At 52.0% G+C, this 115343-nt stretch carries 106 protein-coding genes, 1 rRNA gene and 1 riboswitch (1 of these 108 running past the window's edge); of the genes, 56 read left to right on the top strand and 51 right to left on the bottom strand.

Annotation, left to right across the window (positions count from 1 at the left end; all coding sequences use genetic code 11):
* The 4 genes in view from OGX99_RS11105 to yihU are tightly spaced (at most 18 nt apart) and all read right to left on the bottom strand, a layout consistent with a single transcriptional unit that may run on beyond the window.
* Positions 1 to 387 carry the start of an aldose-1-epimerase gene (locus OGX99_RS11105; protein WP_187260238.1) on the bottom strand. The gene continues 456 nt to the left of window position 1, outside the view, so only the first 387 of its 843 coding nucleotides appear in the window; it begins with the start codon at positions 385 to 387; its stop codon lies beyond the left edge, outside the window.
* An 18-nt stretch (positions 388 to 405) separates the two neighbouring features.
* A complete protein-coding gene (gene yihS, locus OGX99_RS11100) occupies positions 406 to 1647 on the bottom strand; it encodes a sulfoquinovose isomerase (RefSeq protein ID WP_005121832.1) in 1242 nt (413 codons plus the stop codon).
* A 14-nt stretch (positions 1648 to 1661) separates the two neighbouring features.
* Entirely contained in the window at positions 1662 to 2537 is an 876-nt protein-coding gene (yihT, locus tag OGX99_RS11095) for a sulfofructosephosphate aldolase (RefSeq protein ID WP_003028656.1), read from the bottom strand.
* A 10-nt stretch (positions 2538 to 2547) separates the two neighbouring features.
* Entirely contained in the window at positions 2548 to 3444 is an 897-nt protein-coding gene (gene yihU / locus OGX99_RS11090; protein WP_151218410.1) for a sulfolactaldehyde 3-reductase, read from the bottom strand.
* Positions 3445 to 3610: 166 nt separating this feature from the next.
* Between yihU and OGX99_RS11085 the strand changes: the two genes are divergently transcribed.
* From OGX99_RS11085 to fabY, 6 genes are all read left to right on the top strand, one after another.
* A complete protein-coding gene (locus OGX99_RS11085; RefSeq protein ID WP_151218411.1) occupies positions 3611 to 4507 on the top strand; it encodes a sugar kinase in 897 nt (298 codons plus the stop codon).
* A gap of 33 nt (positions 4508 to 4540) precedes the next feature.
* Entirely contained in the window at positions 4541 to 5344 is an 804-nt protein-coding gene (locus tag OGX99_RS11080) for a DeoR/GlpR family DNA-binding transcription regulator (RefSeq protein WP_003847907.1), read from the top strand.
* A 105-nt stretch (positions 5345 to 5449) separates the two neighbouring features.
* Positions 5450 to 6049, top strand: a complete 600-nt coding sequence (yihX, locus tag OGX99_RS11075) for a glucose-1-phosphatase (protein WP_003028663.1) — start codon at positions 5450 to 5452, stop codon at positions 6047 to 6049.
* A complete protein-coding gene (locus tag OGX99_RS11070; protein ID WP_003028669.1) occupies positions 6043 to 6915 on the top strand; it encodes a virulence factor BrkB family protein in 873 nt (290 codons plus the stop codon). The genes yihX and OGX99_RS11070 overlap by 7 nt, the downstream gene beginning before the upstream one ends.
* Entirely contained in the window at positions 6912 to 7349 is a 438-nt protein-coding gene (gene dtd, locus OGX99_RS11065) for a D-aminoacyl-tRNA deacylase (RefSeq protein ID WP_151218412.1), read from the top strand. The genes OGX99_RS11070 and dtd overlap by 4 nt, the downstream gene beginning before the upstream one ends.
* A gap of 44 nt (positions 7350 to 7393) precedes the next feature.
* The gene (fabY, locus tag OGX99_RS11060; protein ID WP_003825286.1) at positions 7394 to 8335 is read left to right on the top strand and encodes a fatty acid biosynthesis protein FabY; all 942 of its coding nucleotides are present in this window, start codon (positions 7394 to 7396) and stop codon (positions 8333 to 8335) included.
* Between the two features lie 150 nt (positions 8336 to 8485).
* On the opposite strand, the gene OGX99_RS11055 is transcribed toward fabY, so the two are convergent.
* Positions 8486 to 9394, bottom strand: coding sequence for an alpha/beta hydrolase (locus OGX99_RS11055; protein WP_187254013.1), 909 nt, complete (start codon positions 9392 to 9394; stop codon positions 8486 to 8488).
* A gap of 196 nt (positions 9395 to 9590) precedes the next feature.
* Here OGX99_RS11055 and OGX99_RS11050 point away from each other — a divergent pair, with 196 nt between their 5' ends.
* Both OGX99_RS11050 and OGX99_RS11045 read left to right on the top strand, forming a co-directional pair.
* The gene (locus OGX99_RS11050; protein ID WP_187254043.1) at positions 9591 to 9833 is read left to right on the top strand and encodes a ribbon-helix-helix domain-containing protein; all 243 of its coding nucleotides are present in this window, start codon (positions 9591 to 9593) and stop codon (positions 9831 to 9833) included.
* Complete coding sequence (locus OGX99_RS11045; protein WP_151218414.1) at positions 9833 to 10207, top strand: type II toxin-antitoxin system VapC family toxin; 375 nt, start codon at positions 9833 to 9835, stop codon at positions 10205 to 10207. Before OGX99_RS11050 ends, OGX99_RS11045 begins: the two co-directional genes overlap by 1 nt.
* A 36-nt stretch (positions 10208 to 10243) precedes the next feature.
* Here OGX99_RS11045 and fdhE read toward each other — a convergent pair whose 3' ends face one another.
* Genes fdhE through fdnG form a run of 4 tightly spaced genes read right to left on the bottom strand, consistent with a single transcriptional unit; the run spans position 10244 to position 15767 of the window.
* Positions 10244 to 11173: a formate dehydrogenase accessory protein FdhE gene (fdhE, locus tag OGX99_RS11040; RefSeq protein ID WP_003028685.1), complete on the bottom strand. Its 930-nt coding sequence runs from the start codon at positions 11171 to 11173 to the stop codon at positions 10244 to 10246.
* Complete coding sequence (gene fdoI, locus OGX99_RS11035) at positions 11170 to 11805, bottom strand: formate dehydrogenase cytochrome b556 subunit (RefSeq protein ID WP_003028686.1); 636 nt, start codon at positions 11803 to 11805, stop codon at positions 11170 to 11172. The genes fdhE and fdoI overlap by 4 nt, the downstream gene beginning before the upstream one ends.
* On the bottom strand, positions 11802 to 12704 hold the full coding sequence (gene fdoH, locus OGX99_RS11030; protein WP_106107909.1) for a formate dehydrogenase O subunit beta: 903 nt from the start codon (positions 12702 to 12704) through the stop codon (positions 11802 to 11804). Before fdoH ends, fdoI begins: the two co-directional genes overlap by 4 nt.
* Before the next feature lie 12 nt (positions 12705 to 12716).
* Positions 12717 to 15767, bottom strand: coding sequence for a formate dehydrogenase-N subunit alpha (fdnG, locus tag OGX99_RS11025; RefSeq protein WP_151224153.1), 3051 nt, complete (start codon positions 15765 to 15767; stop codon positions 12717 to 12719).
* Between the two features lie 230 nt (positions 15768 to 15997).
* Between fdnG and fdhD the strand changes: the two genes are divergently transcribed.
* Complete coding sequence (gene fdhD / locus OGX99_RS11020; protein WP_502873428.1) at positions 15998 to 16798, top strand: formate dehydrogenase accessory sulfurtransferase FdhD; 801 nt, start codon at positions 15998 to 16000, stop codon at positions 16796 to 16798.
* 128 nt (positions 16799 to 16926) lie between these two features.
* Positions 16927 to 17139: a YdgH/BhsA/McbA family protein gene (locus OGX99_RS11015; RefSeq protein WP_003825262.1), complete on the top strand. Its 213-nt coding sequence runs from the start codon at positions 16927 to 16929 to the stop codon at positions 17137 to 17139.
* 42 nt (positions 17140 to 17181) lie between these two features.
* On the opposite strand, the gene OGX99_RS11010 is transcribed toward OGX99_RS11015, so the two are convergent.
* Positions 17182 to 17505, bottom strand: a complete 324-nt coding sequence (locus tag OGX99_RS11010) for an AzlD domain-containing protein (protein ID WP_151218477.1) — start codon at positions 17503 to 17505, stop codon at positions 17182 to 17184.
* Positions 17505 to 18164 (bottom strand): AzlC family ABC transporter permease, encoded by a 660-nt coding sequence (locus OGX99_RS11005; protein WP_151218416.1) that lies wholly within the window; start codon positions 18162 to 18164, stop codon positions 17505 to 17507. Before OGX99_RS11005 ends, OGX99_RS11010 begins: the two co-directional genes overlap by 1 nt.
* Positions 18165 to 18265: 101 nt before the next feature.
* On the opposite strand from OGX99_RS11005, the gene OGX99_RS11000 reads away from it, so the two are divergent.
* A complete protein-coding gene (locus OGX99_RS11000; RefSeq protein ID WP_151218417.1) occupies positions 18266 to 18814 on the top strand; it encodes a helix-turn-helix domain-containing protein in 549 nt (182 codons plus the stop codon).
* Positions 18815 to 18871: 57 nt separating this feature from the next.
* Here the strand turns inward: OGX99_RS11000 and rhaM are convergent, their stop codons facing one another.
* Genes rhaM through rhaB form a run of 5 tightly spaced genes read right to left on the bottom strand, consistent with a single transcriptional unit; the run spans position 18872 to position 23952 of the window.
* Complete coding sequence (gene rhaM / locus OGX99_RS10995; RefSeq protein ID WP_151218418.1) at positions 18872 to 19186, bottom strand: L-rhamnose mutarotase; 315 nt, start codon at positions 19184 to 19186, stop codon at positions 18872 to 18874.
* Positions 19183 to 20331: a lactaldehyde reductase gene (gene fucO, locus OGX99_RS10990; protein WP_278238599.1), complete on the bottom strand. Its 1149-nt coding sequence runs from the start codon at positions 20329 to 20331 to the stop codon at positions 19183 to 19185. Before fucO ends, rhaM begins: the two co-directional genes overlap by 4 nt.
* Positions 20332 to 20342: 11 nt before the next feature.
* On the bottom strand, positions 20343 to 21167 hold the full coding sequence (rhaD, locus tag OGX99_RS10985; RefSeq protein WP_151218419.1) for a rhamnulose-1-phosphate aldolase: 825 nt from the start codon (positions 21165 to 21167) through the stop codon (positions 20343 to 20345).
* A 59-nt stretch (positions 21168 to 21226) separates the two neighbouring features.
* Positions 21227 to 22486, bottom strand: a complete 1260-nt coding sequence (gene rhaA, locus OGX99_RS10980; RefSeq protein ID WP_286543543.1) for an L-rhamnose isomerase — start codon at positions 22484 to 22486, stop codon at positions 21227 to 21229.
* Positions 22483 to 23952 carry a rhamnulokinase gene (rhaB, locus tag OGX99_RS10975; RefSeq protein WP_151218421.1) on the bottom strand — a complete coding sequence of 490 codons (1470 nt, stop codon included), beginning with the start codon at positions 23950 to 23952 and terminating at the stop codon, positions 22483 to 22485. The genes rhaA and rhaB overlap by 4 nt, the downstream gene beginning before the upstream one ends.
* A gap of 300 nt (positions 23953 to 24252) precedes the next feature.
* On the opposite strand from rhaB, the gene rhaS reads away from it, so the two are divergent.
* Both rhaS and rhaR read left to right on the top strand, forming a co-directional pair.
* A complete protein-coding gene (rhaS, locus tag OGX99_RS10970; protein WP_151218422.1) occupies positions 24253 to 25101 on the top strand; it encodes an HTH-type transcriptional activator RhaS in 849 nt (282 codons plus the stop codon).
* A gap of 92 nt (positions 25102 to 25193) precedes the next feature.
* Positions 25194 to 26042: an HTH-type transcriptional activator RhaR gene (rhaR, locus tag OGX99_RS10965; RefSeq protein WP_151218423.1), complete on the top strand. Its 849-nt coding sequence runs from the start codon at positions 25194 to 25196 to the stop codon at positions 26040 to 26042.
* On the opposite strand, the gene rhaT is transcribed toward rhaR, so the two are convergent.
* On the bottom strand, positions 26039 to 27073 hold the full coding sequence (gene rhaT, locus OGX99_RS10960; protein WP_151218424.1) for an L-rhamnose/proton symporter RhaT: 1035 nt from the start codon (positions 27071 to 27073) through the stop codon (positions 26039 to 26041). The genes rhaR and rhaT overlap by 4 nt on opposite strands.
* A gap of 201 nt (positions 27074 to 27274) precedes the next feature.
* A complete protein-coding gene (locus tag OGX99_RS10955; RefSeq protein WP_151218425.1) occupies positions 27275 to 28696 on the bottom strand; it encodes an L-fucose/L-arabinose isomerase family protein in 1422 nt (473 codons plus the stop codon).
* A gap of 254 nt (positions 28697 to 28950) precedes the next feature.
* On the opposite strand from OGX99_RS10955, the gene sodA reads away from it, so the two are divergent.
* Entirely contained in the window at positions 28951 to 29571 is a 621-nt protein-coding gene (gene sodA / locus OGX99_RS10950) for a superoxide dismutase [Mn] (protein ID WP_003840480.1), read from the top strand.
* 235 nt (positions 29572 to 29806) lie between these two features.
* Entirely contained in the window at positions 29807 to 30790 is a 984-nt protein-coding gene (gene kdgT, locus OGX99_RS10945; protein ID WP_151218426.1) for a 2-keto-3-deoxygluconate transporter, read from the top strand.
* A 42-nt stretch (positions 30791 to 30832) separates the two neighbouring features.
* Here the strand turns inward: kdgT and OGX99_RS10940 are convergent, their stop codons facing one another.
* Complete coding sequence (locus OGX99_RS10940) at positions 30833 to 31729, bottom strand: dihydrodipicolinate synthase family protein (protein ID WP_151218427.1); 897 nt, start codon at positions 31727 to 31729, stop codon at positions 30833 to 30835.
* Between the two features lie 152 nt (positions 31730 to 31881).
* Here OGX99_RS10940 and yiiM point away from each other — a divergent pair, with 152 nt between their 5' ends.
* The 4 genes from yiiM to OGX99_RS10920 all read left to right on the top strand — a co-directional run bounded on the left by yiiM (position 31882) and on the right by OGX99_RS10920 (position 35822).
* The gene (gene yiiM, locus OGX99_RS10935; protein WP_151218428.1) at positions 31882 to 32556 is read left to right on the top strand and encodes a 6-hydroxyaminopurine reductase; all 675 of its coding nucleotides are present in this window, start codon (positions 31882 to 31884) and stop codon (positions 32554 to 32556) included.
* A 228-nt stretch (positions 32557 to 32784) separates the two neighbouring features.
* Entirely contained in the window at positions 32785 to 33489 is a 705-nt protein-coding gene (locus OGX99_RS10930) for a GntR family transcriptional regulator (protein WP_187254020.1), read from the top strand.
* Between the two features lie 8 nt (positions 33490 to 33497).
* Complete coding sequence (locus OGX99_RS10925; protein ID WP_151218429.1) at positions 33498 to 34454, top strand: sugar phosphate isomerase/epimerase family protein; 957 nt, start codon at positions 33498 to 33500, stop codon at positions 34452 to 34454.
* 117 nt (positions 34455 to 34571) lie between these two features.
* Positions 34572 to 35822 carry an MFS transporter gene (locus OGX99_RS10920; RefSeq protein ID WP_151218478.1) on the top strand — a complete coding sequence of 417 codons (1251 nt, stop codon included), beginning with the start codon at positions 34572 to 34574 and terminating at the stop codon, positions 35820 to 35822.
* Between the two features lie 41 nt (positions 35823 to 35863).
* Here OGX99_RS10920 and cpxA read toward each other — a convergent pair whose 3' ends face one another.
* Both cpxA and cpxR read right to left on the bottom strand, forming a co-directional pair.
* Positions 35864 to 37237 (bottom strand): envelope stress sensor histidine kinase CpxA, encoded by a 1374-nt coding sequence (gene cpxA, locus OGX99_RS10915; protein ID WP_003840485.1) that lies wholly within the window; start codon positions 37235 to 37237, stop codon positions 35864 to 35866.
* A complete protein-coding gene (cpxR, locus tag OGX99_RS10910; protein WP_003028763.1) occupies positions 37234 to 37932 on the bottom strand; it encodes an envelope stress response regulator transcription factor CpxR in 699 nt (232 codons plus the stop codon). Before cpxR ends, cpxA begins: the two co-directional genes overlap by 4 nt.
* Before the next feature lie 150 nt (positions 37933 to 38082).
* On the opposite strand from cpxR, the gene cpxP reads away from it, so the two are divergent.
* On the top strand, positions 38083 to 38583 hold the full coding sequence (gene cpxP, locus OGX99_RS10905; RefSeq protein ID WP_151218430.1) for a cell-envelope stress modulator CpxP: 501 nt from the start codon (positions 38083 to 38085) through the stop codon (positions 38581 to 38583).
* Between the two features lie 206 nt (positions 38584 to 38789).
* On the opposite strand, the gene OGX99_RS10900 is transcribed toward cpxP, so the two are convergent.
* On the bottom strand, positions 38790 to 39149 hold the full coding sequence (locus tag OGX99_RS10900; protein ID WP_151218431.1) for a putative T6SS immunity periplasmic lipoprotein: 360 nt from the start codon (positions 39147 to 39149) through the stop codon (positions 38790 to 38792).
* Complete coding sequence (locus OGX99_RS10895; protein WP_151224159.1) at positions 39146 to 39709, bottom strand: type IV secretion protein Rhs; 564 nt, start codon at positions 39707 to 39709, stop codon at positions 39146 to 39148. The genes OGX99_RS10900 and OGX99_RS10895 overlap by 4 nt, the downstream gene beginning before the upstream one ends.
* A gap of 330 nt (positions 39710 to 40039) precedes the next feature.
* On the opposite strand from OGX99_RS10895, the gene fieF reads away from it, so the two are divergent.
* The 4 genes from fieF (at position 40040) to OGX99_RS10875 (ending at position 44146) form a co-directional block, all read left to right on the top strand.
* Complete coding sequence (gene fieF / locus OGX99_RS10890) at positions 40040 to 40942, top strand: CDF family cation-efflux transporter FieF (protein ID WP_151218432.1); 903 nt, start codon at positions 40040 to 40042, stop codon at positions 40940 to 40942.
* A gap of 184 nt (positions 40943 to 41126) precedes the next feature.
* Positions 41127 to 42089, top strand: a complete 963-nt coding sequence (gene pfkA / locus OGX99_RS10885; RefSeq protein WP_151218433.1) for a 6-phosphofructokinase — start codon at positions 41127 to 41129, stop codon at positions 42087 to 42089.
* Positions 42090 to 42290: 201 nt separating this feature from the next.
* A complete protein-coding gene (sbp, locus tag OGX99_RS10880) occupies positions 42291 to 43280 on the top strand; it encodes a sulfate/thiosulfate ABC transporter substrate-binding protein Sbp (RefSeq protein WP_151224160.1) in 990 nt (329 codons plus the stop codon).
* A 104-nt stretch (positions 43281 to 43384) separates the two neighbouring features.
* On the top strand, positions 43385 to 44146 hold the full coding sequence (locus OGX99_RS10875) for a CDP-diacylglycerol diphosphatase (RefSeq protein WP_286541383.1): 762 nt from the start codon (positions 43385 to 43387) through the stop codon (positions 44144 to 44146).
* Positions 44147 to 44363: 217 nt separating this feature from the next.
* On the opposite strand, the gene OGX99_RS10870 is transcribed toward OGX99_RS10875, so the two are convergent.
* The 3 genes from OGX99_RS10870 to cscK all read right to left on the bottom strand — a co-directional run bounded on the left by OGX99_RS10870 (position 44364) and on the right by cscK (position 47922).
* A complete protein-coding gene (locus OGX99_RS10870) occupies positions 44364 to 45368 on the bottom strand; it encodes a LacI family DNA-binding transcriptional regulator (protein WP_151218479.1) in 1005 nt (334 codons plus the stop codon).
* Between the two features lie 29 nt (positions 45369 to 45397).
* Positions 45398 to 46798: a sucrose-6-phosphate hydrolase gene (locus OGX99_RS10865; protein ID WP_151218436.1), complete on the bottom strand. Its 1401-nt coding sequence runs from the start codon at positions 46796 to 46798 to the stop codon at positions 45398 to 45400.
* Positions 46799 to 47007: 209 nt separating this feature from the next.
* On the bottom strand, positions 47008 to 47922 hold the full coding sequence (cscK, locus tag OGX99_RS10860) for a fructokinase (RefSeq protein WP_151218480.1): 915 nt from the start codon (positions 47920 to 47922) through the stop codon (positions 47008 to 47010).
* Between the two features lie 218 nt (positions 47923 to 48140).
* Between cscK and OGX99_RS10855 the strand changes: the two genes are divergently transcribed.
* From OGX99_RS10855 to OGX99_RS10835, 5 genes are all read left to right on the top strand, one after another.
* On the top strand, positions 48141 to 49139 hold the full coding sequence (locus OGX99_RS10855; protein ID WP_151218437.1) for a LacI family DNA-binding transcriptional regulator: 999 nt from the start codon (positions 48141 to 48143) through the stop codon (positions 49137 to 49139).
* A 48-nt stretch (positions 49140 to 49187) separates the two neighbouring features.
* A complete protein-coding gene (locus tag OGX99_RS10850; RefSeq protein ID WP_261990578.1) occupies positions 49188 to 50879 on the top strand; it encodes an alpha-glucosidase in 1692 nt (563 codons plus the stop codon).
* Positions 50866 to 52278 carry a PTS transporter subunit EIIC gene (locus OGX99_RS10845; RefSeq protein WP_286543533.1) on the top strand — a complete coding sequence of 471 codons (1413 nt, stop codon included), beginning with the start codon at positions 50866 to 50868 and terminating at the stop codon, positions 52276 to 52278. The genes OGX99_RS10850 and OGX99_RS10845 overlap by 14 nt, the downstream gene beginning before the upstream one ends.
* 161 nt (positions 52279 to 52439) lie before the next feature.
* On the top strand, positions 52440 to 54023 hold the full coding sequence (locus tag OGX99_RS10840) for a carbohydrate porin (protein ID WP_151218438.1): 1584 nt from the start codon (positions 52440 to 52442) through the stop codon (positions 54021 to 54023).
* Between the two features lie 146 nt (positions 54024 to 54169).
* Positions 54170 to 55474: an SLC13 family permease gene (locus OGX99_RS10835; RefSeq protein ID WP_151218439.1), complete on the top strand. Its 1305-nt coding sequence runs from the start codon at positions 54170 to 54172 to the stop codon at positions 55472 to 55474.
* Positions 55475 to 55560: 86 nt separating this feature from the next.
* Here OGX99_RS10835 and tpiA read toward each other — a convergent pair whose 3' ends face one another.
* Positions 55561 to 56328 carry a triose-phosphate isomerase gene (gene tpiA, locus OGX99_RS10830; protein WP_003028783.1) on the bottom strand — a complete coding sequence of 256 codons (768 nt, stop codon included), beginning with the start codon at positions 56326 to 56328 and terminating at the stop codon, positions 55561 to 55563.
* 111 nt (positions 56329 to 56439) lie between these two features.
* Complete coding sequence (locus OGX99_RS10825; protein WP_151218440.1) at positions 56440 to 57036, bottom strand: DUF1454 family protein; 597 nt, start codon at positions 57034 to 57036, stop codon at positions 56440 to 56442.
* Between the two features lie 100 nt (positions 57037 to 57136).
* On the opposite strand from OGX99_RS10825, the gene OGX99_RS10820 reads away from it, so the two are divergent.
* Positions 57137 to 57565 (top strand): DUF805 domain-containing protein, encoded by a 429-nt coding sequence (locus OGX99_RS10820; protein WP_151218441.1) that lies wholly within the window; start codon positions 57137 to 57139, stop codon positions 57563 to 57565.
* A gap of 33 nt (positions 57566 to 57598) precedes the next feature.
* Here the strand turns inward: OGX99_RS10820 and fpr are convergent, their stop codons facing one another.
* The 4 genes from fpr to OGX99_RS10800 form a co-directional block, all read right to left on the bottom strand.
* On the bottom strand, positions 57599 to 58345 hold the full coding sequence (gene fpr / locus OGX99_RS10815; RefSeq protein ID WP_151218442.1) for a ferredoxin--NADP(+) reductase: 747 nt from the start codon (positions 58343 to 58345) through the stop codon (positions 57599 to 57601).
* A 95-nt stretch (positions 58346 to 58440) separates the two neighbouring features.
* Positions 58441 to 59451, bottom strand: a complete 1011-nt coding sequence (gene glpX, locus OGX99_RS10810; RefSeq protein ID WP_286543529.1) for a class II fructose-bisphosphatase — start codon at positions 59449 to 59451, stop codon at positions 58441 to 58443.
* A gap of 135 nt (positions 59452 to 59586) precedes the next feature.
* Positions 59587 to 61095: a glycerol kinase GlpK gene (glpK, locus tag OGX99_RS10805; RefSeq protein WP_151218444.1), complete on the bottom strand. Its 1509-nt coding sequence runs from the start codon at positions 61093 to 61095 to the stop codon at positions 59587 to 59589.
* Between the two features lie 21 nt (positions 61096 to 61116).
* On the bottom strand, positions 61117 to 61962 hold the full coding sequence (locus tag OGX99_RS10800) for an MIP/aquaporin family protein (RefSeq protein WP_151218445.1): 846 nt from the start codon (positions 61960 to 61962) through the stop codon (positions 61117 to 61119).
* 425 nt (positions 61963 to 62387) lie between these two features.
* Between OGX99_RS10800 and zapB the strand changes: the two genes are divergently transcribed.
* The 3 genes from zapB (at position 62388) to OGX99_RS10785 (ending at position 63780) form a co-directional block, all read left to right on the top strand.
* Positions 62388 to 62633, top strand: coding sequence for a septal ring assembly protein ZapB (gene zapB / locus OGX99_RS10795; RefSeq protein WP_088732415.1), 246 nt, complete (start codon positions 62388 to 62390; stop codon positions 62631 to 62633).
* A 92-nt stretch (positions 62634 to 62725) separates the two neighbouring features.
* Positions 62726 to 63394 (top strand): hypothetical protein, encoded by a 669-nt coding sequence (locus OGX99_RS10790; RefSeq protein WP_151218446.1) that lies wholly within the window; start codon positions 62726 to 62728, stop codon positions 63392 to 63394.
* The gene (locus OGX99_RS10785) at positions 63391 to 63780 is read left to right on the top strand and encodes a hypothetical protein (protein WP_151218447.1); all 390 of its coding nucleotides are present in this window, start codon (positions 63391 to 63393) and stop codon (positions 63778 to 63780) included. Before OGX99_RS10790 ends, OGX99_RS10785 begins: the two co-directional genes overlap by 4 nt.
* A 37-nt stretch (positions 63781 to 63817) precedes the next feature.
* Here the strand turns inward: OGX99_RS10785 and rraA are convergent, their stop codons facing one another.
* From rraA to priA, 7 genes are all read right to left on the bottom strand, one after another.
* Positions 63818 to 64303 carry a ribonuclease E activity regulator RraA gene (gene rraA / locus OGX99_RS10780; protein ID WP_003028798.1) on the bottom strand — a complete coding sequence of 162 codons (486 nt, stop codon included), beginning with the start codon at positions 64301 to 64303 and terminating at the stop codon, positions 63818 to 63820.
* A gap of 92 nt (positions 64304 to 64395) precedes the next feature.
* Entirely contained in the window at positions 64396 to 65325 is a 930-nt protein-coding gene (menA, locus tag OGX99_RS10775; protein WP_151218448.1) for a 1,4-dihydroxy-2-naphthoate polyprenyltransferase, read from the bottom strand.
* A 67-nt stretch (positions 65326 to 65392) separates the two neighbouring features.
* Positions 65393 to 66724, bottom strand: a complete 1332-nt coding sequence (gene hslU, locus OGX99_RS10770; protein WP_003028803.1) for an ATP-dependent protease ATPase subunit HslU — start codon at positions 66722 to 66724, stop codon at positions 65393 to 65395.
* A gap of 9 nt (positions 66725 to 66733) precedes the next feature.
* Positions 66734 to 67264 (bottom strand): ATP-dependent protease subunit HslV, encoded by a 531-nt coding sequence (gene hslV / locus OGX99_RS10765; protein ID WP_003028805.1) that lies wholly within the window; start codon positions 67262 to 67264, stop codon positions 66734 to 66736.
* Between the two features lie 91 nt (positions 67265 to 67355).
* Positions 67356 to 68339 carry a cell division protein FtsN gene (gene ftsN, locus OGX99_RS10760; protein ID WP_210905501.1) on the bottom strand — a complete coding sequence of 328 codons (984 nt, stop codon included), beginning with the start codon at positions 68337 to 68339 and terminating at the stop codon, positions 67356 to 67358.
* 93 nt (positions 68340 to 68432) lie between these two features.
* Positions 68433 to 69458 (bottom strand): DNA-binding transcriptional regulator CytR, encoded by a 1026-nt coding sequence (gene cytR, locus OGX99_RS10755; protein ID WP_151218449.1) that lies wholly within the window; start codon positions 69456 to 69458, stop codon positions 68433 to 68435.
* Between the two features lie 156 nt (positions 69459 to 69614).
* A complete protein-coding gene (priA, locus tag OGX99_RS10750) occupies positions 69615 to 71813 on the bottom strand; it encodes a primosomal protein N' (protein ID WP_151218450.1) in 2199 nt (732 codons plus the stop codon).
* Positions 71814 to 72017: 204 nt separating this feature from the next.
* On the opposite strand from priA, the gene rpmE reads away from it, so the two are divergent.
* From rpmE to OGX99_RS10735, 3 genes are all read left to right on the top strand, one after another.
* Positions 72018 to 72230: a 50S ribosomal protein L31 gene (gene rpmE, locus OGX99_RS10745; RefSeq protein ID WP_151218451.1), complete on the top strand. Its 213-nt coding sequence runs from the start codon at positions 72018 to 72020 to the stop codon at positions 72228 to 72230.
* Between the two features lie 339 nt (positions 72231 to 72569).
* Positions 72570 to 73250, top strand: a complete 681-nt coding sequence (locus tag OGX99_RS10740) for an oligogalacturonate-specific porin KdgM family protein (RefSeq protein ID WP_151218452.1) — start codon at positions 72570 to 72572, stop codon at positions 73248 to 73250.
* An 89-nt stretch (positions 73251 to 73339) separates the two neighbouring features.
* Complete coding sequence (locus OGX99_RS10735) at positions 73340 to 74764, top strand: MFS transporter (RefSeq protein ID WP_286543526.1); 1425 nt, start codon at positions 73340 to 73342, stop codon at positions 74762 to 74764.
* A 52-nt stretch (positions 74765 to 74816) separates the two neighbouring features.
* Here the strand turns inward: OGX99_RS10735 and metJ are convergent, their stop codons facing one another.
* A complete protein-coding gene (gene metJ, locus OGX99_RS10730) occupies positions 74817 to 75134 on the bottom strand; it encodes a met regulon transcriptional regulator MetJ (RefSeq protein ID WP_003028816.1) in 318 nt (105 codons plus the stop codon).
* Between the two features lie 270 nt (positions 75135 to 75404).
* Between metJ and metB the strand changes: the two genes are divergently transcribed.
* Both metB and metL read left to right on the top strand, forming a co-directional pair.
* The gene (metB, locus tag OGX99_RS10725; protein ID WP_003028818.1) at positions 75405 to 76565 is read left to right on the top strand and encodes a cystathionine gamma-synthase; all 1161 of its coding nucleotides are present in this window, start codon (positions 75405 to 75407) and stop codon (positions 76563 to 76565) included.
* 2 nt (positions 76566 to 76567) lie between these two features.
* Positions 76568 to 79000 (top strand): bifunctional aspartate kinase/homoserine dehydrogenase II, encoded by a 2433-nt coding sequence (gene metL, locus OGX99_RS10720; protein ID WP_286543523.1) that lies wholly within the window; start codon positions 76568 to 76570, stop codon positions 78998 to 79000.
* Positions 79001 to 79045: 45 nt separating this feature from the next.
* Here the strand turns inward: metL and OGX99_RS10715 are convergent, their stop codons facing one another.
* Complete coding sequence (locus tag OGX99_RS10715; protein WP_286543520.1) at positions 79046 to 80170, bottom strand: cytoplasmic protein; 1125 nt, start codon at positions 80168 to 80170, stop codon at positions 79046 to 79048.
* A 133-nt stretch (positions 80171 to 80303) separates the two neighbouring features.
* Between OGX99_RS10715 and OGX99_RS10710 the strand changes: the two genes are divergently transcribed.
* Entirely contained in the window at positions 80304 to 81860 is a 1557-nt protein-coding gene (locus OGX99_RS10710; RefSeq protein WP_286543517.1) for a bifunctional metallophosphatase/5'-nucleotidase, read from the top strand.
* 38 nt (positions 81861 to 81898) lie between these two features.
* Here OGX99_RS10710 and OGX99_RS10705 read toward each other — a convergent pair whose 3' ends face one another.
* Positions 81899 to 82276 (bottom strand): carboxymuconolactone decarboxylase family protein, encoded by a 378-nt coding sequence (locus OGX99_RS10705; protein ID WP_151218457.1) that lies wholly within the window; start codon positions 82274 to 82276, stop codon positions 81899 to 81901.
* Between the two features lie 89 nt (positions 82277 to 82365).
* Here OGX99_RS10705 and OGX99_RS10700 point away from each other — a divergent pair, with 89 nt between their 5' ends.
* From OGX99_RS10700 to katG, 3 genes are all read left to right on the top strand, one after another.
* On the top strand, positions 82366 to 83274 hold the full coding sequence (locus OGX99_RS10700) for a LysR family transcriptional regulator (protein ID WP_187254036.1): 909 nt from the start codon (positions 82366 to 82368) through the stop codon (positions 83272 to 83274).
* Positions 83275 to 83431: 157 nt separating this feature from the next.
* Positions 83432 to 84319 (top strand): methylenetetrahydrofolate reductase, encoded by an 888-nt coding sequence (metF, locus tag OGX99_RS10695; protein ID WP_003028830.1) that lies wholly within the window; start codon positions 83432 to 83434, stop codon positions 84317 to 84319.
* A 166-nt stretch (positions 84320 to 84485) separates the two neighbouring features.
* Positions 84486 to 86666, top strand: a complete 2181-nt coding sequence (katG, locus tag OGX99_RS10690; RefSeq protein ID WP_151218458.1) for a catalase/peroxidase HPI — start codon at positions 84486 to 84488, stop codon at positions 86664 to 86666.
* An 84-nt stretch (positions 86667 to 86750) separates the two neighbouring features.
* On the opposite strand, the gene gldA is transcribed toward katG, so the two are convergent.
* Genes gldA through ptsP form a run of 3 tightly spaced genes read right to left on the bottom strand, consistent with a single transcriptional unit; the run spans position 86751 to position 91046 of the window.
* A complete protein-coding gene (gene gldA / locus OGX99_RS10685; RefSeq protein WP_151218459.1) occupies positions 86751 to 87854 on the bottom strand; it encodes a bifunctional L-1,2-propanediol dehydrogenase/glycerol dehydrogenase in 1104 nt (367 codons plus the stop codon).
* A gap of 12 nt (positions 87855 to 87866) precedes the next feature.
* The gene (fsa, locus tag OGX99_RS10680) at positions 87867 to 88529 is read right to left on the bottom strand and encodes a fructose-6-phosphate aldolase (protein ID WP_151218460.1); all 663 of its coding nucleotides are present in this window, start codon (positions 88527 to 88529) and stop codon (positions 87867 to 87869) included.
* Between the two features lie 15 nt (positions 88530 to 88544).
* Positions 88545 to 91046 carry a phosphoenolpyruvate--protein phosphotransferase gene (gene ptsP, locus OGX99_RS10675; protein ID WP_286543514.1) on the bottom strand — a complete coding sequence of 834 codons (2502 nt, stop codon included), beginning with the start codon at positions 91044 to 91046 and terminating at the stop codon, positions 88545 to 88547.
* A 307-nt stretch (positions 91047 to 91353) separates the two neighbouring features.
* Between ptsP and OGX99_RS10670 the strand changes: the two genes are divergently transcribed.
* The 5 genes from OGX99_RS10670 (at position 91354) to OGX99_RS10650 (ending at position 96379) form a co-directional block, all read left to right on the top strand.
* The gene (locus OGX99_RS10670) at positions 91354 to 92433 is read left to right on the top strand and encodes a PTS fructose transporter subunit EIIC (protein WP_151218462.1); all 1080 of its coding nucleotides are present in this window, start codon (positions 91354 to 91356) and stop codon (positions 92431 to 92433) included.
* 14 nt (positions 92434 to 92447) lie between these two features.
* On the top strand, positions 92448 to 92768 hold the full coding sequence (locus OGX99_RS10665) for a PTS fructose-like transporter subunit IIB (RefSeq protein WP_151218463.1): 321 nt from the start codon (positions 92448 to 92450) through the stop codon (positions 92766 to 92768).
* 111 nt (positions 92769 to 92879) lie between these two features.
* Positions 92880 to 95177 carry a formate C-acetyltransferase gene (locus tag OGX99_RS10660; RefSeq protein WP_286543511.1) on the top strand — a complete coding sequence of 766 codons (2298 nt, stop codon included), beginning with the start codon at positions 92880 to 92882 and terminating at the stop codon, positions 95175 to 95177.
* Positions 95143 to 96021: a [formate-C-acetyltransferase]-activating enzyme gene (locus tag OGX99_RS10655; protein ID WP_187260216.1), complete on the top strand. Its 879-nt coding sequence runs from the start codon at positions 95143 to 95145 to the stop codon at positions 96019 to 96021. The genes OGX99_RS10660 and OGX99_RS10655 overlap by 35 nt, the downstream gene beginning before the upstream one ends.
* Before the next feature lies 1 nt (position 96022).
* Positions 96023 to 96379, top strand: coding sequence for a PTS fructose-like transporter subunit IIB (locus OGX99_RS10650; RefSeq protein WP_151218465.1), 357 nt, complete (start codon positions 96023 to 96025; stop codon positions 96377 to 96379).
* On the opposite strand, the gene OGX99_RS10645 is transcribed toward OGX99_RS10650, so the two are convergent.
* The 4 genes from OGX99_RS10645 to argE all read right to left on the bottom strand — a co-directional run bounded on the left by OGX99_RS10645 (position 96366) and on the right by argE (position 103291).
* Positions 96366 to 97217 carry an AraC family transcriptional regulator gene (locus OGX99_RS10645; RefSeq protein WP_151224168.1) on the bottom strand — a complete coding sequence of 284 codons (852 nt, stop codon included), beginning with the start codon at positions 97215 to 97217 and terminating at the stop codon, positions 96366 to 96368. The two genes, OGX99_RS10650 and OGX99_RS10645, sit on opposite strands and share 14 nt — an antisense overlap.
* Before the next feature lie 85 nt (positions 97218 to 97302).
* The gene (locus OGX99_RS10640) at positions 97303 to 99036 is read right to left on the bottom strand and encodes a phosphoethanolamine transferase CptA (protein WP_151218467.1); all 1734 of its coding nucleotides are present in this window, start codon (positions 99034 to 99036) and stop codon (positions 97303 to 97305) included.
* Positions 99037 to 99247: 211 nt separating this feature from the next.
* Complete coding sequence (gene ppc / locus OGX99_RS10635) at positions 99248 to 101899, bottom strand: phosphoenolpyruvate carboxylase (protein WP_151224169.1); 2652 nt, start codon at positions 101897 to 101899, stop codon at positions 99248 to 99250.
* A gap of 240 nt (positions 101900 to 102139) precedes the next feature.
* Positions 102140 to 103291 carry an acetylornithine deacetylase gene (gene argE, locus OGX99_RS10630; RefSeq protein ID WP_151218469.1) on the bottom strand — a complete coding sequence of 384 codons (1152 nt, stop codon included), beginning with the start codon at positions 103289 to 103291 and terminating at the stop codon, positions 102140 to 102142.
* 155 nt (positions 103292 to 103446) lie between these two features.
* Here argE and argC point away from each other — a divergent pair, with 155 nt between their 5' ends.
* The 4 genes from argC (at position 103447) to oxyR (ending at position 107852) form a co-directional block, all read left to right on the top strand.
* Positions 103447 to 104451 carry an N-acetyl-gamma-glutamyl-phosphate reductase gene (gene argC / locus OGX99_RS10625; RefSeq protein ID WP_286543506.1) on the top strand — a complete coding sequence of 335 codons (1005 nt, stop codon included), beginning with the start codon at positions 103447 to 103449 and terminating at the stop codon, positions 104449 to 104451.
* A 10-nt stretch (positions 104452 to 104461) separates the two neighbouring features.
* The gene (argB, locus tag OGX99_RS10620; RefSeq protein WP_151218470.1) at positions 104462 to 105235 is read left to right on the top strand and encodes an acetylglutamate kinase; all 774 of its coding nucleotides are present in this window, start codon (positions 104462 to 104464) and stop codon (positions 105233 to 105235) included.
* 74 nt (positions 105236 to 105309) lie between these two features.
* Complete coding sequence (gene argH / locus OGX99_RS10615) at positions 105310 to 106683, top strand: argininosuccinate lyase (RefSeq protein ID WP_286543504.1); 1374 nt, start codon at positions 105310 to 105312, stop codon at positions 106681 to 106683.
* Between the two features lie 251 nt (positions 106684 to 106934).
* Positions 106935 to 107852 (top strand): DNA-binding transcriptional regulator OxyR, encoded by a 918-nt coding sequence (oxyR, locus tag OGX99_RS10610; RefSeq protein ID WP_151218472.1) that lies wholly within the window; start codon positions 106935 to 106937, stop codon positions 107850 to 107852.
* Here the strand turns inward: oxyR and sthA are convergent.
* Positions 107835 to 109235 carry a Si-specific NAD(P)(+) transhydrogenase gene (sthA, locus tag OGX99_RS10605; RefSeq protein ID WP_114683787.1) on the bottom strand — a complete coding sequence of 467 codons (1401 nt, stop codon included), beginning with the start codon at positions 109233 to 109235 and terminating at the stop codon, positions 107835 to 107837. The genes oxyR and sthA overlap by 18 nt on opposite strands.
* Before the next feature lie 191 nt (positions 109236 to 109426).
* Between sthA and fabR the strand changes: the two genes are divergently transcribed.
* Both fabR and OGX99_RS10595 read left to right on the top strand, forming a co-directional pair.
* On the top strand, positions 109427 to 110062 hold the full coding sequence (gene fabR, locus OGX99_RS10600; protein ID WP_003028862.1) for an HTH-type transcriptional repressor FabR: 636 nt from the start codon (positions 109427 to 109429) through the stop codon (positions 110060 to 110062).
* 15 nt (positions 110063 to 110077) lie between these two features.
* Complete coding sequence (locus OGX99_RS10595; RefSeq protein ID WP_003028863.1) at positions 110078 to 110437, top strand: YijD family membrane protein; 360 nt, start codon at positions 110078 to 110080, stop codon at positions 110435 to 110437.
* A 45-nt stretch (positions 110438 to 110482) separates the two neighbouring features.
* Here OGX99_RS10595 and trmA read toward each other — a convergent pair whose 3' ends face one another.
* A complete protein-coding gene (trmA, locus tag OGX99_RS10590; RefSeq protein WP_151218473.1) occupies positions 110483 to 111583 on the bottom strand; it encodes a tRNA (uridine(54)-C5)-methyltransferase TrmA in 1101 nt (366 codons plus the stop codon).
* A 115-nt stretch (positions 111584 to 111698) separates the two neighbouring features.
* A riboswitch (cobalamin riboswitch) is annotated at positions 111699 to 111885 on the top strand.
* Between the two features lie 65 nt (positions 111886 to 111950).
* On the opposite strand from trmA, the gene btuB reads away from it, so the two are divergent.
* The 3 genes from btuB to OGX99_RS10575 form a co-directional block, all read left to right on the top strand.
* On the top strand, positions 111951 to 113807 hold the full coding sequence (gene btuB / locus OGX99_RS10585; protein WP_187260213.1) for a TonB-dependent vitamin B12 receptor BtuB: 1857 nt from the start codon (positions 111951 to 111953) through the stop codon (positions 113805 to 113807).
* Complete coding sequence (gene murI, locus OGX99_RS10580) at positions 113752 to 114603, top strand: glutamate racemase (RefSeq protein WP_151218475.1); 852 nt, start codon at positions 113752 to 113754, stop codon at positions 114601 to 114603. Before btuB ends, murI begins: the two co-directional genes overlap by 56 nt.
* A 377-nt stretch (positions 114604 to 114980) precedes the next feature.
* Positions 114981 to 115343: ribosomal RNA gene (locus OGX99_RS10575) — 16S ribosomal RNA — on the top strand; the annotation flags it as partial.

Below are 115343 nucleotides of genomic sequence, written 5' to 3'. Positions count from 1 at the left end.
CAGTCGGTAAATCACCTCTGAAACCAGCGCAAAGGGATAACCATAAGAAGGCGGCAGAAAAATCGTCAACGACACTTCCGATGCCGACTGCTGGTTAATCTGCCAGTCCCGCCAGGCCAGTAATCCATGAATGGCGGTATGCATAACAGGATCGTTAACGGCAAGTTGGTAATCCTTGCCGTTATAGTGATAGCTGCCGTCTACAACGCGGTTTGGCCAGGGGATTAACACCTTCCCCAAGTGTGCCAGCGGCATTTCTTCCGGTTTGTGGGGAATAACGATATGACGCCCACGGTGCGTCAATTCCGCTAGCCCAGCGCCAACCGTGACGATTTTTGCCTGGTAGTGTCCGGCCTGAAGATGAATGGTTTTTCCACCGCTATGCATGGCAGCCCACCTTGTTACTTATTTAGCGTTGATATCCAGCAGACCGGCGGCAACAGCCGGAGCAAGGCCCGGAGCCAGCGGCAGACGTGGGATCACCAGGCAGTGCAGCAGGTGATAAATATCCTGCTTGCCGTCCCAGACTTTGGTGGTCACCTTGTTATCGGTGTCCAGCTCCTGCCACCATGAACCGGTCTCGTAATCCATCAGGTAGGTGATGCAGTAATCCCACCATTTCTGGTACCAGGCTTCGTACTGGCTGTCGCCTGTGAGGGTGTACAGGGCGTAGGCGGTACCCATCGCTTCGACTATTGGCCAACGCACTCTTTCGCGAACGATCGGTGTGCCGTCCCAATCCACCGAATAGACAAAACCGTCTGCGCCGTCCGGTGCCCAGGCATCGCGGATAGTGGCGTGGAAAAGTCCTTTTGCATCTTCCAGCAGCCAGGCGGGTGGTGTTTCGAAGCGAGCTTCCAGCGCGGCATGCAGATGCAGCATCAGGCGGCCCCACTCGATCCAGTGACCCGGCGTGCCACCGTAGGCGCGGAAACGGTGAGCTGGATTATCTTTGTTGTAATCGCGGATTGGATTCCACTGTGAATCGAAGTGTTCGTTGACGCGGTACTCCCCGCTACGGGCCACGTCGTGAATAATCACCGAAGCGATGCGCAGTGCGCGATCGAGCCATTTACGGTCATGAGTCACGTCATACACGATCAGGAAAGCCTCGACTGCGTGCATGTTAGCGTTGCCGCCGCGATAATCTTCCGTCTGGCTGAAGGCCTCGTCCCAGGACTCCAGGCACATTTGCTCGTCTTCGCTCCAGAAGTATTTCTCAATCACCTCGATGGCGTCATCCAGCAATTTTCTGGCCTGCGGATGACCGGTAGTAACCGCGCTTGCTGCGCCAAGTAAGACGAAGAAATGCTGATAACCCTGCTTGGAGGCGTCCATCACGCCTTCGTCATTGACGCAGGCGTACCAACCGCCGTAGCGTGTGTCACGTAGCGCGCCGTTCAGCGCCTTAATGCCGTGGTCGACGAGTTGATATGCACCTGGGCGACCCATGGAGGCGGCAACGGAATAGACGTGCAGCATGCGGGCGGTGATCCACAGATGCGTTCCCATATCCGTTCTGACCTGACCACTATTTCCCAGCCAGCCAAATCCAGTAGGGACAGCAGCATTTTTACCAAAGTTAAAGATGCGATCGGTTTCCTGTTCCAGCCAGCGGTTGTGGCTTAGGGTGTTAAACCATTTCATGCTTTGATCCTCTATTAGCGGCGGGCCATCATTTCGTCGACGATATCGCCCAGACGCTGCAACTTCGGTGCAGAAACATCACGCAGCATCAGTTCGGTATCCGGCAGGCCAACAACCGATGACCAGACCGCCCGCCCGGCCAGGAAGCCGGATGCGCCTGCGGTCATTGCTACGCTGACCGCGCGTGGGAACAGTTTTTCATCCACACCAGAGGAGAGAATGACCCACGGCATGTTGATATTTTCATTCAGGCGCTGAGAGGCGCTAAGCAATTCCTGTTGGGTTCCTTTGCCGTACAGCGGCATTTCGACCTTGTAGAGATCGGCACCGCTATCGCCCAGCTCTTTCGCGGCATCGATGATGGCCTGTTCACGGCAGAACTTATCGCCACGACGCGGTGGGCGAACAACCGGCTCGATGATGCTCAGCAGTCCATTGGAATGGCATAGCTCATTAAATTCTTTCACCATATCAAGACGCTGTTGGGCATCTTCATCGCTACGCCACAACACCAGCAATTTGAGGGCCTTAGCACCATCTTGCTTCACAGCCTGAGGGTTGATTTTTTTATCAATCACCACGCTATCGACCGGAATTCCGTTACCCGGAATGAACTCATCAGCGGCCACAATCATGGCGCAGCTTTTGGCGACCGCGTTTTGCTCTACAACCTGGCGGTAGCAGAACTGCTGATCGACCAGAATGGCGGAGGCATAGGGGGACAGGATCTTTGCCGCATTGACTTTGAAATCGGTCAGCACGCTGTCATTGACCGGGGATTTTGCACCCGCTGCGGCAAACATTAAGCGCATGGCTTCGCGCTGATCGACTGCCAGCATGGCAAAACCGCCGGAAGCTCGGGTAATATCCTTCAGGGTGTACTTCGTCATTGTTCAGTCCTTACTTATCTGTGTGTTTATTTAGCCCGGCGGATGCGCGAACCTGTTCAAGAATGGCCGTCCAGTCTTCCCGGCCACGGCCAGCGGCGCGCGCCTGGTTATAGACTTCGCGGGAGGCGGCGCCGAGCGGCATCGGTACGTGTAATTGGTTGGCAACGTCCAGAGCGATGCCAAGATCCTTATGAGCTAAATCGATCATAAAGGCCGGGGAAAGATCGCCTTTCAGCACTTTGTTTGGCCAGGAGGTAGTGAAGTGGCCTTTCCCGGCGGGAGTGCCGCTCATGACTTGCAAGGCCACATCGAAGGAGAGGCCGAGTGCTTCGCACAACACGGCGGCTTCAGCAGACAAGGCGTTTAACGCGATGCTCATGTAGTTGTTGATGAGCTTGACGCGAATGCCCATGCCGGGCCCCCCTGCATTGATCAATTCATTGCCCATCGCCATCAGGACCGGTGTGGCGCGTTCTACCTGCTGTGCCGTTCCACCTGCCAGCAGCAACAGCGTTCCCGCGATAGCGTGATCGGAGGTACGTCCAACCGGGCAATCCATCATGTCGAAGCCTTTGGCACGCATATCTGCGATCAGTTTGTCAGTTTGCAGTGGGTGAATAGTCGACATATCAATCACTAATGTCTGTGGGGAAAGGCTTTCACAGATACCCTGCTCGCCGAACAGTACGCTGCGCACCAGATCGCCGTTTGGCAGCATAGTGATAACAAATTCTGCCCCTTTTGCTGCCTGAGCCGGGCTGCTGGCAGGTTGGGCTCCTTTTTCCACCAGGCGCTGAACGGCATCCGGGTTAACGTCAAAGACGCTGAGTTGATGACCCTGCTTCAGCAAGTTGCTCGCCATGGGTGAACCCATCTGACCTAATCCGATAAATGCTATAACTGCCATAACGTTCTCCTGAGACGTGGATGTCATTTTTTGTCATTTAAGGTCGTTTGTTTTTGTCTGTTTTTGATCGTATTTGTAATTTATGGTCAAAAAATTGACAGCCGTCACTTTTTAAACATTTTGTGAAATTAAAATGATCCCATCTTGAAACGCCTAAGGAATGACCATGATTCGTATTGCTTGTGTAGGTATTGCCGTGATGGATCGCATCTATTACGTGGAAGGTTTACCGACTGAAGGAGGTAAGTATGTGGCGAAGCGTTATACGGAAGTGGGCGGCGGGCCTGCTGCAACGGCCGCAGTGGCTGCAGCGAAGCTGGGCGCACAGGTGGACTTTATTGGCCGTGTGGGCGATGACGACACCGGAAATAGCCTGCTGGCGGAGCTGGAGTCCCTGGGGGTAAACACCCGCTACACCCGGCGCTATGCGGGGGCAAAGTCTTCGCAATCGGCGATTATGGTGGATGCGCAAGGGGAGCGTATTATCGTTAACTACCCCAGCCCGGACTTACTGCATGACGCTGGCTGGCTCAACGAGATCGATTTTTCCCAGTGGGATGTGGTTCTGGCGGATGTTCGCTGGCACGAAGGCGCCAGGGAGGCGTTCACACTGGCGCGTCAGGCGGGAGTGATGACGGTACTGGATGGTGACGTCACGCCACAAGATATCAGTGAGCTGGTGGCGTTAAGCGATCATGCTGCGTTTTCTGAACCGGGTCTGGCGCGTTTAACCGGGATAACCGATCCTGTAGCTGGACTGAAAAAATCAAAAACGCTCACAAATGGACATGTTTATGTAACGCGCGGCAGTGAGGGCTGTGACTGGATAAAAAATAATGCGTTGCAGCATCAATCTGGATTTAAAGTAGACGTTGTGGATACTACGGGGGCCGGAGACGTTTTCCACGGTGCGCTCGCGTTCAGCCTGGCTGGTGGTGATGCCCCGGAAGACGCGGTCAGGTTCGCCAGTGGGGTTGCTGCGCTAAAATGCACGCGTCCGGGAGGAAGGGCTGGAATCCCTGACTGTGATCAAACCCGATCTTTTCTGTCACTTTTTGTATAAAATGCCAGGGCAATGGTTTTTCGAGGAAATTTCATGAGTCTTACCGAACTGACCGGTAATCCGCGACACGATCAGCTGTTGATGCTGATTAGCGAGCGCGGTTATATGAATATCGACGAGCTGGCCAGTCTGCTGGACGTGTCCACGCAGACCGTGCGTCGTGATATTCGTAAACTCAGCGAGCAGGGATTAATTACGCGTCATCATGGTGGGGCTGGTAGAGCCTCCAGCGTGGTGAATACGGCGTTTGAGCAGCGTGAAGTCTCCTGGACGGAAGAGAAAAAAGCCATCGCGGAGGCGGTGGCTGACTACATTCCTGACGGCTCGACAGTGTTCATTACGATTGGCACCACCGTCGAGCAGGTGGCCCGCGCGCTGTTAAACCATAATCATTTGCGTATTATCACCAATAGCTTGCGCGTGGCGCACATTCTTTATAACAATCCGCGTTTTGAGGTCATGGTGCCGGGGGGAACATTACGCCCGCACAACAGTGGCATCATTGGTCCCTCAGCCTCGGCATTTGTCGCTGATTTTCGGGCCGATTACCTGGTAACCAGCGTTGGTGCGATCGAAAGTGACGGCGCGCTGCTGGAGTTTGATGTTAACGAGGCCAGCGTAGTGAAAACGATGATGTCGCATTCAAGACACATTCTGCTGGCAGCGGATCATACGAAATATACGGCTTCTGCCGCTGTTGAAATTGGCAACGTGTCTCAGGTGACAGCGCTATTTACTGATGAATACCCTGGTCCGGCATTGCACAATTTACTCCAGTCACAGCAGGTTGAAATTGTGCAGGTGAGTCCTTCGCAAGATGATGCTCTGGCCGTGTAGTTCTTCCCAATGATGGCCCGATAAGTTCGCAGCCTTCACTCTCGCATAGTCAAACTTCTCCTTTCCCGCTACAGTTATTCATCCACGGCGAATAAGGAGAAGGGCATGCTCTATATCTTTGATTTGGGTAATGTGATTGTCGATATCGACTTCAACCGCGTGTTGGGTACATGGAGCGATCTAAGCCGTGTACCACTGGCTTCGCTAAAGCAAAGTTTCACCATGGGAGAGGCTTTTCACCAGCACGAGAGAGGCGAAATAACGGATGAAGCTTTCGCCGAGGCGTTATGTCATGAGATGGCGCTGCCGCTAAGTTACGAGCAGTTCTCTCACGGTTGGCAGGCCGTGTTTGTCGCCTTGCGCCCTGAGGTTATCGACATCATGCAAAAGCTGCGTGAGCAGGGGCATCGGGTGGTGGTCTTGTCAAATACCAACCGCCTGCACACCACGTTTTGGCCGGATGAATACCCCGAGATCCGTCAGGCTGCTGATCATATTTACCTTTCCCAGGAACTGGGCATGCGTAAACCGGAAGCGCGAATTTACCAGCACGTCCTGCAGTCTGAAGGTTTTTCTGCGCACGATGCCGTCTTTTTTGACGATAACGCCGATAATATTGAAGGGGCTAACCGGTTAGGGATCACCAGTATCCAGGTCGTCGATAAAAAGACCATTCCTGACTATTTCGCGACGTTGTTATGCTAAAAAATGTTCAGCAGCAAGCCAGGCATCATACGCGTCCTGTACGAGACTGGCTGAAGCTACTATGGCAGCGGATTGATGAGGACAACATGACGACGCTGGCAGGGAATCTTGCCTACGTTTCATTGCTCTCATTAGTGCCGCTTATTGCCGTCGTATTTGCGCTTTTCGCCGCATTTCCGATGTTTTCCGACGTCAGTGTCCAGTTACGTCATTTTATTTTCGCAAACTTTATCCCGGCGACGGGAGACGTCATTCAACGTTATATCGAACAGTTTGTCGCCAACTCGAATAAAATGACGGCAGTCGGGGCATGTGGGCTGATTGTCACAGCGTTATTGTTAATGTATGCCATTGATAATGCGCTGAATACTATCTGGCGCAGTAAACGCACTCGCCCTAAAGTTTACTCTTTCGCCGTTTACTGGATGATTTTAACGCTGGGCCCACTGCTGGCGGGAGCCAGTCTGGCGATCAGTTCTTATCTGTTGTCACTGCGCTGGGCCAGCGATCTCAACACGGTGATTGATAACGTCCTGCGTATTTTCCCGCTGGTGCTTTCCTGGCTCTCATTCTGGCTGCTTTACAGCATTGTACCGACTACGCGTGTGCCCAACCGTGACGCGGTTATTGGCGCCTTTGTGGCCGCCGTGTTGTTCGAAGCCGGAAAGAAAGGATTTGCGCTCTACATCACGATGTTCCCGTCGTATCAGCTCATTTACGGTGTTCTGGCAGTGATTCCCATTTTATTTGTCTGGGTATACTGGACGTGGTGTATCGTCTTGCTAGGCGCGGAAATAACTGTCACTCTCGGGGAATACCGCAAACTTAAACAAGCCGCAAAAGAAGAAGAAGCAGAGCAACCATGATTGCATTAATTCAGCGCGTAACCCGTGCCAGCGTCACCGTGGAGGGCGAGGTGACGGGTGAAATTGGCCCGGGACTTTTGGTCCTGTTAGGTGTCGAAAGGGATGATGACGAACAGAAAGCGAACCGTCTGTGTGAGCGCGTACTCGGCTATCGGATTTTTAGCGATGCCGAAGGCAAAATGAACCTCAACGTGCAGCAGTCAGGCGGCAGCGTGCTGGTGGTTTCACAGTTTACGCTGGCGGCAGATACCGAGCGCGGCATGCGTCCGGGGTTTTCGAAAGGCGCAGTGCCCGAGCGGGCAGAAGCGCTGTATGAATACTTTGTTGAGCGTTGCCGCCAACAGGAAATGAATACGCAAACCGGTCGATTCGCTGCGGATATGCAGGTTTCACTGGTTAATGATGGTCCCGTGACGTTCTGGTTACAAGTATGAACCAGCTACCGGTATGGCCGCGGACAACAAGAGAGAATACGACTATGTATCACCTTCGAGTACCGCAAACAGAAGAAGAATTGGAGCGCTACTACCAGTTTCGCTGGGAGATGCTGCGTAAACCATTGCACCAGCCAAAAGGCTCCGAACGGGATGCCTGGGACGCGATGGCGCATCACCAGATGGTGGTGGACGAAGAGGGGAATTTGGTTGCGGTAGGGCGTCTGTATATCAATGCGGATAACGAAGCCTCCATACGTTTTATGGCCGTAGACCCCTCCGTGCAAGAGAAAGGGCTGGGCACGCTGATGGCGATGACCCTGGAGTCTGTGGCGCGTCAGGAAGGGGTAAAGCGCGTCACTTGTAGCGCCCGTGAAGATGCTGTCGAATTTTTCGCCAAGCTCGGTTTTGTGAGCCAGGGGGAAATCACCACACCGCAAACCACGCCTGTGCGCCACTTTTTGATGATTAAGCCCATTGCGACGCTGGACGATATTCTCCATCGCGGGGACTGGTGTGGACAGCTACAGCAAGCCTGGTACGAACATATACCATTGAGCGAGAAAATGGGCGTGCGCATTCAGCAGTACACCGGGCAGAAATTTATCACCACGATGCCCGAGACAGGCAATCAGAATCCCCACCACACGCTGTTTGCCGGAAGCCTGTTTTCACTGGCGACGTTAACGGGCTGGGGGCTGATCTGGCTGATGCTGCGCGAGCGTCATCTGGGTGGAACGATCATCCTCGCCGACGCGCATATCCGATACAGCAGGCCGATCACCGGAAAACCAACTGCTATTGCCGACCTGGGGTCGCTGAGCGGTGACCTCGACCGTCTGGCAAGAGGCCGCAAGGCGCGTGTGCAGATGCAGGTCGGGGTGTTTGGCGATGACACGCCGGGTGTCGTGTTTGAAGGTACCTATATTGTGCTACCCGCGAAACCGTTTGGCGCGTATGAAGAAGGCGGGAATGAGGAAGAGTAGTTTCTGTAGCTGAAATGTAATATTGGGTACATTTGCTGATGTAAAATGCGGATTATGAAAACGCCATAATCCGCATTTTGATAAAAAACGCATGCTGGCGGTGGTTGTATTAATGAGTACCCTCCTTAATTTCAGAACTCATGAATACCCTTATTGGCTAAACCGCCAGGCCACATCCCGCATAGCGCTTCTTGCCGCCGGGCTCACCCCTGTCAACTGGAAAAACCCGTGGATAACGCCGAGATAGCGTTGGCAAGTACACTCTACACCCTGCTCCTGGATACGTTGATACAGGGCCTCGCCTTCATCTCGCAGTGGGTCGAATTCAGCGGTAATGATATGCGTGGGCGGCAAACCGTTGAAGTCTTCACGCCAGAGCGGGCTGACTTCGGGATGCAACGGGTCGATTTTCGGCATATACATCTCGTAGCCCGAAAGTAGCGTGTCGCGGGTGATAATGTAATCCTGCCCATTATGTTCATAGCTCGCAAACCTGGCGGTTGCGTCCAGCATCGGGTAGATCAGCATAAGCTGCGCAGGTTGCCATTGCCTGGCCGCTTTCAGGCGTAGTGCAGTGACCAGCGCCAGGTGTCCACCCGCACTGTCACCAGCAAGTGTGATGCGCTCGCGATCAATACCTAGTTTTTCAGCATACTTCCAGATGATATTGGCCCCGGTTTCAGCGTCATCATGTGCTGCCGGGAAGGTATGCTCTGGCGCAAGGCGGTACTGTACTGCAATGACCCGACACCCGCTGAACCAGGCGAGCTGCCTTAGCTGGTTATCATGCGTAGCAAACCCACCGCTGACAAAACATCCGCCATGATAGTAAATGACGCAGGGTAGCGTTCCCGCAGTGTTTAGAGGCGAAACAACGCGAAATGTCATGGTATCGAGTTCAATATCTTCAACCTGTACGCGGGTTTCTGTTTCTCCGGCCAATGTTGTACTGGCAATATAGCTGGCTCTCCGGTCATCAATATTCTGCTCACGGGAAGAAGGACGTCCCGCCGCGATAAATGCCTCAACTAACTGCGCAATCCCGCTTTCCAGTGCCATTTTTAAATACTCTTATCTGTATGGATATACAGTTTTATAACCTGGATTGGCATGAATGAAAATGGGGGAGGGTATGATTCTGGAAAGTGGCTCGCAAAAGTAAAAATCGTTCACGTGAAGGCTATTTTCCCGCTTTTCTCAGGTGTATGTTGTGTGGAAATTAATCGCTGATGATATACTTGAGGTATATATGAGTATAATGACTGGGATGGATATGGGTAGAATATTACTCGATTTATCAGATGAAGTGATTAAACGTCTTGATGATCTCAAGGTGCAGCGCAACTTACCTCGTGCTGAACTCTTGCGCGAGGCCGTTGAGCAGTATCTGGAAAGGCAGGATCAGGCTGCAACCACAATTTCCAGCGCTCTCGGACTTTGGAAAGGTTGTGAGGAAGATGGCGTTGAGTACCAACGCAAACTTCGTGAGGAATGGTAATGGTCAAAGGATCCGCGCTTTTTGACACTAACATCCTCATCGACCTGTTTAGTGGAATGAGTGAAGCAAAGCAAGCGATAGAAACATGGCCGCCACAGAATGCGATCAGCCTGATCACTTGGATGGAAGTGATGGTTGCGGCAAAGAAATACCATCAGGAATCCCGCACACGCGTTGCGTTGAGCGCATTTAACGTGATCGGTGTTTCACAGGATATTGCTGAACGAAGCGTGGGTATCAGGCAGGAATATGGGATGAAATTGCCGGATGCCATTATTTTGGCAACAGCACAGATTCATCGTCTTACGCTGGTTACGCGAAATACTAAGGATTTTGCAGGCATATCTGGTGTGGTTACACCGTATACACTGTAACCCGGGCGACTTACGCCGCCCGGTAGTGTGAAGACCTTACTCCCCTTCACCCGGGAACAGGAACGGGTTGATGGAACTGCGGGCAAAGCCCTCCTGCTCCATGTGCGCGTCCAGCATCAGTGAAGCGAGATCGTCGGCCACGGCCTCGACTTTCGGGTCTTTTTCCTGATACAGAATCTTCAGGTAAGTCCCGCAGTCACCGCAGCTTTCAGCTTTGATTGCCGCCTGTTCGTTATCCAGTGACCAGTAGTTTAAATCACGGCTCTGCTCGCAGTTGCTGCACTTCACGCGCACTACGTGCCACTCGGTTTCGCACAGGTTGCAGTGCAGATAACGCAGGCCCTGAGTGGTACCGATTTGCACCATGCTGGAGACCGGCATTGAACCACACACCGGGCAGTACTGACGTTGTTCACCGTATTCCGCACGGGCTTTGCCGGGGATCAGGCTCGCCATCTGCGCCCAGTAGAGCGACAGGGCAGCCCAAATGAACGGTGCTTTGTCGCTGCTGACGGAGGCAAAATCAGAGGCAAACAGCGCGCTGGCCATCAGCTCCAGTTCCTGCTCTGAGGCTTTTTCCAGATTCTCGATCACCGCTAACGCGGGACCGCTCATCTCCGGCTTCAGCTCAGCAATCAACGACTGCAGCAGCTTTTGCCAGTGTTTGTCGCGGGGCAGGACGTGGATATCCAATGGCGGTTTGCCCTGATCGTTCGCTTCTTTGATGCGCGCGGTCAGATCCATCTGCAGCGGATGGTCGTACAGCACCACCTCCTGCGCGTGGGCGATCAGCGCGGCAAAGCGCAGGTAATCGCCCAGCGGGTTGTTTTCGGCCAGCTCGCGCAGACGTTCAGCGCGGCGGTTATACAAATTTTTGAGTCTGGGGAATAATAACGGCGGAATCATATCCGCCGTGCGTTTCTCGCTCTTCTCCAGCTCATCTTGCGGGATTATGCGAATACTCATTCAGATGACTTTTCCTGTTTCTGGCGGACTTCACGGTACCAGCGCGGGTGATGTTTCTTCGCCCATGAACTGGTAACCCATCCTTCCACCATCGCGGTAATGGTGCCTTTCACCCAAAGGGCGGCGTAAATGTGCACCATGATAACCACAATTAGCGCTACTGCGGCAAATGAATGCAGCATTAACGCGAATCGGATCACCGGGATTGAGAAAGCAGGCGCAAAATATGGACGCCAGATGACCACTCCGCTCACCAGCAACAGGACCAGGAAGATAATCGCCGCCCAGAATACGCATTTCTGGCCGAAGTTATAACGTCCCGTGTCACCTACTTCCTCGTTGACGACAATCTTACGAATATTCTTCGCCCAAAAGATATCATCCCGATTGATTAGATTGTGGTGCCAGTAACGGAAAAACATGATGATGAACGAGGCAAACATAATCACGCCGACAAATGGGTGCACAATTCGCGCCAGTTGCGGCGTGCCCATGATGTGCATCAGCCAGTTAAAAGACGGGAAGAGAAAGCCCATCCCGCTCACTGCCGCCAGAATGAAACAGAAGGCGGTGATCCAGTGGTTGATGCGTTCCGGCGCCGTGTAGCGCACGATGGTGTCACGTCGTTTCATTTGCGCACCTCGTCTTTTTCTTCATGCAGATTGTCTTCTTCCTCTTCCGCACGGTTTGGACCTACGCCGACGTAGTGGAAGATACTGGCCGCAAATGTCGCTGCAAAGCCAACGGCTGCGAGTGGTTTCCAGATGCCTTTCCAGAATTTCACGGTGGCGCTGATTTCCGGGTTCTCCGGCAGGCCGTGATACAGATTCGGCTTGTCGGCATGGTGCAATACGTACATCACGTGTGTACCGCCAACGCCTGCCGGATCATACAGACCTGCATTTTCGTAGCCACGGGTTTTCAGCTCCGCCACTCGCTCGCCCGCCAGCGTTTTCATCGATTCTTTGGTACCGAAATGAATCGCGCCGGTTGGGCAGGTTTTCACGCAGGCCGGTTCTTGCCCGACCACGACACGGTCAACGCACAGCGTACATTTATACACGCGGTTGTCTTCCGGATTGAGGCGCGGCACGTCGAACGGACAGCCTGCGATACAGTAGCCACAGCCGATACACTGCTCGGACTGGAAGTCGACGATACCGTTGGCATACTGAATGATTGCGCCTTCAGCCGGACACGCCTTCAGGCAGCCCGGATCGGCACAGTGCATACAGCCATCCTTGCGGATAAGCCACTCCAGTTTGTCGTTTTGTTCCACTTCTGAGAAGCGCATTACCGTCCAGGATTTAGCGGTCAAATCAGCCGGGTTGTCGTACACCCCAACGTTGCTGCCCACTTCATCACGGATGTCGTTCCATTCCGAACAGGCCACCTGACACGCTTTACAGCCGATACAGGTGGTGACGTCGATAAGCTTCGCCACCTCTTCCTGGTGATCCCGCGCCTGAGGCGCGGGGGTGAAACCGTTAGTGGCGGAACGACGAATGATGTCTTGCGATTGATAAGCCATAGGTCGTCTCCGTTACACCTTTTCCACGTTCACGAGGAAGGACTTAAATTCCGGCGTCTGCGTGTTTGCATCACCGACGAATGGCGTTAACGTGTTAGCGATAAAGCCTTTTTTCGCCACACCTTCGTAACCCCAGTGAATCGGAATACCGATGGTGTCGATATCCTGACCGTTAGCCTTCAGCGTGCGAATACGTTTAGTCACCACTGCTTTGGCTTTAATGTAGCCGCGGTTAGAGGAGACTTTGACGGTATCGCCATGAGAGATGCCGAGCTTATTCGCCAGCTTCTCGCCAATTTCCACAAACTGTTCTGGCTGTGCGATGGCATTGAGCAGCGCATGCTTGGTCCAGTAGTGGAAGTGCTCAGTCAGACGATAGGTCGTACCGACGTACGGGAATTTATCCGCTTTACCCAGCGCTTTAGCGTCATCTTTGAAGATACGCGCGGCAGGGTTAGAGATAACGTTCGGATGCAGCGGGTTAGTCCCCAGCGGCGTTTCAAACGGCTCGTAGTGTTCCGGGAACGGACCTTCCGCCATCTTATCGATAGCAAACAGACGTCCCATCCCTTCCGGCTGCATGATGAACGGCCCAACGTTACTGCCCGGTGCGGCGGCGCTGTAGTCTGGAATATCCATCCCGCTCCATTTCGCCCCATCCCATTTCAGGATCTGACGTTTTGGATCCCACGGATTCCCCTGCGGGTCAGCAGACGCGCGGTTATACAGAATGCGGCGGTTGAGCGGCCACGCCCATGCCCAGCCCAGCGTATTGCCAAGACCTGACGGGTCGGCGTTATCGCGACGCGCCATTTGGTTGCCTTCCGGCGTCCAGCTCCCGGCAAAAATCCAGCAGCCGCTGGAAGTGGTACCGTCGTCACGCAGTTGGGCGAACGAGCTAAGCTGTTGGCCTTTCTTAACGATGACTGCACCCGTTGCCGGGTCGGTAATATCGGCCAGTGCTTTACCATTGCTCTCCATCGCCACTTCTTCCGAAGCCGGTTCGTGCGGTGTGGAGTAGTTCCAGGTCATGCTCAGCACCTGTTCCGGGTTCGCACCACCCTGCTCGGCATACATCTTACGCAGGCGCAGGAAGATACCGGCGAGGATTTCACCATCGGTAACGGCAATCCCCGGGGCGTCCGCGCCTTTCCAGTGCCACTGCAACCAGCGACCGGAGTTGACGATAGAACCGTTCTCTTCGGCGAAACAGGTGGACGGCAGACGGAATACTTCGGTCTGGATTTTCGACGGATCCACATCGTTCGACTCACCGTGGTTCTGCCAGAAGGTCGACGTCTCGGTGTTGAGCGGGTCGATGGTGACCAGGAACTTCAGTTTGGACAGTGAAGCCACAACTTTGTTTTTATTCGGGAACGATGCTACCGGGTTAAAGCCCTGGCAGATATAGCCATTCACTTTGCCCTGGTTCATCATCTCGAAGTACTGCAGGACGTCGTACCCTTTATCCCACTTCGGTAGCCAGTCGAAGCCCCAGCTGTTTTCCGCTGTCGCTTTATCGCCAAAGAAGGCCTTCATCATGGAAACGAAGAATTTCGGGTAGTTGCCCCAGTAGTTCACCTGACCTTCCAGCAACGGTTTTGGCGTGTTGGCGGCGAGGTAGGTTTGCAGGTCAGTTTGTTTCTCGCTTGGCAGGGTCATATAGCCCGGCAGGCTTTGTGACAGCAGGCCTAAGTCGGTCAGACCCTGAATGTTGGAGTGACCGCGCAGAGCGTTAACGCCACCACCAGCCATCCCCATGTTGCCAAGCAGCAACTGAATCATCGCCATGGTACGGATGTTCTGTGCACCAACGGAGTGCTGCGTCCAGCCCAGTGCGTACAGGAACGACGCGGTTTTGTCTTTTGCACTGGTTTCTGCGATGTATTCGCACACTTTCAGGAAATCAGCCTTCGGCGTACCGCAGATGTTTTCTACGACATCCGGCGTGTAACGGGAAACGTGCTGTTTCAGCAGGTTCCACACGCAGCGCGGGTGTTGCAGCGTGACATCGCGTTTGGCGAAGCCTTTTTCATCCAGTTCGTAGTTCCAGCTGGTTTTGTCATACTTGCGTTTGTCCGCGTCGTAGCCAGTGAACAGGCCATCTTCGAAACCGTAATCCTCACGTACGATCAGGCTGGCGTTGGTATAGGCTTCCGTGTATTCGCGGTTGAATTTTTCGTTATTCAGCAGGTACAGCAAGACGCCTGACAGGAATGCAATGTCAGTACCAGAACGAATCGGAGCATAGAAATCAGCCACCGCTGCGGTTCGCGTAAAGCGCGGATCGACAACAATCAGCTTCGCGCCATTGTGAATTTTGGCTTCCATCGCCCAGCGGAACCCGACCGGGTGAGCTTCAGCGGCGTTACCGCCCATCACCACAACGAGGTTGGCGTTTTTAATGTCGACCCAGTGGTTGGTCATCGCACCGCGACCAAATGTTGGAGCAAGACTTGCTACCGTTGGTCCGTGTCAGACGCGTGCCTGGTTGTCGACCGCGAGCATACCGAGCGCGCGGGAGAATTTTTGCGTTAAATAGCCGGTTTCGTTACTGGAAGCGGAAGCACACAGCATCCCGGTGGAAAGCCAGCGGTTAACGGTTACGCCTTCGGCGTTTTGTGCAACGTAGTTTGCGTCGCGGTCTTCTTTCATCAGCTTAGCGATGCGATCAAATGCCTCATCCCAGCTAATCTGTTGCCACTTATCAGAGCCTGGTGCGCGGTATTCCGGGAATTTCAGGCGACTTTCGGAGTGGATGAAGTCCACAAGTCCTGCCCCTTTCGGGCACAGCGCGCCACGGTTCACCGGGTGATCCGGGTCCCCTTCGATATGGAAGATGGATGCTTTGGCGTTTTTTGCTCCGTCACCGAGACTGTACATTAACAGTCCACAGCCAACGGAACAGTAAGTGCAGGTGTTACGGGTTTCGCGGGTACGCAGCAGTTTATATTGCCGTGTTTCCGCGAGCGCTACGCCGGGTGCAAAGCCCAGTGCCGCTGCCGTGGTGCCTGCCATACCGCCAGCGCAGATCTTAAAGAACTGCCTTCTGCTGACCTGCATGGTTTGCTCCTTGTTTCGACATTGTCACGTTCCCTTCACTTTTCCGTTACTCGAGCGTGAGGGAAGTGGTTGTTATTTTTCTTTGCGGACGGGACCGCAAAGGTCCAGAATTGGGTGAATTTCCCTCCCTCCAGGAGGGGTTTGTAAAGAATACCACAATGTTGGTATGCGTGTTCCAATATGGTTAAAAGAAAGTGAATAAGATTATTCAAGAAAACATCAAAAATGTGATGAGTTTGACAGGATCGCGCCAACTGACCCTCTGGAAACGCGAGGGTTTGCTACATTCTCAGCTGGATGTCGTCGCTGAAGAAGTACCGGTTGCGCTGGTTTATAACGGGATTTCGCACGTGGTGATGATGGCATCACCGAAAGATCTTGAGCACTTTGCGATGGGCTTTTCACTTTCTGAAGGCATTATTGAGCGCCCACAGGATATCTACGGGATGGAAGTGGTTCCTTCTTGTAACGGATTAGAAGTGCAGGTTGAGCTGTCCAGCCGTCGTTTTATGGGGTTGAAGGAGCGACGTCGTGCGCTGGCCGGTCGTACCGGTTGTGGCGTTTGCGGCGTTGAACAACTCAATGACATTGGCAAGCCGGTCCAGCCTCTGCCGTTTACCCAGACATTCGATCTGGCACATCTCGATAACGCTTTAAGGCATCTCCCTGATTTCCAGCCTGTTGGGCAACTGACAGGTTGCACGCACGCGGCTGCCTGGGTACAGCCGTCAGGTTATCTGGCGGGCGGACATGAAGATGTTGGGCGCCATGTTGCGCTGGATAAACTGCTGGGACGACGTGCTATCGAAGGGGAAGCCTGGCGACCGGGCGCGGTATTAGTCTCCAGCCGCGCCAGCTACGAGATGGTGCAGAAGTCGGCGATGTGCGGCGTGGAGATTCTGTTTGCTGTGTCTGCCGCGACAACGCTGGCGGTAGAGGTTGCCGAACGCTGTAACCTGACGCTGGTGGGCTTTTGTAAACCGGGCAGGGCAACGATTTATACCCATCCCGAGCGTCTGGTAACAGAATAACAGGTGTTCAATTAATTTGAATAAGACTGGCAAATCCTTCCGCTTTTAGTTGTGTGATGTGAGGGCTATTATTTATCACATCAAGGCACGGTGCCTTACTCAAACAACTAAGTTAAAGGGTTTATATCATGAAAAGTATCAAAACTTTTGTCGCAGTTATCGCTCTGGCTACTTCTTTCGGTTCTTTCGCTGCTCAGACAGTTACCGCGACCGGTTCTACGCTGGAAAGCGCTGAAGCAAAAATTGCCGCTCAGGCTGAACGCGCAGGTGCCAGCGATTACAAAATCACTCAGGCATACACCGGTAACCGCGTGCATATGACCGCAGAATTGCTGAAATAAGAGACCTTTGTATTGTCGAAAGAGCGCCCTGGAGGCGCTTTTTTAGTGTATACCTGCCATTCTTAACAACGCGGTCACCACTGCGGCGGCAACGATCACTACAATCAGCGGCAGCTTACGCCAGGCGAGAAACACCGCAAAAGCCACGCCCAGCACGCGCGCCATGCCAGCAAAGTGTTCGCCTTCGTAAAAGGTGGTCGCCAGCGCAACGGAAAACAGTAATACGGTGGCAGCGTCGGAAAGCAGCGCCTGCGAGCGTTCTGAGAGTGCTAAACGGCTCCCCAGCTTAGTTCCCCCTAAACGCATTAAATAGGTTCCCAGAGATAACACGGCGATACCGACGATAAACAGCGTCATATTGCCCATCATTTTTTCCTCGTCAGTAAGCCAAACAGCGAAAGCAGTACCGGCAAACCCACCGGTGCAAAAGGGACAGCGGCGAGAGACAGCGTGGCACCGCTGCAGGCGCGGATAAGCGTCGTACGGTTTTTAAATGCCGGGACGACTAGCGCCAGCAGAATGGCAGGGAAGACGGCATCCAGACCGATAGTTTCTGGAGCGGGCAGAAGCCTGCCGACGACCGCGCCGACCAGCGTGCCAACAGGCCAGAAAACCGCGACGCCCAGACCGCACAGCCAGTAGGCGGCTTTACGCTGCTCTGGCGTTTTTTGCGACAGGCCAAACACCACGCTTTCGTCGTTCATGATATGGCAGCCGAGGTAGCTGGCGGCACGTTTCCCTACCAGATCGCGCACCGTAACGCCGAACGGCACGTGCCGGGCGTTAACCAGTAAACCGGCAGCCGCAGCCGCCAGTGGATTACCGCCGCTGGCGACGATACCGATAAACATAAACTCGGACGCGCCCGCCAGCACCGTAACAGAGAGCACAAACGGTACCCACAGCGGGAAGCCATAAGCCATCGCCAGCGAGCCGTAAGACATGCCCACAACCCCGACGGCCAGACAGACTAAAAATATCGCTTTTATCGTGTCGCCTTTGAGACTGGAAAAATAATGTTTCATACCGTTTTAGCCGTATCGAACGAGTTTCCATTATAATGAACGCAACAAGTTTGATTTACAAGTCGAACGATTTGTTCGATATAAAGAACGCGGAGTCGTGAATGACCCAACCCATCAGTATGATCGCGAAAAGTCTTGTGCGTGAACGTCAGCGCACCGGTTTATCGCTGGCGGAGATTGCCCGTCGTGCAGGAATTGCAAAATCGACACTCTCGCAATTGGAAGCGGGCAATGGAAATCCTAGCCTGGAAACGTTGTGGTCGCTGTGTGTAGCATTGGATATTCCCTTTGCGCGCCTGCTGGAACCGCAGGAGCAAAAAACGCAGGTGATTCGCCGTGGTGAAGGGACAAAAGTCGTGGCTGAGCAGGCTCATTATCAGGCCATTTTACTGGCGGCCTGCCCACCGGGCGCGCGGCGGGATATCTATCTGCTGCTGACGCAACCGGGCGCGGATCGAATTTCAGAACCACATCCACCGGGATCGGTTGAACATATCATCGTGACGCAGGGTAAGGCGATGGTGGGATTAACGGAATCGCCGGAGGAGCTAGGCGAGGGTGACTATATTTGTTACCCCGCGGACCAGGCGCATATATTTAAAGCGCTGGAGCCCGACACCCAAGCGATTCTGGTTTCTGAGCAGAACTAACTGTTATGTTGAGTTGTGCCGGATGCGGCGCGTTAGCGCCTTATCCGGCCTACAAGACTACTGTAAATAAAATACTTCTTTTAACTCTGCGCTGATCGGGCTGTTGTCCGGGTTGGCCGGCATTACGTCGCGCATATGCTGCCACCAACGCTGGCACACGTCGGTGCTGGCGACGGCATTCCAGCGCTCTTCGGACTCAATCTCAACGGTGGCGAACAGCAGATTGCGCTCTTCGTCGAGATAAATCGCGTAGTGATGGGCGCCGTGTGCTTTCAGCACCGCTTCCAGTTCTGGCCAGATGGGATTGTGCCGACGTTGATATTCAACATGTGCGTCGGTATTCACCTGCATCACAAAGGCCTTGCGGATCATAACGCCTCCAGATACAGCTCGCGAACCTCGTCGCGGCTGGCAGTGCGCGGGTTGCACGGCGCACACGGATCGGCCAACGCTTTATCCAGCCAGCCTTCAATATCTTCTTTCGTCACGCCAAGCGAACTAAAGCCAGCAGGAATACCGACACGTTTGCTCAGGGCACGAATCGCATTAATAGCCTCCATGCTTGCCGCTTCATCGCTGATACCGCGCGTATCAACGCCCATCGCCTGCGCCACGCGGGCAAAGCGCGCCACGGCGTTCGGGCGGTTAAAGTTTTCGATTACCGGCAGCAGGATGGCGTTGCAGACGCCGTGCGGCAGATTATGGGTCGCGCCCGGCTGATGTGCCAGCGCATGCACCAGACCCAGGCCAGCGCTATTGAATGCCATCCCCGCCAGATACTGACCAAACGCCATTTGTTCACGGGCTTCAAGGTTATGACCCTCGTCGACCGCTTTCGGTAGCCACAGGTTGATCAGGCGAATCGCTTCCAGCGCGTTGGCGTCGGTGAGCGGATGCGCGCCAACGGAAACATAGGCTTCTACCGCATGGGTCAGGGCGTCCATGCCAGTTGCGGCGGTGACGGAAGCCGGGATGTCCAGCATGACGCTGGCGTCATCCACGGCGATATCCGGGATGATATTCGGGTCGATGATCACCTCTTTAACCTTGCGAGCTGAGTCGATAATAACCGCATTACTGGTCATCTCTGCTGCTGTTCCGGCGGTGGTATTGATGGCGACCAGCGGTACGCCAGCATTTTTTACCTTGCCCACGCCGGAATAGGCGGTAGACGGACCGGGGTTGGCGGTCAGGATCTTCACCGCTTTGGCGGTATCGATCGGGCTACCGCCACCGAAAGCGATGATGTAATCACACTCTGCGCCTTGGTATGCCGCAAAGCCTTTCTGCACCAGCGCTTCCGTCGGGTTTGGAAACACCTCATCAAACAAGTGATAAGACATCTGATGTTCATCCAGCGCGGCAAACAGGCTATCCAACAGGCCCAGCTTTACCAGTTGACCATCAGTGACGACCAGCGCTTTACCCCATTGCTTATTCGCCACGAGGTTCACCATATCGGCAATTGCGCCTGCGCCATGCAGGCTAATTTTTGGCAGTGCCAACATAAAGCTCATCACTATTCTCCTTACAATGCCAGTGCGCTTGCCAGCGGCGTCACGCCGAAGCGTTTGCCAAGTGCGATTAGCTCTTCACGCGTTATGGTCTGCTTCATACCGCCCATCGAATAGATTTTGACTAAAACTTCAGCGGACTTCTCTGCGGTATCGATCAAACCGAACGCTTCGTCGAGGGTGGGTCCACTGCCGAACACGCCGTGGAATGGCCACAGCACCAGCGAATGTTTCTGCATTTCTTCAGCGGTGGCCTGACCGATTTCATCTGTACCCGGCACCATCCACGGCAGAATGCCGACGCCGTCCGGGAACACCACCAGACACTCGGTGCTGCCTTCCCACAGTTTGCGGGTCATTAGCGCGGTGTTGTTTTCCAGTACGTAGGTCAGGGCGATCAGGTTGGTGGCATGGCAGTGCATGATCACGCGGTCTTCACCATTGGTAGCTTTAATACGTTCGCAATGGGAAAGGAAGTGCGCGGGCAGTTCGGAGGTCGGCACGGCTTCGTGGGTCAGACCCCACAGAATGTGGTAACCCGCGCCATCGCTGTCGATTTTCACCACGCCCAAATTGGCGGCCGGATCGAGCTGGACGTTGCGGAAAAATTTCCCCGAACCGGTGACGATAAATGGTGTGTTCGCCAGCAGCGGCATCGGCTGACTCAGTGCGATATAACGCGGTTTTTCGTGGAAATCGGCGCTAAATGGCGCAATATCTGCCTCATCCAGGCGCAGTGTCAGGTTGCCGCCGTTGCGTTCGTCCCAGCCTTTCAGCCAGGCATCGGAAGTGGCTTTAATCATCCCCTGGACGAACCAGGAAGTGGTAATGTTTTGCATATTTTATACCTGTCTTATTCAATGCCGGATAAAGCGAAGCCGCCATCCGGCAAAAAGGGTTAGCTACGTTTACTCAAAATCTCTTTTTCATAAGCGCGAACGCTGTCCAGCCACTGGCTGCCCGCTGGTGTGTCGTGACGCTGGCAATACATCTCCCAGACGGCCTGCCACGGCAGCGACTTTTGCTCTTCCAGCAGGGCCAGACGTGCGGTGTAGTCGCCGCTGGCTTCGAGCTGACGCAATTGCTCGGTCGGTTCTAACAGCGCGCGCAGCAGCGCTTTTTTCATATTGCGGGTGCCGATCACCCACGCGGCGATGCGGTTAATGGAGGCGTCGAAGAAGTCGAGGCCGATGTGTACGCGGTCAAACAGGTTGTGGCGCACGATCTCGCTGGCAATCGCCTGCGTTTCATCATCCAGCAGCACCACGTGATCGCTGTCCCAACGCACCGGACGGCTGACGTGCAGCAGCAGGCGCGGCACGTACAGCATGGCGGCGGAGATTTTGTCGGAGATCACTTCTGTCGGGTGGAAGTGACCTGCATCCAGGCACAGCGCGGTCTGGCGGCTGGTGGCGTAACCCATGTAGAACTCGTTGGAACCGACGGTATAGCTTTCTGCGCCAATACCAAACAGTTTGCTCTCGACGGCGTCGATGTGGTGCGCCGGGTCGAGTTTCTCGCTGATCACTTCGTCCAGGGCTTCCAGCAGGCGTTGGCGTGGTGCTAAACGGTCAACGGTGATGTCTTTCATGCCGTCCGGGATCCAGATGTTCATCACCGACGGCGTACCCAACTGCTCGCCAAAATACGCCGAGACGCGGCGGCTGGCTTTGCAGTGGTCAATCCAGAACTGGCGAATGGTTTCATCGGCGTGAGCCAGCGTGAAGCCGTCTGCACTCAGCGGGTGCGAGAAGCAGGACGGGTTGAAATCAAGCCCTAACTGGTTCGTTTTCGCCCACTCAACCCAGTTTTTAAAGTGTTCAGGTTTGATTTTGTCGCGGGCGACTGGCGTTTCAGACTCCAGATAGATCGCATGCAAATTCAGACGTTTTGGACCCGGGATCAGGCTCAGCGCCTGCTCCAGATCGGCCCGCAGTTCGGTGGCGTTGCGTGCTTTGCCCGGATAGTTACCGGTAGCCTGAATACCTCCAGTGAGCGAACCTTCCGGATTTTCGAAACCGGCGACATCATCGCCCTGCCAGCAGTGCATGGAGACCGGCAGACGATCGAGTTGGCGCAAGGCCGCCTCGATATCAATGCCTACCGCGGCGAAACGCAGTTTTGCCAGTTCCCAGGCTTGTTCAAGTTGAGTGGTCATGCGCAAAGCTCCTTTGTCTGTCGTAGTGATTGAAACTGCGCCTGGTAGCGGGCAATTTCACTTTCAGGATTGGGAATGAAGGTGGTCAGGTCGTAGTTGGCGCTCACCACCTGACGGAAATCATCGACGTTGTTAAGCTCGTCCAGCGTCATCAACTGGATGCCAATATTGCCGAGCGTGGAGGCCTCAATTGGCCCGGACATCACGCGTATACCGCAGGCATCCGCGCACAGCTGGTTCAGCAAGGCGTTCTGACAGCCGCCACCCACGATGTGCAGTTGGCTAAATGCTGCGCCACGCAGCGTTGCAAGTTCTTGCAGGATGTCGGCGTACAGCAATGCCAGGCTGTCGAAGATACAGCGTGCCAGTTCGGCATTTTGTTGGGGAACGGGCTGACCTGATTCACGACAGGCCGCCTGAATTTCCGCGCTCATATCGTCGGGATTGATAAAGCGATCGTCGTTTGGGTTTATCAGGAACTGACAGGCCGGCAGCGCTTGCGTTTGGGCGATAAGTGCTGGCAGGTCTGTAATCTGACGCTCTTTTAAAACGCGCTGGAGCAACCACAGTCCCATGATATTTTTCAGTACGCGGTAGCGCCCTTCCGCGCCCCCTTCGTTGGTAATGTTCGCCGCCAACGCCGCATCGTTGGTATACGGTGTTCTGCTCTCGAAGCCCATCAGCGACCAGGTACCGGATGAGAGATACGCACTATTTTCATCGGCCAGCGGCGATGCGATGACCGCGCTGGCAGTGTCGTGACTGGCGACGGCTACGACCGGAATTTGGTTTTTCTGCGGGCAAATCCAGTGGCCAATTATGTTCCCCGGGTGTGTTGGACGCCCAAACCAGGCTTTGTCTGCCCCGGTCCATGCCAGCAGCGTGTCATCCCAGTCGTCGGTGTTGATATTGACTAACTGGGTGGTGGTGGCGTTGGTGTATTCCCAGTTCATTTTGCCGGTCAGGCGGAAGCTGAAGTAGTCGGGGATTAGCAGAGCATGTGCTATCTGCGGGAGCAGTTCCGGCTGCTGTTCGACCAGCGCACGCAGTTGATACAAGGTGTTAAAGGGCAGAAACTGAATGCCGCTGCGACGGTAGATTTCGCCTTTTCCGGGCTGCGCCATCGCCTGTGACATAATGCCGGTCGTGCGACTGTCGCGATAGGAAACTGGCAGGCCGATGCGCTGACCGTTTTTATCAATCAGAACGTAATCCACGCCCCATGTATCGATGCCGATACTGTCAATGAGAATGCCTTCATCGCAGACTTTCTTCAGCCCCAGACGAATGTCGTTTTCCAGGCTGTCGATATCCCAGGTGTCAAAACCCTCTGTTTTTTGCAGGCAGTTAACGAAGCGATGGATTTCACGCAGCGTCAGAGTGCGGTGGTCACTGTCGTAACGCGCCAGCATTACGCGTCCACTGGATGCGCCCAGATCGACAGCGACACAATGGCGAAAAGTCATAGCGAGATCCTTCTGAGTTTTATTGCACTCAGTCTAAGAACCCCTGAAAAGGCGTACCTTCTTGTTAGTGACAGCCACAATAATCGGCTGGCAGCGTGGCAAAGGTGAACGTGATGCTGTTCACAGTTTCCGCTAATAGTGTGTATTTGGGTGGATGTGACGCCTTCCGCATTTCCCGATCTTTCCCGCCATTTCTTGAAGAATTAACTCTGTTTACGCACTTTGGCGTCAAAAATTTAAGGTGAGGGTAGTAACCCTTAATTACTATTCAGCCATATTCGTTAATCAGGGGGAGCCGTCATGACCGTACTGCATTGCGTGGATTTTTTTCCGACAGGTAAAGCGACAGTGGCTATTGAACCACGGCTTCCCCAACCCGCGTTTCCCGAGCATCATCATGATTTTCATGAAATTGTGGTGGTCGAACATGGTACGGGGATCCATGTGTTTAACGGACAGCCTTACACCATTAGCGGCGGAACGGTGTGTTTCGTTCGCGATCATGACAGGCATTTATACGAACATACTGACAATCTGTGTCTGACCAATGTTCTGTATCGTTCCCCGGAGGCGTTTCAATTTCTGGCTGGGCTGAATCAGCTTTTGCCTCAGGAACAAAATGGGCAGTATCCCTCCCATTGGCGCGTAAATCAGAATGTATTGCAGCAGGTTCGTCATCTGGTGGGGCAGATGGAAGCGCTTGGCGAGGGAATGGATACGCCGACGGCGGCAAATCGCGAGATTCTGTTTATGCAGTTGCTGGTACTGCTGCGTAAAACCAGTCTGATGGAAACGGCGACTGATAACGATGCACGGCTTAACCTTCTGATGGCATGGCTGGAAGATAACTTTGCCGACGAGGTGTGTTGGGAAGCGCTGGCGGAGAAGTTTTCGCTCTCTTTACGCACTTTACACCGTCAGCTTAAACAACAAACAGGGTTGACGCCGCAACGCTACCTTAACCGTTTGCGGCTGATTAAAGCCAGGCATCTGCTACGTCACAGTGATGACAGCGTGACAGATATCGCTTATCTCTGCGGTTTCGGCGACAGTAACCACTTTTCGACGCTGTTTCGCCGTGAGTTCGAGTGGTCGCCGCGCGATATTCGTCAAGGGCGTGATCTTATCGCGGGCGACAGCCTCCAGTAACGCGAAAGCTATCAACGTTTTTTACCGTCAGTTTGCTGATAATCATAGCCTTTCATGCCAGATGGCGGGTGCGTTCAGGTTGAGGTTATGTGATGGCGAATCAGCTAATCCTTTTGAAATCAGACTTTTTTGCGCATGAGCAGCAGGCTGTCGCCGTGGCCGATCGTTATCCGCAGGATGCCTTCGCTGAGCATACTCACGAGTTTTGCGAGCTGGTGCTGGTTTGGCGCGGCAATGGTCTGCATGTCCTTAACGATCGCCCGTATCGGATAACCCGTGGCGATCTTTTTTACATTCGTGCCGAGGATAAACACTCATACACTTCCGTTAACGACCTTGTGTTGCAAAATATCATCTACTGCCCGGAGCGGCTGACACTAAATGTTGACTGGCAAGCTGCGATCCCCGGATTTAACGGTACGCCGAGGCAGCCGCACTGGCGGCTAGGCAGCGTTGGTATGACACAGGCCCGGCATGTGATCAGCCAGCTTGAGCATGAAAGTAATCAGCGTGATGCGCAGGCTTTTACCATGGCGGAGTTGCTGTTCGGACAACTGGTCACGCACCTTAAACGCCATCGTTATGCCACGGATACGCTCCCGGCGACCTCGAGTGAAACGCTGCTGGATAAACTGATAACCGCGTTAGCCGGCAGCCATGAACATGCCTTTGAACTGGGTAAATTTTGCGAGCGCGAGCAGTGCAGCGAGCGGGTTTTACGCCAGCAGTTTCGTAGCCAGACTGGGATGACCATCAATCAGTATCTGCGCCAGGTACGGGTCTGCCATGCTCAGTATCTGCTCAAACATAGCCGGTTGATGATTAGCGAGATTTCCATGCGCTGCGGTTTTGAGGACAGTAACTACTTTTCGGTGGTATTCACGCGGGAAACCGGGATGACGCCGAGTCAGTGGCGTCATCTCAGCACCCAACATGATTAGCTGGCCATTCCCAGTCCAACAATATTTGCCGCGATAATAATCACCACGCAGCCAAGGCTTAGTACGCTGACTGGGCGTCTCCCGGCATTGCTCCACTCTTTCATGATCAGGCCCACGATACCACCGCACAGGACGTAGAAGCTCATGTGCAGCATCCAGCTCATATAGTCATACTGTGCCGGAATTTTGGCGTGGCCCCAGGCGTAAAAGAAGAACTGGAGGTACCACATCAGACCAGCAAGCGCCGAGAACAGGATATTGCTGATAATCAGCGGTTTTGCTAACGAGAAGTCGGCCTTTACTGACAGGTTTTTCATTTTTGCCAGGCGAATGAAGCAGTATCCCAGATTGATCACTGCACCACCGCCCATGATGACCACATAGCTTGGCAGGGCGACATACAGCGGATCGATACCGAGCGCAGCAGCGGCTTCGTGCATTGGTTTAGCCGCATCCATGGCAAAGGACATCCCGGCGGAGAAAAAGCCGCACATCACCGCCAGTATTAGACCTTTTTTCAGATTGAACTCTTCGGCTTTGATGCCCATCTTGCGCTCTTTTAACTGTCCGGCACGGGTTACAATTGCCACGCCGATCAGGGCGACCAGCACGCCGAGCAATGTCATACGTCCTCCAGGCGTGCCGATGAGTACGCCAAATTTACCGGCTATGATTGGCGTCATTAAGGTGCCAACAATGAGCGTAATGCCGATGGCGATCCCTATCCCCATCGACATACCGAGATAGCGCATAGTCAGGCCATAGTTGATATTACCAATCCCCCACATGGCACCGAACAAAAACACCGGCAGCAGTGTGGATGCGCTGAATGAACTGTAATAGGCCCAGAAGTCCGGCAGCAGGATCGCGCTGACGAGCCAGGGAAGGATCAGCCATGATACAAAACCGCCTATGGACCACATGGTTTCCCAGGACCAGTGTTGTACCTTTTTAAAGGGGGCGTAGAAACAAGCGGCACTAGCGGCACCAATAAGATGCCATATTATCCCCATCGTAATTGCATTACCCATTCTGTTTCCTTTTGAATTATCGATTTGACAGGATGAAAATCACCGTTTTGATGTTCAAAAGTTTAAAGAGTGAGCAATAAACTAACCTTCAGCATGCTGCCGCGTGATGAGTAATGCTGGCAAAATTCACGGGATGAAAGGGATATTGATCACAAATGCAGTTCCGCCCCTCTTTTTTGAGAAGGGCGGAAATATTGAGGGTTAGCAGATTCTTACTGCCTGAATACCCATTAGCCAGGCGAGTTTTTCCAGTGCCTCGCCATGGTGTCCCAGGCCAATGCTGCAATGATGAGCTGGACCGCCCATGCACCATTGCGTGGTGAACTCGCGAGCCGATAACGGGAAGCGATAGCGGCTGTTGGTGTTGCCAATATCCAGAACTTCACCTGCCACTGCTTCACCTTCGGCATACTGTAAACGTACCCCGTTTTCGACATCTTCAATTACCGAAAGAAAGGTTACCGGGCCAGGTTTCACGGTCATCTGGATAGACACGCCTTTACCGGGTTTACCATGATAAACTGGCAGCGGAACCAGACTCACCGGACCATCCGCCATCAACGGGTGTGCCGGACCATCATGTCCCCACAAAACAACATCATCTTTAAATTCAATACCGTAAGGTTCTGAGAATGAACCGCCAGCACTCAGAAGTTGCTGAATTTTCATCGCCAGCACATTTTTGATTTCATATTCTCCCGCTACAGGAATACCACGATGAGTGAGTAGCGTGTTGCCGAGAATTATTGAGGTGATGATGTTCTCGTAAGCATTGCCGTTACGACCTTCGTAGTAATAGGCTAATGCACCGAGTTTATTCTGAGCGATCAGTTTATCCATGGCGCAGGCAGTGGTGAGTGCGCGATCAAGCTCTGCAGGTTCGCATGTCGCATCCAACTGAAGGACACGGTGCATTTCCTGTTGTTTGGCGTTGAGGTCTGCCTCGCTGACCTGCTCGCGATATTCCGCCAGCTCACACATCTCCAGTGGCTTAAAGCGTACGCCCATTTTCGCGGATAAGTTCGTCATATTGCTGTAAACGTCCACCATACCGTCATAATAGTGTCCGAGTACGCCAACCTGACAATTTGCCAGCATTTGACGAGCGTTAAGGGCCTGTAGCCACTGCGCCGTTTGTTGCCAGACGTACTCATCGCCCTGTAATGCACCCACAATAAGTTGAAAACGGATATTCGCGCGGTTAAAGACGTTCGCCAGTTCGGGAGCGCTGCAGGCCTGACAGTGCGCCAGCCATTCTCCAGTACGACCGCCCCGATCGGGAATCTGACGGATTTTTGAATAGGGCAATCCTGGTTCTGGCTGTAGGGCCAGAATAATGACCGGTTTATTGATACTTTGCACCAGGGGTAGCACCGTTGAGCTGAGCGCGTAGGTGCTGATGTAAAGGCAGACCGCATCGACCGACTGATGCTGCAACCGTCTGGTAAGGGCATCGGCTTTATCGACGTTATCAATCAGGCCGCCATTAATCACGGTGGCTTGTTGCGCCGTCAGACGCTCATCAATTGCTTGCAGATAGCCCTGAAGACGTGACTCCAGGCCTGTAAACTGGGGCCAGTATGTGTCGAGGCCGATACCAAAAAGGGCGATGTTGACAGACATAGCAATATTTCCTTGTGAGATAATTCTCAGACTATGTCGTGCTTTATCTCCCATGTCCTTCATGTCGCTGCCTGTTTTCTAGCCAATTGGCAAAATCTGCCTGATTCTCCCGGTAATGCTCACACTTTTACCTCATAATAGCCATGTAAAAAGTACGGCATTGATAATCATTTTCAATATCATTTAATTAACTATAATGACCCAACTGCTTACGCGGCGTTAACACTGGCCGCCCGACAATACTGGAGATGATTATGAGTTATACACTGCCATCCCTGCCGTACGCTTATGATGCCCTTGAACCGCACTTCGATAAGCAGACGATGGAAATCCACCATACCAAACACCACCAGGCTTATGTTAACAACGCGAACGCCGCGCTGGAAAGCCTGCCAGAATTCGCCAGCCTGTCCGCTGAAGAACTGATCACCAAACTGGATCAACTGCCAGCAGACAAGAAAACCGTACTGCGTAACAACGCGGGTGGTCACGCTAACCACAGCCTGTTCTGGAAAGGCCTGAAAACCGGTACTACGCTGCAGGGTGACCTGAAAGCGGCTATCGAACGTGATTTCGGCTCCGTGGACAACTTCAAAGCTGAATTTGAAAAAGCTGCGGCAACCCGTTTTGGCTCCGGCTGGGCGTGGCTGGTGCTGAAAGGTGACAAACTGGCTGTTGTTTCCACTGCTAACCAGGATTCCCCGCTGATGGGTGAAGCAATCTCTGGCGCTTCCGGCTTCCCGATTGTGGGCCTGGACGTTTGGGAACACGCTTACTACCTGAAATTCCAGAACCGTCGCCCGGACTACATCAAAGAGTTCTGGAACGTGGTGAACTGGGACGAAGCTGCTGCACGTTTCGCCGCGAAAAAATAAGTCCGACGCGTTAATTAAGCCCCTGCAAGCAATGCTTGTGGGGGTTTTTTTGTGATTAAAATCAATATAAAAACAATGATCCATTTAAAATGAAACAATGTTTTATTATGCGAGTGGGATCACTTTTATAGTCTCTGCGAATGTCTATCTTCTTTTCATCAAGACGGCGCATCTCAAAAGCACTATGCAGCCGCCCATAAAGATTGCGCCATTTTTATGTCTACAGGTGATGGAAATGCAGATCAAACGTACGATAGAGAAAATCCCAGGCGGTATGATGCTGGTGCCGCTGTTTCTGGGTGCGTTATGTCACACCTTCTCCCCCGGAGCCGGGAAATACTTCGGCTCCTTTACCAACGGCATGATCACCGGTACGGTGCCGATTTTGGCGGTGTGGTTCTTTTGCATGGGTGCGTCGATTAAGTTAAGCGCCACTGGCACCGTGCTGCGTAAGTCCGGCACGTTAGTGATAACCAAGATTCTGGTGGCGTGGGTGGTTGCGGCGATTGCCTCACGCATTCTGCCGGAACATGGCGTGGAGGTTGGATTCTTCGCCGGACTTTCCACGCTGGCGCTGGTGGCGGCCATGGATATGACCAACGGTGGGCTGTATGCCTCGATTATGCAGCAGTACGGCACCAAAGAAGAGGCCGGGGCGTTTGTCCTGATGTCGCTGGAGTCTGGCCCGTTGATGACGATGGTGATTCTGGGAACTGCCGGGATCGCTTCGTTTGAACCGCACGTGTTTGTGGGTGCCGTATTACCGTTTTTGATCGGCTTTGCACTGGGGAATCTGGACCCTGAGCTGCGGGAGTTCTTCAGCAAAGCGGTGCAGACGTTGATCCCTTTCTTCGCCTTCGCATTAGGTAACACTATTGATTTGAGCGTGATTGCACAGACCGGCGTACTGGGGATTCTGCTGGGCGTGGCGGTGATTATCATCACCGGCATTCCATTGATTATCGCTGATAAACTGATCGGCGGCGGCGATGGAACGGCGGGGATTGCGGCTTCCAGCTCTGCGGGGGCAGCGGTCGCCACGCCGGTACTGATTGCGGAAATGGTCCCGGCGTTTAAACCCATGGCGCCGGCGGCAACCTCTCTGGTGGCGACGTCAGTGATTGTAACCTCCATCCTCGTGCCGATTATCACTTCTATCTGGTCAAAAAGAGCCAAAGCCAGAGCGGTGGCAATCGATATGCGCAGCGCGGTGAAGTAACGTGATTATGCCGGATGGTTTGTACCATCCGGCATAACTGTTTTAACCCTTGATTACAAACACCTCATCAATTGTTCGACACTCACTTTCATTCAGCTCTCCGCCTGCATTACGCGAAACCCCGGTGCAATAGCCAAACTTACGCGATACTACGGTTTTGATGGTGGTGACGAAATCCTCACCGATGGCGTAGATAGACATGTAGGTGCCAATCTGGTCCTGAATATCGCGAAGTGCAGCCAGGTCACCCTGCTTAAACGCTTCTCGTGCGCAGACAAACAACTCCGGCATGACGTTGTTTAATCCTGAAATAATACCCGCGCCGCCTGCCAACAGGTTAGGAATATAGTATTCGTCATAGCCGGACAGCACCGCAAAATCTTCGCGTACGGCGCGGGTGGTCTGGATCATGCTACGGGTATGGGACTGGCAGTCGACGGTATCTTTGATGCCTGCGAAGTTGGGGAACTCAGAAGCAAGGGTGGCAACCAGCTCGGGCGTTAAATCGCAACCGGTACGTGCCGGAAAGTTATAGGCAAACCATTTCCCACTGAGTTTCTGCCCCAATTGACGGAAGTAGCTCAGTAGCTGTTTCGCCGTTTGCCCGTAATAGTAAGGCGGCAGGATCATCACGGCATCGTAACCGGCGCGATACGCTTCCTGTGCCATCAACAGCACATCATTCTGGCAGGTGGATGAGACGTTGGCGACCATCTTCAGCGAGCTCATAGCGCGAGCCTCGCGGATTAGCAGCAATCTTTCCTCGAGCGTAAAGGAGGCAAATTCCCCGATGCTGCCCATCAACAAAATCACGTCGATGTTGGCTTCGGTAAGGCGTTTAAGATGCTGGCTCAGACCGTTAAGATCGATCTTGCCGTCATTGTCCATTGGCGTAATGGAAGGACACCAGACGCCAGCAAATTGCGATTGACCAATCACGTTGTCAACTCCTTATTTGAAATGATGTTTCAAAACCAGCTTGTATTGATAGCATGTGTCCCTAACTTTCATGTGAACCGTGCTCTCATTTTGAGCGACTGGGATAAAATAAATGTGGTGTAATGGTGGAAATTTATCGGGAGAGGGAACAGATGCGATATCCGGTCGATGTTTTTACAGGCAAAGTTCGGGACTACACGGGAAGCCGTCCCAGTGCGATTGCTAAGGTTCAGGTTGACGGCGAGTTGATGCTGACTGAACTGGGGCTGACGGGTGATGAGCAGGCGGAAAAGAAAATTCACGGCGGGCCAGATCGCGCCTTGTGTCACTATCCGCGTGAACACTATCAGCACTGGAAACAAGCCTTTCCTGAACAGACGGAATTGTTCGTTGCGCCTGCTTTTGGTGAGAACCTCTCTACTGAGGGGCTGACGGAAGATAATGTGTATATTGGCGATATTTTCCAGTGGGGGGAAGCGTTGATTCAGGTCACGCAGCCACGCTCGCCGTGCTTCAAGCTAAATTTCCATTTTGGCATCAGCGATATGGCCAGCCAGATGCAGGATGCGGGCAAGACAGGCTGGCTGTGCAGCGTTATCGCGCCCGGGCTGGTATCGGCAGACGCGCCGTTGATCCTGGCGTCACGCGTGAGCGACGTCAGTGTGCGGGAGGCGATTGCTATTGCCTGGCATATGCCGTTTGATGACTCGCAATATCACCGTTTATTGTCGGCTGCCGGGCTATCGAAAAGCTGGACCAGAACGATGCAAAAGCGTCGTTTAAGCGGCAAAATCGAAGACAATTCCCGCCGTTTGTGGGGAAAATAGACTCACTCTGTTCATGCAATTAAATCAGGTGGTGACACCTGATTTACTTCTCTCGTAGCACTTATCTCTGCGTACTAAAGCGGGTAAAAACCCCCCCTGCCACACCCTGCTTTCAGGGCATTCTTGATACCTGGCCCACAAAAAGAAACTCTGCGTTGAAAAAAAACTTGAGTATTTCCTGCACTCAAATATCTTAGCTTCAAATTGGTTTAAACCAGATTGAGAAAAATGAAAAAGAAAAACAATGTTGATGTTCTCAGAGAGCGCTTTGAAAGCTGGTTAAACGAGAATAATTTGCCAGCGGGCTCCAAGTTGCCCTCAGAGAGAGAGTTATGTGAGTTGCTGGATGCGAAGCGCATGACCTTACGTCAGGTTCTGATTGAGCTTGAGATCGATGCACGTATTTTCCGAAAGAACCGCAGTGGTTGGTTTATTTCGTCGAAGCGATTTATTTATAACCCTAAATCACTTTCCAGTTTCAATGCTGAAGCCTGTGCTCAGGGTCGTAAACCTTTTTGGGATTATTTAACCAAAGAAACGATTGAGACCGTTCCGCATCATGTTGAAGAGGTTTTTCTCTCCTCCGGCGAACGTTATTTAGTTACCGGCTGGTGTGGGCTTGATTCGCATAAAGTGTTTTACCATGAATCCTATATTGATGCCGATATTGCGCCAGAATTTATTAACAAACTGGGTACTCAGTCTTTTGCAAGCGTCTGGGAAGATGTATATGGTCATATTTTAAACATCAAAGAAATGATCTTTAAACCGGTCAATATGCCAGAAGTGGCCTGCAAAGAACTGGGCGTTGCGCCTAATACGTATGGAATTTTAGTAGAAAAACATCGGGCCACCCGAGATAAAAAAGTGGTTCAGGTTGACTTTGAGTATTGGCGACTTGAATCAGTGGAACTTGTTATTCGTGATGAATGAGAGAAATAATGGATAAATTTAACCAGGAACTTCTTGCTGAACGTGCGAGAAATATACCACTGTATCTACATGCTTATGCTTTTCATCTGAATATGCGTTATGAGAGAGTCCTTCCGGGCGATCTTCTGGATATTGCGCACCAGCAAAAATTAAAGGGCGTGAAAATACATGTTGAAGATGGTGAATCCCAATCACTACAGAAACTGAACGATCGGCAGTTACACGACTTTAAAGAGAAAGCCAAACAACATAACCTGGATGTACATATTGAAACGAGCGCATCGGACCAAGAGACGTTGACGGATGCGATCCGTATTGCGATGGCGACTGGCGCAACGTCAGTACGTTTCTACCCGCGCTATGAAGGGCATCTCAACGATGTTATGGCGAAGATTGCTAAAGATATCGCGTGGTTGTCCCGGTATGACGACTGCGGGCTAAGCTTTACTATTGAACAACATGAAGACCTGCAAAGTCATGAGTTGGTGACGCTGGTTAAAAATAGTGGAATGAAGAATCTCTCTATTCTGTTTGATTTTGGCAACATGATTAATGCCAATGAGCAGCCGCTTTCTGCGTTAGAAATCATGTCTCCTTTGATCACTCAGGTGCATATCAAAGACGCTAAAATTATTAAAGAAGGTAAAGGTTGGGGGCATGAGGCTTGTCGATCAGGGTATGGTGACTTACCAATGGAAGAGATGCTTAAGGCATTATTACTTTTAGGTGAAGATAAGCCGCAAGTCTATGCTTTTGGTCTGGAAGAAGAAGTTGAATATTATGCTCCAGCATTTCGCTTCGATGATGAAGGTGATAACCCCTGGATCCCATGGCGTGATGCAAGTTATACACCGCTGCCCGAGAGTGACAAGATTGACGCGCGACTAGCGTTGGAAAAAGAACATGCTCTTGCACAAATAAAATATATTCGTACTTTATGCGATAAATTTATAACTAATCAATAAATTTCCTTAATATTATTAATATGTAAAAAGGATTATGCAAATAGTCTATCTACTTTATTAGTTAAATATTTTAACTGAATATTTCTCTCAACAAGCAATGAGGGTTTAATCATGTTCATGAATAAATGGGCAAGACTCTGTTTTTTAATTTTAGGCGGCGGCACAATATTTAAACTTTCAAGTATGAAAGATGTTTTCTATGTGCCAATGCAAAATGACTGGGGCTTAACCAATACGCAAATTGGCTTGAGTTTTACGGTTTATACGATTGTTCAGACAACCGGGCTTTTTCTTTCGCTCTATATCGCAGATCGTTATTCTAAGAAAATATTATTACCATTAGGTCTCATTGGTGTTGGGCTTTGCGGCTTATATTTGGCAACGCTACCGTCATTTACCGGTTATCTCATTTGCTTTGCTGCAATGGCGTTCTTTGCCGATGTGGTTTATTGGCCGGTATTGCTGAAAGCCGTACGTCTGCTGGGCACGAAAGAAGAACAAGGTCGCATGTTTGGCTTTTTAGAGGCCGGACGCGGTGTGGTAGACGTCATTGTCGCTTCTGGTGCCCTGTTTGTCTTCGTCCAGTTTGGTGAGGGGAAAGCAGGCATGCAGGCGGGGTTGTTGTTTTATACGCTCATCACCATTGCGGCAGGTATTGTGACGTACTTTATTGTCGATAATGACGAAGTTAAAGGTGGCGAGAAAACCAGTGCCAACATGGAAGTGTTAAAGGGTATCAAGCATGTGTTGTCCTGTCCTAACGTCTGGCTGGCTTCACTAGGGATTTTCTTCGTTTACGCTGCATACTGTGGGCTGACCTACTTCATCCCGTTCTTGAAAGATATCTATATGCTTCCGGTAGCCCTCGTTGGCGCTTACGGCATCATCAATCAGTATGCGTTGAAAATGGTGGGAGGGCCGATTGGTGGGCTACTGGCGGACAAGGTGGCTAAATCGCCGACAATATACCTGAAGTGGACATTTCTGATTTCCGCCGTGGCGATGCTTGTTTTCATGCAATTGCCGCATCAAACAATGAATGTGTATATCGGTATGGCGGCGACATTAGGGTTTGGGGCGATTATTTTCTCCCAGCGTGCCATTTTCTTCGCGCCGATGGATGAGATTGGTACCCCGCGCGAGTATGCCGGTTCGGCAATGGCGTTTGGCTGTATCATTGGCTACATGCCAGCCATGTTTGCGTATACGTTATACGGCTATCTTCTGGATACCAATAGCGGCATCACGGGATACAACTATGTATTTAGCGTAATGATTGCGTTCAGCTTAATGGGCTTTGTCTGCTCGACTATTCTGGTGAAGCGGATTAAAAAGCAAAAGTTGGCGGCTGCAACGGCAGCGGCATAAGGTGAGAGCTTCCCCGGTAATATAATTACCGGGGAAGTCTGTTAAGAACGCTTATACAGCGGCAACCAAATCACCAGCCGTAAACCACCCAGCGGGCTGTCTTCGGCCTTCACCCAGCCGCGATGCTGCTGGATTGCGGTTTCAACAATCGCCAGACCCAGACCAGTTCCGCCAGACTCGCGATCGCGGGCTTCATCGGTACGATAGAACGGACGGAAAATCTGTTCTCTGTCTTCAGGGCTTACGCCCGGGCCATCATCGTCTACAGTGATGGTGATCCCGTCGATATCCACCGCGAAGCCCACTTCGATCTTCGTGTGTGAATAGCGCAGGGCATTGCGCACAATGTTTTCCAGCGCGCTTTCCAGCGCATTTGGGTTACCGTACAGCGGCCACGGACCCGGCGGGAAATTCACCGTGAGCGATTTACCCATCTGCTCCGCTTCAAAGGCGGCGTTATCCAGCACTTCGCCCCACAGCTGATTGGCTTTCACCGTTTCACTGACCAGCGCGTTTTTCTGCTGATTACGCGACATCACCAGCAGGTCGTTGATCATGCTGTCCAACCGGTGCGCCTCGGTTTCAATACGCTCCAGCTCTTTACTCTCACCGCTACGACGGCGCAGCAGCGCAGTGCCCAGTTGCAGACGGGTTAACGGCGTTCTCAATTCGTGAGAGATGTCCGACAGCAGGCGTTGCTGCGTGGTCATCATTCGCTCCAGCGCCGTCACCATCTGGTTAAAGCTGGCGCCTGCCGCCAGAAACTCCTGCGGACCCGCTTCCAGTTCCGGATGTTGACGCAGGTTGCCCTGGGCCACTTCATCCGCCGCATTTTTCAATTTTCGCGCCGGTTTCGCCAGGCTCCAGGCAAGCCAGAGCAATAGCGGAGAGCTGACTAACATAGTGACAATCAGCAACAACAGCGGTCGGTCGAACAGCAGGTTGATAAAGTCTGATTGTGAGCTGCTGGCAGGTCGAATGAGATACAGCTGGTAGTTATCTTCCCCGTCTCTGACGGAGAAAGGCCCGACCATCTCAACGCGACCGTATTTTTTCTTTTGCGGATGGTCAGCGTTATCGGCCTGACCAATAAAGTTACGAATGATCTGCATTTCGTTGCGTTCTGCGCCGATCACGCGTCCTTCCGTCGTAACAAGCAATAACCGCTGTCCTGGCGGCGCCCACTTGTCTATTGCCCGAAACAAGCGACGCCACCACATCAAATCGTTGGGTGGGTCGTTCGCCAGTTCAGCTTCAACGTGTTGCTCAATCATCAACCCTTGGCGCTGCTCGCTGTCCAGTAGCTCGGTCATCTGACGTGAATCGAGCTTGGGTAACATCAGCACCAACATCAACACCAGCGCCAACGTCAACCAGAAGATGGCAAAGATGCGTGCGGTTAAGCTCCCTATCATGAAGCGGAGACCATCAGGTAGCCGCGACCACGCAGAGTTTTAAACCACGGGTGTCCGTCTTTACGCTCTGGCAGCTTACGACGCAGGTTCGAGATATGCATGTCGATCGCGCGATCGAAAGGCGTCAGGCGTTTGCCCAGGACTTCCTGGCTCAAATGTTCACGCGAAACCACCTGACCAAGATGCTGTGCCAGCAAATAGAGCAGGGTGAATTCGGTGCCGGTTAACTCCAGGATTTGCCCATCAAAGCTGGCTTCCTGGCGGCCCGGGTTAAGGCTTAACGCATCCACTTCCAGCGTCGGCGAACCGTTGTCGCTGTTCTGCTGCTGCTCACTCCAGTGCGAGCGACGCAGAATAGCGCGGATGCGCGCGACCAGTTCACGGTCGTTGAACGGTTTAGGTAAATAGTCGTCCGCACCCAGTTCAAGGCCAAGTACGCGATCCAATTCGCTGCCGCGAGCGGTCAGCATGATTACGGGAGTCTGGTGTGTCTGACGAAGTGCTTTCAGCGTATCAATACCGTTTTTCTTCGGCATCATGACGTCGAGCAAAAGTAAATCGATGCTGTCATCAAGAAGCTCAAGCGCTTGTTCCCCATCATAGGCAACCAGCACATCGAAACCTTCCATTTCGAGCAGCTCCTTTAACAGGGAAGTCAGCTCTCGGTCATCATCAACTAACAGGATTTTATTCATTGTTTACGTACCTCCGAGGCAGAAATTACGTCATCAGGCGTCGCTAATCTATGACTTTACGTTGTTTTACACCCCCTGACGCATGTTTGCAGCCCGAATCGTAAACTGTCTCTCGTTGAATCGCGACAGAAAAGATTTTGGGAGCAAGTGATGGGCAAAGTTACCGCTGCCGTCATGGCCTCAACGCTGGCATTCAGTACTTTAAGCCATGCAGCTGAAGTCGTCACAGGCGATCACTGGCACCTGGGTGATGGCTCATCGCAACGCAGCGTACAGAGCCACATGTTTGACGGTATCAGTTTAACCGAACATCAACGTCAACAGATGCGAGATTTAATGCAGCAGGCAAGACACGAACAGCCTCCTGTTAATGTTAGCGAAATGGAGACAATGCATCGCCTTGTCACCGCAGAGAAATTTGATGAAAGCGCTGTGCGCGCTCAGGCAGAAAGAATGGCGCAAGAACAGGTTGCTCGCCAGGTTGAAATAGCCAGGATTCGCAATCAGATGTATCGCCTGTTAACGCCCGAGCAGCAAGCGGTTTTAAATGACAAACATGAACAACGAATGGAGCAACTGCGCGACGTAGCGCAATGGAAACAAAGCTCATCGTTAAATTTATTGAGTAGTAGCAACTCACGTTCCCAGTAGTACCCCTGTTTTCCTTGCCATAGACACCATCCCTGTCTTCCCCCACATGATGTGGGGGTTTTTTTTGCCCAAATTACAGCGAATTACCAAAGACAAGCAGCTACTTACAGAAGATATTTGGAGCGTATAAACGCTTTTGTTATGTGTGGCTGACCTCAATGTAACTTACTGCCTCTATGTAGGGCCGTGTACTCTGATAATAATGCTTAGCTTTTTCCTAAATCCAACACAATGCCATCATTGGTAATGATAAAGGTGTAGTAGTGATTTTTTCCATTTAAGGTATAGCTTGCGCCATACACTAACCCTTTTTCTAAATTTACCGTAAAGCAGGTACTTGGGTAGGTGAGATGCTTAAAATCGCCAACTAATAATTTTTTATTTTCTATACTATTAGTTGACAGAATATAGCGGTTTAACACATCGTTTTTATCAGTGGTAAAGCAAACACGATTGTTGTCTACGTAGATCGCCCGTCTTTCGCCGGACTCTGCACCCTCTCTATCTTTCCCTGGGCACCCGGCGAGAAATAAAAGTAAAGGGAGAAAAGTGATCGATTTCTTCATATCGGAAAGTCCCCTAGTACCTTTTCATATTTCTGAATTAACTCCAGCACCGGTTCTTCTGGGTCATAATCACGGTAAACATACAGATCGCTATGCCCATCAAACCCATAATGCTTTAACAACCAGTAATCGCTGACTAAGGATGCTTGCTGCTCCAGTCCGTAATCAAGTAAGTTTTTCTCATTTAGACTGTATGTATAATCAGCTGCCCATGAGAACGCTCCGCGTGTTCGTACCCACATTCCATATTGGTGCTGCCAAACATGCATCATTTCATGTAAAAATAGATGCTGGGCATTTGGAGTTGGCTGTTTTGTAGGCATCGAGAAATCATCTTCGTATTTTATTTTTCTAAACCACATTTCGCCGTTGGGCGTCATCGCCTGGCCGGGGTTTTGACTATCAAAAGGAAGATAACTTTCCAGATGAACCCAAACTTGCTGGTAAAGAATGCTGAAGCCAAAGAGCGAGTTTGCAAGATTTATCTCGTCAAGCTTTAGCCTACGCAGACCTCCTTCCTTGATCGGTTGCCAGTCAATAGAATTAGGGTAATACGCCATCTTAATCCCTCAAGATATGTTGATTGAGTGTTTATCGTACATCTAAAGTAAATGAGCATTGGAAGAGTTATAGAGAGGTCTCAAAAATTCAGAATAAAACGTATTCAGGTGGTGTATGGATCATGCTGATCAGGCTGTAAGATAGGCCGTAATGTAGATTTTTTATTAGAATAAATTTCTAATTTAAGTGTGTTATGTATTGCTACAACATTCCATCCCTGTCTTCCCCCACATGATGTGGTTTTTTTTGCCCAAAATTTGTCACTCGGTTATTGCCTGACTGTTTTACTTCATCCGTTATACTAGCGGCATATTCTGGCGGGAGTGTTTATGAATCATACTTATGGACGGCTGGTTAGCCGGGCAGCAATCGCGGCTACCGTGATGGCAACGCTGTTACTTTTGATCAAAATTTTTGCGTGGTGGTACACCGGATCGGTCAGTATTCTGGCTGCATTGGTGGATTCTTTGGTGGACATCGCGGCGTCGTTAACCAACCTGTTAGTGGTGCGCTATTCGCTGCAACCGGCCGATGATGAACATACGTTCGGACACGGAAAAGCGGAATCACTGGCTGCACTGGCGCAAAGCATGTTTATTTCCGGTTCGGCGCTGTTTTTATTCCTGACCGGGATTCAGCATCTCATCCAACCCACGCCAATGAAAGATCCTGGTGTTGGGGTGGCGGTCACCATCATTGCGTTAGTGTGTACAATCATTCTGGTCTCGTTTCAGCGCTGGGTGGTGAAACGCACGCAAAGTCAGGCCGTTCGGGCGGATATGCTTCATTATCAGTCTGATGTTATGATGAACGGTGCAATTCTCTTGGCGCTTGGCCTGGCATGGTACGGCTGGCATCGTGCTGATGCCTTGTTTGCGCTTGGGATTGGCATCTATATTTTATTTAGCGCATTACGCATGGGATATGAGGCGGTGCAGTCCTTGCTGGATCGCGCTTTACCCGATGAAGAACGTCAGGAAATTATTGATATCGTGACGTCATGGCCTGGAGTCAGTGGCGCCCATGATCTTCGCACGCGGCAGTCAGGGCCGACCCGCTTTATTCAGATTCATTTGGAAATGGAAGACAATCTGCCGCTCGTTCAGGCGCATTTAGTGGCTGAAGAGGTTGAGCAGGCAATTTTACGGCGTTTCCCGGGATCAGATGTCATCATTCATCAGGATCCCTGTTCGGTCGTACCCAAGGAAGGCAAGATGTTTAAGCTTTCATGATTCGTTGTAAAAAAAGTGAACCAGGCCAGCATTTTGTGTATAAATTACCACCATTCGGCCTGACCTGAATCAATTCAGCAGAAAGTGATTGTTATACTATCTGCATATTCGTTGGATCGTTTCGATATGCGGAATCGACTTCCGGCAGCAGATTTCATTTTGCATTCCAAGTTCAGAGGTAGTCATGATTAAGAAAATCGGTGTGTTGACAAGCGGCGGTGATGCGCCGGGCATGAACGCAGCAATCCGTGGTGTTGTACGTGCAGCGTTGACGGAAGGGCTGGAAGTCATGGGGATCCATGATGGCTACCTGGGTTTGTATGAAGACCGTATGGTTCAACTTGACCGTTATAGCGTGTCCGACATGATCAACCGTGGCGGTACTTTCCTCGGTTCAGCCCGTTTCCCGGAATTCCGCGACGAAAACGTCCGTGCGGTGGCTATCGAAAACCTGAAAAAGCGTGGCATTGATGCGCTGGTTGTTATCGGTGGTGACGGTTCTTATTTGGGGGCGAAACGCCTGACTGAAATGGGCTTCCCCTGCATCGGTCTGCCGGGCACTATCGACAACGATATCAAAGGTACTGACTACACCATCGGTTACTTCACCGCGCTGGGTACCGTAGTTGAAGCGATTGACCGTCTGCGTGATACCTCTTCTTCTCACCAGCGTATTTCCATCGTTGAAGTGATGGGGCGCTACTGTGGCGATCTGACCCTGGCGGCTGCAATTGCCGGGGGTTGTGAGTTCGTGGTGGTTCCGGAAGTGGAATTCAGCCGTGACGATCTGGTTGCTGAAATCAAAGCCGGCATCGCGAAGGGCAAAAAACACGCAATCGTAGCGATCACTGAGCACATGTGTGACGTTGACGAACTGGCGCATTACATCGAGAAGGAAACGGGCCGCGAAACGCGTTCAACCGTGCTGGGCCACATTCAGCGTGGTGGTTCCCCGGTTCCTTACGACCGTATTCTGGCATCCCGCATGGGCGCCTATGCCATCGAACTTCTGCTGGAAGGTCACGGCGGTCGCTGTGTTGGTATTCAGAACGAGCAGTTGGTTCACCACGACATCATCGACGCTATCGAAAATATGAAGCGTCCGTTCAAAGGTGACTGGATGGACTGCGCGAAAAAACTGTACTGATTGCTTTTTGTTGCCCGGTGGCGCTTTGCTTACCGGGCCGACAAGAGTACACGTTGTAGGCCGGGTTAGGCGCTAGCCGCCATCCGGCAACCCCTCAGTTTTATTCCTCGAAGTTATAGCAAATCTTTTTTTATTCTTTAATGTTTGGATGCCTTTCTGGCACGCTTTGCTCATTACAACATCACATAAGAGAGCTGGGCGATGAACAAATGGGGCGTAGGGTTAACATTATTGCTGGTATCGACCAGCGTTCTGGCAAAGGATATTCAGCTACTTAACGTATCGTACGATCCAACGCGTGAGCTGTACGAGCAGTACAATAAAGCCTTCAGCACGCACTGGAAGAAAGAAACAGGTGACAACGTTGTGATCCGTCAGTCGCACGGCGGTTCGGGTAAGCAAGCAACCTCCGTCATCAACGGCATTGAAGCCGATGTTGTGACGCTCGCACTGGCTTATGATGTTGATGCCATTGCTGAACGTGGTCGAATTGATAAAAACTGGATTAAGCGCTTGCCGGATAACTCTGCGCCTTACACCTCCACCATCGTGTTCCTGGTCCGCAAAGGCAACCCCAAACAAATTCATGACTGGAACGATTTGATCAAACCCGGCGTGTCAGTGATTACACCAAACCCGAAAAGCTCAGGTGGCGCACGCTGGAATTATCTGGCGGCATGGGGCTACGCTTTACACCACAACAACAACGATCAGGCCAAGGCACAAGACTTCGTGAAGGCCCTGTATAAGAACGTTGAAGTGCTGGATTCCGGTGCGCGTGGTTCAACCAATACCTTTGTAGAACGCGGTATCGGTGATGTGCTGATCGCCTGGGAAAACGAAGCGCTGCTGGCAACGAACGAGCTGGGCAAAGACAAATTCGAGATAGTGACGCCGAGTGAATCTATCCTCGCGGAGCCGACCGTTTCCGTGGTCGATAAAGTGGTGGAAAAGAAAGACACCAAAGCGGTGGCGGAGGCTTATCTGAAGTATCTCTACTCCCCGGAAGGTCAGGACATTGCAGCGAAAAACTACTATCGTCCACGTGATGCAGACGTTGCGAAGAAATACGAAAACGCATTTCCGAAGCTGAAGCTGTTCACCATCGACGAAGAGTTTGGCGGCTGGACAAAAGCGCAGAAAGAGCACTTTTCTAACGGCGGTACGTTCGATCAGATCAGCAAACGCTAAATAATTCTGTGATTTACCGACCCGGTGGCTTAACGCAACCGGGTTTTTTATTTGTCATGGTTTTGCGTTACTCTTGCCCTTCAATGGGATACAGGAAACGCGTAATGAAAAAAGCAGGCTATCTTTTTCTGGCGGTAATGGTTGTTGCCGTCGCTGCAGGTATCGGGTACTGGAAATTTACCGGCAACCCGGACGCATTACGCAAGATTGTTCTTCAGCAATGCCTGCCACACCAGTTGCAGCAGCAGGATCCTGCGCCGTGCGCAGAAGTGAAGCCAGATGCCGGATATGCGGTGTTCAAAGACCGAAATGGCCCTTTGCAATATTTGTTGATGCCCACTTACCGCATCAACGGTACAGAAAGCCCACTGCTGTTAAAATCAGGCACGCCGAACTTTTTCTGGTTGGCCTGGCAGGCGCGTAGCTTTATGAGCCAAAAATACGGCCACGAAATCCCTGACAAAGCGGTCTCTCTGACCATTAACTCGCGTAGCGGGCGTACACAAAATCATCTGCATATTCATATCTCCTGCCTGCGAACCGATGTCAGACAACAGCTTGATGACAACCTGGCGAAAATCAGTACTCGCTGGCTGCCTTTACCGGGTGGACTGCGCGGTCATGAATATCTGGCGCGTCGCGTCACGGAAAATGAACTGGCGCAACGCAGTCCATTTATGATGCTGGCAGAAGAGGTGCCGGATGCGCGTGAACATATGGGCAGCTATGCGATGGCGATGGTGCGTCAGAGCGATGAGTCTTTTGTTCTGCTGGCAACCCAGCGCAATCTGCTGGCGCTCAATCTCGCCTCCGCTGAGGAAATTCAGGATCACGACTGTAAGCTGTTGGCAAATTCTCAAAATTAGTTTGATTGTCTGGCAGGGTTCTTATTTCAGAGTAAGCCAGGAATATGAATTAAAGGGACTTCTCATGTGCGTATAACGAGTGTTGTTATTAATCAGTTACGTTTGCTGATCGTTCCTGTGTGGTAGACAGAGATGAAACACAGCAGGAAACGGTGATCCGGCTGAGTTATTTAATGGAAACCTATATAAGTATTAAGAGCTATTGCCACGGCCATACTTATCTAAAGCGAAGCTGCAAAGTAGCCGGTAAACATCGTTGCCGGGACTGCGGCGTTTCGCCATTAATCAATTGATTAAGCAGTTCGAAGCAGTGCCAGGCTAACAGCTTGTTATCCTGCTGAATAGTATCGATGCGCACAGAGAGTGAGTCGTACAGATAATGATCGTCGAAGCTGGCCAGATGAATATCGCTAGCCAGTAAATGATGTTGGCTCATATAGCGCAGCACCCCTTCCAGCAACCCACAGGCAGCGGTAAACACCGCTTTTGGCGGGCGCCCTAAGCGTGCGCAAAGGGCCGCAAACATCTCATAGCCTGAACTGGGATGGAAACTGCCGTTAATCACCCACTCCGGACGCAGCTCGACGCCAGCCTTTATCAAACCTTGAGTAAAGCCCGCCAGCCGGTCCTGGGTGGGGGATAATCTCGGTTGGCCGCCGAGGAACCAGAATTCGTCTCGATGCTTTTGGGCGATACGTGAGATAAGATCGACCGTAGGCGTAATGGAGTCGGTCATGACCAGTGGCAGATCGCTTTTTCCCGGGCAGCGGTCAAACAGCACTATTGGCAATTGCTGGCTTAGCTTCCGGTAGTCGGCATCGCTATGCAGGCAGGAGGCGATAATCAGACCATCAACCTGACGAGCGACCATATTATTTACCGCGATGCTTTCCTGCGCCGGATTTTCATCCGTACAGGCAATCAGCAACTGCACGCCAGCCTCACGGCACAGCATTTCTAGTTCATGTGAAAAAACGGCGAAGCCGTAGTTGGTCATTTCTGGCACGACAAGACCAATAGTATGGCTGCGATTATCGCGTAATGAACGGGCGTGAATACTCGGTTGATAGTGCTGTTCGCGGGCGATGGTCAGCACGCGTTGACGCGTCTCTTGCGCGACGCGCATCTCTTTGCCACGGCCACTCAACACCAGGCTGGCTGTCGCTTTTGATACCCCAGCCATTTCGGCAATATCTTTGATAGTAACGCGTCTGGTTTTCATCACGGAAAAGTCATTTAAACTCAAGGTATTTATTCTATCATGTGTGGCAGAAGCGGCCAGTAACGGAATGCAACTGGCGTGCTACCCGTGAAAGTGAGTTCTCCTGGATAATCGGGGAAAAAACGGCTGCTCATTACTCCTTCGCCGTGGTTGATGAAAATCTCTATGCTGGAGCGGTCAATTAAAATGTGCAGATGGCACACCGTCCCGCGCCAGTAACGATGATGGATTTCCGCAGTTTGTAGACTTTGGCGTGAGAGCCGTAAGCCATCACCGTTAACGCGGAGATGCAACGCGCCAGCACAGTCGATGGTCAGTTCGTCGCCGCAGGCGATATCAAAAGCCAACTCCATTGGCACTAAGCGCAATACGCCCCCTTGCCAGCCTTGCATTTCGCCGCGAAGTGCCGCAAGTTCCCGCGCCGGGGTCTGGTATAGCGTGCCATTACGCCAGGTGAGTTCACGCAGGCAGGTCATTTGGTGAATCCATCCCTGCGCGCAGGTTGGCTGCGACAGCTCCTCGCCGTCCGGAACGCCCATCCATCCTATCAGCAGACGACGGCCATCGCTCGATAGCAAGGTTTGCGGAGCATAAAATTCAAAGCCGCTGTCCAGTTCATGGAGTTCACTACACTCAAACGCGGAGCGAGCGTAATCGAGCTGCCCCTGCATCCACACGGCGGGATAGGTGTTGAGGAAGCGGTATTCTTCACGTGGTAATCCCTGTGGGCAGCAGATGAGAATATCCGTCCCGTTGAGGGGAAAAAGATCGGGGCATTCCCACATATAGCCGCCGCTGGAGAGGCCATTAAGGCCGTGGCCCGCTATTTCGCCATGGCTAAGCCACTGCTGTAGGTTTGTGGAGCTGAACAGTAACACTTTCCCCCGCAACTGCAGATCCTGAGCGCCCAGCACCATATACCAGCGATCGTGATGCCACCAGACTTTTGGGTCGCGCACATGGCCAGTGTATCCCGTCGGGAGCGGCAATACCGGACCTTGTTTACTGAACGCTCCATTTTCGCACTGTGTCGCCAGACATTGCCACGCCGTGCGCGCCCCATCGGCAAACTTGACGTTGCCGGTATAGAAAAGACGTAAGATCCCTTCATGATCTATTGCACAACCGGAGTAACAGCCATTACGGTCATACTCCTCATCTGGTATCAGGGCAATTGGTTCATGCCGCCAGTGGATTAGGTCAGCAGAGCTCCAGTGCCCCCAGCATTTAAAGGTATGATCGCAAGCGAAAGGATTCCACTGGTAAAACAGATGGTATCGGCCAGCGAATTCGATAAATCCATTAGGATCGTTCATTAATCCGGTCACCGGCGCATGGTGCCAGTGAGGATAATGATCATCAGCCAACGCGCGGGGCTGGCCTTGCATTACCGCCTGCAAAATTTCAGGCAGTCGGGAAGGTAATGACATTAGTTCACGTCCATTTTATCGTTTAGTTACAACCCTGCGTTGTATCAGTGATTGATTTCGCTATCGGTACGGCGCCCGCAGAGAATAAAACCTGGCCAGTATTAAACGTGGCCATCTCAGGTGAGGGGGCTGACTTTAATCAACCATGCTAAACCGATTTAATGAGGAATGAGATGAGTATTGACATCATTCTTGCCTCGAAAAAGGCACTACGCAAGGTCTGACAGACGAGGTAACGCCGTCATTGCACCTTTGGCGGTGGTCGCCAGCGCACCGCAGGTTTGTGCCAACGTGATGCTTTTTTCCAGAGACTGCGCATTCTGTGGAAGTCCATGTGCCGCCAGACTGAAGAGTAAACCTGCGACAAAAGCATCGCCAGCGCCAGTGGTATCAATGCTGATCGTCGGGCGAGCAGGGAAATGCAAAACCTGCCCACGAAAGGCCACTATGACCCCTTCTTTACCTCGGGTTACCATCAGGAGGTCGTGCTGGTAACGCTCCATCATCCAGCGCACGCCCTCGGACGGGTCATCACTGGCGCTGATAAACACCAACTCTTCTTCCGACAGTTTAACTACATTTGCCATGGTCAACGCGCGTTGAATGTTGTCACGCAGCAGTTGCTCATCACGCCACAGATCGGCCCTGATATTTGGGTCGAAGCTAATGTAGCCTCCCGCATATTTTATCTTTTCCATTGCGGCAAAAGCTGTGCTGCGACTCGGTTCTGCGCTGAGTGCAATTGAGCAAATATGCAACCATTGCCCGGAAGTGAATAGTGGCAAATCGCGTTGCTGTAAGAATAAATCAGCACTGGGGCGAACCATGAACGTGAAAGTTCGTTCGCCGTCTTCATTGAGTGCGACCACGACGGTGGATGTCCGATGCTCACCATCAACAGACATGTACCCGACGTCGACGTTTTCTTGTTTCAGCGTCTGGAGCATAAAATGACCAAAAGGATCATCGCCAACGCGACCGATAAATCCGCTGTCCCCGCCCAGACGGGCCACGCCTACTGCCACATTCGCTGGCGCGCCGCCGGGACACTGTCGCAGGCACCCTTCACCATCCGGCAATAAATCAACGACAGCATCCCCAAGGACCCAAACTTTTCTGCTCACCATAATTCCTCTTTTAGCTAAACAGTGCTAAACCGGTTTAGCTAAGTTAAACACAGTTCAGGATCAAGCGGAATAGGAGGCAGGCAAATTTTCCCCCGCGACGAGGAAGAGATTATTTTACTTTGTGATAGCAATCATATTTTCAAAACATTGTAGTATTTTCTCTGTCCTTCCCCCCTTATTCTGATGAGCACATGATATCGATTTCATAATACGCCATGGCCACGATTAAAGATGTTGCTGAAAAAGCAGGTTTATCAATAACCACCGTCTCCCGGTTTCTTAATAACCATCCCTATATTTCTGAAGATAAAAGGGAAAAAATTCTGGCAGCGATGAAAGCGCTGGATTATGAACCCAGCACCGCGGCGCAGCAGATGCGTGGCGTGAAAAGCCAGCGTATTGGCGTACTGATTTCGCGGATCACTAACCCTTTCTTTGCCAGTCTGGTTGATGCGCTGGAAAGTACCGCGCGTAAAAATGGTTACTCGGTGCTGATTGTTCAGAACCACAACAGCCCTGGAGAAGAAAAGAACTGTCTGGATCTGTTAAAGAAAAAAATCATCGATGGGCTGATCCTTTGTGCAATGGAAAGCGAATCGCATGTTATTGAAGAATATGAAAAATATGGCCCGATTTTGTTGTGTAATACCGGTGGTGAAATGACGACTCTGCCGGTGGTTCGGGTAGACGATCGGAACGCAACCTATCATGCGATTCGCTACTTAATGGCAAAAGGTTATCGCCGTATTGCGTACGCCACTGGCGGAAAATTTCAGCAAAAGGGGCATGGTAGCCGAAGAAACAACGGTTTTTTGGCGGCGATGAACGAGATGGGGTTGACCGTCAATGAACGTTGGTTATTTCGTGAACAGCATACTTATCATGATGGTCAGGAGATTGCACTTCAGATCCTGCAAATGATGCCTGAGGAGCGCCCGGACGCCATTTTCACCGGAAGTGATGAAGTTGCCTGCGGAGTGATAGGCACTCTGACCATGAACGGTATGAAAATACCGGAAGATTTGGCGGTTATCGGGTTCGATAATTTACCCGTGGCTGAAATGCTCAATATTCCGTTAACGACCGTCAGTCAGCCCATCGTGGCTCTGGGCAGGATTTCGGCAGAGTATATGCTGGCGTTAATCAATGGGCAGCAATACAAGTATGATCCGGCCGAGTTGAGACCAGAGTTAGTGATTCGACAGTCGGCATAAATTTTTTTTAATTCGATATGGTATCGATTTCATATATCAGGGGATGTTATGCCAAAGATGGAAAAAAACCGCCACGCGTGGTGGAAGGAGGCGGTGATCTACCAGGTCTACCCAAAGAGTTTTTACGATAGTAACAATGACGGTATTGGTGATATCCAGGGAATCATCGCTAAATTGCCTTATCTGCAAGAACTGGGAATCACCATGATTTGGGTTTCGCCGTTTTATCAGTCACCGATGGCGGATAATGGGTATGATATTGCGGATTACTATGCCGTAAATCCGGATTTTGGCGATATGCAGGATGTGGAAAATCTCATTGCGTGCGCCAAAGAACATGGTATTCAGGTCATGATTGATCTGGTTATAAACCATACCAGCGATGAGCATCCCTGGTTTACGCAGGCGCTGGCGCAGCCCCAGTCGAAATATCGCGATTACTATATTTTCAAACCCGCCATCAACGATGCGCCGCCAAATAACTGGCGCTCTATTTTCGGCGGCAGCGCGTGGGAAAAAGTAGCGGGTGAAGCGTGTTACTATCTGCACACCTTTCACCGCAAACAGCCCGATCTTAACTGGGAAAACCCGGCGTTACGGGAAGAGATTTACGCCATGATCACCTGGTGGCTAGAGAAAGGCATTGCGGGTTTTCGGGTTGACGCCATCACCTTCATTAAGAAAGACCAGGATTATGGTTCCTTGCCTGCCGATGGGATTGACGGCCTGGTATCGATAAAATGGAAATCACGCAACCGCCCCGGGATTGAGGTTTTTCTTAACGAGCTAAAAGAACGCACTTTTCAGCGTTTTGGCTGCGTTACCGTTGGGGAAGCGCCGGGCGTACCGCTAGCGGATTACGGTCAGTTTATCGGGCCGCAGGGCTATTTCGACATGATCTTCGATTTTCATGCTGCCGATATCGATGTGGAAAATGGTTCTGAATGGTTCCGTCGACGTGACTGGACCGTGAAAGAGTTTAAACAGGCGCTCTTTGCCAGCCAGCAAGCGTTTATCGCATCCGGCTGGGGAACGACATTTATCGAAAACCACGACCAGCCCCGCGCACTTTCAAAATTGATCCGCGATCCGGTATTTCAAAATGAAACAGGTGCGAAAGCCCTGGCGGCCATGTATTTCTTCATGCACGGAACGCCTTTTATTTATCAGGGCCAGGAGCTGGGAATGAAAAATTTCAATCGGACTCGCATTGAGCAGTTCGACGATATTTCCAGTATTGATAACTATCATCGCGCACTCACGGAGGGTTTTACTTCTGCCCAGGCACTGGAGTTTATTAATCAACGTTCCCGGGATAACTCACGAACGCCGTTCCCGTGGGCTAAAACGATTAATGGAGGCTTCAATTCGGGAGCACAGCCGTGGCTGGAATTCACCCACCGTGATTTTGAGATTAACGCTGAAGAGCAGCGACATCGTTCAGATTCTGTGTTCCATTTTTATCAACGTCTGATTCAGCTACGTAATCATGAATATCCAGAAGTGTTGATTTATGGCAATTTTAGCCCGTTAGAAACCCACAGTGATGACATCGTCGCGTATGCACGGCATACCGATAATCAGCGTCTTATTTCCATAACCAATATGAGTAATACTCCATTATCTTATGTGATTCCGGTTGGGGAAGTTCTGCTTAATAACTATGACAGCATTGATTCTAACCTGAAACCCTACCAGACAATTATCATTAAAGAGTGTGTAACAAATGAGCAAGTTTAAAAAAATTGCCGTTGAGATTGTCGATACAATTGGCATTGATAATATTATTTCGGCCACCCATTGCGCCACCCGATTACGCTTGCAAGTAAAAGACCGTGAGCGTATTAATGACGAAAAAATCCGCAGTATTAGTGATGTAAAGGGCGTATTTTTTAATTCTGGGCAATACCAGATTATCCTTGGTACTGGAATCATTAATAAAGTCTATAGTGAGTTTGCCGCCGCTTTTAATGTTACTGAGGTCAGCAAAGAGGAGATGATCCAGCAGAGCGGAAATCGCTTACAACGTGGTATACGCAATTTATCGGACGTGTTTGTGCCCATTGTCCCCATTCTCGGGGCAACCGGCCTGTTCCTTGGTCTGAAAGGGGTACTATTCAACGATACCGTACTGGCCTGGTTTGGGAGTAATGCTGACAATATTCCTCTTTACCTGAAAACCCTGACCACGGTGCTGTGCGATACGGCATTTGCCTTTTTGGCAGCGTTTATCTGCTGGTCGGCATTTAAAAAATTTGGCGGGACGCCGATCGTTGGATTTTTGATTGGCCTGATGCTGGTTTCACCGGCATTGCCTAACGCTTATGACGTCGCCTACGGTAATGCGAACCCAATTTATGTCTTTGGCTTTATTCCACTGGTGGGCTATCAGGGCTCAATTTTAACGGCGCTCATCACTGGCATTATCGGTGCGAAACTGGAGATTGTATTGCGGAAGGTTATGCCAGATTCGATGGACCTTATCTTTACGCCGTTTGTGGTCATTTTGCTGTCGGTGTCCATTGCTTTACTTGTATTAGGGCCATTAGTTCATGGTTTTGAACATTACGCGATCTTAGCTATACAGCAATTCCTTTCTTTACCTGCAGGAATTGGTGGATTGCTAATTGGATTCCTCTACCCGATAGCCGTCATGACCGGGATGCATCATATGTTCATTATGATTGAAACCTCCCTGATAGCGGGCACAGGGTTTAACCCTTTAATCACCGTCTGCGCGATGTATGGCTTCGCCAATGCTGCCGTGTGTCTTGCTATTTCATTGAAATCACGCAGTCCATCATTTAAAACGGCTGGTATTTCCGCAACCGCGACGCAACTTCTTGGTGTCTCAGAACCTGCGCTATTTGGTATTGTGATGCGAACAGGAATTCGTGCTATCGCTATAATGCTTATCTGCTCCGCGCTTGGCGGAATGGTATTATCATTATTGTCTATAAAAGCCAATTCTTATGGGCTGGCAGTATTGTTATCACCATTAATGTATATTTACGATCATTATCAGGTTGTGAGTTATATCTGTGTAGGCGTTGCCGTATTTATCCTCGCCTTTATCATGACCACGCTGCTCGTAAAAATTAATGATGCGCCTGGAGATAAAACAGAAAATCCTAAATAAGGAATAGAAACATCATATTTCAGGTTGTACGTGTGTTCACTACGCCTCGAATGATGTAGAGCTATTATTGATATAAATTATTGTTAATAAATTATGTTATGCGCAACGGTGCGTAAGGCCTGCTTTTGCCCGAATATCCGTTGCCCATCTTTGGGATTATTATGAAACTCAATAACGTTGCTTTTATGGGGCTGTTATTGCCTTTAACAGCGCAAAGTGCGGACATAACCCTCAGCGATATTAACGCCCGGTTAGAAGTGCTGGAGCGGGAGTTGCAGCAGTCGCGAGCGCAGTTGGTTCAGGCGGAACGAAAAATCGACAGTGCAGAAAAACGTGCAGCAGCGGCAGAACGAAATACGGCGCAGGTACAGGAAAAATTGCGGGCGATACAACAATCACAATCGTCATCGCAACCGAATATTGCGTTGACTATGGCACCGTCCTTCGGCAAAGAGACCCCGGCGGGAGAGCGGACGGAGATTAAGTTCGGCGGTTATGCGCGTACGGGGATCCTGACGGGTAAAACCGGTTCCTCTACGACCGTCGGGCCTTCCATGACGCCAGCGGGCAGCACCGGGGGCAGCGTAGGACGTTTAGGGAATGAAGCGGACACGTATGTGACTGCTGATATGAACTTTTTGCACCAATATGCCAATAATTCGAAATTACGTTATTACATGAAAATAGCGGAATGGGACAAAACATATAATACCGATAGTGCCTTCAATGGTGAAATGAACTTACGGCAGGCATTTGCGGAAATGAGCGATATGCCCTCCTTTAGTGGCGCTTTTCAAAATGCAACGCTGTGGGCTGGTAAGCGTGAGGATCGTGATAACTTTGATATCCACTGGCTCGATTCTGACATGATGAGTCTGGTGGGGACCGGGGCGGGTATTTATGATGTGAGTTTTGTTGATGGCGTAAAAACAAACTTTTCGGTTTATGGCCGCAACTTCAATGATATTGAGGATATGGGGAATGTTGAATACAACAATATGACCGGTGCGGCGAACACCTTCGTGCAGAATTACACCTTTTCTCTGAATAATCGTCTGGGCCCATGGCAATGGATGGTTAATGGTCTGTATTCAAAGGATAATGACAAACGAATCAACGACGGGTTAGCGACGAACAAAGCGGCATCACAGGGTATCAATACGATGCTGGCGTACCATGGCGACAGCTTTTACGGCATAGGCGAGGGAATGTCGAAAACGATCCTGCAATATGGTAAAGCGCTGGGGGCCGAGGTGCGGGCTCCGGGGTCAGATGGATACCTGATTGATGACGCCTGGACGATTAAATTTGCCTCTTATGGTATCACCCCGTTAACGGATAAATTCAGTTGGGCTCCGGTATTTATGGCGCAAACGAGCAATAATCGCTATATCACTGACGATCGCTATAACTGGATAACGCTGAACTCGCGTTTTATTCAGGAGATTAATCAAAACTTTGCGCTGCAATATGAAACCAGTTATCAGTATATGGATATCGATCCACAAGGTTTTAACAATAACAAAGCAACCAGCGGTAGCTACGTCAAACTGACCTTCGCGCCAACATTCAAAATGCAAAATGTCACCGATTTCTTTGAACGGCCTGAGATACGCTTTTTTGTGACGTATATGAACTGGAATAAATCGCTGGATGATTATTCAAGTACGGATACGCCTGGGAGTACGGGTTATCACAGCGGTGGTTCGTTGTTGTTTGGCGCCCAGTTAGAAACATGGTTCTGATAGTCAAAAAACTAAGGGACGTTCATTCCGATTTAAGTTATCCGATCTATTATGGAATAAATGGTTTCAGTCGACCCACCTAATCTGGCGTTTACTCCGCATGCCTGTCCCCGTATTCTTGTTGAAAAAAACAACAGGAGACAGGCATGTCGATCTGGCTTACACACCCTCTGTTTATCCCCTCTCTGGTGGTTGGTATCACCATCCTGCTCTGGGCTACGTCGCTGCTGCCGGAATTTATCACCGCGCTGTTGTTCTTTGCCGTGGCAATGGTGGCCAAAATCGCGCCAGCGGATGTGATTTTTGGCGGCTTTGCATCGTCGGCGTTCTGGCTGGTCTTTAGTGGCTTTGTGCTGGGGATCGCGATTCGCAAAACGGGGCTGGCGGACAGGGCGGCGAGGGCGCTGTCATCGCGGTTGACCGATTCCTGGCCGTTGATGGTGGCGAGTGTGGTGCTGCTCAGTTACGCGCTGGCGTTTGTGATGCCGTCCAACATGGGGCGTATTGCATTACTGATGCCGATTGTCGCGGCGATGGCGAAACGAGCCGGAATTAATGATGGTACGCGCGCCTGGTATGGTCTGGCGCTGGCCGTCGGGTTTGGGACATTCCAGCTTTCCGCGACGATTTTACCCGCCAACGTCCCGAATCTGGTGATGAGCGGCGCGGCGGAAGGTTCTTACGGTATCCATCTCAATTATCTTCCCTATTTGCTGTTGCATACACCGGTGCTGGGCTGGCTCAAAGGTGCGGTTCTCATCGCGCTTATCTGCTGGCTGTTCCCTGGCAAGCCTCATGCGCCGCGCGATCTCACGCCATCGGAACCGATGAGCGGAGATGAAAAACGTCTGGCCTGGATGTTAGCGGTGGTGTTGCTTCTTTGGGTAAGCGAAAGCTGGCACGGCATTGGCCCCGCGTGGACCGGATTGGCGGCGGCGGTTATCACGCTGCTACCACGGGTTGGTTTTATCAATGGCGAGGAGTTTTCCTCTGGGGTAAATATCCGGACCTGTATTTACGTGGCGGGCATTCTGGGGCTGGCGATTACCGTTACCCAGACCGGCATTGGCAGTGCGGTGGGCGAAGCGTTGCTGCAGGTGATGCCACTGGATGCAGAAAAACCGTTTACCAGCTTTCTCGCGCTGACTGGCATTACCACCGCGCTCAACTTTATTATGACAGCGAACGGCGTCCCGGCGCTGTATACCACGCTGGCGCAAAGTTTTGCTGATGCAACAGGGTTCCCGCTGCTGTCGGTGATTATGATCCAGGTATTGGGTTATTCCACACCGCTGTTGCCGTATCAGGCTTCGCCGATTGTGGTAGCGATGGCGCTTGGGAAAGTGCCTGCGAGGGCGGGGATGCTGCTGTGTATCGCGCTGGCGGCGGCAACGTATCTGCTTCTTCTGCCGTTGGATTACGCCTGGTTTAATGTGTTGGGGAAATTGTAATAAATGCCGGATGGCGACGTTGTCTTATCAGGCCTACATAATTCCGTAGGTCTGATAAGCATAGCGCCATCAGGCATTAACGCGCATTACGCCTGTTTAGCGGCTTCTGCTGCTTTAACGATCACGGCGAAGGCGTCAGCTTTCAGAGAAGCACCGCCAACCAGCGCGCCGTCGATGTCCGGCTGAGCAAACAGTTCAGCAGCGTTTGCTGCGTTTACGGAGCCGCCGTACTGGATGATAACTTGTTCAGCGATTTTCGCGTCAGCTTTAGCAATGTGGTCACGGATGAATTTGTGAACAGCCTGAGCCTGCGCTGGAGTTGCTGATTTACCGGTACCGATAGCCCATACTGGTTCGTAAGCGATAACCACGCCTTCGAATGCTGCCGCGCCCTGAGTTTTCAGAACGGCGTCGATCTGACGTGCACAAACTTCTTCAGTTTTGCCCGCTTCGTTTTCTGCTTCGGTTTCACCGATGCACAGAACCGGAGTCAGACCCTGTTCTTTCAGCACAGCGAATTTTTTAGCGATCAGCTCGTCAGACTCTTTGTGGTAAGTACGACGCTCAGAGTGACCGATAATGATGTACTGTGCGCCGATATCTTTCAGCATTTCAGCAGAAGTTTCACCGGTGAATGCGCCAGACAGGTTCAGGTCAACGTTCTGCGCGCCCAGAATGATGTGGCTACCGGCAGCGGCGTGTTTTGCCAGGTCGATATACATTTCCGGCGGAGCGATCGCTACTGCACAGCCAGCAACGCCAGCCAGTTCTTTACGCAGATTAGCAACCAGTTCGTTTACCATATGGCGGCTGCCGTTCAGTTTCCAGTTACCCATCACTAAAGGATGTCGCATTTCATTTCTCCACGCTTGTCAGCGAATTAAGGAATATGGCCGCCCGTGAGGGCAGCATGGTCTGTGAAACAGTATAAAGATTCATCCCCTGAAAGGCTTTGCTTTTTGTCATCAATTCGCCTTCTCAAGACTTTCTGATAGTACCAGCTTAATCGGTTCAACAGCGAAGGTCAGTCCTTTTTCACCGTTGTCTGCAACAACATAGCGAATTGCGCCTTCTGTTTCTGCGTAATAGCGCTTGCCTTTGCCGGCAGCGAGCAGTTTTTGTAGCTTTTTCTGGCTCTGTTCTTTCGTCTGCAGCGGCGCGACGGTGCGAATAACGGCGATCATGTATTCCAGCGCTTTCGCTTTGGCCGCTTTTTGTTCTGGCCCCTGAATGGGCAACCAGGTTATCTGCATACTTTTGATTTTTAAGGTGCCGCGCTCAAGGGCGGAGGACGCATACAGGTTTTCATTAATTTTACTGGCTGCGCGGGTGAGATTTGCTCGATCGCGACTGCTGTCGATGGCGCGGAACTCATTCAGGATAAGCTTCGGATTCTGCGTATTAAAGTTTTCGCGAAACTGGCTGATCGACAGGTCAAAGGTTGGCGCACCCGCCAGTAAATAGGGGGCCGTGGTTGCCGTCGATGGCTCTTCCGCCCGTGCCGCAGCACTGGCTGTTAAGGCTGAAAACAATAATAAAAACAGTATAAATCCTTGCTTCATCAATAGTACCTTTCATTCTCACTGCTCACGATTAAAACGGTAACCGTCGGGCTTGTCAAAAGGGTAAACTGTTCTGGAAGGTAATAATAAAGGAACTTACATGACCATACAGCAGTGGTTATTCTCATTTAAAGGGCGCATCGGGCGCCGTGATTTCTGGATTTGGATAGGCCTGTGGATCATTGGAATGCTGGTTTTGTTTTCGTTGGCGAGTAAACAATTACTCGATATTCAGACGGCGGCATTTTGTCTGGTATGTCTGCTGTGGCCAACGGCTGCGGTGACGGTAAAACGCCTGCACGATAGGGGGCGTTCAGGAGCATGGGCGCTGTTGATGATTCTGGCGTGGATGCTGCTGGCCGGGAACTGGGCGATGTTACCTGGCGTCTGGCAATGGGCGGTTGGTCGCTTTGTGCCGACGTTGATTCTGGTCGGTATGCTAATCGATCTGGGCGCGTTCATTGGCACCCAGGATGAAAATAAATATGGGAAGGATACGCAGGACGTGAAGTACAGAGCTGACTCGTAGGCCGGATAAGCATTAACGCCATCCGGCAAGCCCTCACCAGTAGTGCTCAGCGGTCATATGGCCCGGTCGACGACGCAGGTGTTTGGTCATTTGCCGGGTTTCTTTCAGCAGTTGCTGTGTATCGCGTACCATTTGCGGGTTTCCGCACAGCATCACGTGGCTGGTTTCTTTATCCATTGACAGCCCTACCGCTTTTTCCAGTTCACCGCTTTCAATCAGCGCCGGTACGCGCCCGGTCAGCGAGTCTGCAGCTGTCTCCCGGCTGACAACCGTCTGGATGCGTAATTTACCTTCGTAGCACTTTTCAAGCGCCTGCATCAACGGCAGGTAACTCAAATCGGCGGCATAACGTGCGGCATGCACCAGCACCAGATTTTTAAAGCGATCCAGGTCTTTGCCTAACTGCAGAATCGACAAATACGGACCGATAGCGGTGCCGGTTGCCAGCATCCATAGCGTTTCGCAATCAGGGACTTCATCCAGTACGAAGAATCCAGCGGCCTCACTCACCACCTGGACTTCATCACCTGGCTTTAGCGCTGCCAGTTGAGGGCTGAGTTTGCCGTCGGGAACCGTCACCAGATAAAATTCTAAGTCAGGATTGTCAGGCGCATTAACATATGAATAGGCGCGCTGGACGCGCTCGCCGTCAATCTCAAGGCCAAGTTTGGTGAACTGACCTGCGGTAAAAGGAAGAACCGGAGCTCGCACGGTCAAACTAAACAGGGCATCGGTCCAGTTCTGCACCTTTGTGACTTTGCCTGTTACCCAATCTGCCATGGTTTTCTCCTGTCTGCTTTGATTGCCTTATCTTCGTTCGTTGGGCGAAAGATTTCCAGCCCGGATGGGCTGGAAGGCTCTATTGATCAAATCAATTACAGAATGTGCGCCTGCACATCAGGATCTTTGCGATCGAGGTAGTGAATCGACTGAATACGGCGGATCGTCCGCGATTTGCCGCGGATCAGTAGCGTTTCGGTGGTTGCGATATTACCTTTACGGCTAATTCCTTCCAGCAGATCGCCTTTGGTGATGCCGGTTGCGGAGAAAATGACGTTGTCGCTGCGCGCCATTTCATCCAGACGTAACGCTTTGCCCGCTTCAATGCCCATGGCAGCACAGCGCGCCAGTTCTTGTTCGCCAATGCGACGGTTCTCTTCGCTGTCGCCTTTGACGTCATGGCGTGCCAGCAGACGACCCTGCATGTCGCCATCCAGCGCGCGGATAACAGCCGCGGTAACCACCCCTTCCGGCGCCCCGCCAATGCCATACAGCACGTCAACTTCGCTGTCGGGCATGCAGGTCAGGATCGAGGCCGCAACGTCGCCGTCAGGAATGGCGAAGACGCGTACGCCCAGTTTTGTCATCTCGGCAATAACCTCGTCATGGCGTGGTTTTGCCAGGATGGTGACGGTCAGTTCGCCGAGCGGTTTGTTGAGCGCGGTAGCAATGTTACGCAGGTTGGCTTCCAGCGACAGGTTCAGGTCGATGGACCCTTTTGCGCCTGGGCCGACAATCAGCTTTTCCATGTACATATCCGGCGCGTTGAGGAAGCAGCCTTTATCGCCAACCGCCAGTACGGCCAACGCGTTGGCCTGGCCCATGGCCGTCATGCGCGTGCCTTCGATAGGATCGACGGCGATGTCGACCGCATCACCGCGACCGGTTCCGACTTTCTCGCCGATAAACAGCATCGGCGCTTCATCAATCTCACCCTCGCCAATCACGATGGTGCCGTCGATGTTGACCTGGTTGAGCATAATACGCATGGCGTTCACCGCCGCGCCGTCAGCGGTATTTTTATCGCCGCGGCCCAGCCATTTATAGCCAGCCAGCGCGGCCGCTTCGGTCACGCGTGAAAATTCAATGGCAAGTTCTCGTCTCATTGCAAACTCGTAGCTGAAAGGAATGGCGCGAAGTGTAGCACAGGGGAGGGGGCGAGATTATTGATGTGTGTGCGGGGTTGCCCCCGCAAGAAGAGATTGCCGGATTAGGCACAGTCGCCATCCGGCAATGACGTATTACTCGTCGTGGTCTTCCCACGCCATTGCGCGTTTGACCGCTTTTTTCCAGCCGCTGTAACGGAAGTTACGCTCGGTGGTTTCGATGCCTGGACGGAATTCACGCTCGATGACCGCTTTCTCTTGCAACTCATCCAGATTCTGCCAGAAGCCTACTGCCAGACCAGCCAGGTACGCTGCACCCAATGCGGTGACTTCGCGGACTTCCGGGCGCTCAACGCGGGTGCCCAGAATGTCAGACTGGAACTGCATCAGGAAGTTGTTGGCAACTGCACCGCCGTCAACGCGCAGGGCGTGAAGACGAATTCCGGAGTCAGCCTGCATTGCTTCCAGTACGTCGCGGGTCTGGTAAGCGATAGACTCAAGCGTTGCGCGGATGATGTGGTTGGAGTTTACGCCACGGGTCAGGCCGAAGATGGCGCCACGTGCATACGGGTCCCAGTACGGTGCGCCCAGGCCAGTAAATGCCGGAACGACGTACACGCCGTTGGTGTCTTTCACTTTGGTGGCGAAATACTCAGAGTCGAATGCATCGCTGATGAGCTTCATTTCATCGCGCAACCACTGAATGGATGCGCCAGCCATAAATACCGCACCTTCCAGCGCGTAGTTCACTTCCCCGGTCGGTCCGCAGGCGATAGTAGTCAGCAACCCGTTTTCGGACTTAACGGCTTTCTCGCCGGTGTTCATCAGCATGAAGCAGCCGGTACCGTACGTGTTTTTCGCCATCCCTTCCTTCACGCACAGCTGACCAAAGAGAGCCGCCTGCTGGTCACCGGCAATACCGGAGATAGGAATACGAATGCCGCCTTTACCACCAATGTTGGTCTGGCCGTACACTTCAGAAGAACGACGCACTTCTGGCAGCATGGCGCGCGGAATATCCAGCGCATCCAGCATCGTGTCATCCCAGTCCAGGGTATGGATGTTAAACAGCATGGTACGTGAAGCGTTGGTGTAATCCGTGACGTGTACGCGTCCCTGCGTCATTTTCCAGATAAGCCAGGTGTCCACGGTACCAAACAGCAGTTCGCCGCGACGAGCGCGCTCACGTGAGCCTTCAACGTGGTCGAGGATCCACTTCACCTTGGTACCGGAGAAGTACGGGTCAATCACCAGGCCGGTGTTGTTACGGATATACTCTTCCATGCCATCGCGCTTGAGCTTTTCGCAGATATCCGCGGTGCGACGACACTGCCACACAATGGCGTTATAGATTGGTTTACCGGTTTCACGCTCCCAGACGATGGTGGTTTCACGCTGGTTAGTAATACCGATTGCTGCAATTTCATCGGAACTGATATCGGCTTTCGCCAGAACTTCAACCAGCGTAGAGCTTTGGGTTGCCCAAATTTCCATTGGGTCGTGTTCTACCCAACCTGCTTTCGGGTAGATTTGCTCGAATTCGCGCTGTGAAACGGCAACGATATTCGCATCGTGGTCCATTACGACCGCGCGGGAGCTGGTGGTGCCCTGGTCGAGCGCAACGATATATTTTTTTTCAGTCATAATTTTTGTCCCGTAGTCACATTACAGCGAAGCTTTTTGTTGAGTGTTGGCCGCCGCGTCTTTTTCTTCAATCACGCAGACATCGCACGGTAAATGGCGACCAATCAGTTTGCGATATGCCCATGCGCCCAAAATCGCGCCGGTAATTGGGCCAAACACCGGTACCAGGAAGTAAGGGATATCACGACCACCCGTGAAGGCAATCTCACCCCATCCGGCCATCCAGGCGAAGAGTTTCGGTCCGAAGTCACGTGCCGGGTTCATCGCAAAACCTGTCAGCGGACCCATGGAAGCACCAATAACGGCAATCAACAAGCCGATCAGCAGTGGTGCCAGCGGACCACGAGGTACACCGTTACCATCGTCGGTCAGAGCCAGAATCAGCCCCATTAGAATAGCGGTAATGACCATTTCAACCGCGAAGGCCTGCACAAAATTGATATGCGGGTTCGGATAGGTGGAGAAAGTACCTGCCAGACCCAGGCTCTCGGTACTGCCGCGCACGATATGGTTAGTTTGTTCGAAATCGAGGAATAGATTGTAATAAAGCCCGTAAACCAGTGCCGCTGCGCAAAAGGCGCCGGCAATTTGCGAAATAATAAAAGGGATAACTTTGCGTTTATCAAAACAGGCGAACAGCCAGAGTGCGATGGTTACCGCGGGATTCAGGTGTGCACCAGAAACGCCTGCGGTCAGATAGATAGCCATCGCTACCCCCAGGCCCCAGATGACACTGATTTCCCACTGACCAAAAGTAGCCCCGGCCACTTTGAGTGCAGCGACACAGCCCACACCGAAGAAAATCAACAACCCGGTACCGAGGAATTCAGCAATGCACTGGCCTTTTAAGGTTGAGGTTTGACTCATAATCGGATCCTGAAGAGAGATTAATGTTTATGTGCGAGAAGGTCACTGACATCCCCGGAGCCGGTAGGCACACTGTTAATTTATCGTTAACGCTCAAAAACGAGAAATATCGAAATTAAAATGTGTGTACTGCATCAACAAAATGAGCGTTATCGCGCCATCTGGCGGTATTTGTTATACAAAAATAGTGTGAGCTGAATCATTTCAATGATCAATTCGTTAACACTTAAGAGTTATGACAGTAATGTCACCAGGAGAAAGACGAAAAGTGTTGCAAACCGCAATCTGCGCGGGATGCCGCTGGACAGCGATGGCGCGGCTTCATACAATCGGAGCTAAGTAGAGTGCGCTCGTTTTTATTAAGGCGTCGCCGGTTATCGGGACGAGGATTTTTATCCATCAACGCCTTGCAATTCAGGAGAGGTATGACGATGTCATTAGAAGTGTTTGAGAAACTGGAAGCAAAAGTACAGCAGGCGATTGATACCATCACGCTGTTACAGATGGAAATCGAAGAGCTGAAAGAAAAAAACAACTCACTGTCGCAGGAAGTTCAGACTGCACAGCAGCAGCGTGAAGAGCTGGAGCGTGAGAACAACAACCTGAAAGAACAGCAGAATGGCTGGCAGGATCGTCTGCATGCCCTCCTGGGTCGTATGGAAGAAGTCTAATTCTGATTTCTTTAAAAAGGCATCCATAATGGATGCCTTTTTACTATGTAGATATTAGGATATCGTAACTTTTAAATTTCAAATAATACGATATGACAAAAAGAAACGATATTATTGATAATTCGGATCGATTTATCACCAGTGATATTAAATATGGCCTTATCTATACAGAGAATCTAGGATGGATTGATTTAGGCCATGCTAATCCAGCAGGGGCTGAAAGATTATGGTTTGAAATGATAAGCGCTCGTGGTGGTGATAGCGAATTTTATGAAGTAAATTATCATCAAAGTATGTCCAAAAACATTCATGGCCTAAATATTAATACTGGTATATATCGTAGATTTATGGTGCGACGAGGATTACCGGAACGAACCTTACAAGGTATTGCTTTATCGATATTCTTAGGTACGTCACATCGCTTCGAATCCTTGCAGGATTTTTGGCCTTACGTATATTTAACGGATAGTGGCTATAGTGCTGAAGATTTGGTATCGAACTTATTTGGTTTTTACCAAGCTGTAAATTATGCAGATTACACCTCTCGTCTTCGGATCTGTTCGAAAGAAAAGGCTTATCGTATCTGGGACTTCTATGGTCCTGTTGGTGAGTATAAAAACAAAAGCGTTATTCCGTTACTATTTCCTGACCCAATAGATAAGAATAAGAAACATGAACCCTACTCAGGGGAATTACCTTTATTTATGGATATAATAAAACCTGTTGCGAATCCAAATTATGTTCGGGAACTCCGCATATGAAGTTCAGGAAATCAGGTTTTATTATTGTATTTATGATTTTAATTTCGCTACTTTATTGCTGTTTCATGTTGAGCATCTTTACAGAAAAAATCTATACACAGCAGAATTTATTATTCTATCATCTGCTAACACCGACACCTCTTAAACAGGTTCCAAGGGTATCCAGCGACTGGTTTTTTGTAAGCTATTCAGATGAAGGTAGCCATCTTCAACTCAGTGAAATAATTTTTACCGGAATACAAAAGAGTGACCTTCAGATAGCTGAGGATAAATTAAATGCTTATATCGAAACTTATCCTGCCAGTCGTGAGATGATGAGCGTCGTTGCCGAAGAAAAAAATGAAAAGTATGATATTAAAGTCATTCATTACGAATCAAATGAATGAAAAAAAGGCCATCAAATTTGCTGATGGCCTTTTTTACTTACTCGATATCGAGCGGGTCTTCGGAGAGAATTATCCCGGTGTTGTCAGCGTACAGGTGATCGCCGGAGAAGAACGTTACACCGCCAAAGTTGACGCGTACATCGCTTTCTCCAATACCTTCCCCTGCGGCACCGACCGGAATTGCGGCAATCGCCTGAATGCCGATATCCAGTTCTTCCAGATCGTCTACCTGACGGACTGAGCCGTAGATGACCAGACCTTCCCATTCATTCTGTACGGCCAGTCGAGCCAGTTCGGCATCGACCAGCGCACGACGGACAGAACCGCCGCCATCGACCAGCAGAATGCGACCACGGCCGTTTTGTTCGAGCAGATCGTACAGCAACCCGTTGTCCTCGAAACATTTTACCGTGATGATTTGTCCGCCAAACGACGACCGCCCTCCAAAGTTAGAGAACAGTGGTTCCACGACGTTGACATCTTCCTGATAGATGTCACAAAGCTCGGATGTATCGTATTTCATAGGCTCAACGTTCAGTTGCTGCGAGAATTTTTAGTATATCGCGCTATGTGTACTGTTGGCAAAATCATCAATTGTTAATTGATATTTGTCAGTTAAAGAGACCACTGACTCAAGAAAATTCCAACGACAAACAGCAGGTTAGTTAACAGTGCCGCTTTTACGGTGCGTTCCAGCATCGGGCGCATTGCCTCAGGGTTCATCTCACGCATCACGTATCGCGCCTGTTTAATCAGCAACGGAGCGGCGAGAACAAACAGCCATCCCCACAGGCTTTGCAGTGAGAACAGGTTAAACAGCGCCAGACAGACCAGCGTGCCCATCAGCAGACAGGCGTGGTAGCGGCGGGCATTGACGGCGCCTAAACGCACGACCAGCGTGTTCTTGCCGTTCTCTCTGTCGCTGTTGATATCGCGCAGATTGTTGACGTTGAGCACGGCAGTTGCCAGCAGGCCGCAGGCGGTGGCAGGCAGAATGAGCGCCGGAATCAGCGTATGCGCCTGCAGATACCAGCTTCCCATAACGCTCAGCCAGCCGAAGAACACCAGCACGGAAATATCGCCCAGACCGATATATCCGTAAGGGCGATTGCCCACGGTGTAAGTGATTGCGGCAATGATCGACAGGCCGCCGAGCACCAGGAAGCCGACAAAATCTGCCAGCGTGTGACAAGCCACAGCAACCAGGGCCAGACCTGACAAGCAGATCAGCACCACGGTGACGATCAGCGCCCGCTTCATCTGCTGTTGGGTGATAACCCCTTTTTGCATACCGCGCAGCGGTCCTATGCGGTCGGGCTTGTCGCTGCCTTTGACGGCATCGCCATAGTCGTTCGCGAGATTCGACAGGATTTGCAGCAGTCCCGCGGTAATGAGTGCCAGCAGAGCGACCAGTGGATCAAAGAACCCTTGCCACCATGCTAATGCCGTACCGACGATGATCGCCGCGAAGGCGAGCGGTAAGGTCTTAGGTCGTAAACTTTCCAGCCAGGCTTGTGAGCGGCTAATTTGTTGTTGTTCAGTCATATTTAGCGCCAATAAAAATGGGGCTTTATCAGCCCCATCAACAGTGATGAAAATGCATTGAACGCGATTATAGGATAAAACGGCTCAGATCTTCATCTGCGACCAGCGCATCCAGATGTTTGCTCACATATTCGGCATCAATTGTGATGCTTTGGCCGTTCAAATCGCTCGCATCATAGGAAATATCTTCCATCAGACGCTCAAGAACGGTATGCAGACGACGCGCACCGATGTTTTCGGTGGTTTCGTTGACCTGCCAGGCCGCTTCGGCAATGCGTTTAATGCCCGACTCGGTGAAGTTAATGTCCACACCTTCGGTCGCCATCAGCGCTTTGTACTGCACAGTGATGGAGGCATTCGGTTCGGTAAGGATACGTTCAAAATCGCTGGTGGTCAGCGCCTGAAGCTCCACACGAATCGGCAGACGACCCTGCAGTTCCGGGATCAGATCAGACGGTTTCGCCACCTGGAATGCGCCAGAGGCGATAAACAGAATGTGATCTGTTTTCACCATACCGTGCTTGGTGGAGACCGTGCAGCCTTCAACCAGCGGCAGCAGGTCGCGCTGAACGCCTTCACGGGATACGTCCGGGCCGGAGGATTCGCCGCGCTTACAGATTTTGTCGATTTCGTCGATAAACACGATCCCGTGCTGTTCAACGGCGTCGATAGCTTCCTGTTTTAGCTCTTCCGGATTCACCAGTTTGGCCGCTTCTTCTTCAATTAGCAGCTTCATCGCGTCTTTGATTTTCAGCTTACGCGGTTTTTGTTTCTGTCCGCCCAGATTCTGGAACATAGACTGCAACTGGCTGGTCATCTCTTCCATTCCCGGAGGTGCCATGATTTCAACGCCCATCGGTGCGGCCGCGAGATCGATTTCGATCTCTTTATCATCCAGTTGGCCTTCACGCAGTTTTTTACGGAATGCCTGACGCGCTGCTGAAGGTTCCTGCGGCTGCTCTGACTGTCCCCAGTTATTTTTAGCCGGTGGGATCAGTACGTCGAGAATACGTTCTTCCGCCATCTCTTCAGCACGGAAGCGGTTTTTCTCGATCGCCTGAACGCGAACCATTTTGATGGCTGCATCGGTCAGATCGCGGATGATCGAGTCAACTTCTTTACCTACATAGCCGACTTCGGTGAATTTCGTTGCTTCAACTTTGATGAACGGCGCGTTGGCCAGTTTTGCCAGACGACGGGCGATTTCGGTTTTACCGACGCCGGTCGGGCCAATCATCAGAATGTTTTTCGGCGTGACTTCATGGCGCAACTCTTCGTTGAGCTGCATACGACGCCAGCGGTTACGCAGGGCAATCGCCACGGAACGCTTAGCGTTATCCTGGCCGATGATGTGTTTGTTCAGCTCGCTGACAATTTCGCGTGGGGTCATTTCAGACATGGGGGATCCTTACGCTTTGGAGTTCAATTCTTCGATGGTATGGAAGTGGTTGGTATAAATGCAGATATCCCCTGCAATATCCAACGCTTTCTCAGCGATCTCGCGCGCGCCAAGCTCGGTGTTTTCCAGCAGAGCGCGTGCAGCAGCCTGGGCGTAGGGACCGCCGGAGCCGATGGCAATCAGATCGTTTTCTGGCTGGATGACGTCGCCGTTACCGGTGATGATGAGTGATGCCGTTTCATCTGCGACGGCCAGCAGCGCTTCGAGTTTGCGTAGCATACGGTCGGTACGCCAGTCTTTTGCCAGTTCAACGGCCGCTTTCACCAGGTGACCCTGATGCATTTCCAGCTTGCGTTCAAACAGTTCAAACAGCGTGAATGCATCCGCAGTACCACCCGCAAAGCCCGCGATGACTTTGTCGTTGTACAGACGGCGGACTTTCTTCACGTTGCCTTTCATGACGGTATTGCCCAGTGTGGCCTGGCCATCACCGGCGATTACGACGTGGCCGTTACGGCGAACACTTACTATTGTTGTCACGAGCAGACCCCTTCTTACAAATACGGACGTAGGGGCCCCGTACCACGTACGGGGCAGAATGTAAGTATAGATGGGGGGGATTTTAGGGGTTTCAACCCCCAGTAGCGAGTCGAATGCAGTTTGTGTGACCAGCAACCTTCAGGCGGCTGATGGTGTTGTCGGCATTCTCTTTGCCTTTAACCGGACCAATGACCACGCGATTCCAGCCGTTATTAGTGGTAATACGTGAATTGAAGCCTTCAAAGGCCAGCTGCGCCCGTACGGTTTCTGCTTGCTCTGCGCCTTTAAATGACCCGCACTGCACCATCCAGCGGCGTTCATCTTTTTTCTCCGCCGTTTGTTTTGGCGGCTGGGTTTCATTCGTTATTGGCGCGGCCGGCTGCGTTTTCGGCTGAGCGGCGGTAGTATGCGCAGGCGTTTGCAGCAGGTCCTGGTACGGCTGTTGGGCCGCCGGTTTTGGCTGTGCTTTCGGCTGTTGTTGTACTGGAGCTGCTTGCGCCGTACGCGTTTGCTGCTGCTGGTACGGTTGTTCCGTTACCCGTGGTTGCGTGCGCGGCTGCTGAGCCTGCTGCTGCGTGTTGGCCCATTGCTGTTGCTGCACCTGACGCTGGCGCTGCAACGTTTGCTGACGCTGTTCAGGCGTTTGCTCGTTCCACGGCACTTCGTTGAGCTGCGTTGGCTGTTGACGCATATCAGCCTGCATTTGCGCTAATAGCTGTCGCTGCTCATTGGTTAGCTGATCGGCGTTCAGCACCTCGCCGCCAGCGGACGGTTCGGTAGGCGCACGTACGCCAGGCTGGCGGCTTTCCAACTCTTTGATGTATCGCCAGCGTTCTTCCGGTTTTGGTGGGATGCCATTGCCGGTGACTTTCTGGTTTTGCAGCGTTTCGGACTCTTCTTTCTTGTGATGCGTAATGAAGTACAGACCACCGATAAAGGTCACGAGTACGGCTGCAGCAATAGCAACCATAGCGGGCGATACCGCAGGCGTATTGCGTTGTTTTTTCCGTGATGTGCTCTTCTTGCGCCGCGAAGGTGCCGGTTGGCCGCGACGTACATAATCTCGTTGTGCCACTATCGTTTCGCTGTATTTATTCGTTCGTCAGCCCGCCATGTTACTTAAGCGGCGGGCCTTTGACCAGACAGGGGAGTCCGAAAGCACTTTACTTTACGTCAGTGCCCGGGTAGTACCCCGAATAATTAGCTCGCAGTCCAGTAAACGTGAGCCACTGCTGACGTTCTGCCCTTGTAATTGATCGAGCAGTAACAGCATAGCTTCACGTCCGATATCAAAACGCGGCTGTGCAACGGTTGTCAGGGGTGGATCACAGAATTCTGTGAGCGAAATGTTATCAAAGCCAATGATGGATAAATCGTCAGGCACCTTCAGGCCCTGACGTTTGGCATATGAGAGCGCGCCTAGTGCCATGACGTCGCTGTGGCAAAAGACAGCGGTAGGCGGCTGCGGAAGTTCAAGAAGCTGCTTCAGTGCATCGGCTCCCGCTGCATAGGTAAAGTCACCACGCGCGATGAAATGCGGATCGACCGTAATTCCGCTACGGCGTAGTGCCTGAACGTAGCCTTGCAGACGGTAATGGCACAGCGGCATATCCTCTGGTCCAGCGATACAGCCAATGCGTTTGTGCCCCAGCTCCAGCAGATAGTTCATCGCGTTGAAGGCGGCGGTGAGATTATCAATGTGCACGGTGGGCAATTCCAGCTCTGGCGCGAACTCGTTGGACATGACCATCGGCGGCAAGTTGCGTTGCTCTTCCACGCTGGCATCAAACGGCAGGCGCGAGCTGAGCAGCACCATGCCATCGATCTGCTTGGTGATTATGAGGTTGAGGAAGGTCTTTTCCTGCTGGTTCTGGTGCGCACAATCGCCGATAAGCACCAGATATCCTTGTTCTGCGGCGGTCACTTCTATGCCGCGAATCACTTCGCTAAAAAACGGATCGCAGATATCCGGCACAATCACCAGAATGGTACGTGATTCATTACGCTTAACATTGCGTCCCATCGATTGAGGTAAATATCCCACTTCCAGGGCTGCCTGCTCAACCTTGTTACGGGTTGACTGTGAGACTTTGTCCGGGTTCATTAATGCGCGGGATACGGTTGCCGTTGAGACTTTCGCCTTCAGAGCAACATCTTTCATCGTAGCGGCGGCAACCTGCTTATTCGGTTTCACTCTTTCTCCTCGCCAGAGAGCTGCTGGCACAGACTCGTCCTTGAATAGCCTTCATCTGAAACATTTTTATCAGATAGTTAATGGAAGCGGTTACAGAATTTTCATAAAAAGTGTGATGGATCTTTAATTTTACGATCCGCCTCGCATCGTGAGGGATTATCCCTCGATGGGATCGACATCCAGCACCCATTTAACCTTACGTGCATCGGGTAACGTATTGATCAGCGCCAATGTGCCACTGACGATATGCTGCAGGCGAATTCGCGACGGATGCTGTAACAAAATTTGCCAGCGATACCGACCGCCGCGCTTTGGTGCCAGAGCGGGAACCGGGCCGAGCACCCACAGTTTGTCATCGGCCAGTGGACTGGCCTGAATCAGGTTTCGTAACTGCTGTAAGAACATTGGCGCATGCTGGTTATTATGATCTTCAGCCCGCACGATCACATGGCTGGTCCACGGTGGAAGCTGGAGCGTTTGTCGCTCGGCCAGCGCCTGTTCGGCAAACGCGTCATAACCTTTATACAGCAAGGTTTGCAGCAACGGATGTTCAGGGTGGTGCGTTTGCAGCACCACTTCGCCCTGTTTCCCGGCGCGTCCTGCTCGTCCGGAGACCTGTGTGTAGAGCTGGGCGAAGCGTTCTGCCGACCGGAAATCCGCAGAGAACAGTGCACCGTCAACGTCCAGAAGCGCCACCAGGGTGACGTCCGGGAAGTGGTGGCCTTTAGCCAGCATTTGCGTGCCGATCAGAATTCGCGCGCCGCCGCGATGTACTTCCGCCAGATGCTGCTCCAGCGAGCCTTTACGGCTGGTGGTATCGCGATCGATGCGTGAAATTGGCACACCGGGGAAAAAAGGTGCCAAAGCCTGCTCAAGCTGTTCGGTGCCGAGGCCAACCGGAACCATATGCGTCGAACCGCAGGAAGGGCACTGACGCGGTATTGGGCGCTGGCTGTCGCAGTGGTGGCAGCGTAAATGGTGCTGCGCCTGATGCAGGGTGTAGTAGTGATCGCAGCGCGGACATTCGGCAATCCAGCCGCAGTCGTGGCACAGCAGCGCAGGGGCAAAACCCCGGCGGTTCAAAAACAGAATTACCTGGTTATCTGCCTGCAAATGTTGACGCATGCGGGTGATAAGCGCAGGGGCGAGTCCTGCCTGCACTTGCTGACCTTTGAGATCCAGCACGTGCTGAGTGGCTGGGCGCGCATTTCCGGCGCGTCGCGTCAGGCGCAGCATGCGATATTTTTTCTGCCGCACGTTGCACAGCGTTTCCAGCGCCGGGGTTGCAGAGCCGAGAATAATCGGAATCTGCTCGCTGTGGGCGCGATAAACTGCGAGGTCGCGCGCATGATAGCGCCAGCCTTCCTGCTGTTTATAAGAGCTGTCGTGCTCTTCGTCGATGACGATCACGCCGAGGTTTTTAAACGGCGTAAACAGCGAGGAGCGCGTACCGATAACTATCGCCGCTTCGCCATTCTTTGCTTTCAGCCAGGCTGAAAGACGTTCGCTGTCGTTCAATCCGGAGTGCAGGACTTCGACCGGCGCATTGAAGCGTTCGCGAAAACGGGCAATAGTTTGCGGCGTCAGGCCAATCTCAGGCACCATCACCAGCGCCTGCTTACCCTGGGCAAGGACATTTTCCAGTACGCTTAGATAGACCTCTGTTTTGCCCGACCCCGTCACGCCCGCTAATAGCCAGGCGCTAAAGCTGTCCGAGGCGCTATGAATCGCGCCGACGGCGGTGGCTTGCTCGGTATTCAGTCGAAGACGCTCACCGGAAACGGCGTAGTGCGTACGCCAGTCGCTAAAGCCTGGCGTTTCACTCGCCAGATCGCACAGTCCTTTTTTCCGCAGTGCCTGTAATGCGGCGTCATTAAATTCCAGTTCAGCGACCTGGTCGCGCCATATTTTTCCCTGGCGTAGCGCAGCCAGCGCCTGCTGCTGCTTGGGAGAGCGCTTCAGGCTGTTCAGATCAATGATCTGACCTTCTTCTGTGGCAAACCAGTACCACATGGGCGCGTTAGTCGCCGGGCGTCCCTGGCGCAACAGAATCGGCAGGGCATGAAACAGTACGTCGCCGATAGGATGGTGATAATAGTCTGCCGCCCACAACAGCAGACGCCAGACGGAGGTCGAATAAACCGGTTCGCTGTCCAGCACTTCAAGAATGGTTTTTAATTCGCTCCGCGGCAGTTCGCTACTTTCGTTGACGGAAAGGACGATACCCACGCGCTCCTGTTGTTTGCCAAAAGGCACGCGTACTCGACACCCGGCTTTGGCGCTCATGCCTTCCGGCAAGAGGTAGTCAAAGGTGCGAGGTAGCGGAACGGGTAAGGCAACGTGCGCAACGGGCATTGAATCATCCTGACTTGAAATCTGGCGGGTTAGTATACACATTAGTGAAGGACAGAATGCGGATCAGTTTGCAAGAGCAGGTTAATTTCTGTATGATTCGCCGCCTTTGATATGAATTTGTATCATAGGCCTATACTATTAACATCGCGTGGTGTCTGGCGTTAGGGCTGGAAGAGCGACGCGGCCTTAAACCGAGGTTTTCCCATGAAAAAAGATATTCACCCGAAATACGAAGAAATTACTGCAAACTGCTCTTGCGGTAACGTCATGAAAATCCGCTCTACAGTCGGTCACGATCTGAACCTGGACGTGTGCAGTAAGTGCCACCCGTTCTATACTGGCAAGCAGCGTGATGTTGCTACCGGTGGCCGTGTTGATCGCTTCAACAAGCGTTTCAGCATCCCAGGCAGCAAATAAGTTTCAGCTGTCAGAAAAAAGCGCCATATGGCGCTTTTTTTGTTTCTACACCTGTAGTCTGAAGTTCGTATTGATGTATTGAATGATGTCTATTATCTAATAAATAAAACAGTGTTTTTATTTTTGCGATAAATTGTTTCAACTGGTGATCTTCGTCATTTTCATCTTCTGGTTTTTGCCACTTAAGCCAATTCTTGGCAAAATACCAAAGGTTTCTCTCTTCTTTCTAAAATACACTTTTGTGGAAATATAAAATTATTCTTAATCCTTCATCGTTTTTCCATTTATCGGCGAAACGAGATGGGCAATTTCCTTGATTGAGTGTGAAGAGGGATGGCTATGAAATTTAAAACCGCATTATTACTGATTCCATTATTCTCTGCGGCCGCGCAAGCGGGTTATGTTGATTATCGGCATGAATATTATGATGATGGTCGTAATTACGATCGTGTTTATATGTCGCATCGTTTTGCCACAGGTTTCGGCGTGGCAGTAGAAGCTATTTCACGTTCCGAAGACACGCAATCTAATGATGCGTGGAATAACATGGAGAGTAATGGTAACGAGTATACGGCAAGCTACCAGTTCACCTGGCAGGGTCTTATCTGGCAACCGGGTATTGCGATTGAAACGGGTGATAACATCGCGATTTATAAACCGTATATTCGCGTGCAGTACAACATCAATGACAACTGGTGGACCGCGTTCCGCTATCGCCAGGAATACATGCGCAGAAACACCGACGGCAAGGATGACCGTATGGTCTATCGTCCGGAAGCCTGGCTCGGTTATAACATCAATGACTGGATGTTTGAGCTAAACGGCATTTATAAAATTGCCGACAGCGAAGATTTATATAATAACCGAAAAGATGATTACGAATATAACTTCCGCGTGGCTTATAAAATTGGTTCCTGGGTTCCATTTGTTGAAGTTGGTAACGTTTCCTCGGGGTATAACACCACAACCACAGACGATCGTCAGACTCGTTATCGCGTTGGTCTTGGTTATAACTTCTGACCATTAATACATTTCATATCAGTTTATTACGCTGAGTATCGGTATATACGCATAGTTTGCGTGAATAATGTGTCTAAGGAGTTAACATCATGTCTAATGATGGAACTATGATCGAAAATCATCAAAGTATTGCTGTCAGACCTTTCGGATTAAGAGATAAATTTGGTTATTTGTGTGGCGACCTTGGAACCTGTTTTATTCTTGGTCTGGTAAATAGTTTTTTAAAGATTTATTACACCAACGTACTTGGTATTTCCGGTGTTATTGTTGGTTCACTCTATTTTGTGACCAAACTCTTTGACGCGTTTGTCGACGTTGGCGTAGGGCGCTTATGTGATACCTCTAAACTGACGATACATGGACGGTTTAATCCGTGGGTACGCCGTATGAAGTACCCGTTCTGTATCATTGCGGTCGTCCTGTTCCTGCCGTTTGTGAATGATTTTTCTTATACGGCGAAAATTATCTACATTTGCTGTTCTTATTTTATCTACGGTTCACTGTTATCGACCGTGAGCATTCCGTATGGGGCCATGTCTGCAGCCATTAGCTCGAACCCGGAAGATCGTGTCTCGCTGTCAACCTGGCGCAGCGTTGGGTCAGCTATCGGCGGCGGCGCAACCGGCTTTTTTATTCCAATCCTGATGTACACCACGCTGGTGGACGGAAGTCAGGTGATCTCCGGGCAGCATTTCTTCTGGATCGCCATCGGTTGTGCGGTGTTGGGGTTTATCTTTTTAACATTGACCTGCCAGTTAACGACGGAGCGTGTGCGCGTAGAGAAAAAAGAGAGCATGCCTGTTTCAGTGCTGTTGAAAGGGCTATTACGCAATAAAGCGCTGATTGTTTTAGTGGTTGTGGATCTGCTGATCGTAATTAATCAGGGGTTGTCTGGTACCAACATGACTTACCTGTTTAATGACTATTTCCATAACAAAGAGGCCATGTCCGTTGCCTTGCTCTTCACCTTTGGCTCTCTGGTTCTGCTGGCGCCATCGGCATCCTGGCTCACGAAGCGGTTTGGTAAAAAGGAGGCCAGCGTCGGCGCACTACTCTTTGCAGTAGCGATGTATTTGATTATGTACTTCATCCATATTACCGACGCGAAAGTCTATTTGGTTTTCCTGTTCCTGGCGACGTTGGGGGCCGGACTATTCAACCTGATGATTTGGGCGTTTATGACCGATGTTTGTGATTATCACCAGTATGTCACCGGCGATCGTGAGGATGGAACCGTCTATGGCGTGAACTTCTTTGCCCGCAAGGTTGGTCAGGCGTGCGCAGGAGCCATTGGCGGCTTTATGCTGGCCATCATTGGTTATCAATCTTCGTCAACGGGCGGCGCTGTGCAAACCAGCATCGTACAGGAAAACATCTATACAATGGCGAATCTTTTACCAGCGTTATGCCTGTTTTTGGCCGCGGTTATTCTGATTTATTTCTATCCATTGAACCGTAAAGAGACGCTAAAAATGGAAGAGACATTGAATAAACTTAATGGTATCAGTAAGTAAAATAGCGAGAAGCGGCGGGAGTAATCCCGCCTTTTCTCATCTGTTCTAACAATCAGTATTCCCACGTTTCCGGGTTGATACCCAGTTCACGCATGATTACCTTTGCTTCTTCCGGGATTTCATCACTGCGCTCTTTACGCAGGTCTTCATCGTTGGGTAATGGTTGCCCGGTAAAAGCATGCAGAAACGCTTCACACAGCAGTTCGCTGTTGGTGGCGTGGCGCAGGTTGTTGACCTGACGACGCGTGCGTTCATCGGTAAGGATTTTTAACACCTTCAGAGGAATGGAAACCGTAATTTTTTTGACTTGCTCACTCTTCTTACCGTGCTCAGCGTATGGGCTGATATATTCGCCGCTCCATTCAGCCATGAGATACCTAATCCTCTTTGTCAGTAATAATGAGGCCGGAACCTGAGCCCGAGCCATAATTGCATTGCGCGTAGTTTACCGTAGTGGCGCGGTTGTGACACGATGTTAGCCGTCGCATGTGTGCGCTAATGCATATAATTTTAACGGCTATTTCCAGTTTGCTCAATCTATACGCAAAGAAGTTTAGATGTCCAGATGTATTGACGTCTATTGTGACAATGTTTACTCTGGTGCCTGACTTTTCACCGACTCAGCCAGGATCTCCTCAATATGACGCGTAAACAGGCCACCATCGCAGTGCGTAGCGGATTAAATGACGACGAACAGTACGGTTGCGTTGTCCCGCCAATTCACCTCTCCAGTACCTATAATTTTACCGGTTTTAATGAGCCTCGCGCCCATGACTATTCACGCCGCGGTAACCCGACGCGTGACGTCGTTCAGCGTGCGCTGGCGGAACTGGAAGGGGGGGCCGGAGCGGTACTGACCAATACCGGTATGTCGGCGATTCATCTGGTGACCACGGTATTCCTCAAGCCTGGCGATCTGCTGGTTGCACCGCACGACTGCTACGGCGGGAGCTATCGTCTGTTTGACAGTCTGGCAAAACGTGGCTGTTATCGCGTACTGTTTGTCGATCAAGGAGATGAGCAGGCATTGCAGGCGGCGCTGGCAGAAAAACCGAAGCTGGTGCTGGTAGAAAGCCCAAGCAACCCACTACTGCGCGTGGTGGATATTGCGAAAATCTGCCAACTGGCGCGTGAGGCTGGCGCGGTCAGCGTGGTAGACAACACTTTTTTAAGCCCGGCACTGCAAAATCCACTGGCATTAGGCGCCGATCTGGTGTTGCATTCATGCACGAAATATTTAAACGGTCATTCAGACGTGGTGGCTGGTGTGGTGATAGCGAAAGATCCGGAAACGGTCACTGAACTGGCATGGTGGGCGAATAATATTGGTGTGACCGGCGGCGCGTTTGATAGTTATCTGCTGTTGCGCGGCCTGCGTACTCTGTCACCGCGTATGGAGGTGGCGCAACGTAATGCTCAGGCGATTGTGGATTATCTGCAAACTCAGCCGCTGGTGAAAAAATTGTATCACCCGTCATTGCCGGATAACCAGGGCCATGAGATTGCCGCGCGCCAGCAAAAAGGGTTTGGCGCGATGTTGAGTTTTGAACTGGATGGCGATGAGCAAACGCTGCGTCGCTTCCTGGGCGGGTTGTCATTGTTTACGCTGGCGGAATCGTTAGGGGGCGTTGAAAGTCTGATCTCCCACGCTGCAACCATGACACACGCGGGTATGGCGCCAGAAGCGCGTGCTGCTGCCGGGATTTCGGAAACGCTGTTGCGTATCTCCACCGGTATTGAAGATGGCGAAGATTTAATTGCCGACCTGGAAAATGGCTTCCGGGCTGCAAACAAGGGGTAAACATGAGTGTGATTGCGCAGGCAGGGACGAAGGGTCGTCAACTGCACAAATTTGGTGGTAGTAGTCTGGCTGATGTGAAATGTTATCTGCGTGTCGCAGGCATTATGGCGGAGTACTCGCAGCCCGATGACATGATGGTTGTTTCAGCCGCAGGCAGTACCACTAACCAGTTGATTAGCTGGCTGAAGTTAAGCCAGACCGATCGTCTCTCTGCGCATCAGGTTCAACAGGCGTTACGTCGCTATCAAAGCGAGCTTATTAGCGGTTTGTTACCCCCCGAGGTGGCGGATGGGTTGATCGGCGCGTTTATTCACGATCTGGAACGCCTGGCCGGGTTACTCGACAGCGGCGTGAACGATGCCGTCTATGCTGAAGTCGTCGGGCATGGCGAGGTGTGGTCCGCACGTTTGATGTCTGCCGTTCTTAACCAACAAGGGCTGGAGTCGGCCTGGCTGGATGCGCGCGATTTTTTACGTGCTGAACGCGGCGCTCAGCCGCAGGTGGATGAAGGTCTTTCTTACCCATTATTGCAGCAACTGCTGGCGCAGCATCCGGGTAAGCGCCTGGTAGTAACAGGCTTCATTAGCCGCAGTAATGCGGGTGAAACGGTACTGCTGGGGCGTAACGGCTCGGACTACTCGGCGACGCAGGTTGGCGCGCTGGCAGGTGTTTCCCGCGTCACTATCTGGAGCGACGTTGCCGGGGTATATAGCGCTGACCCGCGTAAAGTGAAAGATGCGTGCCTGCTGCCGCTGCTGCGTCTGGATGAAGCCAGCGAGTTGGCGCGTCTAGCGGCACCGGTTCTGCATGCCCGCACCTTACAGCCGGTTTCCGGCAGCGATATCGACCTCCAGTTGCGTTGTAGCTACACGCCGGATCAGGGATCGACGCGTATTGAACGCGTACTGGCTTCTGGTACCGGGGCGCGTATTGTGACCAGCCATGACGACGTCTGCCTGATTGAGTTTCAGGTTCCTGCCAGCCAGGACTTTAAGCTGGCACATAAGGATATTGACCAGATCCTGAAGCGTGCCCAAGTGCGTCCGCTGGCGGTGGGCGTGCATCCTGACCGCCAACTGCTGCAATTTTGCTACACCTCCGAAGTTGCCGACGGCGCGCTGAAAATTCTTGATGAAGCAGGCCTGCCTGGTGAGCTACGCCTGCGTCAGGGGCTGGCGTTGGTGGCGATGGTTGGGGCGGGCGTGACGCGTAATCCGCTGCATTGCCACCGTTTCTGGCAACAGCTGAAAGGTCAGCCGGTTGAATTTACCTGGCAATCGGAAGAGGGCATCAGCCTGGTCGCGGTATTGCGTACCGGGCCGACGGAGAGTTTGATCCAGGGGCTACATCAGTCAATCTTCCGTGCTGAAAAACGCATCGGTCTGGTGCTGTTCGGCAAAGGCAATATTGGGTCACGCTGGCTGGAGCTGTTTGCCCGCGAGCAGAGCACGCTTTCTGCGCGCACCGGATTAGAGTTTGTGCTGGCAGGTGTGGTTGATAGTCGTCGTAGCCTGCTTAATTATGAAGGGCTGGATGCCAGCCGTGCGTTGGCCTTTTTTGATGACGAGGCGGTAGAACAGGATGAGGAATCATTATTCTTGTGGATGCGCGCCCATCCGTATGATGATTTAGTGGTGCTGGACGTCACTGCCAGCGAGCAACTGGCAGATCAATATCTGGATTTTGCCAGTCATGGCTTCCACGTCATCAGCGCCAACAAACTGGCAGGGGCGAGCAGCAGTAATAATTACCGCCAGATTCATGATGCCTTCGAAAAGACGGGTCGCCACTGGCTGTATAACGCCACCGTAGGCGCAGGCTTACCGATCAACCATACCGTGCGCGATCTGATTGATAGTGGCGATACCATTCTGTCGATCAGCGGGATCTTCTCCGGCACGTTGTCGTGGCTGTTCCTGCAATTTGATGGCACGGTCCCGTTCACCGATCTGGTTGATCAGGCATGGCAGCAGGGTCTGACTGAGCCTGACCCGCGCGTGGATCTTTCGGGTAAAGATGTGATGCGTAAGCTGGTGATCCTGGCGCGTGAGGCAGGATATGACATCGAACCGGACCAGGTACGCGTGGAGTCACTGGTGCCTGTGCACTGTGAAGAAGGCTCCATTGACCATTTCTTTGAAAATGGCGATGAGCTGAACGAACAGATGGTGCAACGCCTGGAAGCGGCCCGTGAAATGGGGCTGGTGCTGCGCTATGTAGCGCGTTTTGACGCTAACGGAAAAGCACGCGTTGGTGTTGAAGCGGTACGCCCTGAGCACCCGCTGGCGGCGCTGTTGCCGTGCGATAACGTGTTTGCCATTGAAAGCCGTTGGTATCGCGACAACCCGCTGGTGATCCGTGGGCCGGGCGCGGGCCGTGATGTTACCGCTGGGGCGATTCAGTCTGACATCAACCGTCTGGCGCAACTGCTGTAGTTTTTGTTGCCGGATAAAATGCGTCAGTATTACTATCCGGCAGCATTACCGTTTATCAATGAGGGCGTTGTATTTCCCTGTCAGCGCTCTTATCGCCTGAAAAACAGAATGGGCAGAGTAACGGGCACTGCACTGAAATTCCGTCTGTTGCCGCAACCAGTCGAGAAAATTACGGCCTGCCGACAGAGTTATTGATATCCCTTTTTCAACGTGCCCCTCTGTTAGCAGACATACCATTTTACGATTACTGCCTTGCTCCAAAATCTGCCATTGGTTCTGCCACCATCCCTGGTCCGTTTTACCCCGGAGTTGCCAGGGTAATGTGCATTTATTGTCATTTATCTCTTCATCTATAAACCACAGCGATGCGTGACGATTACGAAACGATTCTGCCCAAGCGGTGATTGTCGCGCCGCGTAGAAAACATTCGTGAGAGATAATGTGTGTTTTTACCTCTGGCCAGAGGTGACTTAGTATGCGGAAATGCCCGTGTGCGGTAATGACCGGACGTAAAACCGCGCCGTTGGCGCTCCGTTTGAGCATGGCGCTACCGTACTGGATTTCATCAAACTGGCTACGGCGTAAAAACAGGGTTTCCCGCTGTCTTACTCGCTCAACGATATCGTCATGAATGACTTCGGGTTCAACATTGTCACGCCAGCGGTATCGTAATGAATCCCCTACGAGATGGGGCGTGAAATTACTGGAAATATGCAAAACATTGCCACGAATAGCATCAAAACTGAATAATACATAAAGTTTCTGCTCGGTGCAGGCTCCCTGAAAAGGGACGATTAAGGGAACTGTTGCTATTTGTTCTGGTGGAACAATGGTGGCGAGCGGCTGCTGCTTTGGCGTCCAGACCTTTTTGCAGCTCCGGCACTGAACGCGTTGGCTGCCCTGGGGATTATGCCCATAGCGGATGGTTTCTCGCTGATAACAACGTGGGCAAAAATGACCGCTTTTGGCGGCAAAATCCGTTAAATATTCCGACAACCAGCTACGAAACTGTTCCTCATTAAACAACGGGGGATAACTGCCGCATACCCGGCAATGCAGTGCAGCATAACCCAACCGATACTCTGGCCAGCTGTAATCTGGTGAGCTCGCCAGCCCCAGATTTTTGCAGCCAAAAGACTTACAGCAATTGATGGTGAACAGCGACGTCATCGTATTACCAACGATTTTTAATGGTCGTTGATTTTGACCTGCAACTATCACAGCTGGATGTGAGTTTTCTCACATAAAAAAACCTTTCAGAACGTAACGTAGCGATTCTTTATATGACTGAAAGGGATTGATTATGAAGTTAAAAATGCTTGCTGTTGGTGTTCTGGTATCACTGCCGTTATGGGCATCGGCAAAAGATGTCACGATTATCTACACCAACGATCTTCACGCCCACGTTGAGCCTTATAAGGTCCCATGGATTGCCAATGGCGCACGCGATATTGGCGGTTGGGCCAATATCGCCACGATGGTGAAGCAGGAGAAAGCGAAAAATAGCGCCACCTGGTTTTTTGATGCGGGCGACTACTTTACGGGCCCTTACATCAGCAGTCTGACTAAGGGTAAGGCGATTATCGATATCATGAACACCATGAATTTTGATGCTGTCACAATAGGTAATCATGAATTCGATCACGGTTGGGACAATACGCTGCTGCAGCTGAGTCAGGCGAAATTCCCCATTGTGCAGGGTAATATCTTTTATCAAAACAGCAGCAAAATGTTCTGGGATAAGCCTTACACCATTATTGAAAAAGATGGTGTGAAGGTTGGCGTGATTGGCCTGCACGGCGTATTTGCTTTTGATGATACGGTTTCCGCTGCGACACGTGTCGGTATTGAAGCGCGGGATGAAGTGAAGTGGTTGCAACGCTATATTGATGAGCTCAAAGGTAAAGTCGATCTCACTGTGGCGTTGATCCATGAAGGCACTCCAGCACGTCAGTCCAGTCTGGGTGGTACTGATGTGCGTCGTGCGCTGGATAAAGACATCCAGACCGCAGGCCAGGTGCAGGGGCTGGATATCCTGATTACCGGCCATGCGCATGTTGGCACGCCGGAGCCGATTAAAGTCGGTAACACCCTGATTCTTTCTACCGACAGCGGCGGTATTGATGTGGGTAAACTGGTGCTGGATTATCAGCAGAAACCGCATCGATTGACCGTGAAGAACTTCGAGCTGAAGACCATTTTTGCTGATGAATGGCAGCCAGACCCACAGACGAAACAGGTCATTGATGGCTGGAATAAAAAGCTCGATAAAGTGGTACAACAGACGGTTGCAAACTCTCCGGTTGAGCTGACGCGTGCTTACGGAGAATCTTCTTCGTTGGGCAATCTGGCGGCGGATGCACTGTTGGCGGCGGCGGGTAAAGATACCCAGTTGGCGCTCACTAACTCAGGCGGGATCCGGAATGAAATCCCAGCGGGTGCTATCACGATGGGTGCAGTCATTAGCACCTTCCCGTTCCCAAATGAGCTGGCTACGATGGAACTCACCGGTAAGCAGTTGCGTGGCTTGATGGAGCACGGTGCGGGTTTAAGCAACGGTGTATTGCAGGTGTCCAAAGGACTGGAGATGAAGTATGACAGCAGTAAACCGGTCGGCCAGCGAGTCACCGTATTAACGTTAAACGGTAAACCGATTGAGGACGCCACGGTTTATCACATAGCCACCAATAGCTTCCTGGCAGACGGTGGTGATGGTTTTACGGCATTTACCGAAGGTAAAGCGCGAAATACCTCCGGCGGTTATTATGTCTCTAATGCTGTCGTTGATTACTTCAAAGCGGGAAATACGCTGACGGATGAGCAGATTAAAAGCATGCGTGTGGCAGATGTGAAACCATAGTGAGCTCAGGCCAGCAGATAATCCGCTGGCCTGTTGTTTTAGCCTCTGTGAGAGGCAAACACCTCTTTCGCGGCGAATAAACCATTGAGAGCTGCAGGGAAGCCGGCATATACGGCCATCTGCATAATCACTTCAACGATCTCATCCTGCGTTAAACCAACGTGTAATGCCGCGCCAATATGCACTTTCAATTGTGGGGCGGCATTGCCCATGGCCGTTAACGCTGCGATGGTGGCAATTTCCCGGCTGCGCAGATCCAGACCTGGCCGTGCGTAGATGTCGCCAAACGGAAATTCCAGCAGGTAGCGGGCAAAATCCGGCGCGATTTCCTTCAGGCTCTCAACGACGGCCTCTCCCCCTTTACCATCTACCTGTTGCAGCATTTTCTGGCCAGTAACAAAACGTTCTGATTCCATGATTTTCCCCTCGTAGGTGTGGCGTATGGCGAGAGAATAGGGGGCGTAGAATGATTTGGATAATACCGTTTCCGTGATACCTTTTCGGTATGACAACATCGCCATTACACTCTCTGGATATTCGTCTGCTGCGTTACTTTGCCGTTGTGGCACAAGAGAACAATATGAGCCGCGCGGCGCAGCGTTTGTTCATGTCGCAGCCGCCGTTGAGCCGCCACATTCGGCAGCTTGAAGATCGCCTGGGGGTCACGCTTTTTGTCCGTCATACCCGTGGATTAACGCTGACGGAGGACGGCCAGCGCGTACTTGAAATGGTGCGCCCGCTGCTTGATCTCCAGGACAAAACCTACGTTGCGTTGAGTCAGTTAACGCAAGCCGGGGAGCCATCTCTGCGCTTAGGGCTAAGTACGGCATTTGAACAGGGCGTTTTTGCTGCGCTTGAGTCACAGCTGACTACGCATGTGCAGAAGCGACATATTGTCCGTCATGGTTCGCCTGAACTGGCGCGCCAGGTGCGTCGTGGAAAACTGGATGCCGCGCTGGTGGCGCTACCGCTTGAGACCTCGGGGCTTAGCGTCACGCCACTTGGCTGGCAAGAATCGTTGATCGTCGCCTTACCCGCGTTCTGGCCAGAAGCGGCGCTGCCTTCGCTCTCGTTAACGTCGCTAAGCCACCGACCGCTGTTCTGGTTCAAACGTGAACGTAACCCTGCCTATTTTGATTACACCCGACACATTTTTAGTCGTGCCGGTTATTCTCCTGCCTGTATTGAAGAACCGCTGGAACATGACGTGTTGTTGGCGCGGATCGCGCAGGGTGACGGTCTGAGCCTGCTTCCTGCCTCCTTTTCCGCAATCCAACGTCGGGGGGTGATATTCCTGCCGCTTACCGATAGCGAATTGCGTATCAGTACGGGATTGGTGATGTTGCCTGAAAACGTAAAAAAATTAGAGTGGCTGCAGACGGTCATGATGCAATCCCTCATCAATTCAGACTGATGTGAATTTTTTTCACGTTGGCTGAGTATTCCTCACCTTTGGCGATGATTTTTGTGTTGACGCCAGCATGCTTTTCCGTCATTTTTACATCTAGACGTCTAAACGTATAGCAGTTCACAACACAACATATAACGACAAAAGATTGATGAGGTAAGGTATGAGCTTTTTTCACGCCAACCAGCGGGAAGCCCTGAATCAGAGCCTGGCAGAAGTTGCCGGTCAGATTAACGTTTCATTTGAGTTTTTCCCGCCGCGCACCAGTGAAATGGAGCAAACCCTGTGGAACTCCATCGATCGCCTGAGCAGCCTGAAGCCGAAGTTTGTTTCAGTCACTTACGGTGCAAACTCTGGTGAGCGCGACCGTACGCACAGCATTATTAAAGGTATTAAGGATCGCACGGGTCTTGAAGCAGCGCCGCACCTGACCTGCATTGATGCGACCCGTGATGAGCTGCGTACTATTGCTCAGGACTACTGGAATAACGGTATTCGTCATATTGTTGCCCTGCGTGGTGACCTGCCGCCGGGAAGCGGTAAACCGGATATGTATGCTTCTGACCTGGTGACACTGCTGAAAGACGTTGCAGACTTTGATATCTCCGTTGCGGCTTACCCGGAAGTGCACCCGGAAGCGAAGAGTGCTCAGGCTGATTTGCTGAATCTGAAGCGCAAGGTTGATGCCGGTGCGAACCGTGCGATCACTCAGTTTTTCTTCGATGTAGAAAGCTATCTGCGTTTTCGAGATCGCTGCGTGTCTGCGGGAATCGATGTGGAAATTATTCCTGGCATCTTGCCGGTATCTAACTTCAAGCAGGCGAAAAAATTTGCCGACATGACCAACGTCCGCATTCCGGCGTGGATGTCGACCATGTTTGATGGTCTTGACGATGACGCGGAAACCCGCAAGTTGGTGGGTGCCAATATCGCCATGGACATGGTGAAGATTCTCAGCCGCGAAGGGGTGAAAGATTTTCACTTCTATACTCTCAACCGTGCCGAGATGAGCTACGCTATTTGTCATACACTGGGTGTAAGACCGAACTAAACAGATACTCAGCCCTCTACGGAGGGCTTTTTTTGATCATTTTGATCTACATCTCTGTAACGCAAAATATAAAAGGAATTAGCTATCGAATCTGTGGGTTATTTCGACTATATCTTATCTCTGGTGGTGTATATCGTAGTCAGAACACTGTAAAGGGAGCATATAGATGAGCATGTCCGACGATAGCCAAAACGCATCAACTGCCGGTAAGTGTCCTTTTCATCAGGGCGGTCACGACCAGAGCGCGGGAGCTGGAACGAACAACCGCGACTGGTGGCCAAATCAACTGCGCGTTGATCTTTTAAACCAACATTCCAACCGTTCTAACCCGCTGGGTGAGGACTTCGACTACCGCAAAGAATTTAGCAAACTCGACTACTCTGCCCTGAAAGGGGATCTCAGAGCCCTTCTGTCCGAATCTCAACCGTGGTGGCCAGCTGACTGGGGAACCTATGCCGGATTGTTTATCCGCATGGCATGGCACGGTGCAGGGACCTATCGCTCTATTGATGGACGCGGTGGCGCGGGTCGCGGACAGCAGCGTTTTGCACCACTAAATTCCTGGCCGGATAACGTTAGCCTTGATAAAGCGCGTCGTCTGCTGTGGCCAATTAAGCAAAAATATGGTCAGAAGATTTCCTGGGCTGACCTGTTTATCCTCGCGGGTAACGTGGCGCTGGAAAACTCAGGCTTTCGTACCTTTGGCTTTGGTGCCGGTCGTGAAGATGTCTGGGAACCGGATCTCGACGTAAACTGGGGTGATGAAAAAGCCTGGCTGACCCACCGTCACCCGGAAGAGCTGGCCAAGGCGCCGCTGGGCGCAACCGAAATGGGTCTTATCTATGTGAACCCGGAAGGGCCGGACCATAGCGGCGAACCGCTTTCAGCGGCAGCGGCTATTCGCGCGACCTTCGGTAACATGGGAATGAACGACGAAGAAACCGTAGCGCTGATTGGTGGCGGTCATACGTTGGGTAAAACCCACGGGGCTGCACCGGCATCGCATGTTGGTGCCGATCCAGAATCCGCACCGATTGAAGCGCAGGGCCTGGGCTGGGCCAGCAGCTACGGCAGCGGCGCGGGTGCGGATGCCATTACATCCGGTCTGGAAGTGGTCTGGACGCAGACGCCAACCCAATGGAGCAACTATTTCTTCGAGAACCTGTTCAAATATGAGTGGGTACAAACTCGCAGTCCGGCAGGCGCTATTCAGTTTGAAGCGGTTGATGCGCCAGAAATTATTCCCGATCCGTTTGATCCGTCGAAAAAACGTAAGCCGACGATGCTGGTTACCGACCTGACGCTGCGTTTCGATCCTGAGTTCGAGAAAATCTCCCGCCGTTTCCTGAACGATCCGCAGGCGTTCAACGAAGCGTTTGCTCGTGCGTGGTTTAAACTGACGCACCGTGATATGGGGCCAAAAGCGCGTTACATCGGACCGGAAGTGCCAAAAGAAGATCTGATTTGGCAAGATCCGCTGCCGCATGCGTTCTTCAACCCAAGCGAAGAAGATATCCTGAAACTGAAGGCGACCATCGCTGCTTCCGGGCTGTCCGTGGGCGAACTGGTATCGGTAGCATGGGCTTCGGCATCGACTTTCCGCGGTGGAGATAAGCGTGGCGGCGCTAACGGTGCGCGTCTGGCACTGGACCCACAGCGCGGCTGGGATGTGAATGCCACCGCGGCACGCGTTCTGCCTGTGCTGGAAGGGATTTATAAGTCTGCCCATACCGCCTCGTTGGCCGATATTATCGTGCTGGCCGGTGTGGTCGGTGTCGAGCAGGCGGCTAGCGCTGCGGGAGTCAGCATTAAGGTACCTTTTGCGCCGGGTCGTGTGGATGCGCGTCAGGATCAAACAGATATTGAGATGTTTGAGCTGCTTGAGCCGATTGCTGACGGTTTCCGTAACTATCGCGCCCGTCCTGACGTATCGACCACCGAGTCGCTGCTGATCGATAAAGCGCAACAGCTGACGCTGACCGCACCGGAAATGACCGTGCTGGTGGGTGGTATGCGCGTACTGGGCACCAACTTTGATGGTAGCCAGCACGGCGTCTTTACCGATCGTCCTGGCGTACTCAGCACTGACTTCTTCGTCAATCTGCTGGATATGCGTCATGAGTGGAAGGCGGTTGATGAGTCAAAAGAGCTGTTTGAAGGTCGTGACCGTCTGAGCGGCGAAGTAAAATACACCGCAACTCGCGCCGATCTGGTGTTTGGTTCTAACTCTGTGCTGCGCGCAGTGGCTGAAGTCTATGCCTGTAGCGATGCCCACGAGAAGTTCGTGAGAGATTTCGTTGCCGCATGGGTGAAAGTGATGAACCTGGATCGTTTCGATCTGCTGTAACAGACGATGCCGGATGCTGCTTGCGCGGGTCCGGCATGGTAGGAATAAAAAATCCCCGCATTTGCGGGGATTTTTATTGGCAGGTTATTCCCACTCTTGCAGGTAACGTTGGCCGTACTGGTCGGCCACCAACAGGGCAGCATACACCTGATCTGGGGTTGCGCCGCCAGGCATGTTGTGGATGGTTTCGCCTTCTGCACAAGCGGCTTCTGCCACAATGCGCATTTTCGTCGGGATATCCTGTTTGATATCCAGCTGCGCCAGCGTAATTGGCAAACCAACTGAATGGCACAGCGCCGCAACGGTTTCAATTTCATCGACCGGCGCGTTTTCCAGCACCAGTTGCGTCAGCGTACCGAAAGCCACTTTTTCACCGTGGTAGTAGTGGTGCGCATCCGGGATTGCCGTCAGTCCATTATGAATGGCGTGTGCCGCAGCCAGACCACCGCTTTCAAAACCGACGCCGCTCAGATAGGTATTGGCCTCAATCACACGCTCCAGCGCAGGCGTGACCACATGCTGCTCGGCGGCCAGCATCGCTTTTTCACCTTCTTCTATCAGCGTATTAAAGCACAGCTCAGCCAGCGCCAACGCCGCCTGAGTACATTGACCGCCTGCCATGGTGGTGGCACCGCTGCGCGAACAGGCGCGTGCTTCGAACCAGGTCGCCAGCGCATCGCCAATACCCGCGGCTAACAGACGCGCCGGTGCGCCCGCGACAATTTTAGTATCAACAATGACCCTGTCCGGGTTGTTCGGCAGCAACAAATAGCGGTCGAATTCACCCGCGTCGGTGTAAATAACGGACAGCGCGCTACACGGTGCATCGGTGGAAGCGATGGTTGGCGCAATGGCGACAGGCACGCTCATAAAGTGCGCCAGCGCTTTGGCGGTATCCAGCGTTTTACCGCCGCCAATACCGAGTACTGCGCCACATTGCGCTTTTTCCGCTACGCCGCGCAGACGGTCGATTTCGTTTTGTGAACACTCGCCGCCAAATGGTGCAATCTCCAGCGTCAGTCCGGCATCCTGGAAGCTTTTTTCCAGTGCTGGTTGGGCGAAGCCTAAGACAAACTTGTCCCCAACGACCAGCCAGCGCTCTGCCAGTGGTTTGAGGTAGCTGCCAAGACGGGTAATAACATCGGCACCCTGGATGTACTTACCAGGCGATTGAATAATGCGATCCATACTTTATTTACCTCACAGGTTGATGTGACCAAATGCGTTGTTCCAGTCCTGCTCAAACTTCTCTATTGCTGACTCTACCGCAGGGGTATTGAGCATTTGTTGCGCTACGTCTAATGGCAGAGTGATTGCTTCACATCCTGCCAGCAAGCAATCCAGCGCCTGACGCGGAGTTTTAAAGCTGGCCGCCAGTACCATGCTGTTTGGCGCATGCAGTTCCAGCAATGTTTGCAGTTCTTGTACCGTGCGAATTCCATCGCCGCCCTGAGCATCAATACGGTTAACGTAAGGCGCGACGTATTTAGCTCCCGCCAGCGCTGCCAGCAGCCCTTGAGAGGCGCTGTACACAGCGGTTCCCAGCGTGGTGATACCTTCCTTTTTCAGCATCTTGATTGCGGCCAGACCTTCAGACGTTACGGGGATTTTCACTACCAGGCCGGGTATAGCGTGACTCAACCGTTTGGCTTCCTCCACCATGCCCTGCGCGTCGCGGCTCATAGTTTGGGCAAACAGAATGCTCTCTTTGCCAATGGCGTTTTGCAGGCGCGGCAGCACATCCCAGATGGATTCTTTGCTTGCTGCCACAATGCTTGGGTTGGTGGTGACACCCGCGATAGGAAAGATGCGTGCCAGACGTTCAACTTCCGCGACGTTGGCGGTATCAAGGTAAAGTTCCATACAAAAACACCCTCTTTAAAGTTCAAGTTCATGTTGCAGCAGGCTGGCGATAGCCTCGGCAGAGGCGGCGTTAACCAGCGCGTTGCGGAATTCTTCGTGCATAATGCGGCGTGCCAGGCGCGAGAAGATACGCATATGCTGGTCACCTGCGGCGTGCTTGTTGAGCGTCAGCATAATGATGAACTGCGCATCGTCATCGCCCCAGCGTACCGGTGCTTTAAGGCGCGCCACGCTGATGGTCGACTGCTCAATATGTTCAGATTTGCTGTGTGGAATGGCAAAGCTAAAGCCCAGACCCGTGGAGAACACCGCTTCGCGAGCCCACAGATCGGTCTCCAGCTTGCGCGGGTAACGGCAGCGATTGGCCAGCAGCAGATTGTCGGTCATGCCTTTAATGACCTCTTCTTTGCTGCGCCAGTCGCTATCCAGTGTGATGCACTCGGCGGTAACCAGAGGCGTATCCTGTTGGGTCATGCGGAACTGGGCCAGCAGATGTTCCACTTCGAGTGAGGTGCGACAGGCCATCGCCTGATTCAGCAACTGACGGCAGGCGCGGCTGTCGAGTTGCGCCATGCGTGCTTTAGCGGCGGGAATTGACGGGGCGCTCATGCTGATCTCGTCCAGCCCCAATCCGATCAGCAGGGGTAGCACTGAACCTTTGGCGCCCAATTCGCCGCACAGGCCAATCCATTTTCCTTGACGATGTACCGCCTGCACGGCGAAATCCAGTGCGCGCAGGAAGGCCGGATTCAGGCTGTTGTAGTGGCGGGTGACTTTGGCGTTGTCGCGGTCGACCGCCAGCAGATATTGCGTCAGGTCATTGCTGCCAATACTAAAGAAATCAATCTCTTCACAGCATTGATCAATGATGAACATCACTGAAGGAACCTCCAGCATAATGCCAAGCTGGATCTTCTCATCAAACGGGATGTGTTCATTACGCAGCTGCTGTTTGGCTTCAGCCAGTTTCTCTTTGACCCACAGGATCTCTTCCATCGAGGAGATCATCGGGATCATGATTTTCAGGCTACCGTGGGCCGATGCGCGGAGGATTGAGCGCAACTGGGTGGTGAACAGCGCGGCATATTCTTCATAGATACGCACCGCACGATAGCCGAGAAACGGGTTGGCTTCGGCAGGAATATTCAGGTAATCAACGGGTTTATCACCACCGATATCCATGGTGCGTACAATAATGCTGCGCCCCTGTGCAGGCTCCAGCGCCTGGCAGAAAATGTTGTATAGCTCATTTTCATTCGGGGCGCAGGAACGGTCCATATAAAGCATTTCTGTACGGAATAACCCAACCGCTTCGGCACCGTTACCAAAGGCGGATTGCGCCTCCACGGAGTGGGCGATGTTAGCGGCGACTTCCATGCGGATGCCATCCGTCGTACGCGCCTCCTGGGTCAGCCAGATACGTTGCTGTTCACGCAGAGCATTTTGTACACGCATTTCCTGCTGATAGTAACGTACGACGGGTTCATCTGGTGCAACGATAATCGCGCCTGCGTTCCCATCGATATAAACCATTTTCTGCAGCCATGGCGTCAAGACTTCAATATCTACGCCAACCAGCGTAGGAATGTTGAATGAGCGGGCGAGAATCACCGTGTGCGAGGTTGTACCGCCGCTTTTCAACAACAAGCCTTTCAGCAGTGTTTTGTCCAGTTCGAGGAACTGGCTGGGTGTGAGTTCACCAGCCATACAGACAGTCGGCTGGGTCAGCTTCCCCGGTGCGGGGAAACGTTGTTCGCCATAAATTTGCTGCAGGAGCTGGAAACAGACGTCGCGTACGTCCAGCGCACGTTCCTGTAAATAACTGCTGCTGGAGCGGGTGAATTCATCACAGAAATGCCCGGCGCTTTCGACAACCGCCTGAGCGCAGCTTAACCCGCGTGATACTCCGGCAAGCAGGTGCTGACGCAATGATGTATCGCCCGCCAGCGAGCGATGTGCTTCCAGAATCGCACTGGTCGCGCCGTCGCTGTCGAGCAAGCGGAATTCAAGGTTTTTCATCAGTAGCGTTAAACCGTTATCCAGCGCTGCTTGCTCGGTTTCAATGTCTTTCGCGGATGGGAGGGAATCCAGCGCGTTGAGATCCAGTGAGGAAAGCCGGTTCAGAACACCGCCTGCACTGCCGCTGCAAACGGCGCGAGCACGAAACAGCTGAGGATTCAGGTTGGTCAACGATGCGGGAAGCGGCTCCAGTTCGCTGTTTTTGATCTCCGCCAGCGGCGCATCACAGTGTGGAAACTCATCACGCAGCCACTGGCTCAGTCGCTGATGGGCAGCCAGCTCATCAGCGCCTGAAATCAACAGCTTGCAGCTATCGCCAGCCAGCGTGTCGGTGCCAATCAACGCGAGCGCGCTTTTGGCATTGCCCTTACGGTCGGTGCGCAGGTTATGCCACTCAATGTGTGAGGTAAACGTATTGCACAGTGTCTCAACGTGGCTTGCCGGACGGGCATGTACGCCATTGGGCAGCTCACAGGTAAATTCCACAATCAGGGCCATCGCCTCTCTCCCATAACGAGTTCTCGCTACAGGATAAAAGGGCAACGCCTGAGCTTGCCATGTGATAAATCTGCCAAAAACTGGATAAATGTAATGTAACCATCAAAGTGAGATATCCCTCACAAGTCAGTGTGTTCCTTATAAATTCCGAGAAGCCGCAAGTTATGAGGCGGATCGCATTTTTGTACTGATATTACAAAAATCCAGCAAATGGCCTTTTTATCCACTGTTTGCGTCGCTACGGATTGCCTATTGTTTTCCCCAACAACCTTATGGATATGGGCTGTAGGCAGCCCGGGAGCGACTTATGAAAGAGTTGGTGCAGATCCTGAAAAATACCCGTCAGCACCTGATGACCGGTGTTTCGCATATGATCCCTTTTGTCGTGGCGGGTGGTATTTTACTGGCGGTCTCCGTCATGCTGTATGGCAAGGGCGCGGTACCGGACGCCGCAACGGATCCTAATCTCAAGAAGCTGTTTGATATTGGCGTTGCAGGGCTGACGCTGATGGTGCCATTCCTTGCCGCGTATATCGGTTATTCCATTGCCGAGCGTTCCGCTCTGGCCCCTTGTGCGATTGGCGCATGGGTGGGAAACAGCTTCGGCGCAGGTTTTTTCGGCGCACTAATCGCCGGGATTATTGGCGGTATTGTCGTCCATTATCTGAAGAAAATCCCCGTACATAAGGTATTGCGTTCGGTAATGCCTATCTTCGTTATTCCTATTGTCGGCACGTTTATTACCGCAGGCATCATGATGTGGGGCCTGGGAGAACCCGTTGGCGCATTAACTACGAGTCTGACCGAGTGGCTGCAGGGGATGCAGCAGGGGAGCATTGTCGTGTTGGCCGTTATTTTAGGCCTCATGCTGGCATTTGATATGGGTGGTCCCGTCAACAAAGTTGCTTATGCCTTCATGCTGATTTGTGTGTCGCAAGGGGTTTATACCGTGGTCGCTATTGCCGCTGTGGGGATCTGCGTGCCTCCGTTGGGCTTAGGGCTGGCGACGCTGATTGGCCGCAAGAATTTCTCTTCTGAAGAACGTGAAGCCGGTAAAGCCGCGCTAGTGATGGGCTGCGTTGGCGTAACGGAAGGCGCGATTCCATTTGCCGCCGCCGATCCGCTGCGCGTTATCCCATCCATTATGGTTGGCTCAGCCTGTGGCACAGTAACCGCCGCCCTGTTTGGAGCGCAGTGTTATGCCGGTTGGGGTGGGCTGATTGTTCTGCCCGTTGTGGAAGGAAAACTGGGTTATATCGCGGCGGTTGCCGTTGGTGCTGTGGTGACCGCCGTGTGCGTTAACGTACTGAAAAGTCTGGCACGGAAAAAAGTGTCTCAGGTCGAGCAGAAAGAGGACGATCTGGATTTAGATTTTGAAATGAATTAAGTGAGGAAAGAGTCATGACTAAGATTATCGCAGTAACCGCATGTCCTTCTGGCGTTGCTCACACCTATATGGCAGCCGAAGCGTTAGAAAGCGCCGCTAAAGCCAAAGGTTGGGACGTAAAGGTTGAGACTCAGGGGTCGATCGGTCTGGAAAACGAACTGACCCTGGCGGATGTGGCTGAGGCCGACATGGTCATTCTGACCAAGGACATTGGTATTAAGTTTGAAGAGCGTTTTGCGGGCAAAACTATCGTTCGCGTCAACATCAGCGATGCAGTGAAACGCGCCGACGCCATCATGAACAAGATTGGCGCACACCTTGCGCAAACCGCTTAACTTTAGAATGCCCGATGGCGCAAGCTTATCTGTCCTACGCTATTAATCCTGTAGGCCAGATAAGGCGTTCACGCCGCCATCAGGCAACAAGCTTGCCCACAGGAGTTTTTCATGACCAATCGCATCCAACGTTTGAAAGCCGCTCTGTTTCAACATAATCGTGAAATCTCACTTGAGCGCGCGCAACTGTATACCGCCAGCCATCAGCAGACGGAAGGGGATCCGGTCATTCTGCGTCGGGCGAAAGCAACCGCGTATATCCTTGAGCACGTTGAAATTTCGATTCGTGATGAAGAGCTGATTGCAGGCAACCGTACCGTTAAGCCGCGCGCGGGAATAATGTCGCCGGAGATGGATCCGTACTGGCTGTTGAAAGAGCTGGACCAGTTCCCGACGCGTCCGCAGGACCGTTTTGATATTAGTGACGAAGATAAACGTCTCTATCGTGATGTGCTGTACCCGTACTGGGAAAAACGCTCGATGAAGGATTTCATCAACGGTCAGATGACCGCTGAGGTAAAAGCCGCCGTCAGCACCCAGATTTTTAGCATTAACCAGACGGACAAAGGGCAGGGACATATCATTATTGATTATCCGCGCCTGCTGAATCACGGGCTTGGTGAGCTGGTCACGCAGATGCGGCAACACTGCGAGCAGCAGCCGGATAACCACTTTTATCAGGCTGCGTTGCTGCTGCTTGAAGCTTCGCAAAGCCATATTCTGCGTTACGCTCTGCTGGCAGAAAAAATGGCGGAAGATTGCCCGGATGCGCAGCGTCGTCAGGAACTGCTCACCATTGCCGCAAACTCTCGCCACAATATGCAGCACAAGCCACAGACCTTCTGGCAAGCGTGCCAGCTGTTCTGGTACATGAATATTATTTTGCAGTATGAGTCCAACGCCAGCTCGCTTTCGCTGGGGCGTTTCGACCAGTATATGCTGCCGTTCTACCAGACCTCACTGACTCAGGGGGACGATCCGGCTTTCTTAAAGGAGATCCTCGAATCATTGTGGGTAAAGTGCAATGACATCGTATTGTTGCGTTCTACCAGTAGCGCGCGTTATTTCGCTGGATTCCCGACGGGATATACCGCGCTGCTCGGCGGATTGACGGAGAACGGACGCAGCGCGGTAAACGTTCTCTCATTCCTCTGCCTTGATGCTTACCAGAGTGTACAACTGCCGCAGCCAAATCTTGGCGTGCGCACCAATGCGTTGATTGATACACCTTTCCTGATGAAGACGGCGGAGACCATTCGTCTTGGCACCGGTATTCCGCAGATCTTTAACGATGAAGTGGTGGTGCCTGCGTTTCTGAACCGTGGCGTATCGCTGGAGGATGCGCGGGATTACGCCGTGGTCGGCTGTGTGGAGCTGTCGATTCCGGGCAGAACTTACGGCTTGCATGACATTGCCATGTTCAACCTGTTGAAAGTGATGGAAATCAGTCTGTATGAGAACGAAGGCAACAGCGCGCTGACGTATGACGGTCTGCTGGCGCATATTCGCGCCAAAATTAGCCACTACATCACGCTAATGGTGGAGGGCAGCAATATCTGCGATATCGGCCATCGTGACTGGGCGCCGGTACCGCTGCTCTCTTCGTTTATCAGCGACTGCCTGGATAAAGGTTGTGATATTACCGACGGCGGTGCACGCTATAACTTCTCTGGCGTGCAAGGTATTGGTATCGCCAACCTGAGTGATTCTTTACATGCGCTTAATGGATTGGTGTTCGAACAGCAGCGCTTAAGTTTTGACGAGCTGCTGTCGGTATTAAAAGACAATTTTGCCACGCCGGAAGGTGAAAAGGTACGCGCCAGGTTGATCAACCGTTTTGAAAAATACGGCAACGATATTGATGATGTGGATAACATCAGCGCTGAACTGCTACGTTTTTACTGTAAAGAGGTAGAAAAATACCAAAATCCGCGCGGTGGGCAGTTTACGCCAGGTTCGTATACCGTTTCTGCTCACGTGCCGCTGGGTTCGGTAGTGGGGGCGACGCCGGATGGCCGTTTCACCGGAGAGCAACTGGCAGACGGTGGCCTGTCGCCGATGCTGGGACAGGATATGCAGGGGCCGACTGCGGTGCTGAAATCGGTCAGTAAGCTGGATAACACATTGCTTTCAAACGGTACCTTGCTGAACGTGAAGTTTACGCCAGCCACCCTTGAAGGAGAGGTGGGATTACGCAAGTTGGCAGATTTCCTGCGTGCGTTTACTCAACTTAAGCTACAGCACATCCAGTTTAACGTGGTGAATGCCGAAACATTGCGCGAGGCACAGCATCGTCCGCAAGATTTTGCCGGGCTGGTGGTGCGCGTGGCGGGTTACAGCGCCTTCTTTGTCGAGCTGTCGAAGGAGATTCAGGATGACATCATTCGCCGCACCGCGCATCAGCTGTGAGGTTGTGGAGCAGTGCGACGATGAAGCCGCACGCATCTTCAACATTCAGCGTTACTCGCTAAATGATGGGCAAGGCATTCGCACAGTCGTCTTTTTTAAAGGCTGTCCGCACACCTGCCCGTGGTGTGCTAACCCCGAATCTCTCTCTCCACGTATTGAAACGGTACGACGAGAGAGTAAATGCCTGCATTGTGCGCCTTGCCTGCGTGATGCTGATGAATGCCCTTCCGGGGCGTTTGAACATATTGGCCGTGATATCACGCTGGATGAGCTGGAACGCGAGGTGCTGAAAGATGAACTCTTTTTTCGCACCTCAGGTGGCGGAGTGACGCTTTCCGGTGGTGAAGTGCTGATGCAAGCGCCCTTTGCCATCCGCTTTTTACAGCGTCTGAAGCGGCTGGGGATTAGGTGCGCTATTGAAACTGCAGGTGACGCCCCGGCCAGCCGCCTGCTTCCGCTGGCAAAAGCATGCGATGAAGTGTTGTTTGATCTCAAAATTATGGATGTGGCGCAGGCGCGCGAGGTGGTCAATATGAACCTGCCGCGCGTGCTTGAAAATTTGCGGCTGTTAGTGAGGGAGGGAATCAATGTGATTCCCCGTTTGCCGTTAATTCCTGGATATACGCTCAATGCGGAAAACCTGCGACAAGCTTTGACGCTGCTGACATCCTTAGGCATAAAACAGGTTCATCTGCTACCGTTTCATCGGTATGGCGAACCGAAATACAGCCTGCTCGGCCTGCCCTGGTCGATGAAAGATGTGCCCGCGCCATCGGCGCAAGAGTTGGCTGCATTGCGTGGGATGGCGGAACGCGCTGGTTTTCAGGTAACCACAGGAGGTTAATATGACAGTCGCACCTGTACGATATCTGGTTGCGGTTACCGCGTGCGTAAGCGGCGTGGCACATACCTATATGGCTGCCGAACGGCTGGAGAAGCTCTGCCAGCAAGAGAAGTGGAGCATTAAGATTGAAACTCAGGGCGCGCTGGGAACCGAAAATCGCTTAACGGAAGAAGATATTAACCGCGCTGATGCGGTGTTGCTCATTACCGATATTGAACTTGCGGGGGCGGAACGCTTTACGCAGAGTCGATACGTGCAGTCGGGCATTAGCGCTTTTCTGCGTGAACCACAACGGGTGATGAGTGCAGTACGAAAGCTGCTGTCAGCGCCGCAGCACACACATCTTACTCTGGAGTAGTTTTTTTCTCCGTCAACTGGCTGTGATACTGCCGACGATACTCTGACGGTGAACGTTCAGTATTCTTGCGAAACAGGCGGCAGAAGTAGTTGCTGTCAACAAATCCACAGGTGTGTGCTACTTCTTTGATCTTCAGCTCGTAACCCTTTAACAGCGTTTTTGCGTGTTCCAGTCGCGTATGATTCAGGTATTCGTTAAAACCGATTGCGCCCGTTTTTTGAAACAGGTGGGAGAGGTAATTGGGTGAAATGTAAAACGCCTGCGCAACGGATTCTCGGGTGAGCGGCGCAGCGTAACGCTCGTCAATATAACCCCGAATGGCTTCGAAAAGGGCCTGGCTGCGTGATGCGGTCTGGATCTGGCTGCCGAGCAGATCGCGACAATGGCTCAGCAAACTCGCAACGATTAACCTGGCCGTTTGCTGTTCTTGCGGCTGCATTTGCATCTCATGGAGCGTTTGCAGCAGAAAAGAACCAATACGTGGCCCGCGCCGTGCGACGTGTTGGCGGGTAAGATTTTGATATTGCTTGCCGTCCCACTGGACGATGCTGAAACCCAGTTGCTGTTTGCCGAACAGAATGCTGAGTGTTGTGACCGGTGTGACCCACTGCGGATAGTTCCAGCCGCCAGCCGGAACGAACAAGACATCGCCGGGGGTAAGCACCTTATCAACGCCAGAATCCGCAAATTCACCTTCCAGCACAATTTCCAGCCGGGGAAAATCGACCTGATACGCCAGTTCCGGTGTTGTGCTAGTGGTGCTGGCAAAATACACCTGGCGCAGCGGTGCGGGGCCGTTAATCAGGCGGGAGAGAAGATGGCTTACGTCGTGATACATGTTAATCCCTTGCAGGCAGCAGACAGGGAAACAGTAACCGCCATCCTAAAAAAAGGCCACTCTTTAAGAGTGGCCGGTGCGAGAGTTACTGATTACCGATCTGATCGCCGTAAGGCAGGGAATCGTAATCTATCAGGGCATTCTTCTTGTACGGATTGCCAATCCAGCGGGTTGTCTCTTTGAACTGCGGGTTGGTAATGGCGCGAGTTGGATCGAAACCATCGTAGGTGAAGCCCGCTAAGTCAGACCAGGTGTGGATAAGCTCAGAGCTGCTGTATTTACGATTCACATCCTGTGAAAAGTCACGTGGATGCGCGGCCTGCCATTTTTCCGAGGTCCACAACAGGAACGGCACCGTATACATATGGCGCGTTGGGCTGTCCTCATTACGACCCTGCGTTTTGTGCGGTGGCGTATCGTAAACCTCTTCACCATGATCGGAGAAGTACAGCAGGAAGCCGTTCGGATCGGTCGCTTTATAGTCTTTGATCAGACTGGCAATAATATGATCATTGTAGACATTCGCGCTGTCGTAATCGTTGTAGGCTTCCAGCTCATCGTTACTCAGGCCAGCGGGAACATTGTCGATATTATTGTCGAACTTACCCTGGCCATCCGGATAGCGGAATTTGTACTTAATATGCGTTCCCAGCAGGTGCACGATGATGAACTTTTTCGGCGCCGGGTCGGCCAGCACTTCTTTAAATGGTGCCAGCACGTTGCTGTCATATTCGCGTGCGCTTTGCGTACGCTGCTGGTTCATATAGAACTGCTTATCCGTCTGCTTAGAGAACACGGTCAGCATGGTGTTGCGGGCCGTCATTGTCTGCTGATTGGTGATCCAGAAGGTTTTATAACCCGCTTGTTTCATCATGTTCATCAGAGACGGCTGAGTCAGATACAGATCCGGGTTCTTCTCGTTAGCGAAGGTCAGCGCCTGCTGCAGGATTTCAATGGTGTACGGACGTGAGGTCACAACATTATTGAACACGGTGAAGTTAGGATCGGATTTATGCAACGCATCCAGTTCTGGCGTCGTTTCACGCGGGTAGCCATACAGGCTCATGCGGCCACGTTGCGTTGACTCGCCAATCACCAGCACTAGCGTACGCGGTGCGTCACCTGAGCTGTCTTTAAAGTTGGCCAGTGGTGGCAGGGCATTGTTCTCATTCAGCAGGCTATTGAGCGAGGTCAACTGCTGACGATATTGATAATACCCGGAGATGAATTGCCACGGCGCGGCGGGCTCCATACGTGAAGCAAGGCCATCCAACGTTTTTTCAAACGGTTTTTGTTTGATGAAGGTGTTCACCGTCATTGGATGCAGAATCAAACCGTATAAAAGCGCAAACGACACCAGGTAGCGCCAGGGCGATGGAATATGTACCGGGCGCAGGCGCGTCCATAGCAGAATTGCTATTGCCGTATAGGCCAGCGCAATTAAGACGATCTTCAGACTGAAGTATTGACTCAGGTACTCGCTGGCTTCGTTCGCATTGGTTTCAAACATCACGTACAGAACGCTTTGCGAGAACTCTTGCCCGTAAATGACGTAATAGCTCAGAGCAGCCAGCGAGGCCGCCCATAGCACTATGCCAATGACGGCAGCAATAATGCGGATACGGTTTGGAAATAAAAATACCGGGATCAACCACAGCGAGCTGAACAGCAGGGAGTCGCGTAGGCCGGTAGATCCGCTATAGCCGCTGAAATAGATAACGGCCTGCAGTAATGAGGAAAAAAACCAAAAATAGAGGAGCGCCCAACCCAGGGCTTTCCAGCTAAACGCGGGTTTAGACTGGAGTTGTAAGGATTGCATAGTATGAGCCTGTCTTTAATTGTAGCGCCAAGAGTAGCGGCTAAACATTAAGAGGAACTGAAGCATCACGATCTCAGGATCGTGTTTCGCTGTTGTAATATTCACGTAGTGAATATGTTCAGGCAGGAATATATTGAAAATGAAATGATTGTAACAGCGGTTTTTACTGTCGCCTTCGTACAGTAGCACGAAGGCGACAGCTGGAGGGGTGTTAGCCTGTATTGCGCATACCGGCGGCAACACCAGCGATAGTCACCATCAGCGCTTGTTCAACGCGTGGATCCGGTTCATGTCCTTGCTCTTCGGCCAGGCGTGAACGGTGTAACAGCTCAGCCTGTAAGACGTTCAGTGGATCGGTATAAATATTTCTTAACTGAATGGACTCGGCAATCCACGGCAGGTCGGCCATCAAATGTGAGTCGTTGGCAATCGCCAGCACGACATCGATATCGGCTTCCAGGCGCTGACGAAGTTCTTCGCCCAGCGGCCACAGCTCTTTTTTGACCAGGCGCTGATCGTAGTATTCTGCCAGCCACAGATCCGCTTTGGCGAAAACCATTTCCAGCATGCCAAGACGCGTGGAGAAGAATGGCCAGTCGCGGCACATTGCTTCGAGTTCGCTTTGCTTACCGTCTTCAACCACTTTTTGCAGCGCGGTACCAGCACCCAGCCATGCCGGGAGCATCAGGCGGTTCTGCGTCCAGGCAAAGATCCACGGAATGGCGCGCAGAGACTCAACCCCGCCGGTTGGGCGACGTTTTGCCGGACGTGAACCGAGCGGCAATTTACCCAGTTCTTGCTCTGGCGTCGCGGAGCGGAAATAAGGAACGAAGTCTTTATTTTCACGCACATATCCACGATAAAGCTCACAGGAGATATCGGAAAGCTCATCCATGATATGACGCCAGTTATCTTTCGGCTCTGGCGGCGGTAACAGGTTGGCCTCCAGAATTGCTGCGGTATACAGCGACAGGCTGCTGATGGTCACTTCCGGCAGGCCGTACTTAAAGCGGATCATCTCACCTTGTTCTGTCACGCGCAGGCCGCCTTTCAGGCTGCCTGGCGGTTGGGAGAGCAGTGCTGCATGGGCAGGTGCGCCGCCGCGACCAATGGACCCGCCGCGACCGTGGAACAGCGTCAGTTCGATACCGGCTTTTTCGCAGGTTTTGATCAGCGCATCCTGGGCCTGATATTGTGCCCAGGAGGCGGCCATCACGCCCGCATCTTTTGCGGAGTCAGAGTAGCCAATCATGACCATCTGTTTGCCCTGAATAAAGCCGCGATACCAGTCGATATTCAGGAGCTGGGACATGACGTCATCGGCATTGTTGAGGTCGTCCAGCGTTTCAAACAGCGGTGCGACCGGCATAGCAAAACCGATACCGGCTTCTTTCAGTAACAAGTGTACGGCCAACACATCTGATGGCGTTTTCGCCATCGAGATAACATAGGCGGCAATGGAACCGTACGGTGCTTCGGCAATAACCTGGCAGGTGTCCAGCACTTCACGGGTGTCGTTGCTTGGTTCCCAGTGACGCGGCAGCAGCGGACGTTTGGAATTCAGTTCGCGGATCAGGAAAGCTTGTTTATCGGCTTCTGACCAGTTTTCGTAGTCGCCAATGCCCAGATAACGGGTCAGTTCGCCCAGAGCTTCAGTATGACGGGTGCTTTCCTGACGAATATCGATACGTACCAGCGGTACGCCGAAACATTTCACGCGCCTCAGGGTGTCGAGCAGTTCGCCATTGGCGATGATACCCATGCCACAAGCTTGCAGAGACTGGTAACACGCATACAGCGGGTCCCAAAGTTGTTCGTTTTGGGTAAGAAGGCCCGCAGGCTTCGGCAATTTCTCGCCTTTCAGACGGGCTTCCAGCCAGGCCTGGGTTGCCATCAGACGTGAACGCAACGTTTTCATCAGATAACGGTAAGGTTCCGCCGCACCTTCTTCGCCCACCAGCGCCAGCAGTTCCGGTGTGGCATCTACCATCGACAGTTCAGAAATCAAAAACTGGATGTCTTTCAGGAACAGATCGGTGGCTTTCCAACGACTGAGCAGCAGCACGTGGCGGGTGATATCCGCCGTTACGTTCGGGTTGCCGTCACGGTCACCGCCCATCCAGGAGGTAAAGCGAACCGGGACAAAATCAACCGGCAGCTTATAACCCAGGTGCTCTTCCAACTGTTCGTTCAGTTCGCGCAGATAGTTCGGCACGCCTTCCCACAGGCTGTTTTCAACCACCGCGAAGCCCCATTTGGCTTCATCAACCGGGCTTGGACGCAGTTTACGAATTTCATCCGTATGCCAGGACTGGGCAATCAGCTGGCGCAGACGGCGCATCAGCTGGTGGCGTTCGTAATCGACGAGGTCTTTGTTATCAAGCTGTTTGAGGCAGGCGTTTACCTCGCCCATTTTATGGATCAACGTGCGGCGGGTGATCTCGGTCGGGTGGGCGGTGAGTACCAGTTCCAGCGAGAGAGACTCCACGGCTTTCTTGATGGTGGCTTCATCGAGGTTGGGCTGGTCTTTCAATTTACGCAGGGTGCGAGCAATCACTTCCGGGTTGCTGGCGGCTTCGCCTTTTGGCGAAATGCTGTGGTGCTGCTCGGCAGTGTTGGCCAGGTTCAGAAACTGGCTAAACGCGCGGGCAACCGGCAGCAGCTCGTCGTTAGACAGGTTTTGCAGCGTAGTGAGCAATTCCTGGCGATTGACTTCATTGCCAGCGCGGGATGACTTGGACAACTTACGGATTGTTTCTACGCGGTCGAGAATGTTCTCTCCCAGCGCGTCCTTGATGGTCTCTCCCAGCACTTTGCCGAGCATACTGACATTACTACGCAACGCGGAATATTGTTCGTTCATTAACCCAGACACCCCATTTTGAAATTATTAGCCCTGTATTTTTCGGACTTAACTTTTTAGCCGTCTTTTATAAAGCCACGTAAAACTCGTGGCGTCAATTGCTGCGAAATCGGTTCAGCAAACGAAAAAATGGCGGCAATTTACGTTATTTAATTCACATCGAATCAAATAAGCGTTGCTTATGGAAATGTTAATAAATTACCTCGCTTACCACTAAAGGGTTAGCGAGGCGATAAGCGGTTAATGCCAGCAGAAGTGGTGCACTACCTGGGTAATTAACTCCCGCGTCGGCTTGATAAAACGCGTTTCCAGATACTCATCCGGCTGATGCGCCTGATTAATGGAGCCAGGACCCAACACCAGCGTTGGGCAAAGCGTCTGGATAAACGGCGCTTCGGTGCAGTAGTTCACCACTTCCGTTTGCGCGCCCAGCAGTTTCTCAACCACTTGTACCAGTTGATGGTCAGGTGGGCACTCATAGCCTGGAATGGGCGGATGCAGTTCCGACACCGTCAGGCGACCCGGCCAGCGCTCGCTGACCGGGGCCAGCGCATCGTTAAGTAAGCCACTGAGATCGTTGAGCGTCATGCCGGGGAGGGGGCGAATATCCATATGCAGTTCGCAGCAGGCGCAGATGCGGTTGGCAGCATCGCCACCGTGGATGTGACCCAAATTTAACGTCGGATACGGGACGGTAAACGCATCATGGTGATAACGCTCTTTCAGGTCGTCGCGCAAAGTCATGATATGGCCAATGGCATCATGCATCAGCTCAATCGCATTGACGCCACGCGCCGGATCGCTTGAGTGGCCCGATTGCCCCAAAATGCGAATCGCATTAGAGATATGACCTTTGTGCGCGCGGACCGGTTGCAGGGAGGTGGGTTCACCGATGATCGCACAGTCCGGTCGCAGAGCGGTGGTTTCAGAGAAGTAGCGTGCACCCGCCATGCTGGTTTCTTCGTCGGCAGTGGCCAGAATGTACAGGGGTTTTTTCAACTTCGTGACATCGACGTCGCGCAGCGCATCGAGGATAAAGGCGAAGAAGCCTTTCATATCCGCCGTACCCAGACCGTAGAGCTTATTGTCATGCTCGGTGAGAGTGAACGGATCGCGCGTCCAGCGTCCGTCATCAAACGGGACGGTATCGGTATGGCCCGCCAACAACAGACCGCCAGCCCCTTGCCCGATGCTCGCCAGCATATTGAATTTATTTCGCGTATCGGGAACCGGCTGGACCTCTACATTGAAGCCTAAATCTTTAAACCAGCCCGCAAGCAGAGTGATTAAACCTGCATTGCTTTGATCGAGTGCTTCTTCGGTGGCGCTAATCGACGGTGTGGCAATCAGAGCGCGGTAAATCTCGATAAATGGCGGTAAATTGTTTTTCATTGTTGACACACCTCGGGTCATGATAGTATCAATATTCATGCAATATTTGTGAATAAAAATACATTAACGTTAAGCATAATAAAACCCACCAAGTGTAAGGTGAGGTGATAAAGGCTTATACCTGGCAACAGAATCTAAGAAGGTGAGCAGCCCCGATGTTGAATACGCTGATTGTGGGCGCCAGTGGTTATGCCGGCGCAGAGCTTGTGACCTATGTAAATCGCCATCCTGATATGAACATAACCGCTTTGACCGTCTCAGCGCAAAGCAATGATGCAGGAAAATTAATCTCCGATTTGCATCCGCAGTTGAAAGGCATTGTCGATTTACCGTTGCAGCCAATGTCAGATATCAGCGAGTTTAGCGCAGGGGTGGACATTGTGTTCCTCGCAACGGCTCATGAGGTGAGTCATGACCTGGCCCCGCAGTTCCTGCAGGCTGGATGCGTGGTGTTTGACCTTTCGGGCGCGTTTCGCGTAAACGACGGCGCGTTCTATGAAAAATATTACGGCTTTCCCCATCAGCACCCTGACCTGCTGGAGCAGGCCGTTTATGGGCTGGCGGAGTGGAGCGAAGACCAACTAAAAGACGCGAATCTGATTGCCGTACCAGGTTGTTACCCAACAGCGGCGCAGCTTTCGCTTAAACCGCTGATTGATGCCGGGCTGCTGGATCTCAGCCAGTGGCCGGTGATCAACGCCACCAGCGGCGTGAGCGGCGCGGGGCGTAAGGCGGCTATTTCCAACAGCTTTTGTGAGGTGAGCCTACAGCCGTATGGCGTGTTTACCCATCGTCATCAGCCGGAAATCGCGATTCACCTTGGTGCGGAAGTGATCTTCACCCCGCATCTGGGTAACTTCCCCCGCGGCATCCTGGAAACTATCACCTGCCGTTTGCAAACGGGCGTAACCCATGCGCAAGTGGCCCAGACGTTGCAACAGGCGTATGGCGATAAGCCACTGGTGCGTTTGTATGACAAAGGCGTTCCAGCGCTGAAGAACGTGGTTGGCTTACCGTTCTGTGATATCGGGTTCGCTGTACAGGGTGAGCACCTGATCGTGGTGGCAACTGAAGATAACTTATTGAAAGGCGCGGCAGCACAGGCGATGCAGTGCGCAAATATTCGTTTTGGCTTTGCCCAAACGCAGTCTCTTATGTAAAGGTGCAACAATGAATCCATTAATTATCAAGCTGGGCGGCGTTTTACTGGATAGCGAAGAGGCGCTGGAGCGTCTGTTTACCGCATTGGTGAATTATCGTGAGTCGCATCAGCGTCCACTGGTCATTGTGCACGGTGGCGGCTGCGTGGTTGATGAGCTGATGAAGCAGCTCAATCTGCCGGTAAAAAAGAAAAATGGCCTGCGCGTCACGCCAGCCGATCAAATTGACATTATTACCGGCGCCCTGGCGGGAACAGCGAATAAAACCTTACTGGCCTGGGCAAAAAAACATCACATCGCGTCTGTGGGTCTGTATCTTGGCGATGGTGACAGCGTAAAGGTGACGCCGCTCGATAAAGAGCTGGGTCATGTTGGACTGGCGCAGCCGGGTTCGCCTAAGCTGATTAACACGCTGCTGGAAGGTGGTTTTCTGCCGGTAGTGAGCTCCATTGGCGTTACTGAAGACGGACTACTGATGAATGTTAATGCCGATCAGGCGGCAACGGCGCTGGCAGCAACGTTGGGGGCGGATCTGATCCTGCTCTCTGACGTAAGTGGTATTCTGGATGGTAAAGGTCAGCGTATTGCTGAAATGACCGCCGTCAAAGCGGAACAACTGATTGAACAAGGTATTATTACTGATGGCATGATCGTGAAGGTCAATGCGGCACTGGATGCTGCGCGTACGCTGGGCCGTCCGGTGGATATCGCCTCCTGGCGTCATGCCGATCAACTTCCGGCGCTGTTTAACGGCACGCCAATTGGTACGCGGATTTTAGCGTAAGATTTTATTGAATGACTGTAGGCCGGGTAAGCGCAGCGCTACCCGGCGGAACTAATGAATAAAGGAACGATGTTATGGCACTTTGGGGTGGGCGTTTTACACAGGCAGCAGATCAGCGGTTCAAACAGTTCAACGACTCGTTGCGTTTTGACTACCGCCTGGCAGAACAGGATATTGTCGGCTCTGTGGCCTGGTCCAAAGCGTTGGTAACAGTTGGCGTACTGACCGCCGATGAGCAGCTTCAGCTGGAAGAGGCGCTGAATACTCTGCTGGAAGAGGTTAGGGCGAATCCGCAGCAGATCCTGCAAAGCGATGCCGAAGATATTCATAGCTGGGTAGAAGGAAAGCTGATCGATAAAGTCGGCCAGCTTGGCAAAAAACTGCATACCGGACGTAGCCGTAACGACCAGGTCGCGACCGATCTTAAACTGTGGTGTAAAGATACGGTTATTGAATTGCTGTCGGCCAATCGTCAGTTGCAAATTGCGTTGGTGGTGACGGCAGAGAATAACCAGGACGCGGTTATGCCGGGTTACACCCACCTGCAACGTGCGCAACCTGTGACGTTTGCCCACTGGTGCCTGGCCTATGTTGAAATGCTGGCGCGTGACGAGAGCCGTCTGCAGGACACACTCAAACGCTTAGACGTTAGCCCGTTAGGCTGTGGCGCGCTGGCGGGTACGGCATATGAAATCGATCGCGAGCAGTTGGCCGGTTGGCTGGGTTTTGCCTCGGCGACGCGCAACAGTTTGGATAGCGTTTCTGACCGTGATCACGTGCTGGAGCTACTCTCCGACGCCTCTATCGGTATGGTGCATCTGTCACGTTTTGCTGAAGACCTTATTTTCTTTAATACCGGGGAAGCGGGCTTTGTTGAGCTGTCCGATCGTGTGACTTCGGGCTCATCTCTGATGCCGCAGAAGAAAAACCCGGATGCACTGGAGCTGATCCGCGGTAAATGCGGTCGTGTGCAGGGGGCGCTGACCGGCATGATGATGACGTTAAAAGGCCTCCCGCTGGCATACAACAAAGATATGCAGGAAGACAAAGAAGGGGTGTTTGACGCGCTCGACACCTGGCTGGATTGCCTGCATATGGCCGCGCTGGTGCTGGATGGCATTCAGGTGAAACGTCCGCGTTGTCAGGAGGCTGCGCAGCAGGGCTATGCTAACGCCACTGAACTGGCGGATTATCTGGTGGCAAAAGGTGTTCCGTTCCGCGAAGCGCACCATATTGTGGGTGAAACGGTAGTTGAGGCGATTCGGCAGGGCAAACCGCTGGAAGCTCTGTCGCTTGCCGATTTACAACGGTTCAGCCAGGTCATTGGCGATGACGTTTACCCGATCCTCTCGTTGCAATCTTGCTTAGACAAACGTGCGGCGAAAGGCGGCGTTTCGCCCCTGCAGGTTGCGCAGGCGATCGACTATGCGAAGGCGCGTCTGGCGTAAATTGATGGGTAATGATTCGAGCCTGGCGCTACGCCGGGCTTTTTTATGCAAAAAAAATGCGGACACAAGGTCCGCAAAAGTTCACGTTGGCTTTAGTTATTTCGAGTATGAGAACGGACAGTAGCTTCAAGGGTTAAAGGGGTACCGTTCCGTTTCTGTGGTGCATTATTAAACAGAAAGCTTGATAGGGATAATCGTTCGTTGCTATGCTACCTATCGCTACGAACTATCGTGGCGATGGAGGATGAATAATGAATATTCGTGATCTTGAATACCTGGTGGCACTCGCCGAACATCGTCACTTCCGACGAGCGGCAGACTCCTGTCACGTAAGCCAACCAACGCTGAGCGGCCAGATCCGTAAGCTGGAAGATGAGCTTGGCGTTATGTTGCTGGAGCGTACAAGTCGCAAGGTGCTGTTCACTCAGGCAGGTTTACTGCTGGTGGATCAGGCGCGTACCGTGCTGCGCGAGGTCAAAGTGCTCAAGGAGATGGCAAGCCAACAAGGCGAGACAATGTCTGGCCCGCTGCATATTGGTTTGATCCCAACGGTGGGGCCATACCTGCTGCCGCATATTATTCCTATGTTGCACCAGACCTTCCCAAAACTGGAAATGTATCTCCATGAGGCGCAGACGCATCAACTGCTGGCGCAACTGGACAGCGGTAAGCTCGACTGCGTCATTCTGGCGCTGGTGAAAGAGAGTGAAGCGTTCATCGAAGTGCCGTTATTTGATGAGCCTATGTTGCTGGCGATCTATGAAGATCACCCATGGGCAAACCGGGATTGTGTGCCGATGTCCGATCTGGCGGGTGAAAAACTGCTGATGCTGGAGGATGGTCACTGCCTGCGCGATCAGGCGATGGGCTTCTGCTTTGAAGCGGGCGCTGATGAGGATACCCATTTTCGGGCAACCAGTCTGGAAACACTACGCAACATGGTGGCGGCAGGCAGCGGTATTACTTTATTGCCTGCGCTGGCTGTTCCGTCTGAGCGTAAGCGTGATGGTGTTGTTTATCTGCCCTGCATCAAGCCTGAACCACGCCGGACGATTGGCCTGGTGTATCGTCCAGGTTCGCCGCTGCGCAGTCGTTATGAACAGCTGGCAGAGGCCATCCGTGGATCAATGGATGGCCATTTCGACAGTGCGTTAAAACAGGCGGTTTAAGCCATTTAGCGCCGCTACCCGATAGGCTTCCGCCATCGTTGGGTAGTTAAAGGTGGTGTTAACGAAGTACTCGATGGTGTTACCACCACCTTTTTGCTCCATAATCGCCTGACCGATATGAATAATTTCGGCCGCGCGTTCCCCAAAGCAGTGGATCCCCAGAATCTCTTTAGTTTCACGATGGAACAGAATCTTCAGCGTTCCGACGCTCATACCGACGATTTGTGCCCGTGCCAGGTGTTTAAACTGGGCGCGACCGACCTCGTAGGGAACTTTCATTGCCGTGAGCTGCTGTTCCGTTTTACCGACGGAGCTGATTTCCGGAATGGTATAAATCCCGGTCGGGATATCTTCGATCAGATGCGCAGTCGCTTCGCCTTTTACCAACGCCTGGGCGGCAATGCGTCCCTGATCGTAGGCTGCTGATGCCAGGCTCGGATAGCCGATCACATCGCCAACGGCATAGACGTGCGGTAACGCTGTCTGGTACATGCTGTTGACCTTCAGCTGTCCGCGGCTGTCAGTTTTCAGACCAATATTTTCCAGCGCCAGCGAATCGGTATTACCGGTGCGACCATTGGCGTACAACAGGCAGTCGGCCTTCAGTTTTTTACCGGATTTCAGATGCATGATGACGCCATCATCGCAGCCTTCAATCTTCTCGTACTCTTCGTTGTGGCGAATGACGACACCGCTATTCCAGAAGTGATAAGAGAGCGAGTCGGACATCTCTTGATCGAGGAACGCCAGCAGACGATCGCGAGTGTTGATTAAATCGACTTTGACGTCCATTCCACGAAAAATCGATGCATATTCGCAGCCAATGACCCCTGCGCCATAAATCAAAACGTGGCGGGGTTCGTGGTGCAGGCTCAGGATCGAGTCGCTGTCATACACCCGGGGATGCGAAAAGTCGACGTCTACAGGGTGATAGGGGCGTGAACCGCAGGCGATAACGAACTTATCCGCGGTCAGCGTTTCCACCGTGCCGTCGTGGCATTCCAGAGCGAGCGTGTGTTCATCAACAAAACGGGCATTGCCCTGCAAAATTTCGCAGTGGTTACGCTCGTAAAATCCTTGCCGCATACGTGTCTGCTGATTTATGACGTTATCAGCGTGGTTGAGAATATCGGCGAAAGAAGAACGAAGGAGTCGGGAGTGGTCGCTGTAAAGTGGGTTCTGATTGAATTCAATGATACGGCTGACGGCGTGGCGGAGAGCTTTCGACGGGATGGTGCCCCAGTGGGTACAGCCTCCACCGACGTTATGATAGCGCTCAATCACCGCGACGCGCGCTCCTTGCTTAACCAGACCCATCGCAGCGCCTTCGCCGCCGGGACCGGAACCTATTACTATTGCATCGTAATCGTAGGAATGTGACATGGTCAGGCTTACCTGTTCTTATACATAAAAGCAACAGAATAGTAACATCGTTGTCAGGATAACCCAATTATCGTTGTGCTTTTTTGCGAAGTCGAAGCACAAACTGCGCGTAAACAATCATTCACAAAGCCATGCCAACCGCCTAATCTCTGGTATAGTGCCAGCAAGGTATGTGGAAGGATTCAGACATCGTGATGGGCGTTAGAGCGCAACAAAAAGAAAAAACCCGGCGTTCGCTGGTAGAAGCCGCATTTAGTCAACTCAGCGCTGAGCGTAGTTTTGCCAGCCTCAGTTTACGCGAAGTCGCTCGTGAAGCGGGCATTGCGCCAACCTCGTTTTATCGCCATTTCCGCGATGTGGATGAACTCGGCCTGACGATGGTGGACGAGAGTGGTCTGATGCTGCGCCAGTTGATGCGTCAGGCGCGTCAGCGTATTGCTAAGGGTGGGAGTGTGATCCGCACCTCGGTCTCAACATTTATGGAGTTCATTGGCAACAATCCCAACGCCTTCCGTTTATTATTGCGCGAGCGTTCGGGGACTTCCGCAGCGTTTCGTGCTGCGGTCGCACGTGAAATTCAGCACTTCATTGCGGAACTTGCGGACTATCTGGAACTCGAAAACCATATGCCTCGTGCGTTTACTGAAGCGCAAGCCGAAGCCATGGTAACCATTGTGTTCAGCGCCGGGGCAGAAGCACTGGATGTTGGCGCTGAACAGCGTCGGCAGCTGGAAGAGCGGCTGGTACTGCAATTGCGCATGATCGCGAAAGGCGCATTCTATTGGTACCGCCGTGAACAAGAAAAGATGACGCACCACTCCGAGTAACGAGAAGGACAAGCAATGAAACAGTCAGGTCAAGATAAAGGTACGCTGCTGCTGGCGCTGGTTGCTGGCTTATCGATCAATGGCACATTTGCGGCGCTGTTTAGCTCCATTGTGCCATTCTCAGTATTCCCGATTATTTCGCTGGTGCTGACGGTTTATTGTCTGCATCAGCGCTATCAGAACCGCACCATGCCTGTGGGACTACCGGGCCTGGCTGCCGCCTGTTTTATTCTCGGTGTTCTGTTGTACAGCACCGTGGTACGCGCTGAATACCCGGATATTGGTTCTAACTTCTTCCCGGCGGTACTGTCGGTGATTCTGGTGTTCTGGATCGGTTTTAAAGTGCGTAACCGTAAACAGGAAATTGTGGAGTAATCTTTGTCGGCCGGGCAAGCGAAGCGCTCCCGGCCAGGTCATCACTTATTTTGCGGTCAGTAACACGCCGCACTCCATATGGTGCGTATACGGGAACTGATCAAACAGAGCCAGACGTGAAACATTGTGCGTCTGGCTTAACGTTTCCAGGTTCTTACATAATGTCTCCGGATTGCAGGATATATACAGAATACGCGGATACGCCTGCACCATTTTCTCTGTTTCGCTGTCCAGACCGCTGCGCGGTGGGTCCACGAAAATGGTTTCACATTGGTAACTCTTCAGATCGATTCCCTGCAAACGGTTGAACTCGCGTACCCCGTTCATCGCCTGAGTAAACTCTTCGGCCGCCATGCGAATAATTTGTACATTATCAATGTGGTTAGCCGCGATGTTGTACTGCGCAGCAGCCACGGACGGTTTGGCGATTTCGGTGGCCAGTACACGGTTGAAGTTTTGCGCCAGGGCTAACGAGAAGTTGCCATTGCCGCAGTACAGCTCAAGCAGATCGCCTTTTGACCCTTTGGTGACATCAATTGCCCATTCCAGCATCTGGATATTCATGGCGGCATTCGGCTGGGTAAAACTGTTCTCAACCTGGCGGTAGATAATCTCTTTACCTGCTACCGGCAAGCGTTCGTCAATGTAGTCCTGGTCCAGCTCAATTTTGGTTTTGGTTGCCCGACCAATCAGATGGACGTTCAGGTTTTGCGCCCGCAGCGCATCTCGCAGCGCTTCGGCTTCCTGACGCCATTCATCATCTAATTTTTTATGGTACAGCATCGATACCACCGCCTGATCGCTCAGGGTTGTGAGGTAATCAATCTGAAACAGTTTGTGGCGCAGGACGTGGTTGTTGCGAACGCCGTCGATCATTGCCGTCATCAGCGTGTTGATGAGCTCGCTGGCAGCCGGGAAGCTGTCGACGCGAATACGGCTTTTGGTCTGGCTGTCGAACATGATGTGGTACAGGTCATCACCGTCATGCCACAGGCGGAATTCGGCGCGCATACGGTAATGGCTGACCGGTGAGCGAAACACTTCCGGAGCCTGTGCATAAAATGGCGTCATTAAGCTCTGCAGGCGCACTACTTTTTCAGCTAACTGGGCGTCGTACTGTTCTGTCGGAAGGTGTTCGGGGGTCATGATGCGTCCTGAAAAATAAAAGTACGCGGGGATTGTAGGGATTGCTCAACAGATGTCCAGTCATTGATGATTTCCGATAATGTGATATGCGGTCTGGACACCAGGTTGTAACAAACTGTAGCATCCGTTTTCCGGTCCTGTGAGTTAAAAGGGAATCCAGTGTAAATCTGGAGCTGACGCGCAGCGGTAAGGAAGGTAAGAGATGAGCGCACCTGGTGCAGACACTGCGGCTTGCCGCGGGAAGTCATCGTCTCTTTATGTCGCCTCCAAGCCCGAAGACCTGCCGGCTAACGTCGCATCTGGTCTTCATCATCGCGTACTATCGGTGGGACCTGCGGCATCCTTCTTAAATTGTGGATGCTTTACAATGATCAAAAAATCATTGCTGTGCACGGCGTTGTCCGTCACGGCATTTTCTGGTTGGGCACAGGACACTCGCCCGGATACTCTCGTCGTCACTGCCAACCGTTTTCAGCAGCCTGTTAATACTGTTCTTGCCCCCACCGATGTGGTCACGCGTGAAGATATTCAACGCTGGCAGTCAAAAGATCTGAACGATGTCATGCGTCGATTGCCAGGCGTAGATATCTCCCAGAGCGGCGGTATGGGTAAAAGTTCCTCTCTGTATGTTCGCGGCACTGAATCTCGTCACGTTCTGGTATTGATTGATGGTGTGCCGATGGCACGTGCCGGCATCGGCAATGCGATCGACATTGGCCAGATTCCGGTATCGTTGGTGCAGCGTGTTGAATACATTCGCGGACCCCGTTCAGCAGTGTACGGCTCTGGTGCGATCGGTGGTGTGGTTAACATCATTACGATGAGTGACGAAGAGAAATCGCAGATCAACGCGGGTATGGGGACTGATGGTTATCAAACCTATGACGGCTCGGTTAATAAGCGGTTTGGTGACACGATGGTGACGGCGGCTGGTGCTTACCAGACGACGAAAGGTTTTAACATTCAACCCGACTCACCCTACAGCGGTGACAGCGACCGCGATGGTTATCGCAATAAGCTGTTCTGGGGCGGCGTTCAACACAAGTTTAGCGATAACGTCTCCGGCTTCTTCCGTGGTTATGGATATACCGCTAATAGTGATTATGACCAGGGTTCGTGGGGTAATCCTGGAGGGAATGACGAAGCCCAGAATTACACGCAGTCCTGGGATTCAGGTCTTCGTTACAGCTCTGGTATCTACTCCTCCCAACTTATTGCTAACTACCAGCATCTCAAAGATTACAACTATAGCAACGAACTCGGCCGTTATGCGGGAGACGCTACGCTGGATAATATGGAACAACGCTATATTCAGTGGGGAAATAACGTTGCGGTTGGGCATGGGGCAATTAGCGGCGGTGTCGACTGGAAACAAGAGAAGCTGACATCCAGCAGTACGACGAAATCAGATGCTTATAAACGTGATACAACGGGACTTTATCTGACCGGGCAGCAACAAATTGAGAGCGTCACGCTGGAAGCCTCGGGCCGTGAAGATCATGACGAACAATTCGGCTGGCATGGTACCTGGCAGACCGCAGCTGGCTGGGAGTTTGTTGATGGTTATCGTGCAACGCTCTCTTACGGTACTGGTTTCCTGGCGCCCTCGCTGGGTCAGCAATACGGGGCGACGCGCTTTGCCTCATCCTATGGGCCGGGTATCGCTGCCAACCCGAATCTGAAACCGGAAGAATCTAAACAGTGGGAAGCAGGTATTGATGGATTGACAGGGCCGCTTAATTGGCGTCTTTCCGCATACCACTATGAAATTCAAAACCTGATCGACTACAAGAATAATCAGTACGTCAACGTTAAATCAGCCACGATTAAAGGGCTGGAATGGACCGGAAACTTTACGACAGGCCCCGTAGAACATAATCTGACGCTACAATACGTTGACCCGCGTGATGATGACACAAACAAGGTGCTCTATCGCCGTGCAAAACAGCAGGTTAAGTATGAGTTAACCGGACAGGTCCAGGATTTGGGCTGGAACGTTGCGTATCAATATATAGGTAAACGTTACGATAATGATTTCGACAATAATCGTGATGTTAAATTGGGCGGCGTCAGCTTATGGGATATCGGATTATCATATCCAATCACCTCACAGCTGACAGTTCGTGGTAAAATCGCCAACCTGTTCGATAAAGATTACGAGACAGTTTATGGCTACGCAACTGCAGGACGGGAATACACCTTGTCTGGCAGCTACACCTTCTGATCCACGTCCCACCGTGCTGGTGTTTGATTCCGGCGTCGGTGGGTTGTCGGTCTATGACGAGATCCGGCGTCTTCTCCCGGATCTCCACTATATCTACGCTTTTGATAACGTCGCCTTTCCTTATGGAGAGAAGAGCGAGGCGTTTATCGTTGAGCGCGTTGTTGAGATTGTGACTGCGGTCCAGCAGCGCTATCCCCTCTCTCTTGCGGTTATCGCGTGTAATACGGCAAGCACGGTGTCGCTCCCTGCGTTACGGGAGAAATTTGCTTTTCCGGTAGTTGGCGTGGTGCCTGCGATTAAACCGGCGGCGCGACTCACGGCGAATGGCGTGGTGGGGTTGCTGGCTACGCGTGCAACGGTGAAACGTTCATATACTCATGAGTTGATTGCGCGGTTTGCAAACGAATGTCAGATAGCGATGCTGGGTTCTGCCGAGCTGGTGGAACTGGCTGAAGCGAAGCTGCACGGTGAAACAGTTTCTCTGGAAGAGCTGCGCCGCATTCTGCGTCCGTGGCTGCGGATGTCGGAACCCCCTGACACAGTGGTGCTCGGGTGTACTCATTTCCCTCTATTACAGGAAGAGCTTTTACAGGTTCTGCCCGAGGGGACGCGGCTGGTTGATTCTGGTGCTGCGATTGCGCGTCGCACGGCCTGGTTATTAGAACATGAAGCACCAGATGCAAAATCATCCGACGAGAATGTCGCATTCTGTATGGCAATGACGACAGAAGCTGAACAACTATTGCCCGTACTGCAGCGTTATGGCTTTAAGACGCTCGAAAAACTGGCAGTTTAGGTAGTTTTGATGAAAAAATACGCGTTCGGAAAGTTATTTTAAATTTCCCCTTGTCAGCCTGAAATAACTCCCTATAATGCGCCTCCACTGACACGGAACAACGGATTACAAGCCGCCGGGTCAGCGGGGTTCCACTGAGAACTTCGTAGAGAAAAGCAAAAATAAATGCTTGACTCTGAATGAGGAAAACGTAATATACGGGACCTCGCGACAGAGCGCTAAAGCGCGTCGCAACTGCTCTTTAACAATTTATCAGACAATCTGTGTGGGCACTCGAAGATACGGATTCTTAACGTCGCAAGACGAAAAATGAATACCAAGTCTCTGAGTGAACATACGTAATTCATTACGAAGTTTAATTCACGAGCATCAAACTTAAATTGAAGAGTTTGATCATGGCTCAGATTGAACGCTGGCGGCAGGCCTAACACATGCAAGTCGAACGGTAGCACAGAGGAGCTTGCTCCTTGGGTGACGAGTGGCGGACGGGTGAGTAATGTCTGGGAAACTGCCCGATGGAGGGGGATAACTACTGGAAACGGTAGCTAATACCGCATAACGTCGCAAGACCAAAGAGGGGGACCTTCGGGCCTCTTGCCATCGGATGTGCCCAGATGGGATTAGCTAGTAGGTGGGGTAACGGCTCACCTAGGCGACGATCCCTAGCTGGTCTGAGAGGATGACCAGCCACACTGGAACTGAGACACGGTCCAGACTCCTACGGGAGGCAGCAGTGGGGA

Origin of the sequence: Citrobacter sp. Cu096, assembly GCF_030332285.1 — a bacterium.
Lineage (GTDB): Bacteria > Pseudomonadota > Gammaproteobacteria > Enterobacterales > Enterobacteriaceae > Citrobacter > Citrobacter meridianamericanus.
Note: the sequence above shows the minus strand (reverse complement) of the source record. Positions and strands in the feature narration are given on the sequence as shown.

Excerpts from the sequence above, each read along its gene's own strand:
- yihS (WP_005121832.1), bottom strand. The coding sequence starts at position 1,647 with ATGAAATGGTTTAACACCCTAAGCCACAACCGCTGGCTGGAACAGGAA.
- yihT (WP_003028656.1), bottom strand. The coding sequence starts at position 2,537 with ATGACGAAGTACACCCTGAAGGATATTACCCGAGCTTCCGGCGGTTTT.
- yihU (WP_151218410.1), bottom strand. The coding sequence starts at position 3,444 with ATGGCAGTTATAGCATTTATCGGATTAGGTCAGATGGGTTCACCCATG.
- OGX99_RS11085 (WP_151218411.1), top strand. The coding sequence starts at position 3,611 with ATGATTCGTATTGCTTGTGTAGGTATTGCCGTGATGGATCGCATCTAT.
- OGX99_RS11080 (WP_003847907.1), top strand. The coding sequence starts at position 4,541 with ATGAGTCTTACCGAACTGACCGGTAATCCGCGACACGATCAGCTGTTG.
- yihX (WP_003028663.1), top strand. The coding sequence starts at position 5,450 with ATGCTCTATATCTTTGATTTGGGTAATGTGATTGTCGATATCGACTTC.
- OGX99_RS11070 (WP_003028669.1), top strand. The coding sequence starts at position 6,043 with ATGCTAAAAAATGTTCAGCAGCAAGCCAGGCATCATACGCGTCCTGTA.
- dtd (WP_151218412.1), top strand. The coding sequence starts at position 6,912 with ATGATTGCATTAATTCAGCGCGTAACCCGTGCCAGCGTCACCGTGGAG.
- fabY (WP_003825286.1), top strand. The coding sequence starts at position 7,394 with ATGTATCACCTTCGAGTACCGCAAACAGAAGAAGAATTGGAGCGCTAC.
- OGX99_RS11055 (WP_187254013.1), bottom strand. The coding sequence starts at position 9,394 with ATGGCACTGGAAAGCGGGATTGCGCAGTTAGTTGAGGCATTTATCGCG.
- OGX99_RS11045 (WP_151218414.1), top strand. The coding sequence starts at position 9,833 with ATGGTCAAAGGATCCGCGCTTTTTGACACTAACATCCTCATCGACCTG.
- fdhE (WP_003028685.1), bottom strand. The coding sequence starts at position 11,173 with ATGAGTATTCGCATAATCCCGCAAGATGAGCTGGAGAAGAGCGAGAAA.
- fdoI (WP_003028686.1), bottom strand. The coding sequence starts at position 11,805 with ATGAAACGACGTGACACCATCGTGCGCTACACGGCGCCGGAACGCATC.
- fdoH (WP_106107909.1), bottom strand. The coding sequence starts at position 12,704 with ATGGCTTATCAATCGCAAGACATCATTCGTCGTTCCGCCACTAACGGT.
- fdhD (WP_502873428.1), top strand. The coding sequence starts at position 15,998 with ATGAGTTTGACAGGATCGCGCCAACTGACCCTCTGGAAACGCGAGGGT.
- OGX99_RS11015 (WP_003825262.1), top strand. The coding sequence starts at position 16,927 with ATGAAAAGTATCAAAACTTTTGTCGCAGTTATCGCTCTGGCTACTTCT.
- OGX99_RS11010 (WP_151218477.1), bottom strand. The coding sequence starts at position 17,505 with ATGGGCAATATGACGCTGTTTATCGTCGGTATCGCCGTGTTATCTCTG.
- OGX99_RS11005 (WP_151218416.1), bottom strand. The coding sequence starts at position 18,164 with ATGAAACATTATTTTTCCAGTCTCAAAGGCGACACGATAAAAGCGATA.
- OGX99_RS11000 (WP_151218417.1), top strand. The coding sequence starts at position 18,266 with ATGACCCAACCCATCAGTATGATCGCGAAAAGTCTTGTGCGTGAACGT.
- rhaM (WP_151218418.1), bottom strand. The coding sequence starts at position 19,186 with ATGATCCGCAAGGCCTTTGTGATGCAGGTGAATACCGACGCACATGTT.
- fucO (WP_278238599.1), bottom strand. The coding sequence starts at position 20,331 with ATGAGCTTTATGTTGGCACTGCCAAAAATTAGCCTGCATGGCGCAGGC.
- rhaD (WP_151218419.1), bottom strand. The coding sequence starts at position 21,167 with ATGCAAAACATTACCACTTCCTGGTTCGTCCAGGGGATGATTAAAGCC.
- rhaA (WP_286543543.1), bottom strand. The coding sequence starts at position 22,486 with ATGACCACTCAACTTGAACAAGCCTGGGAACTGGCAAAACTGCGTTTC.
- rhaB (WP_151218421.1), bottom strand. The coding sequence starts at position 23,952 with ATGACTTTTCGCCATTGTGTCGCTGTCGATCTGGGCGCATCCAGTGGA.
- rhaS (WP_151218422.1), top strand. The coding sequence starts at position 24,253 with ATGACCGTACTGCATTGCGTGGATTTTTTTCCGACAGGTAAAGCGACA.
- rhaR (WP_151218423.1), top strand. The coding sequence starts at position 25,194 with ATGGCGAATCAGCTAATCCTTTTGAAATCAGACTTTTTTGCGCATGAG.
- rhaT (WP_151218424.1), bottom strand. The coding sequence starts at position 27,073 with ATGGGTAATGCAATTACGATGGGGATAATATGGCATCTTATTGGTGCC.
- OGX99_RS10955 (WP_151218425.1), bottom strand. The coding sequence starts at position 28,696 with ATGTCTGTCAACATCGCCCTTTTTGGTATCGGCCTCGACACATACTGG.
- sodA (WP_003840480.1), top strand. The coding sequence starts at position 28,951 with ATGAGTTATACACTGCCATCCCTGCCGTACGCTTATGATGCCCTTGAA.
- kdgT (WP_151218426.1), top strand. The coding sequence starts at position 29,807 with ATGCAGATCAAACGTACGATAGAGAAAATCCCAGGCGGTATGATGCTG.
- yiiM (WP_151218428.1), top strand. The coding sequence starts at position 31,882 with ATGCGATATCCGGTCGATGTTTTTACAGGCAAAGTTCGGGACTACACG.
- OGX99_RS10930 (WP_187254020.1), top strand. The coding sequence starts at position 32,785 with ATGAAAAAGAAAAACAATGTTGATGTTCTCAGAGAGCGCTTTGAAAGC.
- OGX99_RS10925 (WP_151218429.1), top strand. The coding sequence starts at position 33,498 with ATGGATAAATTTAACCAGGAACTTCTTGCTGAACGTGCGAGAAATATA.
- OGX99_RS10920 (WP_151218478.1), top strand. The coding sequence starts at position 34,572 with ATGAATAAATGGGCAAGACTCTGTTTTTTAATTTTAGGCGGCGGCACA.
- cpxA (WP_003840485.1), bottom strand. The coding sequence starts at position 37,237 with ATGATAGGGAGCTTAACCGCACGCATCTTTGCCATCTTCTGGTTGACG.
- cpxR (WP_003028763.1), bottom strand. The coding sequence starts at position 37,932 with ATGAATAAAATCCTGTTAGTTGATGATGACCGAGAGCTGACTTCCCTG.
- cpxP (WP_151218430.1), top strand. The coding sequence starts at position 38,083 with ATGGGCAAAGTTACCGCTGCCGTCATGGCCTCAACGCTGGCATTCAGT.
- OGX99_RS10900 (WP_151218431.1), bottom strand. The coding sequence starts at position 39,149 with ATGAAGAAATCGATCACTTTTCTCCCTTTACTTTTATTTCTCGCCGGG.
- OGX99_RS10895 (WP_151224159.1), bottom strand. The coding sequence starts at position 39,709 with ATGGCGTATTACCCTAATTCTATTGACTGGCAACCGATCAAGGAAGGA.
- fieF (WP_151218432.1), top strand. The coding sequence starts at position 40,040 with ATGAATCATACTTATGGACGGCTGGTTAGCCGGGCAGCAATCGCGGCT.
- pfkA (WP_151218433.1), top strand. The coding sequence starts at position 41,127 with ATGATTAAGAAAATCGGTGTGTTGACAAGCGGCGGTGATGCGCCGGGC.
- sbp (WP_151224160.1), top strand. The coding sequence starts at position 42,291 with ATGAACAAATGGGGCGTAGGGTTAACATTATTGCTGGTATCGACCAGC.
- OGX99_RS10875 (WP_286541383.1), top strand. The coding sequence starts at position 43,385 with ATGAAAAAAGCAGGCTATCTTTTTCTGGCGGTAATGGTTGTTGCCGTC.
- OGX99_RS10870 (WP_151218479.1), bottom strand. The coding sequence starts at position 45,368 with ATGAAAACCAGACGCGTTACTATCAAAGATATTGCCGAAATGGCTGGG.
- OGX99_RS10865 (WP_151218436.1), bottom strand. The coding sequence starts at position 46,798 with ATGTCATTACCTTCCCGACTGCCTGAAATTTTGCAGGCGGTAATGCAA.
- OGX99_RS10855 (WP_151218437.1), top strand. The coding sequence starts at position 48,141 with ATGGCCACGATTAAAGATGTTGCTGAAAAAGCAGGTTTATCAATAACC.
- OGX99_RS10850 (WP_261990578.1), top strand. The coding sequence starts at position 49,188 with ATGCCAAAGATGGAAAAAAACCGCCACGCGTGGTGGAAGGAGGCGGTG.
- OGX99_RS10845 (WP_286543533.1), top strand. The coding sequence starts at position 50,866 with ATGAGCAAGTTTAAAAAAATTGCCGTTGAGATTGTCGATACAATTGGC.
- OGX99_RS10840 (WP_151218438.1), top strand. The coding sequence starts at position 52,440 with ATGAAACTCAATAACGTTGCTTTTATGGGGCTGTTATTGCCTTTAACA.
- OGX99_RS10835 (WP_151218439.1), top strand. The coding sequence starts at position 54,170 with ATGTCGATCTGGCTTACACACCCTCTGTTTATCCCCTCTCTGGTGGTT.
- tpiA (WP_003028783.1), bottom strand. The coding sequence starts at position 56,328 with ATGCGACATCCTTTAGTGATGGGTAACTGGAAACTGAACGGCAGCCGC.
- OGX99_RS10825 (WP_151218440.1), bottom strand. The coding sequence starts at position 57,036 with ATGAAGCAAGGATTTATACTGTTTTTATTATTGTTTTCAGCCTTAACA.
- OGX99_RS10820 (WP_151218441.1), top strand. The coding sequence starts at position 57,137 with ATGACCATACAGCAGTGGTTATTCTCATTTAAAGGGCGCATCGGGCGC.
- fpr (WP_151218442.1), bottom strand. The coding sequence starts at position 58,345 with ATGGCAGATTGGGTAACAGGCAAAGTCACAAAGGTGCAGAACTGGACC.
- glpX (WP_286543529.1), bottom strand. The coding sequence starts at position 59,451 with ATGAGACGAGAACTTGCCATTGAATTTTCACGCGTGACCGAAGCGGCC.
- glpK (WP_151218444.1), bottom strand. The coding sequence starts at position 61,095 with ATGACTGAAAAAAAATATATCGTTGCGCTCGACCAGGGCACCACCAGC.
- OGX99_RS10800 (WP_151218445.1), bottom strand. The coding sequence starts at position 61,962 with ATGAGTCAAACCTCAACCTTAAAAGGCCAGTGCATTGCTGAATTCCTC.
- zapB (WP_088732415.1), top strand. The coding sequence starts at position 62,388 with ATGACGATGTCATTAGAAGTGTTTGAGAAACTGGAAGCAAAAGTACAG.
- OGX99_RS10790 (WP_151218446.1), top strand. The coding sequence starts at position 62,726 with ATGACAAAAAGAAACGATATTATTGATAATTCGGATCGATTTATCACC.
- OGX99_RS10785 (WP_151218447.1), top strand. The coding sequence starts at position 63,391 with ATGAAGTTCAGGAAATCAGGTTTTATTATTGTATTTATGATTTTAATT.
- rraA (WP_003028798.1), bottom strand. The coding sequence starts at position 64,303 with ATGAAATACGATACATCCGAGCTTTGTGACATCTATCAGGAAGATGTC.
- menA (WP_151218448.1), bottom strand. The coding sequence starts at position 65,325 with ATGACTGAACAACAACAAATTAGCCGCTCACAAGCCTGGCTGGAAAGT.
- hslU (WP_003028803.1), bottom strand. The coding sequence starts at position 66,724 with ATGTCTGAAATGACCCCACGCGAAATTGTCAGCGAGCTGAACAAACAC.
- priA (WP_151218450.1), bottom strand. The coding sequence starts at position 71,813 with ATGCCCGTTGCGCACGTTGCCTTACCCGTTCCGCTACCTCGCACCTTT.
- rpmE (WP_151218451.1), top strand. The coding sequence starts at position 72,018 with ATGAAAAAAGATATTCACCCGAAATACGAAGAAATTACTGCAAACTGC.
- OGX99_RS10740 (WP_151218452.1), top strand. The coding sequence starts at position 72,570 with ATGAAATTTAAAACCGCATTATTACTGATTCCATTATTCTCTGCGGCC.
- OGX99_RS10735 (WP_286543526.1), top strand. The coding sequence starts at position 73,340 with ATGTCTAATGATGGAACTATGATCGAAAATCATCAAAGTATTGCTGTC.
- metJ (WP_003028816.1), bottom strand. The coding sequence starts at position 75,134 with ATGGCTGAATGGAGCGGCGAATATATCAGCCCATACGCTGAGCACGGT.
- metB (WP_003028818.1), top strand. The coding sequence starts at position 75,405 with ATGACGCGTAAACAGGCCACCATCGCAGTGCGTAGCGGATTAAATGAC.
- metL (WP_286543523.1), top strand. The coding sequence starts at position 76,568 with ATGAGTGTGATTGCGCAGGCAGGGACGAAGGGTCGTCAACTGCACAAA.
- OGX99_RS10715 (WP_286543520.1), bottom strand. The coding sequence starts at position 80,170 with ATGACGTCGCTGTTCACCATCAATTGCTGTAAGTCTTTTGGCTGCAAA.
- OGX99_RS10710 (WP_286543517.1), top strand. The coding sequence starts at position 80,304 with ATGAAGTTAAAAATGCTTGCTGTTGGTGTTCTGGTATCACTGCCGTTA.
- OGX99_RS10705 (WP_151218457.1), bottom strand. The coding sequence starts at position 82,276 with ATGGAATCAGAACGTTTTGTTACTGGCCAGAAAATGCTGCAACAGGTA.
- OGX99_RS10700 (WP_187254036.1), top strand. The coding sequence starts at position 82,366 with ATGACAACATCGCCATTACACTCTCTGGATATTCGTCTGCTGCGTTAC.
- metF (WP_003028830.1), top strand. The coding sequence starts at position 83,432 with ATGAGCTTTTTTCACGCCAACCAGCGGGAAGCCCTGAATCAGAGCCTG.
- katG (WP_151218458.1), top strand. The coding sequence starts at position 84,486 with ATGAGCATGTCCGACGATAGCCAAAACGCATCAACTGCCGGTAAGTGT.
- gldA (WP_151218459.1), bottom strand. The coding sequence starts at position 87,854 with ATGGATCGCATTATTCAATCGCCTGGTAAGTACATCCAGGGTGCCGAT.
- fsa (WP_151218460.1), bottom strand. The coding sequence starts at position 88,529 with ATGGAACTTTACCTTGATACCGCCAACGTCGCGGAAGTTGAACGTCTG.
- ptsP (WP_286543514.1), bottom strand. The coding sequence starts at position 91,046 with ATGGCCCTGATTGTGGAATTTACCTGTGAGCTGCCCAATGGCGTACAT.
- OGX99_RS10670 (WP_151218462.1), top strand. The coding sequence starts at position 91,354 with ATGAAAGAGTTGGTGCAGATCCTGAAAAATACCCGTCAGCACCTGATG.
- OGX99_RS10665 (WP_151218463.1), top strand. The coding sequence starts at position 92,448 with ATGACTAAGATTATCGCAGTAACCGCATGTCCTTCTGGCGTTGCTCAC.
- OGX99_RS10660 (WP_286543511.1), top strand. The coding sequence starts at position 92,880 with ATGACCAATCGCATCCAACGTTTGAAAGCCGCTCTGTTTCAACATAAT.
- OGX99_RS10655 (WP_187260216.1), top strand. The coding sequence starts at position 95,143 with ATGACATCATTCGCCGCACCGCGCATCAGCTGTGAGGTTGTGGAGCAG.
- OGX99_RS10650 (WP_151218465.1), top strand. The coding sequence starts at position 96,023 with ATGACAGTCGCACCTGTACGATATCTGGTTGCGGTTACCGCGTGCGTA.
- OGX99_RS10645 (WP_151224168.1), bottom strand. The coding sequence starts at position 97,217 with ATGTATCACGACGTAAGCCATCTTCTCTCCCGCCTGATTAACGGCCCC.
- OGX99_RS10640 (WP_151218467.1), bottom strand. The coding sequence starts at position 99,036 with ATGCAATCCTTACAACTCCAGTCTAAACCCGCGTTTAGCTGGAAAGCC.
- ppc (WP_151224169.1), bottom strand. The coding sequence starts at position 101,899 with ATGAACGAACAATATTCCGCGTTGCGTAGTAATGTCAGTATGCTCGGC.
- argE (WP_151218469.1), bottom strand. The coding sequence starts at position 103,291 with ATGAAAAACAATTTACCGCCATTTATCGAGATTTACCGCGCTCTGATT.
- argC (WP_286543506.1), top strand. The coding sequence starts at position 103,447 with ATGTTGAATACGCTGATTGTGGGCGCCAGTGGTTATGCCGGCGCAGAG.
- argB (WP_151218470.1), top strand. The coding sequence starts at position 104,462 with ATGAATCCATTAATTATCAAGCTGGGCGGCGTTTTACTGGATAGCGAA.
- argH (WP_286543504.1), top strand. The coding sequence starts at position 105,310 with ATGGCACTTTGGGGTGGGCGTTTTACACAGGCAGCAGATCAGCGGTTC.
- oxyR (WP_151218472.1), top strand. The coding sequence starts at position 106,935 with ATGAATATTCGTGATCTTGAATACCTGGTGGCACTCGCCGAACATCGT.
- sthA (WP_114683787.1), bottom strand. The coding sequence starts at position 109,235 with ATGTCACATTCCTACGATTACGATGCAATAGTAATAGGTTCCGGTCCC.
- OGX99_RS10595 (WP_003028863.1), top strand. The coding sequence starts at position 110,078 with ATGAAACAGTCAGGTCAAGATAAAGGTACGCTGCTGCTGGCGCTGGTT.
- trmA (WP_151218473.1), bottom strand. The coding sequence starts at position 111,583 with ATGACCCCCGAACACCTTCCGACAGAACAGTACGACGCCCAGTTAGCT.
- btuB (WP_187260213.1), top strand. The coding sequence starts at position 111,951 with ATGATCAAAAAATCATTGCTGTGCACGGCGTTGTCCGTCACGGCATTT.
- murI (WP_151218475.1), top strand. The coding sequence starts at position 113,752 with ATGGCTACGCAACTGCAGGACGGGAATACACCTTGTCTGGCAGCTACA.